A 115,343-nucleotide genomic window follows, 5' to 3' on the forward strand; every position below is an offset into this window, starting at 1 on the left:
GCCACTGCCCGGCGGCCTCCTTGATGGCCTTGTCCAGGTCGTCGCCGCGCGCGGCCTGGTGGTATTTCCAGCTGCTGTAGGGCGCGAACGCCAGCGGCGCCTGCAGGCCGTGCCGATACAGCTGCAACAGTGCGGCCAATGCAGTTTGCGCCTGCGCCTGCGACAGCGGTTCGAGGTCGATGGGATGCGGGCCTAACCCGTCTTCGTGTTCGAAGAAGCGCACATACGGCGCATGCTCGCCGGCAGCGCGCAGCAGCAGCCATTCCAGGCCGTGACGGATCGCGCTGCGGCCGCTGAGCGCGCCGACCTGCACCCGCCCCACCCCGCTCGCATACCAGCCGGGCACGCGGCCGTGCACCTCGACATCGCCGATCTGCACCTGCAGCCGGTGCGACTGCGCCGGCGCCTCGCCGCGCCATTGCAGGAATGCCTCGGCATACGGGCGCAATTGCGCCACCCGCTCATCGAGCTGGCGTCGCCCCAGCGGCCCGGACGGCAGCAGCGCACGCGCGCGCAGGCGCTCGTAGAGCCGGCCGGTGTCGCCGGCCAGTGCGGCGTCGAACACATGCTGCTGCAGGCCGTATTGGTCCAGCCCGCGCGTGGGCGCCAGCAGCGGCTCCAGGTCGCTGTCTTCGCTGGCCGGGTCGGGCAAGCGCATGCCGAGGCGATGGCGCAGGAACTGCCCGGCCGGGTCGGAAAACAGGCGGCGCAGGTCGTCGATCGAGACGCTGCCCGGCACTGCGCTGTCGTCGGCCGGCAACGCACCGGCCACCCACGGCGCGAGCGGCTGGCGCTGGCCGACCAGGCTGTCCACCGACGGTCGCCATTGGCGGCGATAACTGAAACGGCGCGGGTCGGCGCCGTGATCGCCCGGCGCACCGAAGGCGGCGGCGGCGAATGGCTGCAACGGGTGCTCCACCACCAGCGTGGCGATCGCCTGCGGCTCGGCGTGGTACTGCGCGGCGCTGCCCAGCAGTTCGCTGACCAGCACCGACGGTTCGCGCGCGCTGCCATCGCGCGCATCGGCGCCGAGATAGCTCAGGTAGAACACCTCCTGCGCAGAGGCGAACAACTGCAGAAACAGGAACCTGTCGTCCTCGCGGGTTGAACGGTCGCCATGCCGGCGGCGCTCGGTGCCCAGCTCGGCAGTGAGGCGATTGAGCCCGGCGGCCGGGTCGCGGCGCGGGAAATCGCCATCGTTCATGCCGAGCAGGCAGATCACGCGGAACGGCAGCAGGCGCATCGGCACCATGCGGCCGAAGCTGATGCCGCCGGTAAGCAGCGGCGCGCGCGTGTCCGATTCGCCCAGCACCGCAGCGAAGTGCGCGCGCACCACCTCGGCCGGCACCTTGCCAGCGTAGTCGGCGCGCACCGCATCGCGGGCGAACTGGTCGATCAGGCTGCGCAAGCGATCCAGCGCGCGCTGCGCGCGCGGAGCCGACGGCGTCTTCGGAATCAGCTCTTCCAGCAAGCCGAGCAGACGCTCGCGCCACTCGACTGGCGTCATCGCCTTGGCCAATACCGACTGGTGGCGTTCGAGCACGCCCAGCAAGTGCACCAGCGTGTCCAGTGCGGCCAACGCGCTGCCTTCCAGCTGCGGCCAGGGCGCCACGCCCTCGATCTCCTCATCGGCGCCGCTGGCATGGCCGAGCAGCAGCCGGTCCAGTGCGAAGCGCCAGGTGTAGGCATCGTCGCTCGGTGCCTGGTGCTGGTGCCGGTGCGCCGCATCCAGCCCCCAGCGCGCGCCGGCCGCGTGCAGCCAGCCGCGCAGGCGTTCCAGCCCGGCTTCGTCCAGGCCGGCGGCCTCGGCGATCGGCGCGCTGGCCAGCAGGTCGAGAATCTCGTGCAGGCCGAAGCGTGCGATCGGCAGGCCGAGCAAGGTGAGGAACACCTCGGCCAGCGGCTCGCTGGCCAACGGGCTGGCATCGGCCAGCGCATACGGCAGCGCGTCGTCGTTGCCGTGGCTGCCGAACACCGCGTCCAGGTACGGCACGTACGGGTCGATGTCCGGCGACAGCACCGCGATCTCGCGTGGCTGCAGTGGCGGGTCGAAGCGTGGGTCGTCGAGCAAGGCGCGTAGCTGGTCGTGCAGCACCTGCAGCTCGCGCAGCCGCGTGTGGCAGGCATGCACCTGCAGGCTGGGGTCGTGCAGATTCACCGTCGGCAATGCGGCAGGCACGCCTGGCGCGCGGCGATGGAACAGGTCGCTCTGCATGCGGCGCAGCAGGCTGTCGCCCAGGCCGCCGTCGGCCAGTGCGCGGCGGCCGGACTCCAGGGGGTCGGCGTAGACGGCGATCTCCGCCAGCGGATGCACCACCTCGTAATCGCCGACCAATGCCATGAAGTCGCGCCCGGCCGCACCCCAGGCCTGCAGCAGCGGATTCTCTTGCACCTGATCAGTGAACAGCTGCACCGCGCCGTCTTCGCGGCGGCGTTGCCACAGGGTCTGCAGATCGCCCCAGTACCCTTGCGTGGGCGTGGGCAGATAGAAATGCAGCGTGCCCACACGCGCCTGCGTGGCCAGCACGCGCAGCACGTCGGGCGAAATATTCAGGATGGCAAAGGCGAACAGGCGCCTGGGCAAGCCCTGCGGCAGCGGGCCATCCGGGCGCGCGTAGCGATCCAGGTACTGGCCGATGCGGCGCGCGCGGTATTGCCGGCCGGCGGCGATGCTGCGCCACAGGCGCGCCTGCGGATCATCGGGGTCGGCGCCGCCTTCCCAGCGCAGCAACCAGTCGCGTCGCCAGGCCTGGTACTTCTCGAACACGTTGCCCAGCTCGCCGGCCAGTGCCCAGGGCTTGAGCGCATCGCCATCGGACAGATAACCGGCCAGCGGCGCCAATGCCGCATCGCTGCCCAGGTCGGCCTGCAATGCGGCATACAGCCGCCACTGCGTGGTGGCCATGTCCAGATCGTCGTCGGCCGGGCCGAGATTGCACTCCAGCGCGCGCGCGACGAATTCGCCGGGGGTGAGGAATTCCAGGTTGGCCGCCACGCCGTGCTCGGCCGCCAGCGTGGACTGCAGCCAGCGCCGCATCGCCACCTGCGGGATCAGCACCACCTCCGGCTGCAGCAACGGCTGCTCCGGCACCGGCCGGCGCAGCTCCTGGGCGAGCAAGGCGGCCAGCGTATCCAGCGCATTTGACGGATAGAGGCGGAAATCGGGCGCGGAAGTGGCGTGCATGCGTGCGTGCATTGTGCCGGATGCGGCCGTGCTGCGCTGTTTGCCAAGGATCTGCATGCAGCGGTCGGTGCCGATGCCCAGGGCTGTCCTGTGACATGGGCAACTGCTCGGCCGCGCGTGGCGATCGACTGCCGACGCGCGGCAGACCTGAGCAAACCCGACACCGGCACCGGCACCGGCAGGAAAGCAGACAGGCGGACCAGGCTGCACGCTGGCTTCGATGCACTGCGGCCGATGCGCGTGGCGGCCTGTCTACAACCCACCGTCGACCAATGCGCAGCGCAGCACCAACGCCGCCATGCAACACATCCCGCCGGCGGGATCACAAACGCAATGGGCCGGGGTAGTCGCCCCGGCCCATCGCGTTGCTCAGTGCATGACGCTGGAGACGATCAGTATTTCTTTTCCAGATTGATCATCCAGGTCTGATCGTTGTTGCTGTCGCCGTCGGTGATGCCGCGGTATTCCAGCCGCGTCGACAGGCCCTGCTCGGTCAGCAGCGCCGCACCGATGCCGACCATCAGGCGGTTGCGGTCGAACGCGCTCTGGCCGGCACGATAGAACGGCCCGCCGTTCAGGTCGGCGTAGCTCAGCGTGGCATCGCCGCGGCCCTGGAAGTCGCGCTGGTATTCCACCCGCAACTGCGGGGTCAGCCGTCCCCAGGCCACTTCGCGGCGCCATTCCAGGCGCAGGCCCAGGTTGCCGGTGGTGGTGGCCACGTCCATGTCGTCATAGCGCAGCGCGAACGGCGCCACGCCGTCTTCGACATAGCCATCCAGCGTGGCGCGGGCCACATCCACACGTGCATACGGGGTGATCTGCAGTTCGCCGCGCTGCAGGTCCGCACCGGTGGAGACCGACGCAATCCACTGCTTGCCGTCGCGGTTGCCCTCGGCCATCGAGCTGTCGTCGGTGACGAAGCGGCGCAGGTCGTAGGACAGCAGCTGGTAGCCGACCAGGGTGTCGAAGAAGAACGCCTTGCCCGGATGGAAGCTGGCATACAGCGCCATGGTGTAGGCGGTGGCCTTGGAGTGGCTGCCGTTCCTACCCACATCGCTGTCGTCGCGGCCCCAACCCAGGCCCGCACCGATCGCCAACGACTGTGCCACCCGGTAATCGGCGCCCACGCTCAGGCCGTCGGTCTGGAAGTCCACCCCGTTGCTGTTGGACTGCTTGTCCAGGCTGCCCGAGCGGATTGCACCACCCACCCACAGCCCCAGATCGCCCTGACCCTGCGCGGTGCTGTTGCCGCTGCTGGCCATTGCCGGCGCATCGCGGAAGTCGTTGTCGGCCTCCTGCGTGTCCGGGCTGCACGGCTGCGCACTGATGCCGCGGTCGGCCTGGCGGCAATGCGAGGTCGGCTGGAAGCTCAACGCGTTGCTGAAGGTGCCGCCGCCGCGGTGGGTGGCTTCCAGGCGGCGCTGGAAGTTGTCGATCTGCGCGCGCGCAAAGCGCCGGGTGGACTCGGACTGCGCATCGATCAGCCCACGCACTTCCGCATCCACGCTGGGGTCGCGGCGCGGCGCGATGGTGAACACCACGCTGGCCGGCACCGAGGTGGCGAACGCATTGGACAAGGTGAACTGCACCGTGGCCTGGCCGACGAAGGCCGGGTTGGGGGTGAAGGTCAGCATGAACGTGGGCGTCTCGGCCATCGCAGCCGCCGCCGGCGACGGGCCGGAGGCACGCGCCGCCGCCGCGGTGGCGGTGCCGCCAGTCCGGGTGATGGTGGCGGTACCGGCCGAGGCCGGCAGCACCGCGACCACGGCTGCAGCCACGAACGGCCCGCCGGTGGCATTGCGGGTCAGGTCGACCTGCTGCGCTTCGCCGGGCACGGCCGCGGCGGTCACCGACACTGCCACCGGCCGTGCATTGACCGTAATGGTCAGCGTGACCGGGGCCGAGGTGCCGCCGCTGCCGGTGACCGTGTAGCTCACCACATCGGTGCCGACGAAACCGGCGGCCGGCGTGTAGACCAGCTCCAGCCCGTTGACCACGGCGGTGCCGTTGGTCGGCGCGGTGGCAATGCCGATCGATGCGATGTTGCCGGTGTCGTTGGCGGTCACCGCCACCGTCACCGCAGCGTCGGACATGGTCGCCGCCACATCCGCCACCGCCACCGGCGCCGCATCGCTCACCGTGAAGCTGTAGGCCTGGGTGGCGCTGGCATTGCCGGCGTCGGCCACCGCGATGGTGAAGGACGAGGTGCCCTGCGTCGTTGGCGTGCCCGACAGCGTGCCGTCGCCGGCCAGCGTCAGGCCAGCCGGCAAGGTGCCGCTGGCGATGCTGTAGCGATAAGGCGCGACGCCGCCGCTGGCCGTGAGCACCTGGGTGTACGCGCTGCCGCGCGTCGCCGGTGGCAGGGTGGGCTGCGCCAGCACCAGCGTCGCCGCCGCAATGGTGACCGTATAGCGCTGGCTGGCCTGGGCCGCCGGGCTGGGCGTGCTGTCGGTGGCGGTCAGGGTGAAGTTGAACGTGCCCGACGAGGTCGGCGTGCCGCTCAGTCCACCGGTCGCCGCATCGAGGACGATACCGCTCGGCAGGGCGCCGGCTGTCAGTGCATAGCTGTAAGGCGCGATACCGCCGGTCGCGGGCGCGATGGTCGCGGCGTAGACCTGAGCGGCCGTGCCGGCCGGCAAGGTGCTTGCTGGCAGGACCAGGTTCGGGCCGTCCACCGTGAAGGTATACGCCTGGGTGGTGCTGGCATTGCCGGCGTCGGCCACCGCGATGGCGAACGAAAAGACGCCTTCAGCGGTCGGCGTGCCGGACAACGTGCCGTTGCCGGACAGGGTCAGACCGGCAGGCAAGCGGCCGTTGGCGACGCTGTAGGTATACGGCGCGACGCCGCCGGACGCCGTCAGCACCTGACTGTAGGGCCTGCCACGCACCGCTGGCGGCAGCGTGGGCTGGCCAGGCACCAGGGTGGCTGCTGCAATCGTCAGCGTGTAATTGCGGCTGGCCTGGGCCGCCGGGCTCGGCGTGCTGTCGCTGGCTGTCAGGGTGAAGGCGAAGTTGCCCGACAAGGTCGGCGTGCCGCTGAGCGCACCGGTCGCAGCATCCAGCACCATGCCGTTCGGCAACGTGCCGGCCGTCAGTGCGTAGCTGTAGGGCGCGGTGCCGCCGGTCGCAGGCGAGATGGTCGCCGCGTACGCCTGCCCGGCCGTGCCTGCCGGCAGGGTGCTGGCCGGCAACGCCAGGTTCGGGCCGGCCACCGTCAGCGCATAGGCCTGCGCAGCGGTAAAGGCGTTCGCATCGGTCGCCGTCACGGTGAAGTTGAAGCTGCCTTCCACTGTTGCGGTGCCGGACAGCGTGCCGTTGCTGGCCAGGGTCAGGCCAGCCGGCAGCGTGCCGCTTCCGAGGCTGTAGGTGTACGGAGCGGTGCCGCCGCTGGCGCTCAGCGTCTGGCTGTAGGCCGTGCCGCGGGTGGCGGCCGGCAGCGTGGTGGGCGCGACCGCGATCACCGGTGCCGCGATGGTCAGCGTGTAGCTGCGGCTGGCCTGCGCCGCCGGGCTGGGCGTGCTGTCGGACACGGTCAGGGTGAAGGTGAACGTGCCTGCCACGGTCGGCGTGCCGCTGAGGCTGCCGGTGGCCGCGTCCACGGCGACACCCGCCGGCAATGCGCCGCCAGTCAGTGCATAACTGTAGGGCGCGGTGCCGCCAGTGGCGGGCGTGATCGCCGCAGTGTAAGCCTGCCCGGCCGTGCCTGCCGGCAAGGTGCTGGCCGGCAACGTCAGGTTCGGGCCGGCCACCGTCAGCGCATAGGCCTGCGCAGCGGTGAAGGCGTTCGCATCGGTCGCCGTCACGGTGAAGTTGAAGCTGCCTTCCACTGTTGCGGTGCCGGACAGCGTGCCGTTGCTGGCCAGGGTCAGGCCAGCCGGCAGCGTGCCGCTTCCGAGGGTGTAGGTGTACGGCGCGGTGCCGCCACTGGCGCTCAGCGCCTGGCTGTAGGCCGTGCCGCGGGTGGCGGCCGGCAGCGTGGACGGCGCAACCACGATCGGCGGCGCGGCGATGGTCAGGGAGTAGCTCTGCGTTGCCTGCGATGGCGTGCCGCTGGTGCTGTCGGTGGCGGTCACGTTGAAGCTGAAGCTGCCCGCGGTGCCGGGCGTACCGGTCAGGGCGCCGCTGCTGCCATTGAGCGTGATGCCCGCCGGCAGGGCGCCGGCGGTAACGGCGTAGGTATACGGGGCAATGCCGCCGGTCGCCGGAGTGAGCGCGCTCGAATAGGCCTGGCCTGCCGTGCCGGCCGGCAGGTTGGTCGCCGGCAGGGTCACCGTCGCGCCGGCCACGGTCAGCGTGTAGGCGCGGTTGCCGCTGGTGGGGCTGCCGCCGCTATCGGTAGCGGTGGTGGTGAAGTTGAAGCTGCCGGTGGCGGTGGGTGTGCCCGACAGCACGCCGGCAGCGCTCAGGGTCAGCCCGGGCGGCAGCGCACCGGCCGTGACGGCGAAGGTGTACGGCGCGGTGCCGCCGCTGGCGCTCAGGTTCTGGCTGTAGGCGCTGCCGGCGGTGGCTGCCGGCAGCGTGGCCGGCCCGACAATCACCACCACATCGTCGTTGAGGATGGTGCCGGTGCCGGTGGCGCGCGCGATGCTGGCGTTGCTGGCACCGGACAGGCCGACGCTGAAGGTCTCGCTGGCCTCGACCGCGGTGTCGCCATTGACGGTGATCGCCACGCCCTGCGCAGTGGTACCCGGCGGAAATGTCAGCGTGCCCGACCGCGCGACGTAGTCGCTCCCTGCGGTGGCGGTGCCGTTGGCGGTGGCGTAATTGACCGACACGGTCTGGCCGCTGGCCGCGCTCAGGCTCACCGTGAACGTGGCCGTGGTGGTGCCGCTATTGCCTTCGTTCACGCTGATATCGTCGATCGACAGCGACGGCACCGCATCGTCGTTGACGATGGTGCCCAGGCCCTGCGCATCGGCCACTGTCGCGCCGGTGACGTTGCTGACGTTGACGAAGAAGGTCTCGTCGGGCTCGCTGAGCGAGTCGCCGTTGACCCGCACGGTGAAGGTGGCGCTGCTGCTGCCGGCGGGGATGGTCTGCCCGACCAGGCTGGAGGCGACGTAGTCCACGCCGGCAGTGGCAGTGCCGTCGGCAGTGGAGATATCGAAGCTGACGCCGCCGGCGCCGGCCGGCTGGCTCAACGAGACAGTGAAGGTGGCATTGGTGGTGCCGGCGTTGCCTTCGCTCACGGACACGTCGTTGATCGACAGCGCCGGCTGGTCGTCGTTGAGGATGGTGCCGGTGGCGCTGTTGGGCGCCCCCACGCTGTAGCCACTGCCCGCAGCCAGGCTGATCACCACGGTCTCGTCCGGTTCGATGGTGGCATCGGCGGTCGGATTGATGGTGATGGTGCCGGTGGTCTGGCCGGCGTTGATCACCAGCGGCGAACTCACGGCCGCGTAGTCGGTGCCTGAGGTCGCGCTGCCGCCGACGCTGAAGGCGACCGATACCGCGCTCTGCGCGGCCTGGTCGAGCGAGACGGTGTAGATCAGGTTGGCCGTACCGTCCTCGGGCACGCTGGACGGAGACACCGTGATCGATGCGGTCGGAAAGTCGTCGTTGACGATGGTGGCGGTGGCGCTGGACGGACTGCCGATGCCATAGCCGCTACCGCTGGCCACGCTGATCACCACCGTCTCGTCGGCCTCCACCGTGGTGTCGGCGACCGGGGTGACGGAAAAGGTGGCCGTGGTGGCGTTGGCGGGCACCTCGATGCTGCTCGGCGCACCCGTGTAGTCGGTGCCGCTGGTGGCGGTGCCGCTGCGACCAAGGTTTACCGTGGTCGCCGAACTGCTGCTCTGGCTCAGCGTCACCGTGTAGGTGAACGCTGCGCCGCTATTTTCGTTGCGGCTGGCCGGGCTCACCGCGATGCTGGCAGTGCGCGAGGGGTTGACGGTGATGTTGAAGACGATCTGGTTGTTGTCTTCGTCCAACAGATAGAACGAGTCCGATGTCGCGCCATCGCCGTTGTTGGTATAGGTCACCTGCTCGGTGCTGTCAGGATTCTGACCGGGAAGACTGTACGTGCCATGCGCCGGGGGCACGCCGGGATCGGTCATGCCGATATTGGAAGGGCCGTCGCAGTCGCCGACTTCGAAGGACACCGAGCCACCTGAGTTGACGGTGGCGCTTTTCGGAGTCGGGCAGTAGGCAGCCAGGGCGACGTGAGAGGTCGCCAACAGCAACAGCGCCAGCATCCAACGCAGCAGCAGGCGCACGCCACCCGAGGCGGCGAAGGTCGTAGACATAAGTTTTCCCCGAAAAAGCACGCCACCCCAATGGCGTCGGCAGCGGTCCTGGTGCCTCGGATCAGCGCAACGCAATGCCTAAAGAGGCATGTGATTCAACTATAGCGCTATTTGAACTGGAACTGACTGCCAGTTAAAGAATGAAAAATTAATACTTCATCTCAATTAGGATCTTGGTGGCTTGTGGTATGCAATGTCGGCAGGTATGACTACGTCAGTCTCCGACAGTCGGTCGGCGGCGCACCTACGTAGGGAGAGCTGCATGAGTGAGTTCTTCATCGGCCAGATCATGTTGACCGGTTTCGCATTCGCGCCGAAGTATTTTGCGCAGTGCAACGGGCAATTGCTGCCGATCAATCAGAACCAGGCCCTGTTCAGTCTGCTCGGCACGCGTTTCGGCGGCGATGGCAGGACCACGTTCGGCTTGCCGGACATGCGTGGGCGCACCCCGCTAGGCTATGGGCCGTCGGCGGATCCGAACTGGCAGCCGCCTGCCGCTCCCATGGGCCAGGCGGCAGGCGCGGAGACGGTGACGCTGGTGGCAGACAACCTGCCCCCGCACAGCCACCTGATGAATTGCAGTAGCGCCAACGGCGACAACCGCACACCGACAGGCCGTCTGTTCGCGAACAACAACGTCGCCTCCGGGACTGCGCACGCGTTGTACGCCGCGCCTGGCGCGATGGTGCCGCTGTCCCAGTCCACGATCGCCAACAGCGGCGGCAGCCAGGCGCATCCGAACCTGCAACCCTATACCGCGATCAATTTCTGCATCGCGCTGTCCGGCATCTTCCCTTCGCGCAGCTAGGCGCATCCGTATCCGGGGGCGCCGGCGTACGCAGCCTTGCGTACGACGCTCCATCGACCAGGAAGAATTTCATGGGTACTCCCTTCATTGGCGAAATCCGCATGTTCGGTTTTGGCCGCACTCCCCAGGGTTGGCAGGCGTGCGACGGCTCGTTGCTGCAGATTTCCGAATACGAACCGTTGTACGTCCTGCTCGGCACTGTCTACGGTGGCAATGGCACCAGCACGTTCGGCGTGCCGGATCTGCGCGGCCGCCTGCCGATCCACCAGGGCCAGGGACCGGGCCTGAGCAACTACGTGCTCGCCCAGCACGCCGGCACCGAGACGGTGACGTTGACGGACCTGCAGATGCCGGCGCACACGCATACCGCTCAAGCCACCACCACCGCAGCGACGGCGACCGCACCCGCGGGGTTATTGCCGGCGGCGGTCAACGGCAGCACGTTCTACGTGAGCGATGCAACCGGTGGCACCACCTTGGCGATGTCCACGCAGAGCACCTCGTTTGCCGGCGGCAACCAGCCGCACGACAACCTCATGCCGACACTGACGGTGCAGTACTGCATCGCCACCACGGGCATCTTTCCGCAGCAGGCCTGATCCCCGCGCCGCGCCGGCAGGCCGCGGTATGCATCCGCTTCATCGGAGACTCTGTTCATGACCGAACCCTATATCGGCGAAATCCAGCTGTTCGGCTTCGACTACAACCCCTACGGCTGGGCGTTCTGCAATGGCGCCACACTGCCGATCACGCAGAACACCACGCTGTACTCCCTGCTCGGCGTGGCCTATGGCGGCAACGGTAACAGCACCTTCCAGTTACCGAACTTTTCCGCACGCGCCGGTTGCCAGCAGGGCGCGGGGCCGGGCCTGACCCCGCACTCGCTGGGTAGCAACTTCGGCTCCGCGTCGGAAAGCCTGCTCAGCACGCAGATCCCGATGCACCAGCATGGCGTCAACATACTCTCGCAGCCGGACGTGACCAAGAAGACGGGCACGCCAGCCAACGGTGTGGCGCTGTCGTCGCTGAACGTCAACACCGAGCGCCCGTTCCTGGCGGTCGCGCCGGACAAGCAATTCTCCCCGACCATGCTGTTGCCTACCGGCAGCGGACAGGCGCACGAGAACCGCCAGCCCTATCTGGCCGTGAACTTCTGCATCGCGCTGCAGGGCGACTATCCGGCGTTCGACTGAGCGCTGCCGTCATCCGGGCGCGTTGCAGAGGCGGCGATGAAGATGCAGTTCGTAACGAGCGCTACCGCTAATCGGGGCGCGGTGGATCTTGCCCTGCGCCCCGAGCAGCCAGCCGACATCGCGTGGCTGCAGGCGCTTTATGCCAGCACCCGCAGCGACGAGCTGGCACCGGTACCGTGGCCGGAGGCGAGCAAACGCGCCTTTCTTCAGCAGCAGTTTGCGCTGCAGCGCGCGCATTATCAGCAACATTTTGAAGGCGGCGACTTTCTGATCGTCCAGGCCAAGGATCTGCGTATCGGGCGCCTGTATCTGCACCGCGCTGCCGCGCAACATACGCTGGTGGATATCAGCCTGATGCCGGACTGGCGCGGCCAGGGCATCGGCTCGCAACTGCTCGCCTACGCGCAGGCGGTGGCGCGCGAGGCGGGATGCGGATTGTCATTGCACGTGCTGCACGCAAACCCCGCCGCGCAACGACTGTATGTCCGCCAAGGTTTCGTCGCGGGTATGAGCAACCAGACGCATCTGCAGATGCACTGGCATTTTCCCGAGCACCGCGGTTGAACGCACTCAGTTGAAAACGGCCTGATACAGAAACCCGTCGCGCTCGCGCGCCACCGGCACCAGGAACACGCCGATCTCGCCCAGCCGCGTGTGTCGCAGCTGATAGGTCTGCTGCGGAAACAGGAACGCCGAGCTGTTGCGGAACAGCAGCGAGAAGGGCGCCCGGTGGACGGCATGCGTGGTGGGCAGCGGCCGCGCCTCGACCAGCACGAATGGCACCTCGCCTTCGTTCAATGCGGCAGAGAACGTTTCATTGACGCTGCCTGCAAAGTGCTCCAGGGTCAGTAGATCCATTACGTACTCGTGGTCGTCCGGAACTCCGATCATCCACCTAGGGCATACCTGCCACAACACCCCTGCGCTCGCAGATTGCGTTGGGTCATGCATGAGACGGCTTGTTGCATGCATGCCGGCTGCAACGCGTCCGCTGCAATGCAGGCGTCATGCGATAATACTGGACGCACCGGTTCGGTTATGTTCAGCCGTGTGACGGCTACTCTATCGCGTTGGAATTCTGTTAAAGGCTTCGATGACGGCGTCCGCATCCCCTGTCGTGCAGTTGTCCGGTGTCCGCATCGATCGCGGCGGTCGCACGATCCTGCGCGACGTCTCGCTCGAGGTGCCACGCGGCAGCATCACTGCCGTGCTCGGTCCGTCCGGCAGCGGCAAGTCCACCTTGCTGGCCGCGCTGACCGGCGAGCTGCGTCCGGTCGCCGGCACGGTCACCCTGTTCGGCAACACGATCCCGCATGGCAACCGTGCACTGCTGGAGATGCGTCGCAATGTCGGCGTGCTGCTGCAGGGCAATGGCCTGCTGACCGACCTGAGCGTGGCCGACAACGTCGCGCTGCCGCTGCGTACGCATACGCGCCTGCCGGCGCCGGTGCTGCAGCGCCTGGTACAGATGAAGCTGCATGCAGTGGGCCTGCTGGCCGCCGCCGATGCCTGGCCGCGCGAATTGTCCGGCGGCATGGCGCGGCGTGTGGCGCTGGCGCGTGCGCTGGCCCTGGACCCGCCGCTGATGATCTACGACGAACCGCTGACCGGGCTGGACCCGATCGCCTCGGGCGTGATCATGAGCCTGATCCAGCGCCTCAACGACAGCCTCGGCCTGACCAGCATCATCGTCAGCCACCACGTGCACGAAACCCTGCCGATCAGCGACCAGGCAGTGGTCATCGCCAATGGCGGCATCGTGTTCGCCGGCACGCCGGAGCAGCTGCAGGACAGTACCGATCCGCTGGTGCAGCAGTTCCTGCATGGCCAGCCGGATGGGCCGATCGCCTTCGATGCGGCGCCGCGGCGCGACCGGAGTGCCGCCTGATGGCCATGGTCGAGTCGATCCGCGCCTTCGGCCGCGCCGGGCTGTTTTCGCTGACCGTGCTGCGCGGCTCGGTGCCCACGCGCGATTTCATCGCCGAGCTGGTGCGCGAGATCTACAAGGTCGGCGCGCGGTCGCTGCCGATCATCGCCGTCGGCGGCGCCTTCGTCGGCCTGGTGCTGACCCTGCAGGGCTATCGCACGCTGACCACCTACGGTGCGTCGGATGCGCTGTCCACGCTGCTGGGGCTGTCGCTGTACCGCGAGCTGGCACCGGTGCTGACCGCGCTGCTGTTCATTGGGCGCGCCGGCAGCTCGATCGCGGCCGAGCTGGGCCTGATGCGCGCCACCGACCAGATCAAGGCGCTGGAGCTGATGGCCATCGATCCGGTCGCCAAGGCGGTGGCGCCGCGCTTCTGGGCGGCGGTGCTGACGGTGCCGTTGCTGACCGGCGTGTTCTGCTCGCTGGCCATCACCGGCGGCTATTTCGAAGCCGTGCACGTGCTGGGCATCGACAACGGCACATTCTGGTCAGGGTTGAGCAACAGCGTGGACTTCTGGGACGACTTTGGCGTGGCCATGCTCAAGTCGGCGATCTTCGGCGGCACCGCCGCGTTGGTCGCCGCCTACGTGGGCTTCCACGCCGAACCGACCATCGAAGGCACCTCGATCGCCACCACCCGCGCGGTGGTGAACGCCTCGCTGCTGGTGCTGATGTTCAACTTCGTCCTTTCTGCAATGTTGTTTAGGTGAGTGGAATAACTATGGCCATGCGTGGACCACGACTCGAATTCGCCGTCGGCGCCTTTTTGCTGCTGACCCTGGCCTCACTGCTGGTGCTGGCGGTGGCCTCGACCAACCAGCGCTGGGGCTTCGGCTCCAGCCAGTACACGCTGACCGCGCGCTTCAGCCAGATCGGCCAGCTGCGTGCGCAGGCACCGGTGAAGATCGGCGGCGTCACCATCGGCAAGGTGTCCGACATCAGCCTGGATCCGACCAGGTTCGACTCGGTGGTGACCCTGTCGCTGGACAACAAGTACAAGGATCTGCCGGCCGACACCTCGGCCGGCATCTTCACCAGCGGCCTGCTGGGCGAGAGTTATATCGGGCTGCAGCCGGGCGGCGACCCGGAAACGCTCAAGCCGGGCGAAGAAATCGGCTTCACCCAGCCGGCGGTGGATCTGCTGCAGCTGGTCGGCAAGTACATGTTCAGTGGCGGCGGTGATAAATCCGCCGCAGAGGGTCAGGCCGCCCCGCCTGCCCAGCCCGCTTCTCCCTCTACGGAACCGCACCAATGAAAACCACCCTGCTCTCCGCTGTCCTGGCCTCGACCCTGCTGGTGTGCGCACCGGCCACCGTGCTGGCGCAGCCGGCTGCCGCCAGCGCGCCTGCGCAGGGCGCGGCCACCAAGACCGTCATCGACAGCAGCACCCGCATCCTGAGCACGCTGGACCAGCGCCGCGCCGAGTTCCGCAGCAACCCGGCCGCGCTGCGCCAGTACATCAATGGCGAATTGAACAAGGCCTTCGATCGCGACTACTCGGCCCGCCTGGTGCTGGGCGTCAACGGCCGTGGCGCCTCCGATGCGGACGTCAAGCTGTTTGCCGATGCGCTGGCCGACAACCTGATGCAGCGTTACGGCACCGCGTTGCTCAACTTCGAAGGCAAGCCGACCTTCCGCGCCAAGTCCGAGAGCGCGCTGCCGGGCAACCGCGGCGTCAAGGTATCCACTGACCTGCTGCGCGCCGGCAACGACCCGACCCCGGTCGACTACATGATGCGTAACGTCGGTGGCCAGTGGAAGATCTTCGATGTGATGATCGAAGGCATCTCCTACGTGCAGACCTTCAAGACCCAGTTCGACGCCCCGCTGCGCGAAAAGGGCATTGCCAAGGTCGCCGCAGAGCTGCGTAGCGGCAATCTGCAGGTCGGTCCGGCACCGGCCAATGGCAAGTAACGATTCCGTGCAACGCAATGGCCAGACGCTAGCACTGACCGGCGTGCTCGACCGCGACGCGGTCACGGCGGCCTGGCCGCAGGCGATTGCGCAACTGGACGGCATTCGCACGCTGGACCTGTCGGGTGTACAACGCCTGGACAGTGCCGGCGTTGCAATGCTGGCCGAACTGGCGGCGCGGCTGCGCGCCACCGGTGCCGGTCCCGTCACGGTGGTGGGTGAGGCGTCCGGTCTGGACGAATTACGCGCCGCCTACCGTTTGTCCCCTACTTTCGATTTCCAGGCCTGAGCGCCACCCCATGACCCAGCTTCGCCCCCTTTCCCTGTTGGCCGCCTGCCTGCTGCTTGGTGCCTGCGCCAGCCACGCTCCGAAATCCGCGCCGCCTGCGTCCGCGGCCGAGACCGCCCCGGACGCGACCCCGGCCCCGGTGCGTGACGACGCCGCTGTGACGGCGCAGCCGGCCACTGCCGGCTTTGCCGCCCCGGACGCCCTGCCGACCACCGCCGCAGCAGCCCCGGCCGACCAGACCGGCGCCGATGCCAGCGCCGGGACCGCAGGTGCCGCCACCTCGGCCGAGGACGACTACGCTGCGCTCTACGGCCCCACCACCCCGCAGGCCGGCGCCAACGGTGCACCGGGCCAGCCCGGTGAAGCGCCGCCCTACGATCCGTGGGAGCGCTACAACCGCGGCATGCACCGCTTCAACCTGGCCGTGGACCGGGGCGTGGCGCGTCCGTTGGCCACCGGCTATACCAAAGTGGTGCCGCGTCCGGCACGCCTGGGCGTGACCAACTTCTTCGACAACCTCGGCACGCCGCTGACCATGGTCAACCAGCTGCTGCAGGGCCACCCGGTGTATGCGATGCAGTCGCTGGGCCGCTTCGTGATGAATTCCACGCTGGGCGTGGCCGGCCTGTTCGATCCGGCCTCCGCAGCCGGCATTCCGCGCCGCAGCGAGGACTTCGGTCAGACCCTGGGTGTGTGGGGCTGGCGCAATTCGCGCTACTTCGAGTTGCCGCTGTTCGGCCCACGCACGGTGCGCGACACCTTCGGCCTGGGCGGCGACATTCCGCTCTCGCCGTTGCGCCAGGTCGACGACAGCGGCGCGCGCTTCGCCCTGCAGGGCCTGCAGCTGGTGGATACGCGCGCGCAGCTGATGTCGCTGGATTCGCTGCGCGACCAGGCACCGGACGAATACGCACTGACCCGCGATGCATGGATGCAGCGCCGCAACTACCAGATCGTGCGCGACCTGCGCAGCCATCGCCAGAAGGACAACGAGTTGCCCGACTACCTGCGCGAGGACAAGGACAGCACCGTGCCGGTGGATGCAATGCCGATCCCGCAGTGGATTCGTTGATCGATCTAGCGTGCGGTTTGGCGTCAATATGAAAGCCCGGGAGCGATCCCGGGCTTTTTATTTTCCGCCACCAGCATGCGAAGTGGCACCAAGGACTAGGCTGCCTAGGCGCAGGCTTGCCTCAGGCAATCCAGACCGAAGGATCGAAGGTGCAGTTGCCAGCTCACTTGCCAGCGCGCAACTCCGGTTCGGGCCTGATCGACGGCGTGCGGTCGATATAGGTGAGATAGTGCTTCCATAGATCGTGCGCGCGCTGATCGTCGAGGTCGACGATGCAGCTCGCCACCTTGGCCGGCCGGACTGTCGCATCGTGCCAGCGCGTTTGCACATTGCCGCACTGAAGATCCCGGTACGTCGTCCACGCCGTCTGTGCGTTGTCGAAAGCGTCGGCGGCAATACCCAATGTGGAAACGGCCCGGTCGCGCGCGGTCGCAAGATAATCATCCAGACGTGCCTGCGCGATGCCGACTTGCTCGTTCCAGCAAGCGTTACTTTCCGGGGTTGTCTGCAGGTCGCGGCAAAGCTCCGCAGCGTGTAACGACGAACTGCCAGGCAGCATCAGGAGGACAAAGAGCAGACGCATCGACAGGGTCCTTGTTGAGTCACCTTCGCGATGCGTGCACCGACACGGTGGATGCAGCTTGCTGCGTCAGGCCACGCGTGCCACTGGCGCGCACGCGTGGCGTCTCGTCCTGGTGGAGAGGAGCTTCAGGCAGCCGATGCCAACGCTGCATCCACCGCCGCACGCAGGCGCGCATCGTCTGCCGGCACGTCGGGGGCGAAGCGGTCGATGACCTGGCCGTCGCGGCCGATCAGGAATTTTTCGAAGTTCCACAGCACGCCCGGTGCGGGGTTGGGTGCGATGCCGTAGCCGGCCAGTTTCTCGCGCATCGGGCCATCGCCGGTGGCCTGCGGATGCGCGCTGGTCAACTGCTGATACAGCGGATGGATCTCGGCACCGGTGACGGCGATCTTGGAGAACATCGGAAAGGTCACGTCGTAGGTGAGCTGGCAGAACTGCGCGATCTCCGCCTCGCTGCCGGGCTCCTGCCCCTTGAAGTCGTTGGCCGGAAAGCCCAGCACTTCCAGTCCCTGTGCCTGCTTGTCGCGATACAGCGCTTCCAGGCTCTCGTACTGCGGGGTCAGTCCGCACTTGGAGGCGACGTTGACCACCAGCAGCACCTTGCCGCGATAGTCGGCCAGCGTGGCGGGCTCACCGTCGATGCGGGCAACCGGGATGTCGTAAAGCGTCTGGCTCATCGATACGTCCTGGACAGGTAGAGCCGAGAGCATAAACCGCCAGGATGGCGCGAGCGAGACGGCTGGCTCATGGCGCTTGCAGTGATCTCCAGCGACGCGCACGGACCAAGCGGCTGATCGACCCGTGCAGGCGCTTCACCACGTTCGAAGACGTCAATCGATGCACAACGCGGCCTGGCCCATGCCGCCGATCACTTCCTGGCGGCAACCGAAGCGGTCGCTGTCGCGCTGGCAGGTGCCGGATGTCGCGGTGCCGGTCGGCACGATGCTGGTGGCCAGGCAATCGCCGCTGCAGTCGGAGCTGTCGCTGCAGGTCTTGCCGGCATCGGCATACGGCACCACGCAACGCACCGTCTGCATGCGGCCGACCGGACGCAGTTGCCCGCCCTTTGCCGTGCATTCGGCAGCGTCGGCGGAGCCGGCGTGCGGTGGCTGCGGCGTGCCCGCCGCAGCGCCCGGCCTGGTCGCCGGAGGCGTGCTGCATGCGGTCAGCAGCAGTGCGCAGATCACTGCATGGATCCATCGGGTTGCCATGTTGACACTCTCGTCTTGCATCAGGTGGCTGCAAGCATCGCGGTGGCGATGTCTGCGTGGCGTGCTCGCTATCGGCAAGAAGCCATGCCGGAGACCTGCGTTTTGTAGGAGCGGCCCTGGCCGCGATGGGGCGTTATCGGTAATGCCTGGTCGCGCCCGGGTGCGCTCCTACGTCGTGGTTTGTTGGGTCGTCTTGGGCGGCGGATCATTCCTGCTCGTCGTTGCTGTCGTCGTTGCTGCTGCTGCCGGTGTCGTCGCTGCCGGCATCGTCCAGCAGCGCCTCGGAGTGTTCGCTGGCCAGGGTTTCCACGCCGCGCAGGCGGCGTTCGATGGTGCGGGTCTTGCGGCTGGCTTCGCCCAGGCTCTTGCCGACCGTGCTGATCTGCCGCTCGGCCTTTTCGAGGATGCCGGCGAACTTGCCGAACTCGCTCTTCACCGCGCCCAGCACCTGCCAGACCTCGCTGGAGCGCTTTTCGATCGCCAGCGTGCGGAAGCCCATCTGCAGGCTGTTGAGCAGTGCGGTGAAGGTGGTCGGGCCGGCCAGCACCACGCGATGCTCGCGCTGCAGCAGGTCGACCAGGCCGGCGCGACGGATGACTTCGGCGTACAGGCCTTCGGTGGGCAGGAACATCACCGCGAAGTCGGTCGTCTGCGGCGGGCAGACGTACTTGTCGCTGATCGACTTGGCCTGGATGCGGATGGCGCGTTCCAGCTGCGCCGTCGACGTCTTGATCGCGTCGAGGTCGCCCTTTTCCTGCGCGTCGATCAGGCGTTCGTAGTCCTCGCGCGGGAACTTGGCATCGACGGGCAGCCACACCACGGTGTCGTCGCCACGCCCCGGCAGGCGAATCGCGAAATCCACCGCCTCGGCGCTGTCGGGCCTGACCCGCACGCTGCGCGCGTACTGCTCCATCGTCAGCGTCTGCTCGAGGATGTTCTCCAGCTGCACTTCGCCCCAGCCGCCGCGGTCCTTGACGTTGCTCAGCACACGCTTGAGATCGCCCACGCCGGTAGCCAGCTGCTGCATTTCGCCCAGGCCGCGCTGCACCTGTTCCAGGCGTTCGGAGACGAGCTTGAAGGAGGCATCCAGCCGCGTGTTGAGCGTGGTCTGCAGTTTTTCATCGACGGTGGCGCGCATCAGTTCGAGCTTGCTGGCGTTGTCGTTCTGCAGGTTGGCCAGCTGTTGCTCCAGCGTGGCGCGCATTTCGCCGATGCGCAGCTCGTTGCGTTGGGTGAGTTCGGTCAGGCGTTGGCCCAGCGCCTCGGTGAAGCGCTGCTGCGACTCGCCGGCCTCCTGCCGGCCCTTGCGGGCATCGTCGGCCAGCGCTTCGCGCAGGGCGGCCATATGGGTGTCGGTGCGCGCGATCAGCTCGGTCAGCTGCTGGCCGAACACCTGGATGCGGGTTTCCTGCTGCTGGCCGAAGCCGTCGAGCTGGGTGCGCAATTCGGTCAGCCGCAGGGTGAGCAGTTCGCCGGTGCGTTGTTGCGCCAGGGCGCTTTCTTCGCGCGCCTTGCGTGCGTCTTCGCCGAGTGCGTCGCGCAACAGGTCCAGGCGCTGGTCGGTGCGCGTGGACAGTTCGGTGAGATTGCGTGCGAAGGTTTCCAGGCGGCCGTCCTGCTGCCGCGCCAGGCCTTCGAGCTGCTCGCGCAATTCGCCGCGGCCGTCGCGTTGCTCGGCACGCAGCGCCAGCTCCAGGCCGCTGGTGGAAGGACGTCGCAGCAGCGCGATCAGCTGCAACACGAGGACTACGACAAGCAGTCCGAGAAGGATCAGGGATTGGGATGACATGCGCGCAGTGTAGCCGGGCCGGTCGCAGGGGCTGCGCCAGTGCGATGCCGGTTGGGCGGCCGGTGCTCAGGGCGCGGGCGCCTGGGACGTTGCGCCTGCGGCAATGCGCATCAAGCGACTCCGACGCGGCTGACGGCGTGGCGAGCCGGGCCGGAGCTGCGCAGTCGCAACGTCGCCGCGGTCAGAACCCTTCCAGCACCAGCTTGCCGCGGGTGCGATGCGATTCCAGTGCGGCGTGGGCGCGGCGCAGGTTATCGACGGTGATGCGGCCGTAGTGCTCGCCCAGCGTGCTGCGCAGCGTGCCGCTGTCCACCAGCGCGGCGACGCGGTTGAGCAGATGGTGCTGGGCAATCATGTCGTCGGTGTCGAACAGCGAGCGGGTGAACATGAATTCCCAGTGCAGCGACGCGCTCTTGCGCTTGAGCGGCAGCACATCGAGCGTGGCCGGGTCGTCGATCAGGGCCAGCTGGCCCTGCGGTGCGAGCACCTCGACCAGCTGGGCGAAGTGCTGGTCGGTATGGGTCAGGCTGGCGACATGCTCGACCTGGGCGATGCCGATGCGCTGCAGGCTCTCGCTCAGCGGCTGGGTGTGGTCGATGACATGGTGGGCACCGAGCGCATACACCCAGTCCTGCGTCTGCGGGCGCGAGGCGGTGCCGATCACGGTCAGCTTGGTCAACGTGCGCGCCAGCTGCACCAGGATCGAGCCGACGCCCCCGGCGGCGCCGACCACCAGCAGGGTCTGGCCCTGCCCGCCGTCCTCGGCGATGCGCAGGCGGTCGAACAGCAGCTCCCAGGCGGTGATCGCGGTCAGCGGCAACGCGGCGGCCGAGGCGTCATCGAGCGTGGCCGGCTTGCGCCCGACCAGGCGTTCGTCCACCAGGTGGTATTCGGCATTGGTGCCCGGGCGGTTCAAGGTGCCGGCGTAGTACACCGCATCGCCGGGCTGGAACAGGCTGACCTCGCTGCCCACCGCATCGACCACGCCGCTGGCATCCCAGCCGAGCACGCGCGGTGCGTCGACCGCGGCGTTGGCGCGCACCTTGGTGTCGACCGGATTGACCGAGATGGCATGGATACGCACGCGCAGGTCGCGCGGGCCGGGCTCGGGCAACGGCAGGTCGAGCGCGACCAGCGCGCGCGCGTCGTCGATGGGCAGACCGTGCTGGGGATAGGCGATGGCTTTCATGGCGGGCGTCCTGCGGGGAGGGAACTGCATGGTCGGCCGCCGGCATTGCGAGAAAAACCGGCAAACTGCGCAAGCACTTTCACAGCTGGAGTGAAGATGGTCCGCTTCGACGACTTGGCGCTGTTCGTGCGCACAGCGGCACTGGGCAGTTTTTCCAATGCCGCGCGCGAGGCCGACCTGCTGCCCGGCCAGGTCAGCGCGGCAGTGGCGCGGCTGGAGCGGGCCCTGGACCTGCGCCTGTTTGCGCGCTCCACGCGCAGCCTGCGGCTGACCGCCGAGGGAGAGCAGTACCTGCCCTACGCACGCCAGGTGCTGGAGCTGCTGCGCGATGGGCGCGAGCAGGTGCGCGGGCACGACACCGAACTGCAGGGCGTGCTGCAGGTAACCGCCCCGTCGGACCTGGGCCGCAATGTGCTGCTGCCGTGGCTGACCGAGTTCCGCGCCGCGCATCCGCGCCTGCGCCTGCGCCTGCATCTGTCCGACCAGGTGGCGGACCTGTACCGCGCGCCGGTGGATGTGGCGTTCCGGCTGGGGCGTATCGACGATGCGGAGCATGTGGCGCTGCCACTGGCGCCGCACAACCGGCGGGTGCTGGTCGCCGCGCCGTCCTATCTGCAACGGCACGGGCAACCGGCCACGCTGGACGCGCTGCGCGAGCACGCCTGCCTGCTGTATCTGCTGGCCGGGCGCGCCTACGACCGCTGGCAGTTCGAGCTGGAGGGCCGCCGCCACATCGTGCCGGTGCGTGGCGCGATGCTGTGCGACGACGCCGATATCGTGCGGCGCTGGGCAGTGGCTGGCGAAGGCATCGCCTATAAATCCTGGCTGGATGTCTGCACCGACGTGCAGGCCGGGCGTTTGCAGGTGCTGTTCCCGGAGTGCGGCGACCGCCTGCCTCTGCACCTGGTGTGCCCGCATCGCAAACAGTTTTCACCGGCGGTGCGGCAGCTGCACGCGCTGTTTGCGCAACGCTGCCAGGCGATGACGGCGCTGTACCCGCTGGCGTCCGATGCGCGTTGACCTGCTGCGCCGGAAGAGGGGCGCGATGGATGCACGCGCGCCGCAGCAAGGTCTGCGCGACTGCCGCGTGCGTTGAGGTGCCCGTCACTGCGCAGCTTCTAGCCTGCCTGCATGACAGCCCGCCGCTTCCCGTCGATGCAGTGCTACGGCAATCGCCAGGGCCACTCCGGAGTGGTGGCCTATGCGGTGGCAGACGATGCAATCGCGGTGCGCTTTCGCAGTGGCGAGACCTATGTGTACACCGCCGCCAGTGCCGGCGCCGACGTGGTCGCGACCATGCAGCGCCTGGCCAAGGCAGGGCGCGGCTTGAGCACCTATATCAGCCAGAGCGTGCGCGACGCTTACGCGGGCAAGCTGACGGTGTAGGCGCGCGGCGACAGAGCAGGTTGCACGCATCGATCTGTATGGCTGCACGAACATACCCATGCCCATTGCAGCATCCGCTCCGTTGTACGCAGACGCGGCAGCCGTGCTGCTGCAATGATGCATCGACGCACGCGCAAGACGCAGAGCGGTCACTGGCGCAGTCGTCTGCACGCACTCACCACCTCCATCCCCGGGCACATATGCTGGACATCTACGGAAAGCCGACATCTACGGAAAGCCGACATCGATCAACGTGCGCAAGGTGCTGTGGCTGTGCGAGGAACTGGCGCTGGACTACACGCTGCACGCGTATGGCAGCGGGTTTGCATCGGTGGATACGGAGGCCTTTCGCGCGCTCAATCCCAATGCGCTGGTGCCGGTGATCCGCGATGGCGATCTGGTGCTGTGGGAGTCGAACACGATCTGCCGGTATCTGGCCGCGCGTGCAGGACGCGCCGACCTGTTGCCGACGGCGCCCGCTGCCCGTGCGCTGGTCGAGCAATGGATGGATTGGCAGGCCACCGAACTCAACAACGCCTGGCGTTACGCGTTCATGGCCAGCGTGCGCGGCAGCGCGGCACATGCCGATCCACAGGCGATTGCGGCGAGCGTGCGCGAGTGGAACCGGCACATGGCCATCCTCGCGGCACAGCTGCAACGCGGCGGCCCGTTCGTGCTCGGAGCCGACTTCACCCTGGCCGATATCGTGTTGGGCTTATCCACGCAGCGCTGGCTTGCCAGCCCGATCGCGCGGCCGGCGTTGCCGGCGGTGGTGGCGTATCACGCCTGCCTGAAGACGCGTGCCGGTTTTCAACGTCATGGCTGCAATGCGCCGTAGACCAGGCGAGCAGCCGCTACGCAAAGCGAGCAAGACAGTGCGGCGATGCTGGATTTGCATGCGGATCGCATCGCATTGACCTCAACGTGACCTGCGCATCGCTAGGGTGAGGCTTCGTTCCTGCCAGGCCACCCGATGACCACCGCCACCAACCAAACCCGTCTGTTCGCGCTGGGCCTGTTCGTTTTTCTGGGCAGCTTTGCCGCGATCGTCTGGTACCTGATGCGGCCGTACGGCACGGCGTATTTCTTCCCGGTGCATTTTCTGATCGGCGCCGCGTTGCCGTTCTTGTTCTATGCCATTGGTGGAACACGGCTGTGGTTCTGGATCGGCATCGGGGTCACCGCACTGGTGCTGCTGTGGTTCAACTTCTGGGGGCATGACGCCAATGGCGCGGCGCCGCGGGTACTCGATTGGACCCATTTCGCTGCCGGTGCGGTCGGCCTGATCGGCGCGTGGGCGGTGCAGTTGGTCTATCGCAATGTGCGCCCACCGCATCGCCCGTCTGTGGAGTGAGCGGGGATTGGGGATTCGCGAAAGCGGGAATCGTGGGTGGCGGTCGCTTGGCCGGGGACCGGCGGGTGTGGCGCGCTGACAACTGATACGGTACGCGTGCGCGGCCATGCTGGCGCCGACGCATGACCTTGGACCGATAGCTTTGCTGCGGCGCGTTGGGCGACACTCGCGCCTTCTTTTGTTCCCGCGAGGTCCGCATGTCGTCTTGGCTCAGGCGCAAACCCATCGATCAGGTCACCGTGCACGAGGCCGGCCGGCAGCTGGTCCGCAGCCTGAGTTGGCCGCATCTGGTCGCGCTGGGCATCGGCGCGATCGTCGGCACCGGCATCTACACCTTGATCGGCGTGGGCGCGGACAAGGCCGGCCCGGCGGTGCTGCTGTCGTTCGTGGCGGCCGGCATCGTGTGCGCCTGTGCGGCGCTGGCGTATGCGGAGATGGCCACGATGATGCCGGCTGCCGGCAGCGCCTACACCTACAGCTACACCGCGCTTGGCGAGAGCATCGCCTGGGTGGTGGGCTGGAGCCTGGTGCTGGAATACTCGCTGGTGGTGAGCACGGTGGCGGTGGGCTGGTCGGGCTATTTCGTCGGCTTCCTGCAGTGGTTGGGGGTCAACCTGCCGCATGCCCTGGTGGCCGGGCCGCATGCCGGCGGCATCGTCAACCTGCCGGCGGTGGTGATCACCTTCCTGGTCGCCGGCATGCTGATGGCCGGCACCAAGGAAAGCGCCACCCTCAACGCGGTGCTGGTGGTGCTGAAGATCGTGGCGCTGGGCGTGTTCGTGGCGATTGCGTTGCCGGCGTTCGACAGCGCCAACCTGCAGCCGTTCATGCCGTATGGCTTTCCCAAGACCGAAGGTGCCGATGGCGTGGAGCGCGGCGTGATGGCCGCGGCGGCGATCATCTTCTTCGCGTTCTATGGCTTCGATGCGATCTCTACCGCGGCCGAAGAGACCAAGAACCCGGGGCGCGATCTGTCGATCGGCATCGTCGGCTCGATGATCGGCTGCACGCTGATCTATGTGCTGGTGGCGTTGTCGGCGGTGGGTGCGATGAGCTTCACCGTGTTCGGCAAGAGCCCGGAGCCGTTGGCGCTGATCATGCGCGAACTCGGCCACGGTAAGGCGGCGCTGGTCATCGGTGCGGTGGCGATCATCGCGCTGCCGACGGTGTTGCTGGCGTTCCTGTATGGGCAGAGCCGCATCTTCTTCGTGATGTCGCGCGATGGCCTGTTGCCGCGCGGCCTGTCCAAGGTCAATGCCCGCACCGGCACGCCGGTGGCGATCACCCTGTTCACGGCGGTGCTGGTGGCGGCGTTGGCGGGCGTGGCACGCCTGGATGAAATTGCCGCATTGGCCAATGCCGGGACCCTGGCGGCGTTCACTGCGGTGGCGGCGTGCCTGCTGGTGCTGCGCGTGCGCGAGCCCACGCGTGCGCGCTCCTTCCGGACGCCGCTGGCATGGGTGGTGGGGCCGGTGGCGATCCTGGGCTGCCTGTATCTGTTCTGGAGTCTGCCAAGCACGACGCAGGGGTGGTTCCTGGCCTGGAACGCGCTGGGTGTGGTGGTGTATGTAGCCTATGGCCGGCGCAATAGCCGGTTGGCGAAGGTGGGATAGTTCCTCCTCCCGTCGGGAGTGTGCCCTTCTCCCAGCGGGAGAAGCGGCTCGCAGGGCGGATGAGGGGCGCCTCGGACACCCGGCAGGTGCCAGCAATGACGAACGCGTCGCCACGCGCCGTCAAGAATGAATCAACACAGGCGAGCTGTGCCCTTGCTTTCAGGCTGCGCGCCGGCCCGCGCTCGCGGTACCGGCGCTTGAATCACGGTGCCGCCGCAGGCGTGGCGCAGAACGAGGCAGGCAATGCCTCTGGTTGCGTGCCCCAGCCCTGGGTCGGCGCCTGCTTGCTTAGTGCAAACGACAGCGTGCCGCCCTGCTGCAGCTGGGCCCAGTCCAGGAACACCTGCCGCTGCGGTTGCCCATTGAAACGCACGCTGTCCACGTATTGCAGCGCGCGGCCGTCGGCGCCGGGGGCGTCGATACGCAGGTGCTTGCCGTTGCCCAGCGCCAGCGTGACCCGCTTGAAGCGCGGGGCATGCAGCAGGAACTGCCCGCTGCCCGGCACCGCCGGATACAGGCCCAGGGCACTGAACAGGTACCAGGCCGACATCGTGCCGAGGTCGTCGTTGCCGGTGACGCCATTGGGCGCGTTGGTGAACAGCTGCTGGGCGGCGCGCACCACGGTGGCGGTCTTCCACGGCTGGCCGATCAACGTGTACATCCACGGGGCGTGCAGGTCCGGTTCGTTGTTGGGGTTGTAGCGGTACTGGTTGTAGTAGCTATACGGGCCGACCACCCAGTGCGTGCGCGCGGCGTTGAGCGGGTCCTTGAGCAGGTCGTCGTAGGCAAAGAACGCATCCAGGCGTTTGCCGGCCTGCTCGCTGCCATGCATGGCCTGCAGCATGCCGGGGATGTCCTGCTGCACCAGCCACTGGTATTGCCAGGCGGTGCCTTCGTGGAAGCCATGCTGCGAGCGTGGGCTGTAGTGATCGTCCGAGGGGGCATACCAGCTGCCGTCTTCCAGCCGCGGGCGCGGAAAGCCGCTGAAGCCGGTGTCGGCATCGCGCACGCCGGCGTCCCAGACGTTGTGCCAGTTGCCGCCGCGTCTGCGTAGCAGCGCGCTGTCGTCGGGGTGGCCGAGCGCCTGCGCCATCTGCGCCAGCGCGCAGTCGGCCAGCGCGTATTCCAGCGTGGCCGAGCCGCCGTGGTGCGGGTCCACGTCCATGCCCTTGGAGGGGAAGGCACGGTCGTATTGCACGTAGCCGTTGGCCAGGTAGCTGGCGTTGCCCGAGCGCCCGGCGTGGCGCGAATTGATGGGCGGCTGGCCGAAGGCGTTCTGGCGCAGCGCGGCGTAGGCCTCGGTTTCACTGCCCTGCAGCGCGCCGAAGCGCCACAGGTCGACCATGAAGGGCGTCACCGGGTCGCCGGTCATGATGTTGGTGTCGTAATTGGCGTACCCCCAGCGCGGCAGCCAGCCGCCTTGCTGGTGGATGGCCAGCAGCGAGCGACCGATGTCGCGCGCGCGCGCCGGCTGCAGCAAGGCCAGCAGCTGGTTCTGCGAGCGATAGGTGTCCCACAGCGAGAAGTACTCGTAGTAGGTCCAGCCCTCGGCATGGTGGATCGCATCGTCGAAGCCGCGATAGCGGCCATCGGCATCGCTTCCGGTCAGCGGCTGCAGCAGCGCGTGATACAGCGCGGTGTAGGCCACCGTGCGATCGTCGGCGCTGGCGCCGGCCAGCTGCATGCCGGCCAGTTCCCTGCGCCAGGCCTGTTGCGCGCGCTGGCGCATCTGCTCTAGGCCCAGCAGCTTGCCGCCCTGCATGCCGTCGGCGCGCAGGTTGTTGCGCGCGCCGTCGGCGTCCACATGCGAGATGGCGCTGACCACGGTCACTGCGCGCGCGGTCTTGTTCTTGCCCAGCGGGAAGCTGAGCCAGGCGCCGTTGGGCTTGAGTTCGCCGCCCATGCCGTGGCGCGCGCCGGGCACGCCGCCGTCTTCGCCCCAGACACCGTGCGCGGTAAACGGGCGGTCGAATTCCAGCCGGAACCAGGTGGTGTATTCGTGGCCGCCGCAGAAGCTCTGCGTGGTGAGTTTGCCTTCGACCACGCGGTCGCCGACCACCTGCAGCTGGCTGCCGATCACCACGTGGCGGTCGTTGGCCTGGCCGAGGTTGACCAGCACATGGCCGGTGTCGGCGCCGGGCGCGAAGCTGTAGCGCTCGGCGGCGGCGCGGGTGAGCGCGGTGGCTTCGGCGTCGATGCCGCCGTAGTCGGTCAGCCGCACCTTGTAGTAGCCGGCCTGGCCCACCTCGCCGTCATGGGTGTAGCGGGCGGCATAGCGCTTCTGGTCGAAGGCCTTGGCGTCGGCGGTGTCGAAGTCGCCGCCCGGGCCGATGCGGCCGGTGACCGGCAGCACCGAGACCTGGCCGCCCTGCTCCCAGCAGCCGGCCCCGGACAGGAACGAATGGCCGAAGCCGCGGATGCTGGGGTCGTCGTAGCGCCAGCCTGCGTAGTGCGCGCCGATCGGGCTGACCTGGACCAGGCCGAACGGGGCCGAGGCACCGGGGAAGGTATTGCCGTCGTCCTTGCTGCCGATGAAGGTGTTGACCTGCGCCGGGTCCTGCGCGGCCAGCGGCGCGCACACCGCCATGCCAAGCAGGCACAGGCCGGCGGCGGCGCGGCGCCAGAACGGCGCCGGAGCGCCCTGTGAAACGGAACGATCGGACCAGACTGCGGAGAGCATGCAAGACACCTCGGAGGAGAGGGCGACCGAAGCCGCAGGTGGGGATCCATGCCGATCGCTGCACCACGCAGCGATCGACGCACAACGACCGCGTTCAAACGGCGACCGGCAGCGCGATTTCGCGCCCGACCTGGCTTGTTTGGATCGATCTAAATTCGATGCGGTCATGGGCCATGTGTCGGCAAAGATTAAGCATTCTCGACCGCTTGCTGCACACCGCGGCGCAGCAAAGTGTGCGGGTGCTGGCAGTTTTGCGGGTGTTTTAGACTTTTGAGCGATCTGTTGCGCGCTGTCAGGTACTGCCATTCTGAAGCGTGTCAGAGGCACTGAAGGATGAGTTGGCTTGGGATTGATTCGTCTGCGCTGCGTGCGGTTGGTTGAAGGTGGCGCTCTTGGGCGTGTTGCGCGTCGGGGGCCGAACCCTCACCCCAACCCCCGCTCCGCGCCCCCGGCCCGCGCTAGCAGCGCGGGCGCTCCCAGGCACGCGCGCCAGTGGCGCGCAAGCTGTGCCTTATCGCCCCGGGGGGAGAGGGACTTGGTCCACGGGGCTTGATGGCCCATAAAAAAAAGCCCGGTCAGTGACCGGGCCTGGCGACGCTGGCGTGGCGGCGGGAGGGGCCGACGCGCCGGTGACGCAGTTGCTTCAGATCCAGCGCATGCCCTCGAACGGGTTCCAGCTGGTGCTGCCCTTCACCTTGTCCAGGTAGTAGGCGTAGTTGGCGATCATGCCGGTCAACAACGACAGCGGCAGCCACAGCACGTTCTGAAACGCGGCCGGCAGGAACGAGGCCACGATGCTCACCACGACGCTGATGCCGATCAGGCTCAACGCCTTGCGCCACAGGCCGATGATGAAGAAATAGATGACGCCGAAGAAGAAGGCATAGAAGTTCATGCCGACCTTGACCTTCTCGCCAAAGCTCAGGGTCTTCAGTGCGTTCTTGTAACTGGGGTCTTTGGGGCCACCGTGACGGTCGAAGAAATCGAAACGGAACTGCCACTTGGGACTGAGCTGGGTGCGATCGAAGGTATCCATTCCAAACCATGTAGTTGAAAACGATTACATGATAGGCGATCGCGTATTCATCGGCACGTTCTTCGGCACCGGTCGGAAGCGGAGGGTCAGCCGCCGATCAGCTTCAGCCGTGGCCGCTTGCAGGCCGCAGCGCGCGTTACTCGCGCTGGTCGCTGACACCGGTGCCGCGGCGCGCCCGGCGCAGCGCGTACAGCGAACGGTCGGCGCGATCGACCACTGCCGCCAGCGCCTCGCCGTCGTGGCGCAGGGCGGTGCCCAGGGTGAACTGGATCGGGGCGTCGTCGGTGGCGGCCACGTAGTCGCGCGCCAATGCCGCCAGCTGCGACTGGGTGGGTTGATGCAGCAGCACCAGGAACTCGTCGCCGCCCAGGCGGACCAGACGGTCCTGGGTGCGCAACGGCTGGTTGAGGAACCAGGCCATCTGCACCAGCACTTCATCGCCGCGCTGGTGGCCGTGGGTGTCGTTGACCAGCTTGAACTTGTCCAGATCCACCACGATGCAGCCCCAGCGCACGCTGGGATCGCGCTTGTCCAGTTCGTCCAGGAAGCGGCGGTTGTAGCAGTTGGTGAGCGGGTCGGTGAACGACCATTCCAGCAGCTGCTTCTCCTGCTGGTACTGGTTGGTGATGTCCTGGGCGTGCGCCAGCACGACGGTGGCGTCGGCCTCCACGTCCAGCACGTTGCGGTACTGCCAGTGGCGCAGGCTGCCATCGCTGGCGACCAGCTCGATCACGCCGGCGTCCTGGCCGTCGAGCACCATCCGCGACAGATAGCCCTGGAAGGCGGCGTGCAGCTCGGGGCGGATGAATTCCAGCAATGAACGCCCTTCCATGTCGTCCACGCTGCGGCCCAGCGAGCGCGCCGCGGCCGGATTGATGCTGATCAGGCGGCCATCCATCTCGTGGGTGCAGATCAGGCCCAGGCTGTACTGGAACATGTTGCGGAACTTACGCTCGCTGGCAGCCAGCGCATCCACCGCGCGATGGCGGTCGGTGACGTCCTGGATCGCGCCGATCAGGCGGATGCGCCCATCCACATGCTCCATCGAACCGGTGCTGTGCACCCACAGCCGCCGGCCGGTGGCGCTGACCAGCGGCAGTTCCAGGTCCCAGGGCGTGCCGTCGCGCACGCAGCTGTCCACCGCCTCGGTGATCACCGCGCGTGCATCCAGCGGATAGAAGCCGATCCCCTCGGCCAGGGTCGGCCGGTAGCCGGGCGGCAGATCGTGCAGCCGGCAGGTCTGGTCCGACCAGGTCAGCACGCCGCTGGCCACATCCACCTCCCAGCCGCCGACACCGGCGACCCGGCCGGTGCGTTCCAGAAACGCTTCGCTCTCACGCAGGCGCTGCTGCAGCTGTGCGTTGGCAGCTTCGCGCTCCAGCATCAGCCGGCGCTGCTCCAGCCCTTCGGCGGCGACCCTGGCCAGCTGCTGCAAGGCGGCCAGTTGCGCCGGCTCCAGCGCGCGCGGGCGCTGGTCGATCACGCACACCGTGCCCATGCGCAGGCCGTCGGACAACACGATCGGCGCGCCGGCGTAATAACGGATCCCCGGCGCATCGGTGACCAGCGTGTTGTCGCAAAAGCGCGGATCGGCCGGCGCATTGCGTACTTCCATCACCGCATCGTCCTCGATGGCGTGGGTGCAGAACGCGAGCTCGCGTGGGGTTTCGCTGGCGCCGGGCAGGCCGATATTGGCCTTCCACCATTGACGATGCTCGTCCACCAACGACACCAGCGCGATCGGCGTGCCGGCAATCGCCTGCGCGGCGGCGGCCAACGCATCGAAGAACGGCTCGGCATCGGTATCGACGATCTGCAACATTGCCAGACGCGACAGCCGATCGGTTTCGCGGGAAGTGGATGACGCGACGGTGTCGCAGTGGCTCAACGGAATGCTCGCTTGTTCCCCTGACAATCCGCTCAGTCTAGCGGACCGGGCATACCTGCCTGACGCTGGTTTCGTGCGCCGCGACACAGGATGGGGTGCGCGCCGGCGCTGCGGCCTGCCCGGCGGCACCGGCGTGTCGGCGCCCTAGGCAGCGGGGTCGGCGCCGCTGGAGGCGCTGGTGTCGTCCATCTGCAGGGCCAGGTACAGGCGCACGCAGTCGTCGGTGTTGCCCAGGTCCACGCCGCAGAGTCCTGCGATGCGCTGCATGCGGTAATCCAGCGTATTGCGGTGGATGGCCAGTGCCTTGGCGGTGGGCGCCATGCGCATGCCGGCGCCGAACCAGACCGACAAGGTCTTCAACAGGTCGCCGCGCCGGTCCTGTGCCAGCAGTGCCTGCAGCGGCTTGCGCAATTCGTCGGCCTGCCAGGCCCGGCGCAGGTCGTCCACCAGCACCGGCAGGCGATGGTCGTCGTAGAAGAACGCGTCGGCCTGCGGCGCGCGCGCCTTGCCGATGCGCATGGTGGTGCGCGCGATCTGGTGCGACAGCGCCAGCCCGTTGGACTGCGGGAAGTACTGCCCCAGCGCGAGGCGGATGCGCAGCGGGCTGCTGGCACGCATGCGCTCGAGCAAGGTATGCGCGCGACGGCGTTGTTCGCCCACGTCCCAGTGGCCGCGGCGGTCCAGCGCGGGCTTGAGCACCACCAGTTCGTTGAGCGCGGTGGCGGCGATCAGGTTGCCGCGCTCGGGCGTGGCCAGCAGCGTGTGCAGGCGCTGCAGTTCCACCAGCATGGCGTCCAGGTCGAGGGTGCCGCTTTCCACCTCGATCACGGCCGCCACGCGCGGCAGGTCCAGCGCGATGCCGAGCCGTTCGGCCCAGCCGGCCAGTGCCGGGGTCGGCCCGTCGGCGCGGATCAGGCCGAGCGTGACTTCCTCGCGCAGGCGCGCATCGCGGGCCAGCAGGCGCAGCAGGCCGGCCTGTTCCAGCATCGCTTCGGCCGCCATGCGCACCAGTTCGGCCTGTTGCCCGATCCGCTGCGGCTCGCCGGTCAGCCCGACGCAGCCGACGATGCGGCCATCGGCGATCAGCGGCAGGTTGACGCCCGGGCGTACCGCATCCAGTTGCCGGGCCAGCGCCGCATCGATCTCCACCCGGCCCTGCCTGGACAGCACCAGCAGCGCGCCTTCGTGCAGCTGGCCGAGGCGTGCCGGCTCGCCGCTGGCGATGATGACGCCGGTGTGGTCCATCACATTGACGTTGCCGTCGATGATGGTCATCGCGCGGTCGACGATGGACTGCGCCAGGGTGCGGTCGAGCGTGAGCATGGGCTGGGGTCTGTTGACGGGGTGAGGGAGGCTGCGGTGCCATGGTCGGCATGCACGTCGCCAAGCATGAGGCCAAGGCGCGCCGATGAGCGCGCGTCGCGGCCATGCTGCGGCTGCGCGGCGTCCGGGCCGTGAACCGGGCACGCCACCGGCACGCTGCGCTCACCCGCCCGCACGGCAGTGCGCGTCCGAGGCTGCAGGCGACGTGGTTACCCTGTCCTTTCGGCCGACGCGCCGCGCTGCGTGGGCCATGCCCTCATGCGGCAGCCATGCAACGCACGCCGCTCTGCAGCAGCAGGATCCGTGCGAGGCAGCTGCGTGCGGCCATCACTGCAGGTCAGCGCCCCCCGACGTACGCGCCATCGTCTGCCCCACCTGCAATGTCGCCGCCACGTTGCGTGCGGCGATGCGCACGTTGCTGGCGGCTTCGGCCAGCGCCTGCTCCACCGTGCAGGCGCGGTGCACCACCGCAAACATCGCAGCGATGCCGTGCCCATGCAGCCGCGCGGCGCCGTTGCCCAGGCAACCGGCGATGGCGATCACCGGCTTGCCGTGCCGCTGCGCCAGCCGCGCCACGCCCACCGGGGTCTTGCCGTGCAGGCTCTGGCTGTCCAGACGGCCTTCGCCGGTAATGACCAGATCGGCCTGGGCGACCAGCGCATCCAGCCCCAGCGCCTGCGCCACGATGTCCACGCCGGGCCGCAACTGCGCGCCCAGGTACGCCACAAGCGCCGCGCCCAGGCCGCCGGCCGCACCGCCGCCGGGCAGGTCGTGCAGGCGCACACCGAGGTCGCGCTGCAGGAGGTTGGCGTAGTGCTGCAGGTTGGTATCGAGCTGGCGCACCATGCTGGGCGTGGCGCCCTTCTGCGGGCCGAACACCGCCGAGGCACCGGTCGGGCCGATCAGTGGGTTGTCCACATCGCAGGCCACTTCGAAGTGGCAGTCCTGCAGGCGAACGTCCAGGCCGTCGGTCTCGATGCGGGCCAGCGCCGCCAGCGCGCCGCCGCCGGGGCCGATCGCCTCGCCGCGCGCATCCAGCAACCGCACGCCCAGGGCCTGCGCCAGGCCGGCGCCGCCGTCGTTGGTGGCACTGCCGCCGATGCCGATGATGAAGCGCCGCGCGCCGGCATCCAGCGCGGCCAGGATCAACTCGCCCACGCCCGCGGTGCTGGTGCGCAGCGGCGCGCGCTCGGCCGGCGGCACCAGCGCCAGGCCGCTGGCGGCGGCCATTTCGATCACTGCGGTGCGGCCGTCGCCGGTCAGGCCGAAGAACGCCTGCACCGGGGTGCCGAGCGGGCCGCTGACCGTGCAGGCGATCACCCGCCCGCCGGTGGCCGCCACCAGGGCGTCGACCGTGCCTTCGCCGCCATCGGCGACCGGCACCTTGCGGTACTGCCAGTCGGGGAACACCTCGCGGAAGCCGGCCTCGATCTGGGTGGCCACCTCCAGCGCGGACAGGCTTTCCTTGTAGGAATCGGGGGCGATGACGATCTTCATGGGCACACTCGCTGGGACGGACGCATCACTGGTTCACCGCGCGTGCCGGCACCCGCAGCACCAGCGCCGCGCCCAGCAGCATGGCCCCGGCCAGCACGTACAGCGCCAGCTCGGTGCTGTGGGTGGCGTCCTTGATCCAGCCCACCAGGTACGGGCTGACGAAGCCGGCAACCTGGCCGGTGGAGTTGATCAGCGCCAACCCGCCGGCCGCCGCGGCGGCGGTGAGAAAGCCGTTGGTCAGCGGCCAGAACAGCGGCAAGCCGCTGACCGCGCCCATCGTGGCCAGGGTCATGCCGAACAGGGCCAGCGCCAGGTTGTCGGTGACGCTGGCGGCGATGCACAGCCCCGCCGCGCCCATCAGCAACGGGATCACCAGGTGCCAGCGGCGCTCGCCGCGGCGGTCGGCCGAGCGGCCCATCAGCACCATGAACACCGCCGCGGCCAGGTACGGGATGGCGCTCATCAGGCCGATCCGGGTCGGGTCGGTGACACCGCTGCCCTGGATGATCGACGGCAGCCAGAAGTTGATCGCATACACCCCGCTCTGGATGCAGAAGTACACCGTGCCCAGCAGCCATACCGCCGGGTTGCGCAGCACCGCGCCCAGTGAGGTGGAGGCGCCGGCCGGCTTGCCTGCTTCGTCGGCGGCCAGCGCGCGGGTCAGTGCCTGCTTCTCCTGCGGGTCCAGCCAGCTTGCCTGCTGCACGCCATCGCTGAGCAGGAACCACACCCCGATACCCAGCAGCACCGTGGGCAGGCCCTGCAGCAGGAACATCCATTGCCAGCCGGCCAGCCCGCCCTGCCCGGCCGAGAAATGGCTGAGGATCCAGCCCGACAACGGCCCGCCCAGCACCCCGGAGATCGGAATGGCCGACATGAAGACGGTCATGACCCGGCCATGCTGGGCGCGCGGGAACCAGCGCGTCAGGTACAGCACGATGCCGGGGAAGAAGCCGGCCTCGGCCGCGCCGGTGAGCAGGCGCAGGGTGTAGAAGCCGGCCGGCGTGCGCACGAACATCAGGCAGGTCGACAACAGGCCCCAGCTGACCATCATGATCGCCACCCAGCGGCGCGCCCCGATGCGCTGCAGGATCAGGTTGCTCGGCACCCCGCAGGCCAGGTAGCCGATGAAGAAGATGCCCGCGCCCAATCCATACACGGTCTCGCTCATGCCCAGGTCGCCCAGCATCTGCAGCTTGGCAAAGCCGACATTGACCCGGTCCAGGTAGTTGAACAGGTAGCAGACGAACAGGAACGGGATCAGCCGCCACAGGATCCTGCGGTAGGTCGGGCCCAGGCCGTCGGAGGGCGGCAGAGGCCGGGAGGCTTGGGTCATCGCACGCTCCAGCAGTGGGTAAGCCCACCGGTGCGCGGTGCGTTGGCACCGACGCCACACGGGGGTCGGCGCATTCTAGTTGGTGCTTTTTCCCGGAAGCATCGTCAGCCTGCTGCCTGTCCATGGCAGATCGGCGCTAGTTTTTGTGCAAATGCCCAGCTTCCCCAGGAGGCACGCGAGGCACATGTCGGACCCGGAGCGCACGCACGACAGGCCGCCTCGGCTTTGCGAATCCGACTCCCGACTCCCCAATCCCGGCACCAATTGCTCTAACGATTCCCCACTCCCGATTCCCCATTCCCCGCCGCATACGCCTGCGCCTGCCCCATCACCCGCAGCAGGTTGCCACCCCAGATGCCGGCGATCTGCGGCTCGGTGTAGCCCTTGCGCAGCAGCCAGGCGGTGATGCGCGGCAGGTCGGAGACGTCTTCCAGGCCGACCACGCCACCGCCGCCGTCCCAGTCCATGCCGATGCCCACATGCTCGGGCCCGACCACCTTGAGCACATGCTCCAGATGGGCGAAGAAATCCTCCTCGGTGGCGCGCTTGATCGGGTAGCGCGCATCCAGGTCCTTGAGCGCGGCGCTCAGGGCGGTGCCGTCGGCGATCTTGATGTGCTCCCAGCCGCCGTAGTGCTCGGTCAGCGCCTTCTCGGCGGCCTTGCGCTCGGGGCTGGCGCCGCTGTCGACCAGGTAGCCGCCATAGGAATTCACCTGGATCACCCCGCCGTGTGCGGCCAGCACCTTCAGCCGCGCGTCGTCGATATTGCGCGGATGGTTAAACACCGCACGCGCGCCGCTGTGCGAGAGCACGATCGGCACCGGCGACAGCGCGATCAACTGGTCGAACACCGCATCGGAGGCATGCGATTGATCGATCACGATGCCCAATGCCTGCGCCTGCTGCACCAGCTGCTTGCCGGCCGGACTCAGGCCCTTCCACTCCGGGCCCTTGGGATCGGTGGCCGAGTCGGCGAATTCGTTGTTGAGAAAATGCACGGTGCTCATCAGGCGCAGGCCTTGCGCGTAATAGAACCGCAGCAGCGTGGGGTCGGCCACCAACGGGCTGGCATTTTCCATGCTGATGTACACCACGCGCTTGCCAGCGGCCTTGATGCGCGCGGCATCGGCCGGCGTGGTGGCGAAGGCGAAGCGCTGCGGTTGCGCGGCCAGCAGCGTGTGGATCTTCAACAACCGCTGCAGGCCGGCATCGCGATCGTCCAGGTGCGCGGCCGCACTGCGATTGCCCTGCCCGGTGTAGACCGCCCAGAAGCCGCCATCCAGTGCGCCTTCGACCATGCGCGGGTAATCCACCTGCGACAGCCGGTTGCCGGCGTGCGCCTGCAGGACGTCGAAGTCGGGGCGCTCCAGATTGGCCGGCGTGTCCAGATGCGAATCCAGCGTGACCAGCCGCTGTTGCAGCGCGGTGGCGCGCGCCAGTTCGGCCTTGGAAAACTCCAGCGCGTGGCTGGGCGCGGCCACGGCCAGACTCAGCACGATGGCGGTGCACAGGCGATGCAGGGTCATGGCAGCTCGCAGAAGTTGGGGGTGTATCGATCATAGCCGCGCTGGCCTCAGCCGCTGCACGATCACTGGCTGTCGTGGCGCGTGGCCGCAGACATTGCTGCCCGCGACCACGCGCCAGTGCTCACTTGCGTTCGAAGAACTCGTGATAGGCCTTGGATTTGCCTTCCGGCGACTTGCCCACCCCATTGCGGATCAGCGTCTTGCCATCTGCAGAGAACGTCCAGAACTCGCCGACGATCACGTCGTCGTCCTTCATCTTGAGGATCTGGTAGGTGTCGGCGCCGGTCTTGCTCACCGCGATCCGGTTGAAGCGCGCCTGCTCGTTGAGCGGGCTGGGTTTGCCATCCAGCGTGGTGACGTAATCGACCTTGTACGGCGTGTCCGGGCGGGTGGTGTTGATGGAGTGGTATTCGATGCGGTTGTCGGAGAACTGCACGTTGATGGTCAGCCGCATGCCCTTGGGAAATTTGCCGTCGCTCCAGTTGGATTTGGATTCCACCAGGGTCCAGGCGCCGTCGTGCGGATCGGCCGCCGATGCGGCGAACGTGGCAGTCAACGCCGAGACGGCGAACAGGGCGGCGGTCAGAAAGGTGCGCATGGGCGGTGTCCTTGGAGGCTGGGATAGTGGGCGGTGCTGTCGGGTAGCTGCTTGGCGTCGGGTGATCGTCGGGAGCTGGGCATCAGAAGTCGGTGCGCGATTCCAGGTGCTGTTCGACCTGCTCGCGGGTGGTCCACAAGGTGCGGAACTCGCCCTTGGACAGCAGTGGCAGCTGGTCGCTGATGTGCGCCGAACCAGGCTGGCTGGCATTGCCGTAGCTCATCAGGCCCTTGGCCTTGAGCGGCGTGGAAAACTCCACCAGCGAGACCCAGGTTTCGCCGTGCTGCGGCAGGCGTTGGCCATCGGCATTGGGCGGGTTCCAGGTGATCACGTCGAACGCGCCGAGATTGCCGAAACCGCCGCGGCCCGGCACATCGACAGCGCCCAGGTGGAAGCGCGACACCTCGCCGTATGGCCGGTCGATGGCGCCGTAGGTCTTCTTGGTGCTGGCGACGGCCTGCTTGAGTTGGCGCAGCGCCAGCGCCGGGTCCTTCAGGCCGCTGGGTGTGGTCAGCGGCGCGTCCAGCGACCACGGCGTGGCATAACCGGCCTGCGAGAGGTAGCGCGCATCGCCGGTGAACAGGCGCGCCCATTCCTCGAACAACAACGCGCCGCGGCTGTCGGCTTCGAAGTGGCGGTCCCAGGCCTTGAGCACGTTGACCGCAGCGACAATGTCCGGATCGGTGCTGTCTGCGGCTGCGGCGTACAGCTGCGGCAACGTGCGATCGGCAGCCAGCGCCTGTGCGGTGCGCTTGAGCGCCACCAGCTGGTCGAAGTCGATGCTGTCGTGCTCGGCCAACATCTTCACCGAGTTCTGCGCGCGCAACGACATCGGCCCGGTCGGTGCGACATAGGCCGGAAATGCGCTGGGGTCCAGCACCCGCGGCCAGCTCGCCAGCCACGGCGGGTCGTTGGTGTTCTGCACGAAACCGCCAGCCGGGTTGATCACCTTGGGCAGCTCGTCGTAGCTGTGCACATCGCTCCATAGCGTGGACGCGGTATCGCCGGGCACCAGGCCGCTCCAGTACTTCAGATCGCCTTGGGCATGCCTGGGCAGGATGCCGTTGTCCAGGAACAGCACGTTGCCGGCGTTGTCGGCATAGACGATGTTGAACATCGGCACCTGCAGCTGCTGGAGTGCGCGCTGGAACTGCGCAAAGTCCTGCGCCTTGCCCATGTCCCAGTACTGCTTGAGCATGTCGGGGCGATCCAGGCCAGCCACGCGCAGCGCCACGGTGCTGCCGTCGTAGCGTTCGAACACCGGGCCGTGCACCGACTGCCGCACTTCCAGCGTCTGGGTTTTCAGCGCGCCATCGGCCTGACGGATCTTCAGCGTTCTGGTCTCACGCTTGAACGGCAGCACCTTGCCGTCCAGCAGATAGCCCTCGCCCGACAGCGTGAGTTTGTAGGTGGTCTGGCCCAGCAGCGTGTTCACCGTATTGGTGAAACCCAGTTGCTTGTTGAAGCCGAAACGCAGGATCGGCAGGCCGACCTGGGTGGCGCCGTACAGATCCACGCCCGGTCCGTTGAGATGCGCTTCGTAATAGGTGAAAAACCCGCTGCCCCAAGGCAGGTGCGGGTTGGCCAGCAGCATGGCATGGCCGTCGCGGGTCTTGCTCGGCATCAGCGCCCAGGCATTGGAGCCATCGCGGGCCTGGCCGTCCTTGGGCGGCTCGCCCAGCACCTTGGCCGGCGAGGCGATGTAGACGTAATTCATCAGCCGGTGCGCGTGCGCCACCACGTCCACGCCGGTGATCGGCAGCACCACCTTGACGTTGGCGTCCAGGGCCTCCGGGTGTGCGGCCGCGTAGGCGTTGATGCCTTGCGCGAAGGCGTCCAGGTCGGCACGAAAGCCCGGGGCCTGCTGCCGGTACCACTGCTGCGCGCGTGGGTAGACAGCGTTGCTGACCAGCCAGCGATCCTGTTCGGCGTACTTCTCGCCCCAGTATTCGGCGGCGCGGCCGCGCGCTTCGCCATACAGATGCAGCAGCAGATTGCCATGGCTATGGGTCTGCGCCCAACCGAAGCCGTAGAAGGTGCCCGCTTCGGTCCTGGCATAGACATGTGGCACGCCGTAGCGATCCCACAGGATCTCGCCGGTGTCTTTACCACTGCTTGCGAGCGCCGCGATCGGGGCGCACGCCAACGCGATCAACAGCCCTGCGCAGATGGAAGCGCTGCGCGCATGCGCCCGCATCGAAGAAAGTCGCGGCACTGGGTCACTCCTCAAAAGGTGTAGGTCAACTTGGTGTAGTAGGACCCGCCGGTGAAGCCGTACGGCACGCTGGTCACATAGAAACCGCTGCCGGTGCTGGCGACCGCACCGATGTTGTTCGGGTATTGGTTGAACAGGTTGTTGGCGCCGAGCGTCCAGGTGATGCGCCCGGACAGTGCGTAGGACGCTTCCAGATCGGTGATCCATTTGGCCGGCACGTGTTCGTCGTTGGCCGGGTTGTTTTCCAGCACGTCGAAGCTGCCGAAGCGGTTGACGCGCACGTTGAGCGCGAAGTCGCCGATCACCCAATTGCCGCCCAGCAGCAGCTTGCTGCGCGGGGTGCGCGACAGGTAGCCGCGCGAGGCACGGTCGAACAGTTCGTAGCCGGCGCCCAGCGAGTCCAGTGCGGACGGGTTGTCGGCGATGCGGGTGATCTCGGTGGTGTTGTAGTTGTAGCCCAGGTTCCAGTTGACCCGGCCCCAGTCGCCGGCCTCCATGCGCCAGGTTGCCACCACGTCCACGCCTTCAGTGCGGGTGTCGATGGCGTTGGTGAAGTACTGCGCGCTGTCGACACCGGACACGCCGGCGCGGGTGAGCAGGTCGGTGATCGCCGCACCGGTGATGTAGCCGGTCATGCCGATGCGGTCGTCCAGATCGATGCGGTAGGCATCCACAGTGAGGCTGAGTGCGCGCGTGGGGTTGTAGGTGAAGCCGATGCTGGCATTGGTGGATTCTTCCGGCTTCAGCGGTTCGGCCCCCAGTGCCAGCGCTGCCGGGGAATCCACCGGCAGCGTCTTGGCCAGGAACAGCTCGCGATCGCCGTTGTCCAGCGTGCGCCAGCTGCTGTTGGTGGCCGCGTACAGGGCCTGCGCCAGGGCCGGCGCACGGAAGCCGGTGCTGGCCGCGCCACGCAGCGCGAAGGTCGGGGTAATGGCCCAGCGCGCGGTGAACTTGCCCACCGCGGTGTCGCCGGCCGAATCGTCGAAGCGCTCGTAGCGGCCGGCCAGGCCCAGCGACACGCTGTCGGCCACGTCCCAGGTCAGGTCGACATAGGCCGCGCCGCTGTTGCGATCCAGGCTGCCGGCTTCGTCGGGCTGGAAGGTGATCGCGCCCTGCGCGCCGGGCGGCGGCGCCTGCCCGGCACGCGGATGCCCGGCCGGGAACACGTAGCTGCCGGCCGCGTAGGCCGCCTGCTCGCCGGCCTGGATCTCGTATTTTTCGTAGCGATGCTGCACACCCAGCGACACCTGCAGCGGGCGCTCGGCCAGTTGCAGGCCGCGGGTGATGTCCAGGCTGGTGGTCCAGTCTGTGGAGGTCAGCTGGCCGAGATAGAATTCTGTGGGGCTGGTCGGCCCCAGGCTGGCGTTGAGCGTGTGCAGGCCGTCGCGTTCGGAGGCGTTGCTGCCGTAGCTGGTGGCCAGATCCCAATCCCACTGGCCCCACAGGCGCTTGATGCCGGCGGTGAACTCGTAGTCGGTCTCGTCGATGCGCAGGCGCGGGCTGTACCCGTCCGGATAGATCTCCTGCAGGGTGTTGTTGGCGTTGGGATTGCGGAACGACCATTCCAGGTCGCTCAGGCGGCGGCTGTAGGTGGCGTAGGAATACCCACGCAGCTCGCCGCCCAGGCCCAGTTCGGCGTTGTAGGACAGGTTGGCGCCCTTCTGCCAGGGCTGGCCGAAGTTGCGCGTGATCAGGCGGTTGGCGGTGGCCTCGCGCGGGTCCGGCTGGCCGTTGACCGGGTAGTACAGCCGGTAATCGTCGGCCACCGGCACTGCGCGATTGGAGGTCTGCTGGTACCTGGCGTCGGCGGCCAGATAGACGAAGCCGTCGCTGCCCAGCGCCAGCCCCTTGCCGATGCTGGCGCTGCTGCTGTCGCCATCGGCGCGGTCGATGTTCTGGCCCCACAGCAGGTCGGCCTTGCCGCCCTCGGCATCGGACTTGAGCAGGATGTTGATGACGCCGGCGATTGCGTCCGAGCCGTACTGCGCGGCGGCGCCGTCGCGCAGCACCTCGATGTGGTCCACCGCCGAGACCGGGATCAGGCTCATGTCCACCGGCACCGAACCGCGCCCGACGATGCCGGCGATGTTGATGCTGGCGGTGCGGTGGCGGCGCTTGCCGTTGACCAGCACCAGGGTGTGATCCGGATTGAGCCCGCGCAGCCCGCCGGTGGCGATCACATACGAGGTGCCGTTGCCGGATTTGGCCGGTGCATTGAACGAGGGCACCAGATCGTTGAGTGCCGCCAGCAGGCCCGGGCGACCGGTCTTTTCCAGTTCCGCCGCGCCGATCACATCGATCGGGGTGGGGCTTTCGGTGACGGTGCGCTGCACGCCGCGTGCGCCGGTGACCACCACCGCATCCAGGTTGCCGACTGCGGCATCGGCTGGCGGTGCAGCGGCTGGTGGCGTCGGTGCGGATGCGTCCACCTGTGCGTAGCCCACGGCGGGATATCCGTGCAACGCGGCCGTCATCGGCTGCGCCGAGGCCAGCGTGATGCGTTCGCCATCGTCTTGGACCACGCTCAATCCGGTGCCGGCCAGCAACTGCCGCAATGCCACGCGCGATTCCAGCGTGCCCTGCACCGCCGGCGTGCGTACCTGCTGCAGGTATTCGCCGGGTGCCACGATCTGCACGCCGGCCTGCCGCGCAAATTCCGGCAACGCCACCACCGCATTGCTCTCGGGGAGCGAGAACGTGCGCCCCTGCGGCGAGGCTGCCAAGGCCGCTCCCGCTGCCATCGTCGCCACGGCCGTGCCGATGGCCTTGCTCAAACGCCTGCTTGCTGCCTGCATCACTGCTCTCCGCTGGCGCGCGTGCGCCGCTGTCCGGTCGTCGTCACCGTTGCTGTGTGGCCCCCTGTCTGTTGGATGCGTGGCCGCCGCTTTTCCGCCATCGACATCGCGGGTGGTGACGTGCAGCGGTGCACCTCACGGCGCGAGTGCGCCGCGCAAGTGGATGCCGCCACGGGTGTGTTCGATCTGCAGGCCCATGCTCAGCGCAACGGAGCGCGCGAAGCCTTCCGGATCGTTGGCCGAATACAGGCCGACCACGGTGCGCCGCGCCACCGCGGGGTCGTCGATCAGGATGCGCATGTCGTTGTAGCGGGCGAATTCGGCCGCGGCCTGCGCCAAGGTGTCGCCGTCGAAGGCGATCATTCCCTCGCGCCAGACCAGCAACTGCTGCACGCGCCGTGCTGGCAGCGGCTGCACCTGCACCGCCCGCGTCGGGCTGACCATGGCCAGCATATTGGCGGCCACCCGCTGCGGTGTGCGCCGGTCGGCCTCCACGTCGACGGTACCTTCGCGCACGACGACCTTGACCGCATCGTCCTGCCGCCGACGCACGCTGAAACTGGTGCCGACCGCGCGCACTTCCGCGCCGGCCGCCATCACCACGAACGGGCGATGACGGTCCTTGGCCACATCGAACAAGGCCTCGCCACGCAGCAACTGGATCTGGCGACGGTCGGCGCTGAACTCCACCACCACTTCCGAGCCAGAATTCAGCGTCACCGCCGAGCCGTCTGCCAACGGCAGGCGCAACACCTCGCCGATGCGGGTGAGGTGATGGCCGCTGCCGGGCGCGCCGGTGTCGGGGACGGCGGGCTGCAATGCCAGCATGCCGGTGGCCGCAGCGACCACGCAGGCGGCAAGTGCGGCCAGCCACCTGCCGCGTCGATGCGTGCGCCGCGAACACGTCGCTTCCGCGGCAAAGTCCTGCCCCAGCGCGCGCGCACGATCGAAATGCAGATGCACCGCGTGCGCCCGTGCATAGGCGCCGCGATGGCGCACGTCTTCGGCCAGCCAGCGGTCGCGCTGCACGCGCTCGGCCGGCGTGAGCGGGTCGCGGTCCTCGCGTCCCACCCAGGCGGCGGCAATGTCGTCGATGCTGCGCATGCTCAGCTGCCGCGCTGCGGATCGGCCAGGCGCGTGGCCGGCGCGGCATGGCCCGCGGCCGGTGCCGATGCGGGCGTGCGGCCCATGCGTGCCATCAGCAGACGCAATCCCTTCACGATGTGTTTTTCCACGGTGTTCTCGCTGATTCCGAGCCGCGCGGCAATCTCGCGCTGCGACAGGCCGTCGACCTTGCGCAGCAGAAACACCTGGCGGCATTTGTCCGGCAGTGCCGCCAGCGCTTCGCCGATGCGGCGCAGCTCCTGACCGGCAATGGCGTGGCGCTCAGGTGAGCGCTCGTCCTGTGTGATGTCCAGGCGCTCGATTTCCGCCACGCTCTCGATCGACACGATCCTGGCGCGGCGCACCTGCTGCAGCAGCACCGACTGCGCAGCGGTGAACAGATAGGCGCGCGGATTGGCGATATGACCCACCTCGCCCAGCCCGGCCAGGATGGCGTAGGTCTCCTGGATGACGTCGTCGCAATCGACGTTGCCGGGGGCGTGCTTGCGCAGCCAGCGCCGCAGCGCCGGCTCGTGCGGCAGGACCTGCGTCGCCAGCCAGGCGGCGCGCTGGGAATCGATGGCCGGCATCTAGGACGCGGCCGCTGACGTGCCCGCACGTCGAAGTGAGGAAGTCATTGCGTTCTCCGGGGGTTCGAGCGAAGGACCTGCTCTTGAAGTCACGATGCGCCAGCGGCGCAACTCCGCCATGCCCTCCGACGGGTGGCCCGCTGCGATGGCACTACCCGCGCAGCGCGCGCCGGACATCGACAATGTCCGGTCGGATGCGGCCAACGAAATGGCCGTTGGCAATGACCTGACTGCCTTGGGTTATGCAGGCGCGCCGCGCACACGGGCGCGCCGCCACGCCAATGGCAACGCGAATGGCAACCCCACGGTGATGGGCGGCGCCGTGCACGGCACTGCAGTACCTGGCGGTCTGGGCGTGTGGCATCCGGCCGCGACGAGCGGCGCCGATGCGCTAGCGAGTACGGTGTTTATGGGGCCGGGGCGTGCTGTGACGATGTCGATCCGGGGACCGTGACAAAGTCCGGTTTCGGGGCCGATCCGCTCCAGGCGGTGCCGGACATCACCGCAGGGCCGGTGGATTGGTGATCGGTTGCCGCTGCAACCAGCCGCAGGTCATCGGCGGATGGGCCCGATATGCGCAGGCCGAAGATGGCCTGCGTCAGGCGGTCCTTCGAGCGGCTGGCAGAAGCGATCGGGCGTGCGCAGTTGGCAGCACGCAGCACGCAAACGATTTGATCTGGCCTGCGCGCAATCCATCGCACGCGCCGATCGGCGCGCAGTGGTGCTGCGCGTCGTGTTCAGTCGCCCAGTTCGGCCAGGCGCGCGCGCACGCTCTCCACATCGACGTGCTCGCGCAGGTGCAGCCACTGCCGCGCCCACACCGAGCGCAACACGATCCAGGCACCGAACACGCCCAGACAGGTCGAGCCCAGCGCCAACGTCAACGGATGCAACGGCGAGCCGCTGCCGGTCTGGAACAGATACATGAAGGCCCCGGAAAACAGCAGCCACACGCCGAACACCGGCCAGTTGCTGGCCAGCAGGCTGGCGTGGGGCCGCTCGATCTCGCGCAGCAACCGGGTCAGCGCCTTGCGTTCCTCATCGTCCGGTGTCATCGACTGGCCGCTCCACGGATTGGTCGCCGCGCTAGATCACGCGGCAGAAAACAGCCTTCAGGTAGCGCGATTCCTGCACGTGCGCCATGAACGGATGGTCCGGACCGGCACCGGCCACCTTCAGGATCTGGATGGTGCGCCCGGAGAAATACGAGGCGCGCCGCAGCATGTCCAGAAACTCCTGCTCGGCCACCAGCCCGGTGCACGAGAAGGTGGCGAACAGGCCGCCGGGCTTGACCACGCCCAGCGCCAGCTTGTTCATGTCCAGGTACTTCTTCAGCGCCGGGATCACCTGCTCGCGGTCGCGGGTCATCTTGGCCGGGTCCAGGATCACCACATCGAACTGCTCGCCGCGGTTGGACGCATCGCGCAGCCACGGGAAGATGTCGGCCTGCACGAACTTGGGCCGCACGTTGTTGAGCTTGGCGTTGCCCTTGGCGATGGCGATCACGTCCTCGTCGATGTCCACGCCCAGCACCTCGGACGCACCGCGCGCGGCCGCATACACCGCAAAGCCGCCGGTGTTGCAGCACAGGTCCAGCACGCTCTTGCCCTCGACCTGCTCGCTCAGCCACTGGCGGTTCTCGCGCTGGTCGGCGAAGAAGCCGGTCTTGTGCGCACCGGCCGGGTCGGCGCGGAACCTGATGCCGTACTCGGTGATCACCGATGCTTCGGTGGTGGTATTGCCGTGGAAATCGAAGCTTTCCTGCTTCTGCACGTGTTCGTCGGCAAAGCTGTGGAAGCGGCAGCCCGGGAACTGCGCGCGCAGCGCCTCGTAGATCCACTCGCGGTGGCGGAACATGCCGGCGGCGAAGAACTCCACCACCACCAGGTCACCGTAGCGGTCCACCACCAGGCCGGACAGGCCGTCGCCTTCGCTGTGCACCACGCGCCAGGCATCGGACACCGCGTCGAGCTTGAGCCAGTCGCGGCGCAGGCTCACTGCCGCGGCGATCTTGCGCGAGAACCAGCCCGCATCCACCGGCACCGCCTGGTCGGTTTCCAGGATGCGCACGGCGATGCGCGAGTGGCCGTTGTAGAAGCCGCGGCCGACCCACTCCCCGTCCACGCCGACCACATCGACGATGGTGCCGGGTTTGGGCTTGGCGGCGGGCTTTTCCACCAGCTTCTGGAAGATCCACGGGTGGCTGGAGCGCCAGGCATTCTTGAGTCGGACGACGGGGACTGGAGTATTCATCCGCCCATTGTATCCGGCTGGATTGACGTGCCTGCCCTCCGGCACGCAGAATCGGGCGCAGAAGGGGAGTAGCTCCCAGCGTTGTCGCCGTCATGACGAGTCCTGCCCGCCAGGCTCCGGTGCAACGGCAACCGGCCAGGCCGGTTGTGAGCGAGACCTTCGCCGCGCAGGCGAAGGTCCGTCACCCGGAATCCACGATTTCCGTGTCACAAGGCCTCAGCCCACCGGCTGTCCAGGTCGTTTCACTTTCGGGATTCTTTTATGCAAACCATTGGCAATGTCTGGTTATGGGGCGGCTTCGCGATCGTGGTGATCGTGGCGCTGTTGGTCGATCTGGTGCTGATGCGCCACGGCGGTGCCCACAAGGTCACCTTCAAGGAAGCCACCTGGTGGAGCATCGGCTGGGTGCTGCTGGCGCTGGCCTTCAACGCCGGCCTGTGGTGGTACCTGCAGGGCAGCATGGGCGACGCGGCAGCCGACCGCATCGGGCTGGAGTTCCTGACCGGCTATCTGGTCGAGAAATCGCTGGCGGTCGACAACATCTTCGTGTTCCTGATGGTGATGACCTACTTCGGCGTTCCCGAGGAACAGCGCCAGCGCGTGCTGATCATCGGCGTGCTGGGCGCGATCGTGCTGCGCGCGATCATGATCTTTGCCGGCTCGGTGCTGCTGACCAAGTTCCACTGGCTGCTGTATGTGTTCGGCGCGTTCCTGCTGCTGACCGGCATCAAGATGTGGTTCTCCGCCGGCAAGGAGCCGGATCTGGAAGCCAACCCGGTGCTGCGCTGGATGCGCGGGCATCTGCGCCTGAGTCCGCAATACCACGGCCATGCGCTGAGCGTGATCAAGGACGGCAAGCGCTGGTTCACCCCGCTGTTCGTGGTGCTGATCCTGATTGCGGTGATCGACGTGATCTTTGCGGTGGACAGCATCCCGGCGATCTTTGCGATCACCACCGACCCGTTCATCGTGCTGACCTCCAACGTGTTCGCGGTGCTGGGCCTGCGTGCGATGTTCTTCCTGCTGGCCGGCATGGCCGACCGCTTCCACCTGCTGCCGTATGGGCTGGCGGTGATCCTGGTGTTCATCGGCACCAAGATGATGATCATCGATCTGTACAAGATCCCGGTGCTGGTCTCGCTGGCAGTGGTGATCGTGATCCTGGTCTTCACCATCGTGCTGAGCCTGCTGCGGCCGCCCAAGCCGGCCAGGCACTGAGGGGCTGGGATTCGGGATTCGGGGACGGTAGCGCCGCGTGTGTTGCTGGCATCCAAGCGCACCGACCATCTCGACAGGTCCCTGCGCTCACCGTCGCGGGCCCTTGAGCGGCATGGATGCCGCGCCAGAGCCCGGCTACCCGAGATCCTGGTCGTCACCATCTGCTGAGTTTGGTGCGGCCACCCAAGCCGGCCCCCGCACTGACAGGCTGGGAGTCCAGAGTCTGCAATTGGGATTCGGGAACGGCCGCGCTGCATGCACTGCTCACAACCAAGCGCACCGACCAACTCGACGGGCCCTTGCCCGCCCACCGTCGCGGGACCTTACGCGGCATGGATGCCGCGTAAGAGCCTACATGGACGTACTTGCGGCATGTCCCGCGATGGTGGGCGGGCAAGGGCCCTGCAGCCAAGCCGCAGATCGTCTGCCCTACGACCGAGGCATCCACACCGTTCAATCCCCTCTCAAGGCCGCCGGGATTTCAGGCGCCAGGTCGCTGGGGCGCTCCCGGGCCGAACTGGCGAGGGCGTGATGCCGCGCATGTTCGTGTCGCGCCCCGGTCACCTGCATGGTGCCGTGCGGCCGCTGCGCCAATGTTCGGTGGCGGGGCTGGATTATCCCGTCGTCGGACCTGCTTATCCCGAGGCGGATAGCTTGTAAAAAATCCGCGCGACGCCATCCGTGAAGGTATGACACCGCCTCCTGTTGCCGCCGCCGACGCCACCGCGCAAGACCGCCTGGATCGTTCCCGGGTGTTGCGTGCCTTCAACTTCAGCCTGGCCGCCGTGCTGCTGCTGGTGGCGGTGTTCACCGCCCAGGGCATGTTCGACTGGCGCGCCTGGGCGGTGGCACCGCTGCAGGCCGACGGCCTGCTCGGCATCCTCACCGCACCGCTGCTGCATGGCTCGCTCGCGCATCTGGGCGCCAACGCCGCCGCGCTACTGATCCTGGGCACGCTGGCCGGCAGCGTGTATCCGCGTGCCACCGCCCTGGCGCTGCCGTTGTTGTGGCTGGGCTCGGGCCTGGGCGCGTGGTTGCTGGGCGAGCCCGGCAGCCGGCATCTGGGCGCCAGCGGCGTCACCCACGGGCTGATGTTCCTGGTGTTCGTGCTGGGCCTGCTGCGCCGCGACCGCCCGGCGATCGCCACCAGCATGATCGCCTTCCTGTTCTATGGCGGCATGTTGCTGACCATCCTGCCGCACGAAGCCGGCGTGTCCTGGCAATCGCATCTGGGCGGCGCGGTGGCCGGCCTGATCGCCGCGTTGCTGCTGCGCCTGCGCGACCCGCAACAGGCCAGGCCGCGCTACAGCTGGGAGGACGAAGACGAGGACGCTGCGTGGGAAGTAAGCAATGGCGAGCACGACGTGCTGGAACCGCCACCGCCGCGCCAGGTACCGGTGCTGTGGCAGCGCCAGGAAGACGGCTCGCACAACGTGGTGCTGCACTTCCCACCGCGCGAGCGCCCACCGGGCAGCTAGTGCCTGCATGGAGCAACGACCCAAACGGCCCCTGTTTCCCGTAGGAGCGTGCCTGCGCGCGACAGGGCATTACCGGGACCGCCCCATCGCGCGCAGGCACGCTCCTACAAAGGCGCTGCCTAGCGCGATGCTTGCCCCTGCAACGCACGCCGTGCCAGGCCCGGATCGTCGGCGAAGAAGGCATCGATGCCGGCGTCCAGATAGGTCTTGAGCTCGGCCAGTGCACCGGCGTCGTTACGCTCGGTCACCGCGCCGCTGCTGCGGTTTTCGGCAGCCAAGAAGTAGTTCTCCGGGCGGAACGTGTACGGCTGCACCTGCAGTCCTGCCGCATGCGCGTCGTGCACCAGGCTGGTCGGCGTGCCCAGGCGTTGCTGCGCATCCAGCGGAATGATGCTGCGGATGTCCGGGCCGATCGCATCGGCGTAGCTGGCGACCTGCGTCAACCCCTCGGGCGTGATCATCTGCCTGTAGGTCCGCGGCGCGCTGCCCACGCCCGCATCGGGCAACGCCATCTGCGCGCCGGCCAGCAACTGCAGCAGGCGGATGTTGCTGCTGCGCCCGATCTTGCCGCGCAAATAACGCAGGTTGCCAGTCTCGAACGACTGGATCACCACCGGCGCGGTCTGCGTGTAGGCATGCGCACGCAGGCTCGCCAGCACCTTGTCTTCCATCGCCAGATGCAGCCGGCTGAAATAGCTCGGGTGCTTGATCTCCGGAATCAGCCCGATGCTGCGCCCGATTGCCGCCGATTCGGCTGCGACAAAATCGATGATCTCGTCGAAGGTGACGATCTGAAACTGCCCATCCCAGCGCGTGCCGCGCAACTGCGGCAGACGCTCGCGCGCGCGCAGCGTCTTCAATTCGGCCAGGGTGAAATCCTCGGTGAACCAGCCTTCCATCGCCTGGCCATCGATGGTCTTGCGGGTCTTGCGCGCAGCGAACTCCGGGTGACTGGCCACGTCGGTCGTACCGCCGATCTCGTTCTCATGGCGCGCCACCAGCACGCCATCCCTGGTGGACACCAGGTCCGGCTCGACGAAATCGGCGCCATCGACAATCGCTTTGGCATACGCGGCCAAGGTGTGCTCCGGGCGCAGTGCGCTGGCGCCACGGTGCGCAAAGATCTGCACCGTCTTCGCCAACGGCGCCTCTGCCAACGCGGGCCCGCTCATGCCGACCATCATCGCCCCCAACAGCCAGATACGGTGGAACTGCATCATGCCTTTCTCCAACTGAGTGTTGCATCAAACGCTGCCCCTGATCGTCAAGCCGGCGTGGCAGGTGCTGGTTACCGTCTCATGGATCGCTGATGCGCTGCGTTGCCGAGCACGGTCGATGCCCACCTAACGACGCGTCACAACGTCTGCCAACCACGAAGACGACCAGCATCATCCGGCATCGGGAATTCCTAAACAGCAACAAGACCCGCTTTTACGATTCCCGATTCCCGAATCCCGATTCCCGATTCCCATCCTCAGAACTTGGCATCCAGCGTCAAAAACACCTGCCGCGGAGCGCTGGCATGGAACGCCAGCTGACGGCCAGTCGGATCGCTGTTGGCGAACGCGGTGAGATTGGACGCATAGCGCTTGTCGGTGAGGTTGGTGACGTTGAGCGAGAGCTTGAGCCCCTGCAACACACCGGCCTGGCCGAAGTCGTAGCCGGCGCCTGCGTCGAACGAGGTGTAGCCGCCAAAGCCCTGATCGTTGGTGTAGGTGTAGTAGCGCTGGCCGGTGTACTTGCCGCGCAGGTTGATGTTCCAGTTGGCGTAGTTGAACGCGATTTCGCTGGCGAACATGCGCTTGGGCGTATCCACCGTGGTCTTGCCGGCGGTCGGAATGGTCACCCCGTTCTGCACATAGTTGTCGTCGTAGGTCGAACGGTTGATCGAGGCCGAGTTGTACCACTGCAGGTAGCTGGTCGGCTTCCAGATCACCGTCAGTTCGCCACCACGGCTGCTCACCGAACCCACGTTGAAGAAGCGTGTGGTGCAGGCCGGCGTGGTGCCCTGCTGGATGCTGGCGCAGGGATTGAGCGAGAGCAGGCGGTTGTCGAAGGTGACGTCGTAGCCGACCAGCGAGGCTTCGAAGCGGTCACGCACGAAGCGATAACCGGCCTCCACGGTGCGCGACTTTTCCGGCTCCAGCGCGCCGACGCTGGCATCGAACGAGGCCTGCGTCACCAGCAACGGACCACCGGCACCGCCGCCCTGGAACGCGGCGATGTTTTCCGCGTACGAGGCAAACACCTCCTGCCCGTCGGCGATGCGATAGCCCAGGCCGACCTGCGGCAGCACCGACTCGCTGGCCTTGATCGAGCCGGTCGCCACCGGTGCTTCCACCGCCAGCCCCGGCGTCTCGCGCGCGGTCATTTCGGTGCTGGGGCTCTTGATGCCCAGATCCACGCTCAGGCGCTCGTCGAGGAACTTGAAGTTGCCCTGCACGTAGAACTGCCGCGTGGTGATGATGTAGTTCTGCGAGAACAGCCGGCGATCCGGATCCTGCAGGAACTTGTCGTCGCTGACCGGCCCGTCGATCCAGTAGAAATTGCGCTCCACATCGTGGTGATTGCGCTCGTACCACAGTCCGGCTTCGAGGTGATGCGCGCCCAGGTTCCAGCCGAGCGACGCGATGCCGCCGGTGCGGTTGATCCAGTAGTTGGTGCTGCGGATCGAGATCGGCAGCGCCTGCGGCGTCCCCGGATTGGATGCCTGGCCCGGCGACCACCAGTGGCCCTGCCCCTTGTTTTCGTGGTGATAGACCTGGGTGTGCAGGCTGATCGCATCGTTGGGCTGGAAGTCGCCGGCCACGTAGAACAGATCGTCGTCGCGCAAGGCGCGGCTCTGGTAGTAGGCATCGTCGACATTGTCCACGCCGCCGCTGAAACCGCAGCGCGCCGCATTGCGCGTGGCCGGTGCGCAGTACGCCGCGGCCAACGCCCGGTTCCAGTCCGGTGCGTACAGGTTCCAGTCCCAGCCCAGGCCACGCGCCATGCCGCTCTTGGACAGATACGCATAGTCCGCCTGCGAGGTGCGCGAGGTATCGGCAAATGCGGTCAGCTTGCCGCCGTCGAACTGGTACACGCCCTTGGCATTGAACTGCCGCGTGGTGGTCGGCGAGTCCGGGCGCGTCCACATGTCGGCTTCGGCATTGATGCCGGACAGATAGGCCGAAAAGCCGTTGTAGTCGCCGGTATCCACACGCAGGAAGGTACGGCGGTTGGCGTCCGAGCCCACCGTCTGCGACAGCTGCCCGCCGAACACGCTGGACGGATCGGCCGAGTAGTACTGGATGGTGCCGCCCAGGTTGCTGGTGGATGCAGTGCCCAGCGCGCCGATGCCCGAGGCCAGCTCCACGCCGCCGAAGTTTTCCGCAATCAGGGCGCGGCTGATGTTGAGGCCGTTGTAGTTGCCGTAGGCGTTGTCGCCCAGCGGCAGGCCGTCCAGCGTATAGCCCAGGCGCGTGCCGTTGAAGCCGCGCAGGCTGATCGTCTGCGACTCCTCGTTGGCACCGAAGGCATCGTTGGATTGCACGTTCACGCCCGGCATGCGGTTGAGCAGCTTCTGGATGCTGGTACCCGGCGGCAACACCGGGATGTCCTGCTGGGTGATGCGCTGCACCTGACGCGTTTCGCCCTGGCCGATCACCGAGACCGCATCGAGTTGCTGCACGGTCGTGCCGGTGTCGGCAGTCACGTCGGGGTCGGCAGCATGGGCAGCCGGCGACAGCACGAGCGCGGTAAAGACAGCGGCACTTAAGAGATGGATCTTGGGCATGGGCGGCAGGGAACGAGTCAAAAGATGACGGCAAGCGTGCGACAGCTGTCTTGCGCCGATGCGACGGCCAGGTGACAGTGCCGCGACAGTCGCGGCGCATCCCTCGCAAGCGCTGCGCCGCGCTTGCATGCAGATGTCATCTGCGCGTCGTAATCTGCGACCTCATCCATCTGTGTTGTCCGAGGGTTGGTCCATGTCCCATCGCATTGCCCGCGCTTGTTCCCGGACGCTGACCAGCGCCGCCATCGCCGTGTTGGCCTGGGGATGCGGTATCGCCAGCGCGCGGGATAACGTCGCCGCGACAGGCTCGGTGATCGCCACCGATGCACATGGCTACCTGGAAAAGACACACGTGCCCGACAGCCTGCGCCTGGTACCGCCGCCGCCGCAGGATGGCAGCGCCGCGCTCGCCAACGATCAGGCCATCGCCACGTCCATGCTCGCGCTGCGCGGCACACCACGCTGGGACCTGGCCACACGGGACGCCGCGCTGGGGTTTCCCGCAGCCGCCACCCACTTCAGCTGCGCGCTCGGCATCCAGATCGACCAGGCCCACACCCCGCACCTGCTGCACCTGCTGGAGCGCAGCATGCGCGATGCCAGTACCAGCACCAGCGCAGCGAAGGCGCGCTACCAACGCCCGCGCCCCTTCATGCGCAACGACCAACCGATGTGCACGCCCGACGACGACGCGGCACTGCGCAAGAACGGCTCCTATCCCTCGGGCCACACTGCCATCGGCTGGAGCTGGGGCCTGATCCTGGCCGAGCTGGCCCCCGCACAACGCGATGCCCTGCTCGCCCGCGGCCGCGCCTTCGGCGACAGCCGCCTGGTCTGCAACGTGCACTGGCAGAGCGATGTCCTGCAGGGCCGCATCATGGGCGCCGCCACCGTCGCCGCGTTGCACGACAATGCCGAGTTCCAGAAGGATCTCACCGCCGCACGTCGCGAGATCGCCAAGGCACGTGCGAAGCAGCCGGTCGCGCTGGCGGAATCGCCAGCCTGCGCGGCAGAGAACGCTGCACTGCAGACCGTGCTGCCTGGGGTGATGTAGCAAGTCAGGCTCCTGCAACCTGCTACAAACAACGTGCGCCAGCGATCTGTCGCCTGTACGTCATTCGTTTTTTTTCGAGTCCCTGGCCACGTCTCTCCTGGCCGGACACTAAGTGGCCGCAAACGCATCGGGTAACTCGGCCACGCGCCGATTGAGACCATCTGGTCTGGATCACTCTATGCGTCCGCCCGCCGCCGGTTGCCTGCATACGTTCTGCATGACCGATGCAGGCCCTTAGCCGCCAGCCCTGACAACCGGCGTAGCGCTTGCCTGTTCACGGCGACCGCCATCTCACTCACAGCCCGCACCGCGAAGACCCCGTCGCGGCAAAGCTGCGCCTGCTGATCAAGCCGCCCTCCCTATCGGGATGGTCAGACGCGTGCTCATCGCCCTCACCAGGCGCCAATCGCAACCGGTTGTGTTCGATCAGATAAGCATCCCTACACGAAACAGCTGACCAAGTCCTGGTCTGATAGCCCTGTTTCATAAAAAAGTTCCCGGAAAATGACACATCTGTAAATCTTGGGTTAATCTTCAGACTCCCTTCAGGAAAGTGATACGCCGGGCTGGTCGGCGTTCCCTCGAAGTGGCTCCCCACCTCAACTGCGACGCAGTGCAGTTGGGTCCCACGGTTTGCAGGCGTTGTGAAGGTACTTCATCAGGAGAAAGAGGAATGACACGTCCAGGGGTTCGTAGGTCTTTGTCCAAGAACATCACACGCAGCGCGTTGAGCATTGCGCTGAGCATGTGCGTTGCCGGCGGTGTCCAGGCCCAGAGCGCGGTCGGCTCCATTTTCGGTAGTGGGCAGCCTGGCAGCACCATCGCCATCCAGAGCCCGCAAACGGGCGTGAGCCGCTCGGCCACCGCCGCTGCAGATGGCAGATTCAGCTTCAGCCAACTTCCCCCGGGCAAATACATCATTACCTCCAACGGGCTGACCCGGGAGGTCGAGGTCAAGGTGGGCAGCGGCGCGCAGGTCTCGCTGGGTAGCAATGCCACTACGCTGGATCGGGTGGAAGTGGTCGGCGCGCAGGCGTTCAACTCCATCGACGTCTCTTCGGTGGAATCGACCACGGTATTCACTGCCGACCAGATGGTCTCGCTGCCGGTGGCCAGCGATGTGTCTTCGGTCGCGCTGCTCGCGCCTGGCGCGGTCCGGGGCGACAGCGGGCTCGGTGCGGGCAATCTTGCCTCGTTCGGCGGATCGTCGGTGGCCGAGAACGGCTACTACATCAATGGCTTCGACGTCACGAACATGCGCACGTTCCTGTCGTTCGCCAATCTGCCGTTCCAGAGCATCGGTCAGCTGCAGATCAAGACCGGCGGGTATGGCGCAGAATACGGCCGCTCGCTGGGCGGCATCGTCAGCATCGTCACCAAGGCCGGCTCCAACGAATGGCACTACGGCGGCAGCGTGGAGTGGGCACCGGACTGGGGCGCGGCGGCAGGTAAAAACGTCCGCGAACGCGACCCCGATGCGTCAGACCCGCTGTACCAATACCGCAGCGACGATCAGTTCGACAGCACCATTTACTCTGCGTATGCCAGCGGCCCGATCGTCAAGGACCGCTTGTTCTTCTTTGCAATGGTGGAAGGCCGCCAGGAAACTGAAGACAACTTTTACGCGCTGACCAGCCGGCGCGTCAGTGACACGACCCCCCAGGGCTTGGTCAAGCTCGATTGGTATATCAACGACAGCAACCTGGTCGAATTCACCGGCATCTACAACCAGGCCAAGACCAAGTACCGCACCTACGAATACGCCACCGACGCCAATGGCGACAACCGCTACAACGTCGGCCGGCACGAAGTGCCGATCGAGCAGTACGAGATGGAGAATGGCGGCAAGATCGGCATCCTCAAATACACCGGTTACTTCACCGATAACTTCACGCTGTCGGCGCAGTACGGCTACCTGAGCAATCTGATCGACTCCCGCCTGCCGGCCGATCCGGCTGGGAGCGAATGCCCTTGGGCCTACAGCTTCGGCCTGACCACTAGCGTGGTCGACCGATACATTGGCTGCAACCCGGGCACGATCTCCATGATCGCCGACCGCGATGCGGAGCCGGACGAGGACATCCGCAAAGCGTTCCGGGTCGATGGCGAATGGGTGCTGGGCGATCACCGGTTGCGCTTCGGCGTGGATCAGGAAAAGTACGAATCCAGCCACCGTGGCCAGACCTACGCCGGTGGCATCAACTGGGCGTATTACACGGTGCCCGGCAATTCGGTAGCCACCGGCGCGTTTGCAGGCCTGCCTGGACGCACGGTCAACGGCCAACTGGTGCCGCGCAATGCGCTGTACGCGCGTTCGCGCGTGTTCCAGAGCAGCAGCTCCACGTACGAAAACACCAATAGCGCGTTTTATCTGGAAGACAACTGGCAGGTCACCGAAAACTTCCTCGCCGTGCTCGGCTTGCGCGGTGAGAAGTTCGAAAACAAGAACGGCGACGGCATTGCCTGGATCGAATCCGATTATAAAATGGCGCCGCGCCTGGGCTTCTCCTGGGACGTGCTGGGTGATTCCAGCTTGAAGCTGTTCGGTACCGCAGGCCGCTACTACATCCCGGTGGCGACAAACTCCAGTATCCGCGCAACCGGCGCCGAGTCGACCGTGTCCAACTGGTACTTCGTCAATGGCTGGAGCGAAGCCGACGGCACGCCGGTTGGCCAAGGTGCGCAGATTGGCCAGACCCAGACCAACGGCTCGCTCACTGCGCCGAATCCAGCCTCTGTCGCGTCCACCAACCTGTCGCCGATGTACCAGGACGAGGTCATTCTCGGTGGCCAACTGCAGTTGACGGAAAACTGGATGGCGGGTGTGCGTATGATCCGCCGCGAAGTGAAGTCCGGGATGGACGACACCTGCACCACCAATCCCTGGATCGACTGGGCGGCGGACAACGGCTACCCCGATTTCGATCCGGGCTCTGTGCCTAGCTGCTACTTCTTGAATCCGGGCAGCGATGTGACCATCAACGTCGATCTCAATGGCGATGGCGAACTGGAACTGGCAACCTTGCCGGCCTCGTATCTTGGCCTGCCGGAATATCGCCGCCTGCATACCGCTCTGGAATTCTTTTGGGAGCGCACCGGCGAGAAGTTCAACTTCCAGGGCTCCTATACGTTTGCCAGGACACGCGGCAACGTCGAGGGCTACGTCAATTCCACGCTGGAACAGGAGGATGCCGGCCTCACCCAGGACTTCGACCACCGTCTGTTCACCGATGGCACCTATGGGCCGACCCCGAACGATCGTCAGCACACGCTCAAGCTCTTCGGTGCTTATACGATCACCCCGGAATGGCAGCTTGGCGGAAATTTGGTCCTGCAGTCCGGGCGCCCGATCAATTGCCAGGGCTATATCCCGCTGGACGACATCCCGCAGCCTGACCAGGGCAACCTCAGCGGTTACAGCGGCTCGAGCTTTTATTGCTTGAACGCTGAAGGCACGCGCGTGCTGCGGCAGCGTGGCGACGAGGGGCGGACACCCTGGACCTGGACGTTCGATCTGGCAGCGGCGTACATCCCCAACTGGGCCGACAACAAGCTGCGTATCAAGCTCGATGTCTTCAACCTGTTCAACAATGACCGCGTCACCGAGTACAACGAGTTCAGTGAAGCGTCTCGCGATGTGATCAGCCCGAACTATTTGAACGATCAGAACTATCAGACGCCTCGTTCGTTCCGGTTGACTGCTCGCTACGACTTCTAAATCGCAGTATCCGTGTCTTACATACGATGTCCGGCCTCGTGAGAGGCCGGATTTTTATTTGGCGAATGCTGCATTCATCGCTGCACGTGGTGCCGCGCCGCGTCACTTGCCGATACAAAAACTCGAAAAGATCTTGCCCAGCAACTCGTCGGCGCTCAGCTTGCCGGTGATCTCGCCGAGGGCTTCCTGTGCCAGACGCAATTCTTCGGCGGCCAGTTCGAGTTGTTCGAAACCCAGCTCCAGATCCGCCGCATCTGCGTGCTGTTCGGCACGACGCAGTGCGTCGACATGCCGCGTGCGTGCGGAGAATTCACCTTCCACGCTTTCCATTCCATCGCCCAGTGCGAGCTCACGCAACCGGGCGTGCAACTGCTCCAGTCCCTGCCCGGTCACTGCCGATACTGCGATCGCGTCGCGATCGAGCGCTGCGGGTTCGACCAGCAGATCGCATTTGTTGTGGATCCACAGCCGACGCGGCACCGCATCGATGGCATCGCCGATCGCGTCGCGTGCGGCCTGCGGGTTACGTGCGTCCAGCACCACCAGCGCCAGATCGGCGCGCTGCAGTTCGACACGTGCGCGACGCATGCCCTCGCGCTCGATCGCATCGCCACCCTCGCGCAAGCCGGCGGTGTCAACCAAGGTCAGGTCGAAGCCATCGAGCTGGATGGCTTCCTGCAAGGTGTCGCGGGTGGTGCCGGCGACATCGGTGACGATGGCGCGCTCGCTGCCGGCCAGTGCATTGAGCAAGGAACTCTTGCCGGCGTTGGGCGGGCCGATCAGCACCGCATGCAGGCCGTCGCGCAGCTTGCGCCCGCGCTCGGCATCGCGCAGCAACTGCGCGAGCAGGCTGCGAGCCTGGGTCAATCCATCGCGCACCTGCGCCCCGCCCAGCGTGTCCAGCGGCTCGTCGGCAAAGTCGATGGCTGCTTCCACGTGGATGCGCAGCCGGGTGAGGCCGTCGCTGACCGCATCGACACGTTGCGAAAACACACCGTCCAGCGATCTGCGCGCAGCACGTGCCGCACGCAGATCGCCGGCGGCGATCAGATCGGCGATCGCCTCGGCCTGCGCCAGATCAAGTTTGCCGTTGAGAAAGGCGCGTTCGCTGAACTCGCCCGCGCGCGCCTGGCGCGCGCCCAGGGCAATGCAGCGGTTCACCAGCTGCCGCAGCAGCACCGGGCTGCCATGGCCCTGCAACTCCACCACCGCTTCGCCGGTGAAGCTGTGCGGCGCCGGAAACCACAAGGCGATGCCATCGTCGATCACCTCGCCCCGCGCATCGCGAAAGCGTGCGTATCTCGCCTGCCGTGGTTGCAGAGTCGGGACGCCCAACTCGGCGGCGATCTGCGCGGCCTGCGGCCCGGACAGACGCACGATGCCGATGCCTCCGGTTCCGGCGGCGCTGGCGATGGCAACAATGGTCGATGGCGAAGAAGACATAGGCAGATGGTAAGGCGTGTGGTCAAAGACGTGGCTTGCATGCGCCTGCGCGCGTGGCGGCGGTATGGCTGCATTTCACGGAGATGCCGTAAGCCTTGCGCACGATGGATCGATCTTCAAGACACCGATCCAGTGTTGCCTGCACGCTGCTTGCAATAGCCGGCCACGCCAACACGCTGGCGCAACGAGGTGCATCGCAAGCGATGCAACAGCGATGACATCACGACAGCATCCGTGGCATAGCTAAAAAAACGACATCCGGGCGCACATACAGAAAGCCCGCCTTGCGGCGGGCTCTGTGCAACTGCTTACTTGGCGTTGGCCTGGATGATCTTGCTCGGCTTCTCGCCGTGCTGGCGGATCATCCACCACTGGATCAGCAGACCCAGGCCGCCGTTGACCACCCAGTACAGCACCAGGCCGGCCGGCATGAAGGCCATCATGACTCCGAACACCAGCGGCATGAACTGCATCATCTTGGCCTGCATCGGGTCCATGCCCGGGGTCGGGGTGAGCTTCTGCGTAGCCCACATGATGGCGATGTTGAGCAGCGGCAGGATGAAGTACGGATCGCGCGCGGTCAGGTCCTGGATCCAGCCCAGCCACGGCGCCTGACGCAGTTCCACCGATTCAACCAGCACCCAGTACAGCGCGAAGAAGATCGGCATCTGGATCAGCAGCGGCAGGCAGCCGCCCATCGGGTTGATCTTTTCCTTCTTGAACAGCTCCATCGTCGCCTGCTGGTACTTGACGCGATCATCGCCGTAGCGCTCCTTCAGCTGCGCCAGGCGCGGCTGGAAGCGGCGCATCTTGGCGCCGGACTTGTACTGCGCCGCCGACAACGGATACAGCGCCAGGCGCAGCAACACCACCAAGCCGATGATGGCCCAGCCCCAGTTGTGCAGGAAGCTGTGCAGATGGCTCAGCACCCAGAACAGGCCCTGGCCGATGATGGCCATGATCGAGAAGCGGCTGTAATCGACCACACGGTCCAGCCCCTTCACATCTTCCTTGGCGATCAGGCTGACCAGTTTCGGGCCGACCCACAGGCGTGCCTCGGTGGTGGCGGTCTGACCCGGCGCGACAGTGAAGGCCGGGCCACGCAGTTCGGCCACGTCACGCGGGCCGTCCTGGTTCAGCACATACAGCGAGGCCTGGTCCTTCTGCGGAATCCACGCGGTGAAGAAATGGTGCTGCAGCAGCGCCACCCAGCCGCCGGTGATCTGGCGATTGAGGCCGCCGTCGTCCATGTAGTCCTTGAACGCGCGACGCTCGTAGCCTTCCTGCGGGCTGTACCAGGTCGCCCCGTTGAAGCTGAAGGAATCCGGGTTGGTCATGCCGCGGCTGAGGATGGTCGGCACCCGGCTCAGCTTGCGGAACACGTAGCCGTTCCACGGCGCGCCACTGTTGTTGATCACCTCGTCCTTGATCGAGATCGCGTAGCGCCCGCGTTCCAGGGTGAAGGTGCGGCGGATCGACACGCCGTTGGGGCCATTCCACACGAACGGCACCACCAGGGTGTTCTGGCCCTTGGCCAGTGCGAACGCGGTGCCCGGCTGTTCGGCGCGGAAGCCGCCCACGCCAGGAACTGGCGAATGCTCGCTGGCCCAGCCGCTGGTGGCGTTGTAGGGGTGCGCGGCATCTTCGGTCAGCAGGCTGACCGGCGCGGTGCCGTCCTTGGTCTGCGGAAACTGCAGCAATTCGGCATCGAGCACGCTGCGGCCGTCCAGTTTCAGGCGCAGCACGTCCGAGGTCAGGGTGATCACCGGCGCAGCGCCGGCAGCGGCCGGCGTCGCGGCGGTGGTACTGGTCGCCGGCACATTGGCCGCGGTCGCAGCTGCGTCCAGGTCACGCGCGGCCGGCACCGACTGGGTCGCCGCGGCCACCGGCGCATTGGCGGCCGCCTTGTCCTTGCCCCACTCCATCCACAGCAGCGCCGCGACCATCAGCCAGGCAAAAATCAGGAAAACACGGGTCTGGTTCATCGGGCAGCAACTCGCTCAGTCGGAACTGGGTTCCGGCTCTGTCGGGGAAAGGGAGGATGGGTGCATCGTCCTGGCGGGCGGCATTGTGCCGGGCGCGGCAGGCAGGGGCAATGCGCCAGCACGGCGCAGCAGACGCACGAAGGCATCGCGAATCTGTGGATTGGTCGCTTTTGCGGCCGCCGAGCGCGCCACAATCACGTAGTCGCCGCCGGCAAGCTCGGGCAGCAGATGGCGCATGGCATCGCGCAGGACGCGTTTGATCCGGTTACGGCCCACCGCACGCGTATCGACCTTGCGCGACACCGCCATGCCCAGGCGCGGCGGCGTATCGCCGGTCCGCCAGTGCAGGCTGAGCAACGGGTCCGAGGTACGACGTGCCGTATCGAAAACGACCGTATATTGCGCACGCGTACGAACCCGCGCAGAGCGAGGAAATCGCCTGCACGGGTTCGATGCGTTCACGTTAGGGACTGCCTCGGCCGCAGTGAGCGGCGCGGCAATCAAGCGCTCAGGCGCTTGCGGCCCTTGGCGCGGCGGCGAGCCAGGATCTTGCGGCCGTCGGCGGTTGCCATACGTGCGCGGAAACCATGGTCGCGTGCTCGCTTGAGGTTGCTGGGTTGGAAAGTACGCTTGGTGGCCATGGGGCCCTCTGCATGAATGGAGACGAATAGAACCGGCAATTCTATAGGGCCACCTGCGTCCGGGTCAACTCCCCGCACGCTTTACCGGAGGTGACGGCGGTGGCGCCCTGTGGATGGACCTGTGAATAAGTCTGGGAAAACCCTGCCCTCGGTGCTAGTCTGGCCCATCCTCTTTTCACTACCGGGCTGCGAGCACGGCGCTTTTCTGCGCGCCGCAGCCAGCAACAGATGATCATACTTTGATGGATGCTTGGCCCCGCTGTCTGGAACGTCTCGAAGCCGAATTCCCGCCCGAAGACGTCCATACCTGGTTGAAACCCCTGCAAGCCGAAGACCGCGGCGACAGCATCGTGCTGTATGCGCCCAACGCCTTCATCGTCGACCAGGTCCGCGAGCGCTACCTGCCGCGCATCCGCGAACTGGTGGCGTATTTCGTCGGCAACGGCGAAGTGGCGCTGGCGGTCGGCTCGCGCCCACGCGCGCCGGAACCGCAGCCGGCACCGATGGCCACGCCCAGCGCGCCGGTTGCCGCGCCGATCGTGCCGTTCGCCGGCAATCTGGATTCGCATTACACCTTCGCCAACTTCGTCGAAGGCCGCAGCAACCAGCTCGGGCTGGCCGCCGCGATCCAGGCCGCGCAAAAGCCCGGCGACCGCGCGCACAACCCGCTGCTGCTGTACGGCAGCACCGGCCTGGGCAAGACCCACCTGATGTTCGCCGCCGGCAATGCGCTGCGCCAGGCCAACCCGGCCGCCAAGGTGATGTATCTGCGCTCGGAACAGTTCTTCAGCGCGATGATCCGGGCACTGCAGGACAAGGCGATGGACCAGTTCAAGCGCCAGTTCCAGCAGATCGATGCGCTGCTGATCGACGACATCCAGTTCTTTGCCGGCAAGGACCGCACGCAGGAGGAGTTCTTCCACACCTTCAACGCGCTGTTCGATGGTCGCCAGCAGATCATCCTGACCTGCGATCGCTACCCACGCGAGGTCGAAGGCCTGGAACCGCGGCTGAAGTCGCGCCTGGCCTGGGGCCTGTCGGTGGCGATCGACCCGCCGGATTTCGAGACCCGTGCGGCGATCGTGCTGGCCAAGGCGCGCGAGCGCGGCGCCGAGATTCCGGACGACGTGGCGTTTTTGATCGCCAAGAAGATGCGCTCCAACGTGCGCGACCTGGAAGGCGCGCTCAACACCCTGGTGGCACGCGCCAACTTCACCGGCCGCTCGATCACGGTGGAATTTGCCCAGGAGACGCTGCGCGACCTGTTGCGTGCCCAGCAGCAGGCGATCGGCATCCCCAACATCCAGAAGACCGTGGCGGACTACTACGGCCTGCAGATGAAGGATCTGCTCTCCAAGCGACGCACCCGCTCGCTGGCGCGTCCGCGCCAGGTGGCGATGGCGCTGGCCAAGGAACTGACCGAACACAGCCTGCCGGAGATCGGCGACGCCTTCGCCGGCCGCGACCACACCACCGTGCTGCATGCCTGCCGGCAGATCCGCACGCTGATGGAGGCCGACGGCAAGCTGCGCGAGGACTGGGAAAAGCTGATTCGCAAGCTCAGCGAGTAGGCCGGGGACGGCCCCGACGGTCTGCGTGGAGAAAAGCGTGGAAACGTTGGGGTCAAATGCGGGAGAATCTGTGGATAACGTTGCCTCGCAGGTCGGGCGGAAAACTATCCACAGGTTTTACCGCTAGACCAGGGGCACTAGTCCAACGACTTTCAGGCGTGAAAATTTCTTTGGAAACAAAGAGTTACGGTGGTTATCCGCTGAAAACGGCCCTACCATCACCACCAAGCTTTTGATTTATTCCATATCTTTTAAAGCATAGGGGCACGGAACCACATGCGTTTTACACTGCAGCGCGAAGCCTTCCTCAAACCATTGGCCCAGGTGGTCAATGTGGTCGAACGCCGTCAAACCCTGCCGGTTCTGGCCAATCTGCTGGTGCAGGTCAAGGACGGACAGGTCTCGTTGACCGGTACTGACCTGGAAGTGGAAATGATCTCGCGCACGATGGTGGAAGACGCGCAGGACGGCGAAACCACGATTCCGGCCCGCAAGTTGTTCGACATCCTGCGCGCCCTGCCCGACGGCAGCCGCGTCACCATTTCGCAGACCGGCGACAAGGTCACGGTGCAGGCCGGGCGTAGCCGCTTCACCCTGGCCACGCTGCCTGCCAACGATTTCCCGTCGGTGGATGAAGTCGAAGCCACCGAGCGCGTGGCAGTGCCGGAAGCGGCGTTGAAGGAGCTGATCGAGCGCACTGCGTTCGCCATGGCCCAGCAGGACGTGCGCTACTACCTCAACGGCTTGCTGTTCGACCTGCGCGAGGGCCTGCTACGTTGCGTTGCGACCGACGGCCACCGCCTGGCGCTGTGCGAGACCGAACTGGAGAAGTCCGGCGGCGCCAAGCGGCAGATCATCGTGCCGCGCAAGGGCGTGACGGAACTGCTGCGCCTGCTGGAAGCGGCAGATCGCGACGTGGAACTGGAAGTGGGTCGCAGCCATATCCGCGTCAAGCGTGGCGATGTGACCTTCACCTCCAAGCTGATCGACGGCCGCTTCCCGGACTACGAGGCAGTGATTCCGATCGGCGCCGACCGCGAGGTCAAGGTCGATCGCGAAGCGCTGCGTGCGTCGCTGCAGCGTGCGGCGATCCTGTCGAACGAGAAATACCGTGGTGTGCGTGTGGAAGTCTCGCCGGGCCAGCTGAAGATCAGCGCACATAACCCCGAGCAGGAAGAAGCACAGGAAGAAATCGAGGCCGACACCAAAGTCGATGACCTGGCCATCGGCTTCAACGTGAACTACTTGCTGGATGCGCTATCGGCATTGCGCGATGAGCACGTGGTCATCCAGTTGCGGGATGCGAATTCGTCGGCACTGGTGCGGGAAGCCAGCAGCGAGAAGTCGCGCCATGTGGTGATGCCGCTACGTCTCTGACGTGCGTTCCACGTGGAACACGCGAAGCCCGGCGATTGCCGGGCTTTTTGTTTGTGCAGCGAAGGGGCGACTCGCTTGCTGCGTCAAGCTTTCTAAGCGCTGGCAATCACCGGCTGCGCAGGAGCGGCATTGCCTGTCTCGCTGCCTCGGCGCTTTGCCCCGAATCGCCTGCTATGGCGTGCTGAGTGGTCGCAGAGGTCGCCGGAGCCGATCGCCAGGCAGTTGGCCAAGCGAGGCTCGATGGACACGCTGCTTTTCAGGCGGTCGAGGATCGGGTGGTACGCGCGTCAGCTCGCTTCCTTGAAGCCACGACCGCTGAAGCACCCAGGCATTCGCAGGCCACGATCGTGCAGCTGTTCTGCCGCTGTCATCGACGTGGACGTTGGGACGATCGCGTGTGGTGCTGCACTACATCCTTGCGACAGGCAGCGAGCTGTCTCGTTACCGCATTGCTGTAAACGCTAGGTGCCTGGGTTGGACCATCCGCCGCTCCCAGAGCAAGCTGGTCCCCAGGCATGCTGTCGGTGGGATCCCCCAGAGTTGACCTGACCCAGGTCGTCGCCCTTCGAGGATCGGCGATACCGCGAGTCGCACCCGACAGTGAGATTGGCCTTTTAGTCGGGGCGCTTCTTCGATACCTCAATCGACATCACGCGAAGCTCGGTTGGCCTGAACGACTTCACCTGAGTCCAAGATTTCCTGCTCCGTACTCAATTGCTCGGCAGCGCCCGGTTGACGTGTTTCCTTGGCCTGTTTTTGACTTATGCACATCGAGCTTTGCTTTTAAATCTATAAATAATTTAAGAGCTTGGTGGTGATGGTAGGGCCAGATTTCGCCAGAAACCAGACTATCTCTATGTTTTGAAAGGATTTTATTGCCTCGAAACCCTGTGTCTAGACCCCTGTGGAAGGGTCAGCAACCTGTGGATAAGCACGCGGCGCTTCTCAGGCTTGCTTTTTATCCACAGCTTGTCCCCTGCTTGTCCGTGGACCGCTTCACGTGACCACGCGCAGGATCCGCATCGATCACGTATCCTCCGCTCCGACCGGGATGCCGGATCACAGCGCAGAGCACACCGATCGATGCACGTAGTGCGGTTGTCCATCCATCGACTTCGTCGTTTCGCGACCGTCGACCTCCACCCCGCCCGTTCCTTGAACCTGCTGACCGGCGATAACGGTGCAGGCAAGACCAGCGTGCTGGAAGCGCTGCACCTGATGGCCTACGGCCGCAGCTTTCGTGGCCGCGTGCGCGACGGACTGATCCAGCAAGGCGCCAGCGATCTGGAGGTCTTCGTTGAGTGGCACGAGGGCACGGCCGAGACGGGCGAACGCACGCGTCGGGCAGGTCTGCGCCATAGCGGGCAGGAATGGACCGGCCGGTTGGACGGAGAGGATGTCGCACAGCTCGGTGCCCTGTGTGCCGCACTGGCTGTGGTGACCTTCGAGCCCGGGAGCCATGTGTTGATCAGTGGTGGCGGTGAACCGCGGCGGCGGTTCCTGGATTGGGGCCTGTTCCACGTGGAACCTGACTTCCTGGCGCTATGGCGGCGCTATGCGCGGGCGCTCAAGCAGCGCAATGCCTTGCTCAAGCAGGGCGCACAGCCGCGGATGCTCGATGCCTGGGATCACGAACTTGCCGAATCCGGCGAAACGCTGACATCGCGTCGCCTTCGCTACCTGGAGCGGCTGCAGGAACGCTTGATTCCGGTCGCCGCTGCCATCGCCCCGTCGCTCGGATTGTCCGCGCTGATGTTCGCGCCGGGCTGGAAACGTCATGAGGTCTCGCTTGCCGATGCGCTGCTCCTGGCACGCGAGCGTGACCGTCAGAACGGCTACACCTCGCAGGGGCCGCACCGCGCCGATTGGGCACCCGCCTTCGACGCGCTCCCGGGCAAGGATGCGCTCTCGCGTGGCCAGGCAAAGCTCACCGCCCTCGCCTGCCTGCTGGCGCAGGCCGAAGACTTCGCCCATGAGCGTGGCGAATGGCCGGTGATTGCATTGGACGACCTGGGTTCGGAGCTGGATCGCCACCACCAGGCGCGCGTGCTGCACCGCTTGGCTTCCGCACCAGCCCAGGTGCTGATCACCGCCACCGAAGTGCCGCCCGGCCTGCTCGACTCCGGAAAGCTGCTGCACCAGTTCCACGTGGAACATGGCACTGTCGCCGTGCTGAGGCCCGTGACCTAGCCATCCGCGGCGCAGGTGGGCCGACTGGTATAATTTCCGGGCTATCCCCCTTTTCCCACGGTGCGATGCGGCTCCTGCCGCCTGCGCCCCGTGTTGTGGAGCTAACGGCACACGCATGACCGACGAACAAAACACCTCGCCTACTCCCAACGGCACCTACGACTCCAGCAAGATCACCGTGCTGCGTGGCCTGGAAGCCGTCCGCAAGCGCCCCGGCATGTACATCGGCGATGTTCATGACGGCACCGGCCTGCATCACATGGTGTTCGAGGTGGTCGACAACTCGGTCGACGAAGCCCTGGCCGGCCATGCCGACGACATCGTGGTCAGGATCCTGGTCGATGGCTCGGTCGCGGTGTCCGACAACGGCCGCGGCGTGCCGGTCGACATCCACAAGGAAGAAGGCGTCTCTGCGGCCGAGGTGATCCTCACCGTGCTGCACGCCGGCGGCAAGTTCGACGACAACAGCTACAAGGTGTCCGGCGGCCTGCATGGCGTGGGCGTGTCGGTGGTCAATGCGCTGTCCGAGCACCTGTGGCTGGACATCTGGCGCGACGGCTTCCACTACCAGCAGGAATACGCGCTGGGTGAGCCGCAGTACCCGCTCAAGCAGCTGGAAGCCTCGACCAAGCGCGGCACCACACTGCGTTTCAAGCCGGCGGTGGCGATCTTCAGCGATGTCGAGTTCCATTACGACATCCTGGCGCGCCGCCTGCGTGAGCTGTCGTTCCTCAATTCCGGCGTCAAGATCGCGCTGATCGACGAGCGTGGCGAAGGCCGTCGCGACGACTTTCACTACGAAGGCGGCATCCGCAGCTTCGTCGAGCATCTGGCCCAGCTCAAGTCACCGCTGCACCCGAATGTGATCTCGGTGACCGGCGAGCACAACGGCATCGTGGTGGACGTGGCCCTGCAATGGACCGACGCCTACCAGGAAACCATGTACTGCTTCACCAACAACATCCCGCAGAAGGATGGCGGTACCCACCTGGCCGGCTTCCGGGCCGCGCTGACGCGGGTGCTCAGCAACTACATCGAGCAGAACGGCATCGCCAAGCAGGCCAAGGTGGCGCTGACCGGCGACGACATGCGCGAAGGCATGATCGCGGTGCTGTCGGTCAAGGTGCCCGACCCCAGTTTCTCCTCGCAGACCAAGGAAAAGCTGGTCAGCTCGGATGTGCGTCCGGCGGTGGAAAACGCCTTCGGTGCGCGCCTGCAGGAGTTCCTGCAGGAGAACCCGAACGAAGCCAAGGCCATCACCGGCAAGATCGTCGACGCCGCACGTGCGCGCGAAGCCGCGCGCAAGGCGCGTGACCTGACCCGCCGCAAGGGAGCGCTGGACATTGCCGGCCTGCCCGGCAAGCTGGCCGACTGCCAGGAAAAGGACCCCGCGCTGTCCGAACTGTTCATCGTCGAGGGTGACTCGGCAGGTGGCTCGGCCAAGCAGGGCCGCAACCGCAAGAACCAGGCGGTGCTGCCGCTGCGCGGCAAGATCCTCAACGTCGAGCGTGCGCGTTTCGACCGCATGCTGGCGTCCGACCAGGTCGGCACGCTGATCACCGCGCTGGGCACCGGCATCGGCCGCGACGAGTACAACCCGGACAAGCTGCGCTACCACCGCATCATCCTGATGACCGACGCCGACGTCGACGGCTCGCACATCCGCACCCTGTTGCTGACGTTCTTCTACCGGCAGATGCCGGAGCTGATCGAGCGCGGCTACATCTACATCGGCCTGCCGCCGCTGTACAAGCTCAAGCAGGGCAAGAGCGAGCTGTATCTCAAGGACGATGCGGCGCTCAATGCCTATCTGGCTAGCAATGCGGTCGAAGGCGCGGCGCTGATCCCCGCCACCGACGAGCCGCCGATCACCGGCGAAGCGCTGGAAAAGCTGTTGATGCTGTTCACCAGCGCCAACGAGGCGATCGCGCGCAATGCGCACCGCTACGACCCGGCGCTGCTTACCGCGCTGATCGACCTGCCGCCGCTGGACGTGGACCAGCTGCAGGCCGAAGGCGAGGCGCATCCCACCCTGGATGCGCTGCAGGCGGTGCTCAACCGCGGCACCCTGGGCACGGCGCGCTACCAGCTGCGTTTCGACCCGGCCACCGACAGCGCCTCGGCGTCGCTGGTGGCGGTGCGCAGGCACATGGGCGAGGAATTCACCCAGGTGCTGCCGATGGGCGCGTTCGAAAGTGGCGAGCTGCGTCCGCTGCGCGAGGTCTCGCTGGCCCTGCACGACCTGGTCCGCGAAGGCGCGCAGATCGTGCGCGGCAACAAGACCCACCCGATCACCAGCTTTGCCCAGGCGCATGCCTGGCTGCTGGAAGAGGCCAAGCGGGGCCGCCAGGTGCAGCGCTTCAAGGGCCTGGGCGAAATGAACGCCGAGCAGCTGTGGGAGACCACGGTCAACCCGGATACGCGTCGCCTGTTGCAGGTGCGTATCGAAGATGCCGTGGCCGCCGATCAGATCTTCAGCACCTTGATGGGCGATGTGGTCGAGCCACGCCGCGACTTCATCGAGGACAACGCGCTGAAGGTGTCCAACCTGGACATCTGAGCCACCGTCGCCCGCCGGCACATCGCGCAGGTGATGCGCCGGCGTCTGCGGTTTTTTCAGGACGACGATGCGCACAGATCCTCCACCGAGGCCGGCAGCGACGCCGGTTGCCGGCAATGCCCCGCTGCTTCCGCCCTTGCTCGGCTTCGGCATCGATGTACTGATCGCCACCGGCCTGCTGTTGTTGCTGAGCGTGGCCGGTTTCGCGCTCTGGGGCGTGTTCCGCGGCGTCAGCGCCGTGCAGGCCGCCAAGGCGCAGGGCCTGACGCCCTCCCCGACCCAGATCATGGCCACGATCGGCCAACCGGGCGTGCTGGTGCAACTGATCACCGCGCTGGTCAGCACGGCCTCGCCGGCCCTGCTGCTGTACTACTGGCGCCGCCGCGCGACCGCAGACGAACGCAGGGCCTCGCGGGCCGCCACCAGGCGTGTCTCGACCTGGGGCTGGACCGCGCTGATCGCGGTTGGCGTGTTCCTGCTCAGCAATCTGGTCAGCGTCGCGGCGTCCGCGCTGGGCATCAAGCCGGTGCCGACCAACCTGCCGTTGATGGAAGAAGCCATCAAGCAATGGCCGCTGGCGCTGGTGGTGTTTGCCGTGGCCATCGCCCCGGCGTACGAAGAACTGCTGTTCCGACGCGTGTTGTTCGGCCGCCTGCTCGCCGCCGGCCGGCCCTGGCTGGGCATCGTGCTGAGCAGCGCGATCTTTGCGCTGGTGCACGAAGTGCCCGGCGTCAGCGGCAACGGCCCGGCCGCCATCGCGCAACTGTGGCTGGTCTACGGCAGCATGGGCGCGGCGTTTGCATGGCTGTATTGGCGCACCGGCACGTTGTGGGCACCGATCGTGGCGCATGGCGTCAACAACGCCACCGCCCTGGCGGCACTGTACTTTTTTGGCCTCGGCTGAGCCGTTTGACGAAAAGTTAAGACGAGCCTGCCAAAATGCCCCCAGGGTTCAAGGGGGACTGAATGAAAGCCAGGCTGTTGATCGTTGTCGCCGTCTTTGCATTGACGGCATGTGCCACCACAACCTCGCCGACCGGCCGCCGACAGGTGGTGGGAGGCGTCACCCAGGACCAGCTCGACAAGCTTGGCGCAGAGTCCTTCGCGCAGACCAAGGCCAAGGAAAAAGTCAGCACCGACGGCAAGCAGAACGCCTACGTGCAGTGCGTGGTCAATGCGCTGGTCGCGCAGCTGCCGCCGCAGTGGCGCGAGACCCGTTGGGAAACCGCGTTGTTTGTCGATGACGAAGCCAATGCCTTCGCCCTGCCCGGTGGCAAGGTCGGCGTGAACACCGGCATCTTCACCGTCGCCAAGACCCAGGATCAGCTAGCTGCCGTGCTTGGGCACGAGATCGGGCACGTGATCTCGCGCCATCATGAAGAACGCATCACCCGTCAGCTTGGTGCGCAGACCGGCCTGGGTATCATCGGCGCGCTGGCCGGTGCGGCCTATGGCGACGGTGCGGCCAGTGCCGTCAACCAGGTCGGCGGAATGACCGCCCAGACCGTGTTTCTGCTGCCGGGCTCACGGACTCAGGAGAGCGAGGCCGACGTGGTCGGCCAGCGCCTGATGGCCCAGGCCGGCTTCGATCCTGCCCAGGCGGTGACGCTGTGGCAGAACATGATGGCCGCCAGCGGCAACCGCCAGCCGCAGTGGCTGTCCACCCACCCCGACCCGGCCAATCGCATCCGCGAATTGCAGGCAGACGTCGGTCAACTCGAACCCGTTTACCAGCAAGCGCGACAGGACGGACGCGTGCCGCGCTGCGGCTGATCGTGCAGCGCTTACGTACCGAATGTCGCAACACAGCATGGAAACCGTTTTCGGGAACTGAGACTTTCTGCTAACTTTGCCGGCTCAGATTTTTCGTACAGCGTTTATTCCGCTTTCCGTACCGCCCGACGGCGGCTCGTCCGAGGTGAAACATGAAACTGCTCAACCGCAAGCAAGCCCTGTTGTCCCTGTTCATCGCCGCGTCGCTGGGCGGGGCTGTCGTCGCCGATGCGGTCGCGCAGTCGGATCGTTCGTCCGAGCGCGCCAGCCGCAAGTCCAAGGGCAGCGGCAAGGCCGAAGAGTTGTATCCGCAGTCCACCCGCGCCGCGCCGACGATCAAGCCCTCCTCCAAGCTGGGCAGCAAGCTGCAGAAGCTGATCGAAACCTTCAACAAGGGCGAAGACTTCCCGGCCGTGCGTACCCAGGCCGATGAGATCCTGGCCAATGGCTCGGCCAACGAAGCCGACAAGGCGCTGGCGGCGCAGCTGGCCGCCCAGGCGGCGTACAACATGGACGACACCGCCGCTGCCAAGACGTATCTGCAGCAGGCCATCGGCCTCAATGCGCTGGACAACAACGGCCAGTTCCAGTCGATGCTGATGCTGGCGCAGTTGCAGATGCAGGACGATCAGCAGGCCGAAGGCCTGGCAACGCTGGACAAGTATCTGGAAGAGAGCAAGTCGCAGCGCCCGGAAGATCTGATCCTCAAGGGGCAGGCGCTGTACCAGGCAGAGCGCTACAAGGAAGCCATTCCGGTGCTGAAGCAGGCCATCGCCGCCTCGCCCGAGCCGAAGGACACCTGGAACCAGTTGCTGATGGCGGCCTATGCCGAAGCCGGCCAGACCGGTGAGGCGGTGGCCGCTGCCGAAGCGCTCGCCGCCAAGACGCCCAACGACAAGAAGGCCCAGCTCAACCTGGCCAGCATGTATATGCAGGCCGACCAGATGGACAAGGCTGCCGCAGTGATGGACAAGCTGCGCGCGGCCGGGCAGTTGACCGAAGAAAAGGAGTACAAGCAGTTGTATTCCATCTACGCCAACACCGAGAACAAGGAAAAGGACGTCATCGCGGTCATCAATGAAGGTATGCAAAAAGGCATCCTTAAACCCGATTATCAGACATACCTTGCGCTGGCACAGTCGTATTACTACAGCGAAGATGTGCCCAAGGCGATCGAGAATTGGCAAAAGGCCGCACCGCTTTCCAAGGACGGCGAGACCTATCTGAATCTGGCCAAGGTGCTGCATTCGGAAGGTCGCATCCCGGAGGCCAAGCAGGCCGCGCAGCAGGCAATCGCCAAGGGTGTCAAAAAACCTGATGACGCCAAGAAGATCATCAATCTGAAGTAAAAAAGAAAATAAACCCCCGAAATCCCTGTGTTTTTAGTGGTTACAGGACTCGGGATTGGTATAAGCTTGGGGGTTCCTGCGGTGTCAAAGCCGTCCGAAAACCTGGGGATCATCACAGTGATCCGGGGCCCCCACTGAAAGAGCCATTGGCGCATGACGGAACAACTCGTTATCCACAGGCATGACTATGATGCCGGGAACCAGGGTCTGAGCTGGGCCCGCATTATCGGCATTGCTTTTGTAATTGCCCTGCACCTCACTGCACTGATGATGTTGCTGATCCCTGCAGTGGCGCCGAAGGCTCCGGCAGAGAAGGAGCGCACCACCATGGTCACCTTGGTGGATGCACCGCCTCCTCCCCCGCCGCCGCCGCCGCCGCCGCCGCCGGAAGACAAGCCGCCACCGCCGGTCAAGAATCTGTCGCCGCCGAAGCCGTCACCGGTTCCGCCGCCGCCGGAAGCACCGGTCGTCGATGTTCCCGAACCGCGTCCCAGCGATATCGTCACGCCACCGGCGCCGCCGGCTCCACCGGCTCCACCGAGTGACATCGGCGCCAGTGTCGATATCTCGTCCAAGAACATGAACCCGCCGAAGTACCCGCCGGCTGCATTCCGGGCCGGTGTCCAAGGCGAGGTCATCCTGATCGTGGATGTGGATGCCAGCGGCAACGTGACCAACGTGTCGGTCGAAAAGTCCAGCCGCAACCGCGACCTTGACCGTGCCGCGATGGACGCAGCACGCAAGTGGAAGTTCAACGCCTCCACTGTCAACGGGCAGAAAGCCGCCGGACGTGTCCGCGTCCCGGTCAACTTTGCTCTGAACTGATCCCACGGGCCGGCCACGGCCGGCCCAGGATCCTGTCTTCCTTTCGCTCCACCCTTCATCACCACACACAACAAAGGTAAGCGTCATGCTGCAGGAATTCTTTATCGCCGCCGCTGCAGGGGGCTCCAATCCGTCGGCCGCTCTGTCGCAGATGGGCTTCGAGCACTTGATCACCGAAATGACCTCCAGCCCCGGCGATTTCGCCGTGTCCTGGGTCGTCCTGATCACCCTGATCGCCATGTCCGCTGCCTCCTGGTACTGGACCGTCATCAACATCTTCCGCGCCACCCGTCTGAAGAGCGCGGCCGACCGCGTCACCACCGCGTTCTGGGATGCCCCGAATGCACAGGACGCCATCCGTGCCATGGAAGAGCAGCCGGCTTCCGAGCCGTTCTCCAAGATCGCACTGGATGCAGCGCAGGCTGCTGCTCACCACCAGCGCGCCGAAGGCAGCACCGGTGGCCTGGGCGAGAGCCTGAGCCGTTCGGAATTCGTCGATCGCGCCCTGCGTCAGGCCGTGACCCGCGAAAGCACCAAGCTGCAGTCCGGCATGACCCTGCTGGCCACCGTCGGTGCGACCGCGCCGTTCGTCGGTCTGCTCGGTACCGTGTGGGGCATCTACGGCGCGCTGATTAAGATCGGTGCAACCGGTTCGGCCTCCATCGACGCCGTTGCCGGCCCGGTGGGTGAAGCGCTGATCATGACCGCGATCGGTCTGTTCGTCGCCATCCCGGCCGTGTTCGCGTTCAACTTCTTCTCCAAGGTCAACAGCTCGGTGATCGCCAAGTTCGACACCTTCGCCCACGACCTGCACGACTTCTTCGCCACTGGTTCGCGCGTTCGCTAATCCGTAGTAAAGAACGACTTCGCAACGATTTAGACGGAGCCCGTTATGGCCTTCAGTAGTGGAAACAGCGGTGGCCCGATGGCCGACATCAACGTGACGCCCCTCGTGGACGTGATGTTGGTGCTGCTGATCATCTTCATCATTACGGCACCGCTGATGTCCCATAAGGTCAAGGTGGAGCTGCCAGAGGCCAACCTGATCCAGAAGGAAGATGCGGAGAAACGCGCCGCGCCGATCACCCTGGCCGTCAAGGAAGACGGGTCGCTGTACTGGAACGACGAGCCGATTTCCAAGGAAGCCCTGGAATCGCGCCTGTCCACCGCCGCACAGCAGACACCGCAGCCGCCGCTCAACTTGCGTGGCGACCGCACGACCAAGATGCGTACGATCAACGAGATCACCAAGATCGCGCAGGGTCAGGGCATGTTGGACGTCGGCTTCGTCGCAACCAAAGAGAAGGGGCAGTAAGCCATGGCATTCAGTACCGGTGGAAACCGTGGCCCAATGGCCGACATCAACGTCACGCCCCTGGTGGACGTGATGTTGGTGCTGCTGATCATCTTCATCGTGACCGCGCCGATCATGACCTACCCGATCGCCGTGGATCTGCCGCAACGGGTGCTCAACCCGCCACCGCAGACGACCGAACCGCCGCCGCCGATCGAGTTGCGTATCGACGCCAGCAACCAGGTGTTCTGGAACAACAGCCCGACCCCGGTCGCGCAGTTGCAGCAGAAGATGGAAGAAGTGGTGCAGGCCGATCCGACCAATCAGCCGGAACTGCGCATCGATGCCAATGAAGATGCGGAGTACGAGGTGATGGCCAAGGTGCTCGCTGCGGCGAAGAACTCGCAGATGAAGAAAATCGGCTTCATGCAGTAAGACATCGCAACACCGCAACACAACAGTCATGACGCGACTGCAACGCCACCGGAAACGGTGGCGTTTTTTTATGCTCGATCAGGCGACAGCGCTGTGTTGTTGATCATCTTCATCTTCATCGTGCGCGGTTAATCACAGTTGCTCTGTCATAGCGCAGCCGGCAAGCGCTTTCACGGGTCCGAACCGCCTGCACCGATCGCGTTGTGGGTGGACGCCAGCGGCCAGGTGTTCCGGAATGCCAGCCCGGTCACGCTGCAGGAATTCCAGCACAGGTTGATCGAACAGATACGCCAGGCAAGCGGCCATCAGCCGCAGCTGCGCATCGCCGCCAGTGCGGATGGCAAATACGCGGTGATGGCCAAGGCGCTGCATGCGGCCAGGAATACGCAGGTGGATGGCATCAGTTTTGTGCAGTAAATACGCGATTAACTCACCCGGTAAACCAGATGGAAGTCATCGATAACCATCGCATCGGGGGCAGAAAACCTGCTCCGATACAATGCCCGGTAACGACGCTGCACATTTATATACTCCGCTTGATTATCTCAAGCGTCGATCGATGCGCCGCGCAGTATCCCCAGATAGGCGCGTACCGTCACATCCAGGCCTTGATACAAGGCCTCGCTGATCAATGCATGGCCGATCGAGACTTCCAGCACGCCCGGGACGGCGCCGAGAAAGTCACCGAGATTGGCCTGCGACAGATCATGACCGGCATTGACGCCAAGACCTGCCGCGGCTGCGCGTTGTGCAACGTCGGAAAACAGCTTGAATGCAGCACTTGGCTGGCCGCTCAGATGCGCCTGCGCATAGGGGCCGGTGTACAACTCGATACGGTCTGCACCCAGTACCGCCGCTTGCGCAATATCGGGATTGCCTGCATCGACAAACAGGCTGACGCGCGCGCCGATTGCCTTGAACGAGGCAATCAGCGCGGCGAGTTGGGTGGTGTCCTGCGCAAAATCGAACCCGTGGTCGGACGTCAGTTGTCCATCGCCATCCGGTACCAGGGTGACCTGCTCGGGCCGCGTGGCACGACATAACGCCAGCAGACCCGGATAACCGTCGCGCGGTGGCGCAAACGGATTGCCCTCGATATTGAATTCGACGCCGTGCTCGCGCGTCAGCGCGCTCAGTGCCAGCACATCATCGGCGCGGATATGCCGCTGGTCCGGGCGCGGGTGCACGGTGATACCGTGCGCGCCGGCGGCAATGCAGGTGCGGGCGGCCTGCACCACATCCGGGTCGTGGCCGCCGCGGGAATTGCGCAACACCGCGATCTTGTTGACGTTGACGCTGAGCTGGGTGGTCACTGCGTCGGTCTCAGGCCTGCGGCTCGCCATCACGGGTGGCGTCGAGTGCGGCGGCCTTGCGGGCTTCGGCAATCTCGCGCAGGCGGCGCAGCTCGGCCGGGTCGATCAGGCTGCTGGTGTCGCGCTGGGCATCGCCCATGCGCGAGGCGAACCAACCGCGCGTCCACAGCAACAGCAACAGCAGTGCCACCAGCAGCGAAGCCACCAGCAACCACACGTGCGGCGTGCTGAAGGCCAGCACCAGCGCACCCAACGCCATAAGCAGAAACAGCCAGTGCATGACGAGCTCCCCGATCAGTGGCGGCAGTGTAGCGCCGCGCCCGGCACGGTTCCACGTGGGCACGGCGATGCGGGTCACAGCAGCGGGGACAGCAGCCGTGCGCAGGCTTCGGGCAGCCGAGAGCGCCACAACGGTCGATGGCGGACAAAGCGCACTTCCTGCGCGTGCTGCAGGTCGGCGTCGATCAAGCCGGCCAGTTCGGCCGCGACCGCCTGGTCGCGGAACAGCATCGACAGCTCGAAGTTCAGGCGAAAGCTGCGGCTGTCGAAATTGGCGCTGCCGACGATGCAGACGTCGTCGTCGGCCAGCAGCGCCTTGGTGTGCAGCATGCGCGGGCCATATTCGTAGATGCGCACGCCGGCCTCGAGCAGCTCGTCGAAATACGAACGCGCCGCGTAGGTGACCAGACGCGAGTCGCTGACGCGCGGCACCAGCAGGCGCACGTCCAGGCCGCCCAATGCGGCCGAGGTCAGCGCCATGCGCGCGGCCTCGCCGGGAACGAAGTACGGCGTGACCAGCCAGACCCGATGCCGGGCTTCGTGAATCGCAGCGACCATCAGCCGGTGGATGGACTCCCACGAGGAATCCGGCCCGGAGATCAGCACCTGCGCGTCGACATCGCCCTGCGCGCGGCTTGGCACGTCCTCGGGCCAGAGCTGCTGGCCGTGGAAGGCGGCGCGGCCCTGCCCGGTGGCGTAGAGCCAGTCTTCCAGGAACACCAGCTGCAGGCTGCGCACCACGTGGCCCTGCAGGCGCACGTGCAGGTCGCGATAGGCATCGCTGCGGACCTGCTCGTTCTCTTCGTCGGTGACGTTGATGCCGCCGGTGAAGCCGATCCTGCCGTCGACCACGACCACCTTGCGGTGGGTACGCAGGTTCAGCCACGGCCGCTTGAACGGCTTGAGCAACTGGGATGGATGGAACCAGGCGGTCTCCACGCCGGCCGCACGCAGCGTCCGCAAGCTGCGCCGGGTCATCGCCGACGAGCCCACCGCATCCATCAGCAGGCGCACCTTGACGCCGGCGCGTGCGCGCTCCATCAGCGCATCGCAGATCGCGGTGCCGCTGTGGTCGGGCTGGAAGATGTAGTACTCCAGATGGATGTGGTCGCGCGCGCCGCGGATGGCCTCGATGATGGCCGCATAGGTGGCCGCGCCATCCACCAGCCAGTGCACCTCGGTGGCGCTGCTGGGGGCCAGGCCGGTGGTGGACTGGGCGATCTTGGCCAGCTCGGTGCAGTCTGCGTCCGGCGGGCAGACGCTGCTATAGCTCTCCATGCCCGAGCGCGAGCGGCCGCGCCGCAGCCGCTGGCGTTTGACTTTCTGCGGGCCGAGCCAGTAGTAGATCAGCAGGCCCAGGTACGGCAGCGCGGCCAGCGACAGCACCCAGCTGAGCGTGGCCACCGGCTCGCGCTTCTGCAGCACGATCCAGCTGGCGATCCACAGCAGGTACAGCACATAGGCGGCCAGGAGTAGCGCTTCGAGGTGGGGAACGGTGGCCAGCCGATCCCACGCGCCCTGTACGGATGCGAGCATGCGCGGATTCTACGGGCCGCACGCGCCGCTGCGATGACCGGGCGACCAACACGATCGCCGCGCCGGGCCTGAAAGCTTCATCGTGGCGCTGCGCGTGGTCGCATTGCCTGAGACCTGCCGGCCGTACGATGACGCGATGGCAACTGCGATCAAGGGCCGCGGTGCGACCGGCCACTTCCCCGGACGCTTCGAAACCACCACCCAGCAGGCAGTGGACGATGGCTGGTACGCCGACGACAGCGAGGAGTTCGCCGCGCCGGCGTTACGCACGCAGGTCACCGAGGAAACCGCGCGCAGCATCATCAGCCGCAATCAATCGCCGGACATCGGCTTCTCGCAATCGGTCAATCCGTACCGTGGCTGCGAGCATGGCTGCAGTTACTGCTTTGCGCGGCCCTCGCATGCCTATCTCAACCTGTCGCCCGGGCTGGATTTCGAGACCAAGCTGTTCGCCAAGACCAATGCACCGGAGCTGCTGCGGCGCGAACTGTCGCGCCCGGGCTATGTGCCCAGCCCGATCGCGCTGGGCATCAACACCGATGCGTATCAGCCGATCGAGCGCAAACGCGCACTGACGCGGCGCCTGATCGAGGTGCTGTGGGAGACCCGGCACCCGTTCACGCTGATCACCAAGAATGCGTTGGTCACGCGCGATCTGGATCTGCTCGCACCGCTGGCACGCGAGGGCCTGGTCAACGTGCATTTTTCGGTGACCACGCTGGACCCGCATCTGTCGGCCAGGCTGGAACCGCGTGCGTCCGCACCGCACGCCCGCCTGCGCGCGATGCGGGCACTGCACGAGGCCGGCGTGCCGGTCGGGGTGATGGCCGCGCCGGTGATCCCGTGGATCAACGACCATGCGCTGGAGGCGATCCTGCAGGCCGCGTCGGATGCCGGCGCGCACAGTGCCGGCTACGTGCTGCTGCGGCTGCCACACGAAGTGGCGCCGCTGTTCCGCGACTGGTTGCAGACCCATCACCCGCAACGCGCTGCGCATGTGATGAGCACGATCCAGCAACTGCGCGGCGGCAAGGACTACGACAGCGCCTTCGGCGCACGCATGCGCGGCCAAGGCGTGTACGCGGAGTTGCTGGCACGCCGCTTCGCCCTGGCCCACCGCCGCAGCGGTTTCGACGCGCGCGCCATGCCGGCGTTGGACACCGGCAAGTTCCGGCGCCCTGCTCCACCGGCCAAGCCGGTACCGCAATCGCCGCAGGGCAGTCTGTTCTAGCGGCGGGAAGTCGGGAATGGAGAATCGGGAATCGGAACAGCAAGAGCCGCGCTGTTGCGAATTGCTGTTGCCGTTGCGATTCCCTACTCCCGATTCCCTATTCCCCGCCGTACAAGGCGCTTGCCGACTGGAACAGGATCCAGCTGGTGGCAATGAACTTGTCGCCGCCGACCGGGCGGTTGCCGCGGTGGGTGTGGGTGAAGGCGGTGGGGGCGACCAGCAGGCTGCCGGTGCGCGGGCGGGCCTTGCGCTGCTGGAACAGGAATTCGGTTTCGCCCTGTTCGAACTCCTCGTTTAGGTACAGCGTCCACAGCAGATGGCGGTGCAGCGTGTCGGCGCTGGCATCGCGTGGATACAGTTCGCAATGCCAGTACGGATAGCCGCCCTGGTCGGCGGTGTACCACTGCAGGTTGATCGCGCCCGGGCGCAGGCAGGTGCGGGCCAGGTCGCCCAACGCCTGGTCGCTCATCTGCACGATGTCCTCGGCCACCAGCCGGTGCGGGCTGCCGTCGGCGGTGGTGACCTGCAGCATCAGCGGTGAAATCAGGGCTTGTGGATACTGCCGCAGGTAGGTCAGCACGCCTTCGAACACGGCCTTTTGCAGGCGGTTTTCCACCGCGGCCCATTCGGCCACGCCGCTGATGCGCAGGTCGCGGCTGTGCTTGAGTTCGGGAAACACGCCGCTGCCCACGCGCCCCGGTTGCAGTTGCTGGCTGGCGCGCATGCGCTGCACGATGGCGGCGCAATCCTCGCGCGAGACGGCGTTGTCGGTGATCTGGATGAAGTCGGGTTGGTCCATGCGCACGACCATAGCAATCCACGCTGCCGCCTGCACGGCGCGCCCGGCGGCGTAGACGGCCTCGGTCAACGCGTTGCCATGAGGCATCGCCACTGCGTGGCTCGGCGTTGCGTCGCCCAGAAAGACAGTGCCTCGGCCCGCCTATGCACGCCATGCCGGCAACGCAGATGGCGGCGTGCGCAAGGCAGCAACGAAAAAACCCCGCCGAAGCGGGGTTTTTCGTTACACGCGTGGTGCTACGACGATCAGAACTTGTAGTTGACCGAAGCGGCCAGCACGTCGCCCTTCACCTTGTAGCTGCCCGCCAGACGGTCGCCGGTGGCGCTGACGGTGTCGCTGGTCGGGTCGCTGGTGAACAGGTGGGTGTAACCGAAGTTGTATTCGGCCTGCTGCGACGGACGCCAGCTCAGACCCAGCGAGACCCACTTGCGGCTCGCATCCGGCACGCGCACGTCGCGGTGCTCGGCAGTGGTCGGGGTCTGGTCGTAGGCCAGGCCGCCACGCAGGGTCAGCGTCTCGCTCATGCGGTAATCGGCACCGATCGAGGCGAAGGTGGTGTCGCGGTAGGAGAAGTCCAGCACGGTGTTGGGCTGGTTGGAGGCGAAGTCCAGCGTGACCTGGTCGAACTTGCTCCAGGCGGTGCGCGTGACGTCGGCCATGATCGACCACTGCTCGTTCACGTTGTGGGTGAAGCTGGCCGTGGCACTGGCCGGCAACTTCACGGTTGCACGGCCGCTGGTGTCGATGAAGGTGCCTGGTGCTGCATTTGCGAAGACCGCAGCGGCGCCGCCGGGCATGGTGAAATCGACGTCCGCGCCGGTGATCTTGTGCTCCACTTCCGAGCGGTAGCTGAAACCGATGTGGGTGTTCTCATCGATACTGAACAGGCCGCCGAGGGTGAAGCCCACTTCAGTGCTGTGGCCCTTCATCTTCAGCGCGCCATCGGCATTGCCCGGTGCGAAACCCGGCACCCGCGAGCGCGCCAGGATCGAACCGGCGTCCACTGCGTTGCGCAGTTCGATATCCAGGCGCTCGGCGAACACCGACGCACCGAAGGACACGTACGGGTTCACGTCGTAGGAGAACGCGACGTTGAAATCGATCGCCTGCAGCTCGGTCTTGGTGCCGTGGTAACGGCCGACCCAGTTGCTGTCGTATTCGGTCTTGAAGCCGAACGGCACGGTCAGCGAGGTACCCAGGTGCATGTTGTCGTTCTCGCCGAACGGCACATGGAAGTACATCGCCGGGACCGGCGCGATCATGCCGGCATCGCCGCCATTGCCGCCGGAGACCGGGGCGCCATTGGCGTAGGTGGCGGTGTCGGGCTGGAACTTGGCCGAGAAGCTGATGGCGCTGACGTCGGCCTGGAACAGGCGACCGTCCAGCTGGCGCATGCCGGCCGGGTTGTTGGCGATGATCGAGGCATCGTCCGGGGCGCTGCCGGAACCTGCGAAGGCGCGGCCAAGACCCTTGGCGCTGTTTTCCTTCAGCTGGAAGGCGGCGCCGTGGGCCTGGCCAACGGCCAATACGCCGGCGATACCGACGGCCAACAGGGTGGCGCGGCTGAGAGTGGAAGCGGTAGACATAAGATGGTGCTCTCCGGATAAAGACTGCAGTGGTCGGTACAGCGCCCGCGCCCAGCGCCAAGTGGCTGCTGGAGCGCGCCGGAGACCCCCCCCCGACATACGACGCCGTACGCAGTATACCCACCACAATTAACCGAACAATAACGAAGCGCGTATTGATCGGCCGGACAGGTTAGGGGTGGGTTCAGGAGCGTGAACCCGCTAGAGTGCCACTCCGATGTTCGTCTCCCTCCCCTCCCGCAAGAAACCCACCCCGCGCTGGGCGGTGCCGTTGCTGTTCGCCACCGTCTGGCTGGCCTATCTGTGGTCGATCAGCCGGCCCGGTGAGGCGCGCAACACGCTGTGGCTGGACTGGGGCGCGCTGTCCAGTGGCGTGTCCAACCTGGGCGATTGGTGGGCGACGCTGCGTGACGGCAGCGTGCTGCGGCTGTTCACCGCGCTGTTCCTGCATGCGGACTGGTCGCACCTGCTCGGCAACCTGGTGTTCCTGCTGATCTTCGGGCTGCCGGCCGAGCGCATTCTCGGGCCATGGCGCCTGCTGCTGCTGTTCCTGGTCGGCGGCGCGGCCTCCAACCTGGCGGCGATCTTCGCGATCGGCACGCCGGACCGGGTGATCATCGGTGCCTCCGGCGCGGTGTCGGCATTGATCGGCACCTATCTGGCGCTGTTTCCCGGCGCCAAGCTGGGCGTGGTGCTGCCGCTGGGGGTGTTTCTGGAATTCATCCGCGTGCCGGCGCCGTTGCTGATCGGCGCCTGGGCGCTGCTGCAGGTGGTGTTCGCCTACATCGGCCCGGCCTTCGGCATGGTGGCGTGGTCGGCGCATATCGCCGGGTTCGTGTTCGGCATCGTCTACGGGCTGTACGTGCGCGCGGCGATCGCGCGGCGGCTGCGCAAGCGCCACGGCTTCTAGCGCGGCGCCAACGGGGCAAGGCGCCCCCGGGCGCAGTGATGCGCGGCCGCGCGCTGCATAGTGGCGCGCCTATAATCGCCGCATGTCCAAGCCTCTGTACAAAGTCACCTTCCTCAATCACGGCAAGGTCTACGAGCTCTACGCCCGCCAGGTCACCGGCAGCCATCTGTGGGGGTTCAACCAGATCGGCGAGCTGGTGTTCGACGTGCACGACGGGCTGGTGGTCGATCCCACCGAAGAGCGCCTGCGCGAAGAGTTCGGCAACACCAAGACGCTGCACCTGCCGATGCAGAGCATCGTGCGCATCGAGGAAGTCGAGAAGAAGGGCCAGTCGGTGATCCGCGACGCCACCACCGGCGACAAGGTGGTCACGCCGTTCCCGTTGCCGACCAAGCCGCGCTGATGCGCATCCTGGTGCCCGACGATTACCAGGGCGCCGTGCGTCACCTGCCCTGCCTGCAGCGCCTGCACGGCCACGATGTGCAGGTGCTGGGCGCGCTGGCCACCGATCCCAACGAATGGGCCGAGCGGCTGGTCGAAGCCGATGCGCTGGTGCTGATCCGCGAGCGCACCCGCGTGGACGCCACGCTGTTGCGGCGGCTGCCGCGCCTGAAGTTGATCAGCCAGACCGGTCGCATCGGCGCGCACGTGGACGTGGCCGCGTGCACCGAATTCGGGGTGGCGGTGGCCGAAGGCGTCGGCTCGCCGGTGGCGCCGGCCGAACTGACCTGGGCCCTGATCCTGTCGGCCAGCCGGCGCCTGAGCGAGTACCAGCGCGCGCTGCACCAGGGCCGTTGGCAGGCGCTGGGCGATCCCGGCCTGGGACGCGGAGTGCACGGGCGCACCCTGGGCATCTGGAGTTATGGGCGGATCGGCCAGCGCGTGGCCGGCTTCGGGCGTGCGTTCGGCATGCAGGTGCTGGTCTGGGGCGGCGACGCCTCGTGCGCACAGGCCGCGCGCGACGGCTTCGCCATCGCCGGCAGCCGCGAGGAACTGTTCGAACGCAGCGATGTGCTGTCGCTGCATCGGCGCCTGACCGCGCAAACCCGCCATCAGGTCGGTGCGCAGGATCTGGCGCGGATGCGCCCGGATGCGTTGCTGGTCAACACCAGCCGCGCCGAGCTGATCGCGCCCGGCGCCTTGCTGGCCGCGCTGGATGCGGGCCGGCCGGCGCAGGCGGCGGTGGATGTGTTCGAGCGCGAACCGGTGCTGGATGCACGCGATCCGTTGCTGCAACACCCGCGCGTGCTGGCGACGCCGCATCTGGGCTACGTGGAAAGCGACAGCTACGCGCTGTACTTCGAAGCGGCGTTCGACAACGTGCTGGCCTTTGCCGCCGGTGCGCCGCGCAATCTGGTCAATCCCGAGGCGCTGGCGGTAGCGCGGTAACGCTGGTTTGACGTGGTGATCGCGTGTTCGGGAAGGCTTGTCGCGACCGGGGTCGCTCCTACAAAAGCATTGGCGCTCGATAGTGCCTCGCTGCGGCAAAGCCCTGGGTCGAGGTCAAACCTGGCCTGCGCTGTGGCAAATGGATGATTGAGGAAGGCGTGCAAATGCGTTGCAGGGCCGCGCGTATCGATCGCGCCGGGCGCGCAGCGGGTGATGCACCCGCTGCGCTGTAGCCGGATTACTTGACCGGTTCGGCCGGCTTGGGCTTGTCCGCAGGCGCAGCCGGTTGGGTCGGTTCGGCCGGCGTGGCCGGCTTGGCCTTTTCCGCCGGTTCGCTTGGCTTGTCGGCAGGCTTGGGCTTGTCGGCCGCTGCCGGGCGCGCGGCAGGCGGCTTGGGGTCGGCCGCAGGCTTGGCAGCCTTGGCCTTCTGCGCTGCCTGCGCCTTGGCTTTGAGCGCGGCTTGCGCCTTGGCCGCCGAGCCGGGCTGCTTGAGCTCGGCCAGCGCGGCGGCGATCGGGCCATCGCCCGGCAAGACGTCGCCGGCGCTGTAGCCCTCCTCGCCTTCGGCATCGCCACGCAGATGGCCCGGCAGCGTGGCTTCGCTGAAGTCGGTCAGGCTGGCCGGCACATCGGCGTCGCCCGGTTGCGGTTCCGGGGTGAGCAGCACTTCCGGCACGATGCCGCTGGCCTGGATCGACTTGCCGCTGGGCGTGTAATAGCGCGCGGTGGTCAGCTTGACCGAGTCGCCGTTGTCCAGCGGCAGCACGGTCTGCACCGAGCCCTTGCCGAAGGTGCGGCTGCCGATGATGCGCGCGCGCTGGTTGTCGCGTAGCGCTCCGGCCAGCACTTCCGACGCGCTGGCCGAGCCGGCGTCCACCAGCACCACCACCGGTGCGCCGCCGAGCAAATCGCCTGGGGTGGCATCGAACTTGGCATCGCTGATGGAGATGCGCCCGCGCGTGCTGACGATGTTGCCCTTGTCGAGCAGATCGTCGGCCACCTGCACCGCCGAGGTCAGCAGGCCGCCGGGGTTGCTGCGCAGGTCCAGCACCAGGCCGCGCAACTTGCCGCCGGCCTGCAGCTGCTTGAGGTTCTTCTGGAAATCGGCACCGGTGTCGGCCTGGAAGGTGCTGATGCGGATGTAGCCATAGCCCGGTTCCAGCAGCTTGCTGCGCACGCTGGCCACGCGGATGGTCTCGCGCTGCAGGGTGACGTCGAACGGCTTGGGCGCCTTGTCGCGCACGATGGTCAGCACGACCTTGCTGCCGGATTCGCCACGCAGCGGTTCCATCGCCTTGCTGGCGTCGATCGGCTTGCCGTCGATGGCCACGATGACGTCGCCGGCGCGGATGCCGGCACGCGCGGCCGGGGTGTCGTCGATCGGCGCAATCACCTTGAGCGTGTTGTCCTGCTGCTGCAGCAATTCCACGCCGATGCCGTCGTAGGCGCCGGTGGCCTGCTCGTCGAAGGCTTCGGCATCTTCCTTGTCGAAATAGGTGCTGTGCGGGTCCAGGTCCGAGAGCAGGCCGCGCACCGCCGCGTGCATCAGCTTCTTGTCTTCGACCGGGTCGACGTAGGCCTGCTTGACCGCGTTGTACACCGCCACGAAGCGGCGGATCTCGTCCAGCGGCACCTTGGACACGGCGGCTTCGTTGGCTTCCGGATCGTCCGCAGTGGCCTGGGCGGCGGCGGGACTGGCTTTCTGCGCCCAACCGGGTGAGGCGAACAACGCCAGCGACAGGGCAACGGACAGGACGGCTACGCGCATGAAGCACTCCGACAAAGAGATAAGACGCCCCGCAACGGAGCGGCCTGGATTATGCGCGAAGCGGCGGTAAATCCGCGTTGACTTGGCAGGGCCGGGTCGGGCCACGGTCATGCACCGGCGCGCGCGTGGCCTGGGTGGGGCTCAGCGGCGCTGCAACCAGCTCGACGGATCCACCGGCTGCCCGTTGCGCCGCAGTTCGAAGTACAGCGCCGGCACGCCCTGCCCGCCCGAGCTGCCGACCTTGGCCACCGCCTCGCCGCGCTTGATCGACGCGCCGGCGTCGCGCAACAGCGTGTCGTTGTGCGCGTACAGGCTCATATAGCCGTTGCCGTGGTCCACGATCAGGATCATGCCGTAGCCGGTCATCCAGTCGGAGAACACCACCGTGCCATCGGCCACCGCGGTGACCGTGCTGCCCTTGGGCGCGCCGATCAGCACGCCCTTGCTGGTATGGCCGTCCGGCAAGGGGGCATTGAAGCGCGCCAGCAGGTTGCCCGACACCGGCCAGCTCAGGCCGCCGACCTTGGGGGCCGGCGCGCTGGCGATGACCTTGGGCGGGGTCTTGCCGGGACGCTCGGGGCGCTCCGTATTGCCACGCTTTGCCTGCGCGGCGGCTTCGGCGGCGGCGCGCTTGGCGGCCGCGCGCCGTTCGGCCTCGGCCTTGGCGGCGGCCGCGCGCAGGTTGGCGAGCAGCTGCTCCAGCGACCTGGCGTCCTGGCCCAGGGCTTTTTCGCGTTCGGCGCGTTGTTTATAGCGGTCGTCCAGCTGCGCGACGGTCGCTGCCTGTTGCGAGCGATCCTTCTGCAGCAACGCGGCCTGCGCCTTTTGCTGCGCACGCGCCGCATCCAGCGCCTGGCGCCGGCTGGCGATGTCCTGCTCCACCTTGGCCAGCGCATCCAGCTGCGTGGTCAACGTCTGGATGCGCTGCGCACGTGCGTTCTGCACATAGCGGTGATCGGCCAGCATGCGCGTGGCATCGCCGACGGTGTCCTGCGACAACAGCACCTTCAACGGCGCGTTGCGGCCGACCTGGTCGGCGGCGCGCAACAACGCGGCCAGCTGCACGCGCTGGTTCTGCAGGCCGCGCTGCAACTGCGCACGGTCCTGCTGCAGCTTGCCCAGATGCTGTTCCTGCTCGCGCATCGCCGATTCGGTCTCGCTCAATGCACGCGAGGTCCTGGCCACCTTCTCATCGGCCTGGCGCAACTGCTGGGCGGCATTGCCGCGCTTGCCTTCCAGCGCGCGGCGGTCGGCGCTGATGGTCTTGAGTTCGTCGCGCAGCTGCTGCAATTTGCGCTCGGCCTCGCGCTGGCTCTGCGCGCCCGCCCCGGTGCTGCCCAGCAGCGCACAGGCCAGCACGGTCACCGCCAGCCACGCGCGTGGGCGGCCGGTGGCGGGGGCAAGCGGCAGGCGCGATCGCGGTGCGGGCGACAGGGGCAACGAAAGGTCCAATGACTTCAGGCAGGTGCGCGATTGTAGCCAAGCATGGTGTGATCGCCGCCACGCCCAAGACAGCCGCCGCCGCGCAAGGTTCAGCATGAAAGCCCAGCATCTCGTTCTGGCGTTGTCCCTGGTCTGCGCAAGTGCCTGGGCCGACGAGGACATCAGCAAGGTCAACGGCCGCATCAGCGCCGAGGCCGGCAAGGTCTATGGCGGGCTGGATACCGTCAACGGTTCCATCGAGATCGGCGCCGGCGCGCAGACCCGCAGCGTGGAAACGGTCAACGGCAGCATCCAGATCGGCGACAACGCCCGCACCGGCGATGTCTCCACGGTCAATGGCGCGATCACGCTGGGCCAGAAGGTGGTGGTGTCCGGCGGGCTGGAGACGGTCAACGGCAGCGTGCTGGTGGAACGCGGCAGCCGGATCAGCGGCGGCGTGGAAACGGTCAATGGCAGTATCGGCCTGGTGGAAACCGAGCTGGGCAAGGGCATCGAGACCGTCAACGGCGACATCACCGTCGGGGTGCGCTCGCATGTGCGTGGCGGGATCGAGGTCACCAAGCCGAATTTCAGCTTCTCGTTCAAGCCTGCGCGCAAGCCGCGGGTGGTGATCGGCCCGGATGCGGTGGTCGATGGCCCGCTGGAGTTCGAGCGCGAGGTCAGCCTGTACGTGCACCGCACCGCGAAGATCGGCGCAGTGACCGGCGCCACCGCGCGCAGCTTCGACAGCGACGTGGCACCCAGGGACTGACGCCCCGACCACGGGGCCAGCGCCTAGAATCGGGGGACCTTCGCCGCACGAGGAGTCCCGATGCCCCGCAAGATCCTGTTGTGCCTGGCCGCGACGCTGGCCCTGGCCGGCTGCAAGCGTGAACCCGCCGATGCGCCGAGCGCACCCGCCGCGCAGGTGCCGGCCGACAGCGCGCCCAGCGCCCCGGTCAGTCGCCACGCCTTCTCGCCGGAGCTGACGCCCGGCGACTTTGCCGAGCTGGTCAAGACGCTGGCCTCGGACGACTTCGAAGGGCGCGGCCCCGGGACCCCCGGCGAAGAGAAGACCGTCACGTACATCCGCGACCAGATGCAGCGCATCGGCCTGCAGCCGGGCAACGGCGACAGTTGGTTCCAGGACGTGCCGATGGTGGAAACCACCGCCGATGCGGCCACCGCGCCGACCCTGCGCAGCGGCGAGCAGACCCGTACCCTGGCCTTCGGCACCGACATCGTGGTCGGCACGCGTACCGGCCAGGCCGAGGTCAAGCTGGACAACAGCGAGCTGGTGTTCGTCGGCTACGGTGTGGATGCGCCCGAACAGCAGTGGAACGATTACGCCGGCCAGGACTGGAAAGGCAAGACGGTGGTGATGTTCGTCAACGACCCGGGCTTCCAGACCGGCGATGCCTCGCTGTTCGACGGCAAGCGCATGACCTATTACGGGCGCTGGACCTACAAGTTCGAAGAGGCCGCCCGCAAGGGCGCGGCCGCTGCGCTGATCGTGCACGACACCCCGGGCGCCAGCTACGGCTGGGACGTGGTGAAGAACTCCTGGGCCGGCCCGCAATACGACCTGCCGGCCAAGGACGATCCCGATCCGCGCCTGCCGGTGCAAGGCTGGATCAGCGCCGAGACCGCCAAGCAGCTGTTCGCCAATGCCGGGCTGGACCTGGCACAGGCCTACAAGGACGCCAGCAAGCGCGGCTTCAAGCCGGTGCCGTTGAAGGCCAGCTGGTCGGTGGACCTGAAGAGCAGCATCACCGAAAAGACCTCGCGCAACGTGGTCGGCGTGTTGCCGGGCACCAGCCACGCCGACGAGGCGGTGCTGTACATGGCGCACTGGGACCACCTGGGCAAGCATCCGGGCGAAAGTGGCGACAACATCTACAACGGCGCGGTGGACAACGCCACCGGCGTGGCCGGCATTCTCGAAATTGCCGACGCGTTCGCGCATCAGGATCCCAAGCCGGCGCGCTCGGTGGTGTTCGTGGCGGTGACGCTGGAGGAATCGGGCCTGCTCGGTTCCAAGTACTACGTGGCCAACCCGAGCTTTCCACTGGACAAGATCGCGGCGGTGATCAACCTGGATGCGATGTCGGTGGCCGGGCGCGCACGCGATGTCACCGTGGTGGGCATGGGCAGTTCGGAGCTGGAAGACATCCTCAAGCCGATTGCCGCGATGCAGGGCCGCACCCTGCATGCCGAGGCCACGCCGCAAAGCGGCTCGTATTTCCGCTCGGATCACTTCAACTTCGCCAAGGCCGGCGTGCCGGCGCTGTATGCCGATGGCGGCGAAGACCTGCGCGAGGGCGGCACCGCGGCCGGCCGCGCGGCCGCCGAGGACTACGGGCGCAATCGCTATCACGCCCCTGGCGACGAATACGATGCGGCCACCTGGAAGCTCGATGGCACCATCGAAGACCTGCAGGCGGTGTATGGCGTGGGCAAGGAGGTGGCCGCCGGGCAGCGCTGGCCCAACTGGTATGCCGGCAACCCGTTCAAGGCGGCGCGCGATCGCATGATGGCCGGCAAGCCCGCTACGGGCGAAGCGCCCGATACCGGAAAAGACGCCGGCGAAGAGGGCAAAAAGGCAGCACCGACGCGTTGACCGGTGCCGGGACGGCACGCGTCATGCAGCCGACGCATGGCGGGGTGATGCGGTCTGCAAGGACAGCAGCAATACGTCCGCGCATCGATCAGACGCGTATCGATCAAAAACGCAAAGGGCCTCCTGGTGGAGGCCCTTTGCGTCGGGTGCGTCCTGGTCGTGACGGTTGCGGACCAGATCGCGCTTGTTGTCGATGCAGCACGGTCGCGATAGTGCTGCGATGAATAATGCATCGATGCACTACGCGATGCCTTTAACCGTGCTGCCGGACGCGCGCTGCCATCAAGCCAGCGGCATCATCTACGCCACCGGCTTCTGGCGTCTTGGTCAGTCGTTGTCCACGCTGACCACGTGCCCGTCTTCCGGATCGACATGCAGCTCCACCTTCTGCCCGCCACGCTCGGCATCGGCGTTCCACAAGCCGTCTTCGAACTTGAGGTCGTGCACGTTGGAATAGCCGCCGGTCGACAGCGCGGCGCGGATATCGGCCTCGCTCAGCTTGGAGGTGGTCTGGTCGCCATAGACGCGGCCGGTGACCGGATCAATGCGTACGTCCACGTCCTTGCCGTCGCCGCTACGCGCGTCAGCGGTCCACACGCCATGCTCGAACTTGACGTCGTGCACCTTGGTGTAGCCCTTGCCGGTCAGCATGCTGGTGACCTCGCTGGAGGTCAGTGCCTTGGCCGGCTTGTCGGCGGCCGCCTGCGCAAATGCGCCCTGCGCCGCCACTGCCAGTGCGCCGATCAGCGCGGTCTTCATCAGTCGATATGCCATGTGATGCTCCTGCAGTGAAGTGCGCCCATGCTGGACGCGGCTTTATCGCTGTCAGGTGAAAGCCACTTCAAACGCGTTGCGAAAGTTCAGTGAGCTCAAGCTTTGGTGATGATGCGCCCGCGCTGCATGCGGTGGCACGCGCGGTCGTAAGAGGGCGTTGCGCAGTGGCACGTTGCGCTACCGCAACCGCATCATTCGCCCTGTCCGACGACATGCGATCCGTGCGAAGGACGCAAAAAAAGCGAGCCGCCTTGCGGCGGCTCGAGATTGACCTACAACCCTCTGCTTCACCTTACGGAATGGCGCGTGTGGCGCGAACGGCCTGGGGCGAGAGGATGGACATCTGCGGCCTGTCGGTGCCGTCCTTGTTGGGATGCACGCTGTACTCGTAACTGACATTCCACCACGAGCCGGCAGCCCACCACGTCCAGCCCGTCCAGACATCTGCATTGGCATCGATATAGCGGAGCATGCCGCGCAGCGCTTCATTGCAGACCGGGTTGTTGCCGGTGCCGAATTCGCCCAGGAATCCGCGCTTGTGGTTGGTGCGCAACCACTCGGTGAAGCTGCGCAGGCGCTCGACACCGATGGTGGCACTGACGCAGACATTGGTGGTGCCGCTGGAGTCGGCATCCAGGTACTGATGCACCTCGAACGCGTAGCGATTGAGCGGATCGTAGATCGAGACCAATGCGGTTGCGTTGGAGTAACCATCGTTGGTGGGCGAATACCAGCTGTGCGCACCGGTCCACAATGCGCCCGGCACCAGGATCAGATTGTTCGCACCGGTGGCACGAATCGCATCGATGCCTGCCTGTGCAGTGGCTGCCCAGCCGCTGGCCGATACGCCGTTGGGTTCATTCATCAGCCCGAAGATCACGGCGTTGTCGCTGGGAAATACCAGCGCAAGGCGGCGCCACAGGTCGGCGAAGGTGGCGTTCGACACCTGGTCGCCGCCAATCTTGTAGCCGTAGTATTTGCCGTAATTGTGGATGTCCAGCACCAGGTACATGCCCGATGCCTTGGCGCGTGCCACGGCTTGCTTTACCAGAGCCAGTTGGGTCGGATCCAGTTCGCCGCGTGCACTCGGCTGCAGGCGTTCCCACAGCACCGGCAGGCGGATCGTATTCATGCCAACGCCGGCGAAATAGGTGTAATCGCTGGCCGGGGCATACATATAGTCCTTATTGAGGACACCGGGTTTCTTGGACGATGCAAATTCGGCGCCGGATAAATTGACGCCGGCATATTTCAGTGCGCGGGTTTGTGCGTAAACGGGTGCGAATGTGCCGAACAGGACGCAGAGCAGGGCGCAGCGGAAAATGGTGCGCAGCGTTTGAGAGACAGCAGACATAAAACAACTCCTTAGACGACGGGGATGGTGTGTCGCAGCGGGTTGCGTGCGATCTGCGCGAGGTGCGCCACACCTGTCGTAACCAATGCATCTGCCGTGCCTAATTGCCCACCACATCGCGTGTGAATTAAATGTGTTGGCTGGGTCGCAGTCACTTACCGCAGGGGTCACGTTCTGGAACAGCACGCTGTAACGGGCCCGCGTTGAAAAGCGGTCGCGCACGCTTGTCGGCACCGCCATCGCATGCATGGCGCTGTCGAAAAATCGGCGAATGGATGCGCTCGCCGTCAACGCTGCGACGTCGGGTCACTGACGCGGCAGCGTTGTTGCGCGCGCACACATGGCGAGCGCTAGCGCGCGCCGTGTGCTGGCGTTTTATTGCGGAAGGACTGTGCTCACCGCGGCCGGGCACGGTTGCTGCCTGGCATTGGCACGCACTGCGCGTGCATGCCAGTGCCGGGTGCCTGCTGCGCCGCGTGCGACGGGTGACCCTCGCTCGCGGCGTGCTTCGACTAGTGGGTGATGCGTTTTGCGCGCGCGCTCAGGATCGACATCTGCGGCTTGTCGCGGCCCTGCGCATCGGGATGCACGTTGAAGGGGTAGGTGCGGTTCCACCACGCGCCGGCGGCCCACCAGGTCCAGCCCAGCCACACGTCGCGGTTGGTCTCCAGATACCCCAGCATGCCGTTGAGTGCGCTGTTGCAGGTGGCGTTGTCGCCGGTGCCGAACTCGCCGAGAAATCCCTGCTTGTGATTGATGCGCAGCCATTGGGTAAAGCTGCGCAGGCGCTCGGCACCGACAGTGCTGCTGACACACCCGGCGCTGGTGCCGCTGGAGTCCGTATCCAGGTATTGATGCACTTCGATGGCATAGCGATTGAGCGGGTCGCGAATGGAGGCCAGCGCCACTGCGTTGGACTGGCCGGCGACGGTGGAGTACCAGCTGTGCGCGCCACTCCATAGCGCGCCGGGCACCAGGATCAGATTGTTGGCGCCGGTTTTGCGGATGGTGTCGATGGAGGCCTGCGCCGCGTTGGCCCAGGATTGCGGATTGATGTCGTAAGGCTCGTTCATCAGCCCGAAGATCACGCTGTTGTCGTTCTTGAAGGCGATTGCCAGGCGTCGCCACAGATCGTTGAAGGTGCTGATCGGCACGCGTGCACTGCCGATCTTGTTGCCGTAATACCTGGCGTAGTTGTGGATATCCAGGATCAGGTAGACCTTGGCGGCCTTGGCGTTGGCCACGGCCTGGCGGATCAGCGCCAGCTGCGCTGCATCCAGCTCGCCGCCGGCCTTGGGTTGCAGGCGCTCCCACAGGATCGGCAGCCGAATGATGTTCATGTGCTTGCCGGCGAAGTAGCGGTAATCGCTGGCGGCCGGATACAGGTAGTCGACGTTGAGCACCCCGGGCTTTTGCGAGGATTTGATTTCGGCACCGGACAGATTGACGCCTGCGTACTTCAGGCGGTTCTGTGCATGTGCCAAGGGCACGCCTGCAAGCAGCACGCTGGCAAGCAGCAGCAATGACAACGCACGGCTGGACAGCCGGCGCGTCGGAGTGGGGGAGGGCAACATGGGTGACTCCTGAAGCATTCGCGGGGGAGATGCATGGCCCGGCGAACCTGCCACGGGCATGAAGACACTGCATCGCGCTTCACCCTAAGCGCATCCGGACATTCAAACTACGAATGCGAGATATCACTTAATTCGAGCTGTGAGCCACTCCGCAGTTATTGCCAAACATGCACACGCTTTGTTGTGGTAAAGCGACGCCACCCAGCCACGCGCATTGCAGGCCGGGTGCACTCTGCGCCGCACGGCTGCGGAAACGCCGTGCATCCGGCCTGCCTGGAGGCGGCTGTTGTGCGATCGCAATGCTGCAGGTGATGGCGTCGCGCGTGGCGGCCACGCAGATCGCAGTCGCGATGCGCTGCCCTGCGCAGGGCGATCGCCGGGGTGCGACGCGCTGGGATCAGCACGCCGGCACGCGCAACTATCACCTGCTGCGATCGCGGAACTTGGTATGTGCCATGTGCAGCGCGTGCGTTGTGGGCTGCGTCATGCGTCCGGCAGCGGACCGCCAATGCGCATCCTGCGACACGCTGAGTGCGCTGGCGTCTGCCAGCGATGCAGCGCGCTGCAGGCACTCGTCGGCGGATCCCATCGCTTCTCCGTGGCAGGACATGGACGATGGCACGCAAAAAAAAACGGTGGCCGCAGCACAGGCTGCGACCACCGTGATCGACCCGCCCGCGTGGGCTACTTGGTCGCGCGGCGTGCGTACTTGCTCAGAATCGACATCTGCGGCTTGTCGCTGCCGTCCTTGCCCGGCTGCACGGTGAAGAAGTACTCCGGCTTCCACCATGCGCCAGCGGCCCACCAGGTCCAGCCCAGCCACACGTCGCTGTTCTTTTCCATGTAGGTCAGCATGCCTTCCAGTGCCTGGTCACAGACCGGGTTGTTGGCGGTGCCGAATTCGCCCAGGAAGCCCTTCTGCTTGTTCTCGCGCAGCCAGGCGGTGAAGCCGCGCAGCTTTTCTTCGCCGACCGTGGCGCTGGTGCACACCGGCTTGGTGCCGCTGTAGTCGTTGTCCAGATACTGATGCGCTTCGAAGGCCAGGTTGTTGCCCGGGTCCTTGAGGATTTCCAGGGCCTTGGCATTGGAGACGCCGTAGCTGGCGCTGCGCCAGCTGTGTGCGCCGCTGTAGGCGGTGCCCGGCACCAGGATCAGGTTCCTGGCGCCGGTCTTGCGGATCGCGTTGATCGCGCCCTGCGCCGCGGTCGCCCAATCGGTGGCGGAAATGCCGTTGGGCTCATTCATCAACCCGAAGATCACCGACGCGTCGTCCTTGAATTCGAGCGCCAGCCGGCGCCACAGGTCCGCGACCGCCGCGGTGGGCACCTCGCTACTGCCGATGCGCTTGCCGTTGTACTTGGCGTAGTTGTGCACATCCAGGATCAGGTACTGCTTGTTGGCCTTGGCTGCCGCCACCGCTTTCTTCAGCAGCGCCAGTTGTGCCGGGTCCAGGTCGCCGCTGAGCTGCGGTTGCAGGCGCTCCCACAAAAACGGCAGGCGAATCGTATTCATGCCCTTGCCGGCGAAGTAGCTGAAATCTGCTGCGGACGGGTAGGTATAGTCCTTGAACAGGGTGCCGGGTTTCTTGCGTGAGTTGAACTCGGCACCGGACAGATTGACGCCGACATACTTCAGGCCGCTGGACTGCCTGTCAGGATGGCCAGGCTCCTTGGCGTGCGCCAGCGGCATCGCGGCAAGCAGGGTCAGTGCGAGTGCAGCACTGCGCAAGGATGGGAACGTGGGGGGAGAACGGAACATGGAAGCCTCCTTCGGCATCGACGTAGGCGGCCGCAGGGGGAGGGCACGGCCAGCAGGGATGGTGCAGGTCAGGACGGTGGTTGGTCAGCGTAGAAGCTCCGGCGTTAGCGCACCATTCACGCCGGCAACGGCGATTTGATCGCGTACAAACACCTGCAGGGCGCACCATGCCGCTGCGGTCGCGTCCGCAACCCGACAGGCAAGACGCACTGTCGCAGGAGTGCGACAGGCGCCTGTCTTAAGCTACAACCCGATTTCTTTTGTCGTCCGCACTGTCGCGGGGGACGTCACATCCCGGAGTCTTTCCCATGAGCCAAGCCCACGCTTACGCCGCACGCACTGCCGATCAGCCGCTTGCACCATTCGTGTTCGAACGACGCGCGCCCGGCCCCAACGATGTGCAGATCGATATTGCCTACTGCGGCGTGTGTCACTCGGATCTGCATACCGCACGCAACGAATGGCAGAACACACGCTACCCGTCGGTGCCCGGCCACGAGATCGTCGGCCGCGTCACTGCGGTCGGTGATGCAGTCACCGGCTTCAAGGTCGGCGACCTGGCCGGTGTCGGCTGCATGGTCGACAGCTGCCGCAGCTGCGCGTCCTGCCAGGAAGGCGAAGAGCAGTATTGCGAGCAGGGCTTCACCGGCACCTATAACGGTCCGATGTTCGGGGGCGGCGAGAACACCTACGGCGGCTATTCGGACCACATCGTGGTCGATCAGAAGTACGTGCTGCGCATCTCGCACAGCGACAACCTGGCCGCCGTGGCCCCGTTGCTGTGCGCCGGCATCACCACCTATTCGCCGCTGGCGCACTGGAAGGTCGGCCCCGGTCAGAAGGTGGGCGTGGTCGGTCTGGGCGGCCTGGGCCACATGGCGGTGAAGATCGCCAAGGCGATGGGCGCCACGGTGGTGCTGTTCACCACCTCCGAGAGCAAGCGCGCCGATGCGCTGCGCCTGGGCGCCAGCGAAGTGGTGATCTCCCGGGACGAGGCGCAGATGGCCGCGCAGACCAACACGCTGGATTTCATCCTCAACACCGTGGCCGCGCCGCACAACCTGGACCCGTTCCTCAATGCGCTCAAGCGTGACGGGGCGATGGTGCTGGTGGGCGTGCCCGAGGAATCGCACCCGTCGCCGAGCGTGTTCAACCTGATCATGAAGCGCCGCACGCTGGCCGGTTCATTGATCGGCGGCATTCGCCAGACCCAGGAGATGCTGGATTTCTGCGCCAAGCACAACATCGTCTCGGACATCGAAACCATCCGCGCCGATCAGATCAACGAGGCCTATGAGCGCATGCTCAAGAGCGACGTGAAGTACCGCTTCGTGATCGACATGGCCACGCTGGACAAGGCGGCCTGATGGCCCGCCCTGCCGCCTCGTCACAGGGCGGCAGGGCGTTTGCCGGCGCTGCGCTCGGCCCAGGTGATGCTCGCGCGCATCACCTGGGGTTTTGCACGGCAGGTGGTGCGTGACCGCACGCCATCGGTCGTATCAGTTGGATCGATGGCGCCGGTGAGCGGCACCATCGGCACGCATGCCCACTAGGCGGACACCGGTGAGCCGTGCAGCGTGCCGACGGCAGGCAACGCGCTGCGTGGGCGGCGGACCGGCATCGGTGCGGAGAACAGCAGGTTCAGCGCAGGCAGGCGGCCGGGCGCGCGCAGCAGGCACAGCACGGCCGGGACCAGTACGCCGACCCCCAACAAGGCAAAGAACAGCACCGCTCCCTCGTCGATCCAGCGCGGCAGCAGATAGGCCAGCACGATGAAGGGCGGAAAGTGGCTCAGGTAGAACACCACCGAGTTGCGGCCCACATAGCGGATCGCCTGCGCGGCCGGTTGCCGGTTCGCCCACATCGCCACAGCGACCAGCAGTGGCAGCGCGATCACCACCAGCGGCAGGTAGCCGATCCAGATGCCATGCAGCGCGGTGAGATTGGCGATCAGCACGATGGCGCACAGGCTCAGGCACGACAGCGGCCAGATCCAGCGCGGTGCCTGCCGCAGCAGTGCCGGCACCCGGCGAGCCAGCAGCGTGCCGATGTAGAAGAACGCAAAGTAATAGAACGGATCTGCGCCCTGGCGCAGCAGCGGACCCAGGCAGACCGAGCCCAGCACGGTCGCGGCCAGCACCAATGGCGGCGGTAGCCGACGCAGCAAGGGCATCAGCACCAGGAACACGAACAGGTAGAACAGGAACCAGGTCAGCGCCACGTTACCGACCGCGATCTTGCCCAGATCCAGCCAGGCGATGGGTTCGGCCTTGGCCAGCACCGAGCCTGCCTCGCGCAGGGCGAAGATCAGCACCGACCAGAGCAGGTACGGGTACAGCACGTGCCGCAGCTTGCCGCCAAGGTAGGGTGCGATGCCCTTGTCCAGCCCACGCGCGACGAACAGGCCCGACAGCAGGAACATCAGCTGCATGCGCAGCGGTGCCAGCGAGCGGTTGAGGTGCTCGATGGACACCATCAGGGCACTGGCTTGCTCGGTCGCGCCGCTGCGCAGTTCCGGGTAGGCATCGAAGGCGAAGCCATAGGCGTGCAGCACGATCACCATCAATACGCTGGCGCCGCGGAGCCAGTCCACCCAGTCGTCGCGTCCATGTTGGCTGGTAGCGAGTTGCTGCGTCATGAGGTTGCTTCCTTGGTGAGGCCCACGGCTTCGCCGCCGCGTGGCGCGGCGACACGTGAACGAGGTCTGGAGTCCACGGCGGCGGCGTTGCCCGCACCTGGGATGGGAACCGACTGCCGTCACTGCCCGGCACCTCCAGGTCGGCGCAGAACGTCCTGCGCGTCGGGGGGGGTGATTGATCGGGCTGGTGCTACATGGCGACAGTAGATATGTGACTTAAATCACACTTCCAAGGAGGGTGCAATCGTCGAGGCTGCAGATCGCGACAGCCCTGCGGGCATGCCGATTGCGGGCGCTGGCGTGTGTGCAGCGCTTCGAATGGCGGCCAGACGCTTGCGTCTGCCGCCGCCGCGCACCGGCCGGCGCGTGTTGAGCGCAGGGCCAATGGTGGAGCCACGTGGTGTGTTCGTCGCGCGCTGCGGGTCGGACCGGACACGCCCGTGCGGAGGCGAAGCTGGCTTGCGCCTGGAGGCGCCTAGAAGCGCCTAGAGGCGTCTGGCGGCGTGGCAGGCAGGTGCGCGCTTGGTCTTGCGCCAGGCGCAGGCGATCATTGCGTCGCGCATGCGGGCGCTTTCCCGCGCCGTGGATACGCTGCAACGCGCAGCGTCATCCAGTCTTGCCGCGCAGGCCGCATGTGGCTTGCCTGCAGGCAACGCGACAGCCAGCGCCGGGCAACGAGCCCACGCGCTGGCCACACTCAGGCGGCGGCCGGTTCCTTGACCTGCGCCTTGACGCCCAGCAGCTGCACGATGCTGCCGGCCGCGTCGCGGCCTTCGGCCACGGCGGTGACCACCAGGTCGGCGCCACGCACGCAGTCGCCACCGGCGAACAGGCGCGGGTTGCTGGTCTGGTAGGGCAGGCGGCCGTTGTCGTCGGCCGGTGCGACGATGCGGCCGTTGCTGCCGGCTTCCACGCCCTGCGAGGCCAGCCAGTCGGGCAGGGTCGGCGAGAAGCCGAATGCGATGATCACCACGTCCGCTTCCAGCAACGATTCGCTGCCTTCCACCGGCACCGCATTGCGACGCCCGCTGGCATCGGGGTCGCCGAGCCTGGTCTCCACCACGGTCACGCCGATGGCCTCGTCGTCGGCGCCGGATTCGATCGACAGCGGCTGCCGGTTGAACAGGAAACGCACGCCTTCCTCGCGCGCGTTGGCGACCTCGCGCGCCGAGCCCGGCATGCTGGCCTCGTCGCGGCGGTACGCGCAGGTGACCTTGGCCGCGCCCAGGCGGATCGCGCTGCGCACGCAGTCCATGCCGGTGTCGCCGCCGCCCAGCACCACCACCCGCTTGCCGTTGAGATCGGGCAGCGCCATCTGGTCTTCCCAGCCGGCGATCGGCCGGCCGTGTGGATCGTTGCCGCTGACGATGCGGCTGTTCTGCACCAGGAACGGCAACGCCGGCAGCACATTCTTCAGGTCCTGCCCGGGCAGCCCGCCATCGGTGTAGCGGTAGGCGCCGGTGCCCAGGAACACCGCGTCGTATTCGCCCAGCAACTGCTCGATGCTGATGTCGCGGCCCACTTCCACGCCCAGGCGGAACTGCACGCCCATGCCTTCGAGAATCTCGCGGCGCTTGCCGATCACCGACTTGTCCAGCTTGAAACTGGGGATGCCGAACTGCAGCAGCCCGCCGATCTGCTCGTAGCGGTCGTAGACCACCGCCTCGATCCCGGCACGCACCAGGCGGTCCGCGCAGGACAGGCCGGCCGGGCCGGCGCCGATCACCGCTACCCGCCAGCCGCTCGGCTGCACATTGCCCAGGTCCGGGCGCCAGCCCATCTTGAACGCGGTATCGACGATGTATTTTTCCACCGCGCCAATGGTGACCGCGCCGAATTCCTCCAGCGTGCAGCTGCCTTCGCACAGGCGATCCTGCGGACACACCCGCCCGCACACTTCCGGCAGCGGATTGGTGGAATGGCACAGCGCGGCGGCTTCTTCGATGCGGTTTTCCTGCACCAGCTGCAGCCACTGCGGGATCGCGTTGTGCACCGGGCATTTCCAGCTGCAATACGGATTGCCGCAGTCCAGGCAACGGCCGGACTGGTACTGCGCGTCGGCCTTGTCGAACTTGCCGTACAGCTCGCCCCAGTCACCGGAGGTACGCAGCTCCACCGGAATGCGCGTGGGCATGGTCCGGGGCAGGTCGAGGAATTGGAAGGCTTGCTTGCGGCTCATAAAAGAAATCCGTGGCTGATTCCCTTCTCCCGCGTGCGGGAGAAGGTGCCCCGAAGGGGCGGATGAGGGTTGCGGGCCACCGGCCCTCACCCCCGACCCCTCTCCCGCGAGCGGGAGAGGGGAGCACGACTAGGCGGCGCGCCGTAGCGACTCGGTCAGCGACTCGATGCTGGCGGCCTTGGGTTTGACCAGCCAGAACTTGCCGATGTAGTCGCGGAACTCGTCCAGGATCTGCTGCGCCCAGATGCTGCCGGTCAGCTCGCGGTGGCGGCTGATCAGGGTGTGCAGATGCTGGCGATGGTTCTCGAAGCCCTCGGCGGAGACGCGGTGGATGTCGATCAGCTCGTGGTTGTAGCGGTCCACGAAGTCGCGTTCGATATCCAGCACATACGCCAGCCCGCCGGTGAAGCCGGCGCCGAAGTTCAGGCCGACCTTGCCCAGCACCAGCACCACGCCGTCGGTCATGTATTCGCAGCAGTGGTCGCCTGCGCCTTCCACCACCGCCAGCGCACCGGAGTTGCGCACCGCAAAGCGCTCGCCGGCGCGGCCGGCCGCGAACAGCTCGCCGCCGGTGGCGCCGTACAGGCAGGTGTTGCCCACGATCGGCGTGCTGCGCGCCTCGAAGCGCGCACCGCGCGGCGGACGCACCACCAGCCGGCCGCCGGCCATGCCCTTGCCGACATAGTCGTTGGCTTCGCCTTCCAGCTCCAGCTGCAGGCCACCGGCGTTGAATGCGCCAAAGCTCTGCCCGGCGGTGCCGCGGAAGCGCAGGTTCAACGGCGCATCGCTCATGCCGTGGTTGCCGTGCACGCGCGCGATGGCGCCGGACAGGCGTGCGCCGATCGAGCGGTCGGTGTTGTGGATCAGGAAGCGATGGTCGCCGCCGGTCTTGTTGGCGATCGCATCGGCCAGCAGGCCGTCCATCTGCGTGGCCAGGCTGTCGGGCGATTCGTACAGGCGCTGGGCCGCGCAATGGCTGCCGTCGTAGCGCGCATGGGTGAGCAGGCGCGACAGATCGACCTTGACCCCGGCACGCGGCGAAACCTCCAGCTGTTCGAGCAGGTCGGTGCGGCCGACGATGTCGTCCAGCGACCGCACGCCCAGGTAGGACAGCCACTGGCGCACTTCCTCGGCCAGCAGGCGGAAGAAATGCTCCACGCGCTCGGGCAGGCCGGTGAAGTAGTTCGCGCGCAGGCGCTCGTCCTGGGTGGCCACGCCGGTGGCGCAGTTGTTGAGGTGGCAGATGCGCAGGTACTTGCAGCCCAGCACGATCATCGGCGCGGTGCCGAAGCCGAAGCTGTCGGCGCCCAGCAGCGCGGCCTTGACCACGTCCAGGCCGGTCTTCAGGCCGCCGTCGGTCTGCAGGATGGTGCGCTCGCGCAGGTCGTTGGCCACCAGCGCCTGGTGCGACTCGGCCACGCCCAGTTCCCACGGCACGCCGGCATAGCGGATCGAGCTGACCGGGCTGGCCCCGGTGCCGCCGTCATGGCCGGACACGGTGATCAGGTCGGCGCCGGCCTTGACCACGCCGGCGGCAATGGTGCCGACGCCGGCATGCGCCACCAGCTTCACCGAGACCAGCGCGGTCGGATTGACCTGCTTGAGGTCGTAGATCAGCTGGGCCAGGTCCTCGATCGAGTAGATGTCGTGGTGCGGCGGCGGGCTGATCAGGCCGATGCCGGGCTTGGCGTAGCGCAGCCGCGCGATCAGTTCGTTGACCTTGTGGCCGGGCAGCTGGCCGCCTTCGCCGGGCTTGGCGCCCTGGGCGACCTTGATCTGCAGCACTTCGGCGTTGACCAGGTATTCCGGGGTCACGCCGAAACGGCCCGAGGCCACCTGCTTGATCTTGGAGCGCTTCTCGGTGCCGTAGCGGGCCGGGTCTTCGCCGCCTTCGCCGGAATTGCTGCGCCCGCCCAGGCGGTTCATCGCAATGGCCAGTGCTTCGTGCGCCTCGGGCGACAGCGCGCCCAGGCTGATCGCGGCGGTGTCGAAGCGGCGCAGCACATCGGCCGCGGGGGCGACCTCGTCCAGCGGGGTCGGGGTGGCGGCACGCTTGAGCTGCACCAGATCACGCAGCGTGGAGGCCGGGCGCGCATGTACCGCGTCGACGTACTTCTGCCAGTCGCCGGCATCGCCGGTGCGGGTGGCGCGCTGCAGCGTCATGACCACGTCCGGGTTGTACATGTGGTACTCGCCGCCGTGCACGTACTTGAGCAGGCCGCCCACTTCCGGCTTGAGCTGGTCGTTCCAGGCGCGTGCGGTGAGCTCGCGCGCCTCGGTGTCCAGCCGCGCCAGGCCCACGCCACCGATGCGGGCGGGCGTTTCGGCAAAGCACAGCTCCACCACGTCCGGGTCCAGCCCGACGATCTCGAACAACTGCGCGCCGCGGTAGCTGGCGATGGTGCAGATGCCCATCTTGGAGATGATCTTGGACAGGCCCTTGTAGATGCCCTTGCGGTAGCGGCGGCCGATCTGCGACTGCTCGCCGCCCTTGCTCAGCTGCAGGATGCCGCGCCGGCCCAGGTCGAACAGCGTCTGGTAGGCCAGGTACGGATACACCGCGGTGGCGCCGAAGCCGAGCAGGCAGGCCATGTGGTGCGCATCGCGCGCGGTGCCGGTCTCGATGATCAGGTTGACGTCGCAGCGCAGGCCCACCTTGCACAGGTGGTGATGCACCGCGCCGGTGGCCAGCAGCGCATGCGCCATTGGCCGGTCCGGCACCGGGTAGCGGTCCGACAGCAGCAGCATGACGGCGCCGGCGCGCGCGGCCGCTTCCACTTCCTGGCAGATGCGTTCCAGGCCGGCCTTGAGGCCTTCCTCCACGCTGTAGGACAGGTCGATCAGGCGGTTGCGCTCGACGTACTGCTCCATCTTCAGCAGCTGGCGCAGCTTGCGCTGGCTGAGCACCGGCGAGTTGAGGATGACGTGGTTCACCGTCTCCGCGCCGGCATGGAAGATGTTGGTCTCCTTGCCGAGCTGGGTGGTGAGCGACATCGCGATGCCTTCGCGCAGCGGGTCGATCGGCGGGTTGGTGACCTGCGCGAAGGCCTGGCGGAAGTAGTCGTACAGCGGCCGGGTCTGGCGGCTGAGCACCGCCATCGGGGTGTCGTCGCCCATCGAGCCGGTGGCTTCCTGCTCGGTCTCGGCCAGCGGGCGCAGGATCTGCTCCACTTCCTCGGTGCTGAGCTGGAACAGCTTGTGGTAGCTGCGCAGGGTCTGCTCGCTGAAGGGTTCTTCCACCAGCGAGGGGTCGATCAGTTCGGTCTGCAGGTAGGTCACGCCCTGCTGCAGCCATTGCTTGTAGGGCGCGCGCGCACGGTTGATGCGGTCGATGGCGTCCGAATCGAGCAGATCGCCGCGCTTGAGGTCGATCGCCATCATCTCGCCCGGGCCCAGCTTGCCCTTGCGGGTGATGCGCTCGGCCGGCAGTTCCCACACGCCGGCCTCGGAGGCCACCAGGAAATGGCGGTCGGAGGTCAGCATCCAGCGCGCCGGGCGCAGCCCGTTGCGGTCGAGCATGCAGGCGGCATAGCGGCCGTCGCAGGCGACGATGCCGGCCGGGCCATCCCACGGCTCGGTGTTGAGGCCGTAGAACTCGTAGAAGGCGGCCAGGTCGGCGTCCTTGAACTCCAGCGACTGGGTCGCCGGCGGCACCAGGATGCGCAGCGCCTGTAGCAGGTCCATGCCACCGGCGATCAGCAGCTCCAGCATGTTGTCCAGGCTCTGCGAATCGGAGCCGTGCATGGAGATCACCGGGTCGAACTCGGCGATGTCGAAACGCGGGGTCTGCCACACCTTGCTGCGCGCCTGCGCCCAGCGGCGATTGCCTTCGATGGTGTTGATCTCGCCGTTGTGGGCGAGCAGGCGGAACGGATGCGCCAGCGGCCAGCGCGGCAGCGTATTGGTGGAAAAGCGCTGGTGGAAGACGATTGCGCTGGAGGACAGGTCGCTGCGCTGCAGGTCCGGGTAAAATGTGCTCAGCTTGTCCGGCAGCACCATGCCCTTGTAGCTGATGCCGTTGGGCGAGAGCGTGGTGACGTAGAAGTTTTCCACCTCGCGCAGCACCTGCTCGGCGCGGCGGCGCGCCAGAAACAGCGCCAGGGTGAAGCCGTCCTCGCTCTGCTCGGCACCGGCATCGACGAAGACCTGCTCGATGCGCGGCAAGGTGTCGCGCGCCAGCTGGCCGCAGACACTGTCGTCGGTAGGCACCACGCGCCAGCCGCGGAACTGCACGCCGGCGGCGTGCAGCTGGGTTTCCAGTTCGGCACGGCAGCGCGCCGCATCGCTCTCGTCCAGCGGCAGGAACACCACGCCGGCCGCGTAGCGCGTGCCCACGGTGATGCCGGCGTCGCGCGCCAGCCCGCGCAGGAACGCATCGGGTTTGCGGATCAGCAGACCGCAGCCATCGCCGGTGAGCCCGTCGGCCGCCACGCCGCCGCGGTGGGTCATGCGCGAGAGTGCCGCAATCGCGGTGTCCACCAGCGAGCGGGATGGTTGGTCGTCCAACTGGGCGACCATGCCAAAACCACAGGCGTCGCGCTCATCGCGCGCGCTGTTGTAGAGACCGTAGTCGTTGAGCCCTTGGCGAGTGCGGGGGGCCATGTCTGCCTCTTTGCGATCTGGGAGAGCGGCGACGACGTTGCAGCGCTCGATCCGTGGAGCGTTTCGAAGAGGTCACCGGATGATCGACTAGACCACAGTTGATGCGGTGCCGCAATACACCGTTACAGCTGCAACGAGGGCGGCCGCGAGGCCTTGTGCCAGCTGGCTCGGCGCCTGTTCGCCAACAGGCGCCAGGTGGCGCTCAGCCGCAACGCACCGAGGCGATCACGTTCTTGGCATCCACTTCCAGGTTGAGCCGCTCGCCGTTGAACTCCATCGTGGTCATCTGGCCGGGTTTGAGCACGCGCACCGATTTGGCGCCGGCATCGGTGCGGGCTTGTTCGCTCACCGCGTCGGTCAGCGCCTGGCCCACCAGCGACTGCACCTGGGTGGCATCGCAGCTGCCGATCGGCGGCGCCTCGGGCGCGGCGGCCGGCGCCGGTGCGGCGGCTTGTTCGGCGGCTTGCTGCGCCTTGGCGGAGACGGCTTCCTGCTCGTCCGGTTGCGGCGAGCCGCAGGCACTCAATGCCGCCAGCACGACCAAGGTACAAGCCAGGCGGGCGGTAGGCAGGACAGCGCGCATCGATAACTCCAGCACAGTGAGGGGAAGCCCAAGCATAAGCAGAAAACCCGCCCGCGGGCATCGCTTGCCCACATGGCGTTGTCGCAGCGTTGACGCGGCCTAGTCCCGCCCGGCCCAACAATCGGTGCCTGTCCTTCGATCCGTGCGCAATGAAAGCCAAACGTGTTCTTCGCAATGCCGCAGCCACCGCCAGTGCGGCCGGCAAGCTGGCCTCCGTTGCCGCCGGCGCGGTGGCCGCCACGGCCGCGGTGGCGAGCGTGGCCGCGGTCGCGCAGGCCAAGGCCACCGCGCGCGCGGCCGGGCTCACCTACGTCAACGATCAGCAGCCCGGCATCAGCCGCCGCAAGGCCGGCAAGAGCTTCAGTTACCGCAGCGCAGACGGGCAGCGCGTGGCCGATGCGGAGACCTTGCAGCGCATCCGCGCCCTGGCCATTCCGCCGGCATATACCGAGGTGTGGATCTGCGCCAAGCCCAACGGCCATCTGCAGGCCACCGGGCGCGATGCGCGCCGTCGCAAGCAGTACCGCTACCACGCCGATTGGGCGCAGGTGCGTGGCGAAGGCAAGTTCGAACGGGTGATCGCCTTCGGCCAGGCGTTGCCCAAGCTACGCCGCCGGCTGCGCCGCGATCTGGTCTTGCCGGGCTTTCCGCGCGAGAAGGTGCTGGCGATCGTGGTGGCGTTGCTGGCCGACACCCTGGTGCGCGTGGGCAACGCCGAATATGCGCGCAGCAATCGTTCCTACGGGCTGACCACCTTGCGCAACCGGCATATGGAATTCCTGCGCGGCGGGCGTGCGCGGCTGAAGTTCCGCGGCAAGAGCGGCCAGGATCACGATATCGAAGTGGACGACAAGCAGCTGGTCAAACTGATCCGCGAATGCCAGCAATTGCCGGGGCAATCGCTGTTCCAGTACCGCGATGACGACGGCCAGCTGCAACCGGTGGATTCGGGCGAGGTCAACGACTACCTGCGCGAGGCGATGGGCGAGGATTTCACCGCCAAGGATTTCCGCACCTGGGGCGGCACGCTGGCCGCGCTGCAACGGCTGGCGCGCCTGCCGCTGCCCGAGCGCATGAGCGAACGCGCGCTGACCCAGGTGCAGAACGATGTCATCCGCGAAGTGGCCAACGCGCTGGGCAACACGCCCTCGGTATGCCGCAAGGCCTACATCGACCCATGCGTGTTCGAAGGCTGGCGTGCCGGCCACTTGCAGGCCATGGCCACCGGCGTGCGCGGCGAGCGCCAGTGGGAAGCGGCCACGCTGCGCTTTCTGACCGACTCGCGCAGCAAGCCAGGCAAGACCAGCAGCAAACCGCGCAAGGCGGCCGGGGCGCGCCCGCGCCGTGCAGCATCGGCCTGAGGCTATCGCCGACAGGCGCGATGCTGGATGCGGTAGGTCGTCGCAGGCGGCACGTTACGGTAGGTGCGCCCGATCCTGACGGCCTCCAGATCCAGCGCGTCGAGTATCTGCGCCGGAACCGAGCACTTGAATCCGTAGGTAAACAGGTACAGCCGGCCGCCGGGCTTCAACTGCAGGAAGGCGCCACGCAGGATCGCGGCCACCTGATGCGCCGGCATGTTCAACAAGCCAAGGCCGCAGACCACGGCATCGACGCAGGCTCCATCGATGCGGGGTACCGATTCGAGATCGGCAACATCCATCTGCAGCAAGCGTGCGTGTGGAAAGCGCTGCCTGAGCAACGCGGAGAAGGTGGCGTTGTATTCGAGCAGGATGAGGTTCTTTTCCCGCACGCCCTTGTCGATCATTGCCTGAGTGAACACGCCGGTGCCCGGCCCGAGTTCGAGAACGCGGCCGGTCTGTTCCGACAACTCGGATGTGATGACGGAGGCGAGTGCGCGTCCGGAGGGGAGTATCGCGGCAACGGAGCAGGGTGCGGTGAGCCATTCGCGAAAAAACGACGTCATATACGAACGAGCCATCTATCCTCACAACATTGAAAGAGTTCGTTCAAACCGTAGCTGCGCACATCGATGCAAATGCGCGATCGTGCGAAAAACAAGGCTAAAGCAAGACGCTGTCCGCCGTCTGTCCTGACTGCGAATCGGCCACGAGAGTTCAGGTTCTTATCAGCATTGGCGCCGTGGCAAGGCCACGTTGGCACTGCACTGATGACGTCATCAAAGAGCAGGTGTCTGTGCGATCGTCGCTGCAGGCGATGGCCTGGTGCAGTGCGCCGCGCTTGCACGAACGCCTGCATCGCACAGTCGGGCGACAGCCAAACTGCGCGGTGGGCACAGCGCGTCAATCATGCAGATGCTGCGCACCGACAGCAGCGGCGATGGCGCGCCGCTGCGCACCATGCCGAACAACTGGCAGGTCATGCTCGGGTGTGCAGGCACGAGCGCATCCAGGCGATTTGCACGCACTGTCCAATTGACGCGTGCCATCGCACGATGGTCTGGCGTCGTCATCCGGCGTGCGGTGTTGGCAATGGACTGCAGGCCGGGCGAGATCAGCCGCCACGGCCGGCAGCGCGATCGCGCTGAGCGCCGATCCCTGGGGAGCTGTCATGGCGCCGACCAAGGCAGATGCCTGCATCCGGCCGCCGCATCGAACATGTTGCTGATCCACTAAAGCGTGATCAGCATCGTGGCGACGATTGGCGACATGCTGCCGCCTGCCGCACCGGCGGCTGGGACCAACGCCAGTTCCGTCAGCCCATGGGATAGCGCCCAGCGGTGCGGTTGGCCGGTTCGCCAGCGTGGGGCCTGGGCGTGGTCCGGCAGTTGCAGGCAACGTGGTGCCTGCGCGCTACGCGTGGCCGCCCGAGGTGGGGCGGCCACGATGCCGGGGCCAGTCTCAGCCGCAGTAGATCGCGGTGATGTTGTTGTTCGGGCCGGTCTCGACGGTGAGGTGATCGCCGCCGCTTTCGCTGGCGCCCTGGGCCGGGTCGGCCAGGCCGCTGGCAGTGGTACCGCCGGTGGCGCGTTCGCCGCGGCGCACGCTGACCTGCAGGCTGTCGCTGTCCACGCGCGCCCGTTCGATGGTCTGCGCCGCTGCGGCCAGGCCGACAGCGCCGCGCACCTTGTCGATATGGCACTGGCCTGAGACGGCCCCGTCGATGGGCTGCACCTGCGCAACCTGGTTGGAGGCACAGGCCGAGAGCAACAACACGGTAGCGAGCGGGGCGAGGGTGCGGATCATCGGGGGTCTCCAGCGGAAGAATATGGCAAGCGTGAAGAACCCGTTGTTGGCGTGGCATGAAGACTGCGCCGCAGGCGCGGCCAGACGCACCATGCCTGCCGCTGCCCAGGGCGCTGCATGCGTGACCCGCAGTGCCCGCCTGCGATTACTACGATTTCTGGACGACTCCACTCCACATCTTCCGGCTAGTCCATCAATCGGCGGATCTTTACTGTGTGCCTCACGGGGCCGCGCGCCCCACCACCGCCGCAAGGAGATCTGGCATGCACGCACAACTGGCGACCGCCGACACCGCTCAGCCGCAGCACACGCCCAGCGTGCTGGGCGCGCCGCGCCCGGTGGTGTTCCGCACCCGCGGCAGCACCCGCGGCCCGATCACCCGGCTGATGAGCCCGGGCGACCTGGGCCAGCTGGTCAAGCCGTTCGTGTTCCTGGACCTGTTCACCGTCGAGCCGTCGATCGGCGGTGCGCCGATGGGATGCACCCGCATTCGGGCATTGCCACGCTCACCTACCTGATGAGTGGCCAGCTGGGCTACGAAGATTCCACCGGCGAACAGGGCATCCTGCCGACCGGCGGGGTGGAGTGGATGCGTGCCGGCAACGGCGTCTGGCACGACGGCGGGCTGGCCGGCCAGGCCACGGTTAAGGGCTTCCAGCTGTGGGTCGCCTTACCCGCCAGCGAAGAAAATGCTGTATCTGTCGCCCGACGATGTGCCGGTGGCCGGCCCGGTGCGGGTGCTGCTGGGTCGCTACGGCGCGCTGGAAAGCAGGATCCCGGCGCCGGCCGACATGACCTACCTGGGCGTGCAGCTGCGCGGCGGCGAGACCTGGCGCTATGTGCCGCCGGCCGGTCACACGGTGGCCTGGATCGCGGTGCACGGCGGCCAGCTGGAAGCGGCCGAGACCATCGGCAGCGGCCAGATGGCGGTGTTCAAGGATGCCGAGCAGGCCATCGAGGTGGCGGCGGTGGGGGCGACCTCCTTCGTGCTGGGCTCGGCGGTCAAGCATCCACACGAGCTGGTGATGGGCCACTACTCGGTGCACACCAGCGAGGCCACGCTGGCGCAGGGTGAGGCGGAAATCCGCCGCATCGGCGAGCAGTTGCGCGCGCGCGGCCGCCTGGTCTGAGCCCGACGCCAGCGGCCGGCCATGCATGCCGTGTGGCCGGCGCACAGCGCGCCGGTTGCCAGCCACACCAACGCACTGCCGACGCTTCCCAACCGGCGCGTCTTCGGCAGCTCATCTCAATTGCAAGCTCCACCACGTCGATGCGTGTGCGCCTGCGCCACGCGTCGCCGGACCCCTCACCTCCCACACGTTTCCAAAGGTACCCGACATGAAACTGCTCCATCTCGATTCCAGCATCCTCGGCGCTTACTCGGCCAGCCGTCAGCTCTCGGCGGCCACCGTCGCAAGGTTGCAGTCCGGCAACAGCGATATCGCAGTGACCTACCGCGATCTGGCCGCCGAGCCGCTGGCGCATCTGTCCGGCGCGCATCTGGCGGCCCAGCAGAATCCCACCGGCGACCAGAGCCCGGCACTGGCCGCTGAACTTGCCACCAGTGCGGCGGTGCTGCAGGAGTTCCTGGACGCCGACACCGTGGTGATCGGCGTGGCGCTGTACAACTTCACCATCCCGACCCAGCTCAAGGCCTGGATCGATCGGGTGCTGGTGGCCGGCAAGACCTTCCGCTACAACGCGCAGGGCGTGCCCGAAGGGCTGGCCGGCAACAAGCGCGTGATCCTGCTGGTGGCGCGTGGCGGCTTCTATGGCGCCGGCTCGCCGATGGCATCGCTGGAGCATGCAGAGAGCTACATGCGCACCGCGCTGGGCTTTGTCGGCGTGCACGCCCCCGAGGTCATCGTGGCCGAAGGCCTGGCCACTGGCGCAGACGCCCGCCAGGCGGGGATTGCCAGCGCCCAGCAGCAGATCGATGGGCTTGCTGCCTGAGTGATGTGGCGGGCGATGCGTGCCGGGGGGCATCGCCCGCGCTGGCGATCATGTCATCCGTTTGCACGGTGCCGATCTTTCACACGTGCCGACACTGCATCGAGCGGACAGCGTGCCGCTGGATGGACCACATTTCGCGCGCATGCTCGGTGCGAAGACTGGATCGAATCAAGGCGTTGAAACCGCCGCACTCCGCATCGCCACGCTCACCGCACGCCCGGCATGGCGACGCTGTTCGCCAAGCCAGTCACCTCTTTGCATTCAGCCGCATTCAATCGCGTCGTCACGGCCTGGATAAACGCCGACACCGCGCGCGGCAGATGGTGCCGGCTTGGATACAGCGCGTACAGGCTCTGGCCCTTGCGTTGAAAATCCGGCAACACCACGGTCAGGCGACCTTCGTGGATATCGGGCCAGGTGAGCGCCTGCGGCAACAACGCGATGCCGAGCCCGGCCACCGCCGCAAGCCGCAACGCGCGCGCGGTGGTGGCAGCCATGCGCGCCTGCACCTGGACGTCTTCGGCAAGCCCGGACGGGCCGACCAGGGTCCAGGTGGCGTACCCGCTCGGATGCGGGAAACTGAGGCAGTCGTGCCGCGGCAATTCATCCAGCCGCAGCGGCCTGCCGCGTGCCTGCAGGTAGCCGGGGCTGGCCACCAGCACATCGTTGGTGTCGGCCAGGATCTGGCGGCCGACATAGCCCAGGTCCGTCACCACACCGCCCCGGAAGGCCACATCGATGCGCTCGGCGATCAGGTCGGCCTTGGCGTCGCTGAGCACGAATTCCAGGCGCACGCGCGGATGCGCGGCGAGAAATTCGCCCACCCATTCAACGCGGAAGAAATCCAGGAAATCCGCCGGCGCCGCCACCCGCACCAGGCCGGCCGCTTCCTCGCCACCTGCCACCAGGCTCTGCCCGGCAGAGGTCAGCCCGTCCACCGCGTCGGCGCAACGTTCGTAAAAGGCCTGCCCGGCATCGGTCAGGGTGAGCTTGCGGGTGGAGCGTTGCATCAGGCGCGTGTCCAGCTGCGCTTCCAGCTGCTGCACGCGCCGGCTGACGCTGTTGGGCGCGGTGCCCAGGCGGCGCGCGGCCTCGGCAAAACTGCCGCTGCGCACCACCTGCACGTACAGCGCAATGTCATTGAGATCGATCACCAGCGGCCTTGGTAGGTGCAAACGCGGAGTCTAAGCGTGCTGGCTGCGCGCAGTCGATCATGACGGCATCGAGTGCTGTATGCGGCAGCTGTGGCTCCAGGGCCCTTCCCCGCCCACCATCGCAGGACACGCCGCAAGTACGTCCATGTAGGCTCTTACGCGGCATCCATGCCGCGTAAGGTCCCGCGACGGTGAGCGGGCAAGGACCCGTCGAGATGGTCGATACGCAAAGCTAAGAGCAGTGCTGGGTGCGCCTTGTTCAATCGTGAAGCATCGGCTCCACGTCTGATGCACACCGCACGAGAGACAGCTTTCAGATGAGCGCCGACCAACTGTCTGGTGCGGTGTCCTTGCCGGTTGCGGGACCGTGTGGCGGCATGGATGCCGCCACCGAGCCGCCGCCGTGGAGATTGCCGGCGCGCTTATTACGTGCGCGTCAGGCCATGGCGGTGCAGCAGCTGCCGCAGGCGGCGCTGCACCCGCTGCAGGTCCGCCTGGTCCGCCTCGTCGAGAATGCCTTTGGCCAAGGCATCGAATTGCGGCCAGAACTGGCTGGGGTCGCGCACCCGCTGCGGCCAGACCGACAGCATCTTGCCCAGGTCGGCGAGTTGATGGCTGGTATGGGTATGTCTGCGTGTGCTCATGTCGCGTCCGCCGGCCAGTCCAGTGCCACAGCGTGAACCGCGCCGTCGTCAACCAGGGTGAAAGCCAGCTCGGCCTGTGTCACGCCGTCGATCTCCAGCCGCGCCTTGATGCCCGGGCGTTGGGTGACGTCGATGACATAGGTGCTGCTGCCGAAGCGATAGCGCAGCTGGTAGCCCGGCCAGCCGGCCGGGATGCACGGCACGATGTGCATGCGCTCGCCGTGGCGCTGCAGGCCGAGCAGCGATTCGGTCAGCAGCCGGTACATCCAGCCGGCCGCGCCGGTATACCAGCTCCAGCCGCCGCGGCCGGCGTGCGGTGCCACCGCGTAGACATCGGCGGCTAGCACATAGGGCTCGGCCTTGTAGCGTTGCATGCCGGCCGCGTCGCGGGCGTGGTGGATCGGGTTGATCAGGCCGGCCAGTTGCCAGGCGCGCGCGCTGTCGCCGCGGTGGGCAAAGGCCATCGTCGCCCACACCGCCGCATGCGTGTACTGGCCACCGTTCTCGCGCACGCCGGGGACGTAACCACGGATATAGCCGGGGTCGTGCCCGGTGCGGTCGAACGGGGGCACCAGCAGCTTGACGATGCCGGCGTCGGCATCCACCAGCTGCTGGTGCATCGCCTCCATCGCTTGCGCACTGCGTGCCGGATCCATCGCCCCGGACAGCACCGCCCAGCTCTGCGACAGCGAATCGATGCGGCATTCGTCCGAATCGCTCGAACCCAGCGGCGTGCCGTCGTCGAACCAGGCCCGCCGGTACCACTGCCCGTCCCAGGCGTGCTGTTCCAGCGCGGTGCGCAAGGCCTGTGCCTGCGTGCGGCAGGTTGCCGCGAACGCCGCATCGTCGCGCTGTGCGGCCACGGCGGAAAAGCGCAGCAAGGCGTCGTAGAGGAAAAAGCCCAGCCACACGCTTTCGCCCTTGCCGTCCTTGCCGACCCGGTTCATGCCGTCGTTCCAGTCGCCGCTGCCGATCAGCGGCAGGCCGCGCTCGCCCAGCCGTGCCATGCCGCGCTGCAGGGCGAGCACGCAGTGCGCGTACAGCGACTGCACGTTGCCGGTGATCTGCGGCAGGTCGTAATACGATTCTTCGTCGGGCTTGAGGGCGCGCCCGTCGATGAAGCTCACCCGCTCGTCCAGCACGCTGGCATCTGCGGTGACCTCCAGATAGCGGCACAGCGCCTGCGGCAACCACAGAAAATCGTCCGAGCACTGCGTGCGCACGCCGCGGTCCTGCGGCGGGTGCCACCAATGCTGCACATCGCCCTGCGCAAACTGATGCGCAGCACAGCGCAGCAGATGCGCGCGGGCCAGCGCCGGCTGCGCGTGCACCATCGCCATGCTGTCCTGCAACTGGTCGCGGAACCCGTAGGCGCCACCGGACTGGTAGTAGCCGCTGCGCGCCAGGAACCGGCAGGCAATGGTCTGGTAGAGCAGCCAGCCGTTGGACAGCAGGTCCACCGCCGGGTCGGGCGTGCGCACCTGCACGCTGCCCAGCACCTGCTGCCAGTGCGCGCGCACCGCCAGCAAGGCGGCTTGCGCGGCAGCGACGCCGCGGCTCTGGCGTGCCAGTGTCAGCGCGGTGTCGCGATCCACCGCCGCGCCCAGGCGGAACACCGTTTCAAAGCTCTGCTCGGCCGCCAGCGTCACCGGAATCTGGATCGCCGCGCACGGGTCCAGGCCGGCACCCACGCGCCCGGACAGGCGTTGCCGGCCGAGTGCTGCGGGCGCGGCCAGGCTGCCGTTGCGCCCGATGAATTCGCTGCGGTCTGCGGTGATGCTGCGGCTGGGCGCATCGGCATCGAAGAATGCCACCCGCCCGTCGAACTCGGTGTTGTACGGGTTGCGCGCGGTCAGCACGCTGCTGCCCAGGTCCACCTCGCTGACCACATGCAACTGCGAGCGTGTGCGGATGTCGCCCAGCACCCATTCCACATAGCCGGTCACGCTGAGCCGGCGCGGGCGCCCGGACAGATTCTTCAGCCGCAGATGGCTGAACTTGATCGGCCGTTCCACATCGACGAACACCCACAGCTCGCTGCCGATGCCGTGTTCGATATGGCTGTAGACGCTGTAACCGAACCCGTGGCGCACCGTGTAGCGCGCGTTGCCGCGACACGGCAGCGCCATCGGCGACCAGACCTGGCCGGTGTCTTCGTCGCGCAGGTAGAACGCCTCGCTGGAGGCATCGCCGACCGGGTCGTTGTGCCACGGCGTGAGCCGGAATTCGTGCGCGTTCTCGGCCCAGCTGTAACCAGGGCTGCTGTCGCTGACCACCGTGCCGAAGTGCGCATTGGCCATCACGTTGCACCAGGGCGCCGGCGTGGCCGTGCCCGGGTCCAGGGTGATGCGGTATTCGCGGCCGTCGGCAGCGAACGCGCCCAGGCCGTTGTCGAACACCACCGCCTCTTCGGCTGCGGCCTGCAGGGTGGTGTCCAGGTAGGCGGCGTGCGTGCTGCTTGGATAATCGGCGCTGTCCAGCTGCTGGATGGGTTCCAGCGCCGGCGGCAGCGCGCGTGCGCTGGGGTGGCGTTGCAGCTGCGCGTCCAGGCTGCCGTTGGCATCGCTGAGGATCGCGCGCGCCACGGTCTGCAGCAGCACGCGGTCTTCCTGCGAGATGTGTTCGATGGCGCGCACGAAGATGCCGCCAGGACGGTCGAGCACATTGGCCTCGGGGTCGGCGGCGATCAGGCCCAGGATGGCGTCCTGCAGCGATTGCCGATAGCCGGACTGGCTTTCGTTCCAGATCACCAGATCCGCGCGCAGGCCTTTCAGGCGCCAGTACGCGTGCGCCTGCACCAGCTGGCGCACCAGCTCCAGATTG

90 protein-coding genes and 5 pseudogenes (2 of these 95 only partly in view) are annotated in these 115,343 nt (G+C 66.7%); 45 read left to right on the forward strand and 50 right to left on the reverse strand.

Features of this window, described 5'->3' with window-relative positions:
* The 3 genes and pseudogenes from recC to EO141_RS21905 all read right to left on the reverse strand — a co-directional run.
* Positions 1 to 3,184, reverse strand: the 5' portion of a protein-coding gene (gene recC, locus EO141_RS19650; RefSeq protein ID WP_127170043.1) for an exodeoxyribonuclease V subunit gamma. Its footprint begins 221 nt before the window's first position; 3,184 of the gene's 3,405 nt are visible here — the first part of the coding sequence; its start codon is at positions 3,182 to 3,184; the stop codon falls past the left edge of the window.
* A 392-nt stretch (positions 3,185 to 3,576) separates the two neighbouring features.
* Positions 3,577 to 8,412: pseudogene (locus EO141_RS19655) on the reverse strand (putative Ig domain-containing protein); the annotation flags it as partial.
* 117 nt (positions 8,413 to 8,529) lie between these two features.
* Positions 8,530 to 9,432 (reverse strand): annotated as a pseudogene (locus EO141_RS21905) (Calx-beta domain-containing protein); the annotation flags it as partial.
* Between the two features lie 262 nt (positions 9,433 to 9,694).
* Between EO141_RS21905 and EO141_RS19660 the strand changes: the two are divergent.
* The 4 genes from EO141_RS19660 to EO141_RS19675 all read left to right on the forward strand — a co-directional run bounded on the left by EO141_RS19660 (position 9,695) and on the right by EO141_RS19675 (position 11,997).
* A complete protein-coding gene (locus EO141_RS19660; protein WP_127170045.1) occupies positions 9,695 to 10,240 on the forward strand; it encodes a tail fiber protein in 546 nt (181 codons plus the stop codon).
* A 71-nt stretch (positions 10,241 to 10,311) separates the two neighbouring features.
* Positions 10,312 to 10,839, forward strand: a complete 528-nt coding sequence (locus EO141_RS19665; protein WP_115678192.1) for a tail fiber protein — start codon at positions 10,312 to 10,314, stop codon at positions 10,837 to 10,839.
* A gap of 57 nt (positions 10,840 to 10,896) precedes the next feature.
* A complete protein-coding gene (locus tag EO141_RS19670; protein ID WP_126969440.1) occupies positions 10,897 to 11,433 on the forward strand; it encodes a tail fiber protein in 537 nt (178 codons plus the stop codon).
* Between the two features lie 36 nt (positions 11,434 to 11,469).
* On the forward strand, positions 11,470 to 11,997 hold the full coding sequence (locus EO141_RS19675) for a GNAT family N-acetyltransferase (protein ID WP_127170046.1): 528 nt from the start codon (positions 11,470 to 11,472) through the stop codon (positions 11,995 to 11,997).
* A 6-nt stretch (positions 11,998 to 12,003) separates the two neighbouring features.
* Here the strand turns inward: EO141_RS19675 and EO141_RS19680 are convergent, their stop codons facing one another.
* On the reverse strand, positions 12,004 to 12,291 hold the full coding sequence (locus EO141_RS19680; protein WP_104586190.1) for a hypothetical protein: 288 nt from the start codon (positions 12,289 to 12,291) through the stop codon (positions 12,004 to 12,006).
* Positions 12,292 to 12,526: 235 nt separating this feature from the next.
* Here EO141_RS19680 and EO141_RS19685 point away from each other — a divergent pair, with 235 nt between their 5' ends.
* The 6 genes from EO141_RS19685 to EO141_RS19710 are packed head-to-tail and all read left to right on the forward strand — an operon-like array spanning position 12,527 to position 16,635.
* A complete protein-coding gene (locus EO141_RS19685; protein ID WP_127170047.1) occupies positions 12,527 to 13,321 on the forward strand; it encodes an ATP-binding cassette domain-containing protein in 795 nt (264 codons plus the stop codon).
* Positions 13,321 to 14,070, forward strand: a complete 750-nt coding sequence (locus EO141_RS19690) for an MlaE family lipid ABC transporter permease subunit (protein ID WP_104535395.1) — start codon at positions 13,321 to 13,323, stop codon at positions 14,068 to 14,070. The genes EO141_RS19685 and EO141_RS19690 overlap by 1 nt, the downstream gene beginning before the upstream one ends.
* A gap of 11 nt (positions 14,071 to 14,081) precedes the next feature.
* Complete coding sequence (gene mlaD / locus EO141_RS19695) at positions 14,082 to 14,615, forward strand: outer membrane lipid asymmetry maintenance protein MlaD (RefSeq protein WP_104586196.1); 534 nt, start codon at positions 14,082 to 14,084, stop codon at positions 14,613 to 14,615.
* On the forward strand, positions 14,612 to 15,274 hold the full coding sequence (locus EO141_RS19700; RefSeq protein ID WP_104586194.1) for an ABC transporter substrate-binding protein: 663 nt from the start codon (positions 14,612 to 14,614) through the stop codon (positions 15,272 to 15,274). The genes mlaD and EO141_RS19700 overlap by 4 nt, the downstream gene beginning before the upstream one ends.
* Positions 15,264 to 15,563, forward strand: a complete 300-nt coding sequence (locus tag EO141_RS19705; RefSeq protein ID WP_104650361.1) for an STAS domain-containing protein — start codon at positions 15,264 to 15,266, stop codon at positions 15,561 to 15,563. The genes EO141_RS19700 and EO141_RS19705 overlap by 11 nt, the downstream gene beginning before the upstream one ends.
* A gap of 10 nt (positions 15,564 to 15,573) precedes the next feature.
* The gene (locus EO141_RS19710) at positions 15,574 to 16,635 is read left to right on the forward strand and encodes a VacJ family lipoprotein (RefSeq protein WP_127170048.1); all 1,062 of its coding nucleotides are present in this window, start codon (positions 15,574 to 15,576) and stop codon (positions 16,633 to 16,635) included.
* Positions 16,636 to 16,798: 163 nt separating this feature from the next.
* Here EO141_RS19710 and EO141_RS19715 read toward each other — a convergent pair whose 3' ends face one another.
* The 5 genes from EO141_RS19715 to EO141_RS19735 form a co-directional block, all read right to left on the reverse strand.
* Positions 16,799 to 17,218, reverse strand: coding sequence for a lysozyme inhibitor LprI family protein (locus tag EO141_RS19715; protein WP_127170049.1), 420 nt, complete (start codon positions 17,216 to 17,218; stop codon positions 16,799 to 16,801).
* A gap of 125 nt (positions 17,219 to 17,343) precedes the next feature.
* Positions 17,344 to 17,895, reverse strand: a complete 552-nt coding sequence (locus tag EO141_RS19720; RefSeq protein ID WP_115678196.1) for a glutathione peroxidase — start codon at positions 17,893 to 17,895, stop codon at positions 17,344 to 17,346.
* A gap of 153 nt (positions 17,896 to 18,048) precedes the next feature.
* On the reverse strand, positions 18,049 to 18,453 hold the full coding sequence (locus EO141_RS19725; RefSeq protein WP_206514840.1) for a hypothetical protein: 405 nt from the start codon (positions 18,451 to 18,453) through the stop codon (positions 18,049 to 18,051).
* 181 nt (positions 18,454 to 18,634) lie between these two features.
* Positions 18,635 to 20,218, reverse strand: a complete 1,584-nt coding sequence (gene rmuC / locus EO141_RS19730; RefSeq protein ID WP_127170050.1) for a DNA recombination protein RmuC — start codon at positions 20,216 to 20,218, stop codon at positions 18,635 to 18,637.
* A gap of 181 nt (positions 20,219 to 20,399) precedes the next feature.
* Positions 20,400 to 21,407 (reverse strand): zinc-binding alcohol dehydrogenase family protein, encoded by a 1,008-nt coding sequence (locus tag EO141_RS19735; RefSeq protein WP_126943786.1) that lies wholly within the window; start codon positions 21,405 to 21,407, stop codon positions 20,400 to 20,402.
* Between the two features lie 96 nt (positions 21,408 to 21,503).
* On the opposite strand from EO141_RS19735, the gene EO141_RS19740 reads away from it, so the two are divergent.
* From EO141_RS19740 to EO141_RS19760, 5 genes are all read left to right on the forward strand, one after another.
* A complete protein-coding gene (locus EO141_RS19740; protein WP_104650398.1) occupies positions 21,504 to 22,427 on the forward strand; it encodes a LysR family transcriptional regulator in 924 nt (307 codons plus the stop codon).
* Positions 22,428 to 22,562: 135 nt separating this feature from the next.
* Positions 22,563 to 22,793 (forward strand): hypothetical protein, encoded by a 231-nt coding sequence (locus EO141_RS19745; protein ID WP_104585887.1) that lies wholly within the window; start codon positions 22,563 to 22,565, stop codon positions 22,791 to 22,793.
* 226 nt (positions 22,794 to 23,019) lie between these two features.
* Complete coding sequence (locus EO141_RS19750; RefSeq protein ID WP_164739358.1) at positions 23,020 to 23,631, forward strand: glutathione S-transferase; 612 nt, start codon at positions 23,020 to 23,022, stop codon at positions 23,629 to 23,631.
* A 135-nt stretch (positions 23,632 to 23,766) separates the two neighbouring features.
* Positions 23,767 to 24,147 (forward strand): hypothetical protein, encoded by a 381-nt coding sequence (locus EO141_RS19755; RefSeq protein ID WP_104585894.1) that lies wholly within the window; start codon positions 23,767 to 23,769, stop codon positions 24,145 to 24,147.
* A gap of 197 nt (positions 24,148 to 24,344) precedes the next feature.
* Positions 24,345 to 25,760: an amino acid permease gene (locus EO141_RS19760; protein WP_104650369.1), complete on the forward strand. Its 1,416-nt coding sequence runs from the start codon at positions 24,345 to 24,347 to the stop codon at positions 25,758 to 25,760.
* A gap of 202 nt (positions 25,761 to 25,962) precedes the next feature.
* Here the strand turns inward: EO141_RS19760 and EO141_RS19765 are convergent, their stop codons facing one another.
* From EO141_RS19765 to EO141_RS19825, 12 genes are all read right to left on the reverse strand, one after another.
* On the reverse strand, positions 25,963 to 28,440 hold the full coding sequence (locus EO141_RS19765) for a GH92 family glycosyl hydrolase (protein ID WP_127170052.1): 2,478 nt from the start codon (positions 28,438 to 28,440) through the stop codon (positions 25,963 to 25,965).
* 643 nt (positions 28,441 to 29,083) lie between these two features.
* Entirely contained in the window at positions 29,084 to 29,476 is a 393-nt protein-coding gene (locus EO141_RS19775; RefSeq protein ID WP_016902101.1) for a DUF2628 domain-containing protein, read from the reverse strand.
* Positions 29,477 to 29,612: 136 nt separating this feature from the next.
* Positions 29,613 to 31,364 (reverse strand): diguanylate cyclase, encoded by a 1,752-nt coding sequence (locus EO141_RS19780; protein WP_127170053.1) that lies wholly within the window; start codon positions 31,362 to 31,364, stop codon positions 29,613 to 29,615.
* 144 nt (positions 31,365 to 31,508) lie between these two features.
* A complete protein-coding gene (locus EO141_RS19785; protein ID WP_127170054.1) occupies positions 31,509 to 32,687 on the reverse strand; it encodes a sugar diacid recognition domain-containing protein in 1,179 nt (392 codons plus the stop codon).
* 327 nt (positions 32,688 to 33,014) lie between these two features.
* Positions 33,015 to 34,184: a glycerate kinase gene (locus tag EO141_RS19790; protein WP_127170055.1), complete on the reverse strand. Its 1,170-nt coding sequence runs from the start codon at positions 34,182 to 34,184 to the stop codon at positions 33,015 to 33,017.
* Between the two features lie 25 nt (positions 34,185 to 34,209).
* On the reverse strand, positions 34,210 to 35,520 hold the full coding sequence (locus EO141_RS19795; protein WP_164739337.1) for an MFS transporter: 1,311 nt from the start codon (positions 35,518 to 35,520) through the stop codon (positions 34,210 to 34,212).
* A gap of 269 nt (positions 35,521 to 35,789) precedes the next feature.
* Positions 35,790 to 37,046: a dipeptidase gene (locus tag EO141_RS19800; protein ID WP_127170057.1), complete on the reverse strand. Its 1,257-nt coding sequence runs from the start codon at positions 37,044 to 37,046 to the stop codon at positions 35,790 to 35,792.
* Positions 37,047 to 37,167: 121 nt separating this feature from the next.
* The gene (locus EO141_RS19805) at positions 37,168 to 37,644 is read right to left on the reverse strand and encodes a hypothetical protein (RefSeq protein WP_104650376.1); all 477 of its coding nucleotides are present in this window, start codon (positions 37,642 to 37,644) and stop codon (positions 37,168 to 37,170) included.
* A gap of 82 nt (positions 37,645 to 37,726) precedes the next feature.
* Positions 37,727 to 39,859, reverse strand: a complete 2,133-nt coding sequence (locus tag EO141_RS19810; protein ID WP_241236700.1) for an acylase — start codon at positions 39,857 to 39,859, stop codon at positions 37,727 to 37,729.
* 11 nt (positions 39,860 to 39,870) lie between these two features.
* Entirely contained in the window at positions 39,871 to 42,582 is a 2,712-nt protein-coding gene (locus EO141_RS19815; protein ID WP_206514831.1) for a TonB-dependent receptor, read from the reverse strand.
* A 207-nt stretch (positions 42,583 to 42,789) separates the two neighbouring features.
* Positions 42,790 to 43,758, reverse strand: coding sequence for a FecR domain-containing protein (locus tag EO141_RS19820; RefSeq protein WP_127170059.1), 969 nt, complete (start codon positions 43,756 to 43,758; stop codon positions 42,790 to 42,792).
* Positions 43,759 to 43,760: 2 nt separating this feature from the next.
* Positions 43,761 to 44,348, reverse strand: coding sequence for an RNA polymerase sigma factor (locus EO141_RS19825; RefSeq protein WP_104585912.1), 588 nt, complete (start codon positions 44,346 to 44,348; stop codon positions 43,761 to 43,763).
* A gap of 145 nt (positions 44,349 to 44,493) precedes the next feature.
* Between EO141_RS19825 and EO141_RS21775 the strand changes: the two genes are divergently transcribed.
* Positions 44,494 to 44,802, forward strand: coding sequence for a hypothetical protein (locus EO141_RS21775; RefSeq protein ID WP_241236701.1), 309 nt, complete (start codon positions 44,494 to 44,496; stop codon positions 44,800 to 44,802).
* Between the two features lie 283 nt (positions 44,803 to 45,085).
* Here the strand turns inward: EO141_RS21775 and EO141_RS19835 are convergent, their stop codons facing one another.
* Both EO141_RS19835 and EO141_RS19840 read right to left on the reverse strand, forming a co-directional pair.
* The gene (locus tag EO141_RS19835) at positions 45,086 to 45,403 is read right to left on the reverse strand and encodes a hypothetical protein (RefSeq protein ID WP_104585914.1); all 318 of its coding nucleotides are present in this window, start codon (positions 45,401 to 45,403) and stop codon (positions 45,086 to 45,088) included.
* A 31-nt stretch (positions 45,404 to 45,434) separates the two neighbouring features.
* Entirely contained in the window at positions 45,435 to 46,601 is a 1,167-nt protein-coding gene (locus EO141_RS19840) for a class I SAM-dependent rRNA methyltransferase (protein ID WP_104585916.1), read from the reverse strand.
* A 261-nt stretch (positions 46,602 to 46,862) separates the two neighbouring features.
* Here EO141_RS19840 and EO141_RS19850 point away from each other — a divergent pair, with 261 nt between their 5' ends.
* Positions 46,863 to 47,819 carry a TerC family protein gene (locus EO141_RS19850; protein ID WP_016901852.1) on the forward strand — a complete coding sequence of 319 codons (957 nt, stop codon included), beginning with the start codon at positions 46,863 to 46,865 and terminating at the stop codon, positions 47,817 to 47,819.
* Between the two features lie 689 nt (positions 47,820 to 48,508).
* Complete coding sequence (locus tag EO141_RS19855; RefSeq protein ID WP_104650383.1) at positions 48,509 to 49,297, forward strand: rhomboid family intramembrane serine protease; 789 nt, start codon at positions 48,509 to 48,511, stop codon at positions 49,295 to 49,297.
* Between the two features lie 119 nt (positions 49,298 to 49,416).
* Here the strand turns inward: EO141_RS19855 and EO141_RS19860 are convergent, their stop codons facing one another.
* Both EO141_RS19860 and EO141_RS19865 read right to left on the reverse strand, forming a co-directional pair.
* Positions 49,417 to 50,517, reverse strand: a complete 1,101-nt coding sequence (locus EO141_RS19860; protein ID WP_164739338.1) for a glycerophosphodiester phosphodiesterase — start codon at positions 50,515 to 50,517, stop codon at positions 49,417 to 49,419.
* Between the two features lie 254 nt (positions 50,518 to 50,771).
* Entirely contained in the window at positions 50,772 to 53,072 is a 2,301-nt protein-coding gene (locus tag EO141_RS19865; RefSeq protein WP_127170061.1) for a TonB-dependent receptor, read from the reverse strand.
* A gap of 193 nt (positions 53,073 to 53,265) precedes the next feature.
* Between EO141_RS19865 and EO141_RS19870 the strand changes: the two genes are divergently transcribed.
* Both EO141_RS19870 and EO141_RS19875 read left to right on the forward strand, forming a co-directional pair.
* Entirely contained in the window at positions 53,266 to 54,126 is an 861-nt protein-coding gene (locus EO141_RS19870; protein WP_127170062.1) for a phosphatase PAP2 family protein, read from the forward strand.
* 673 nt (positions 54,127 to 54,799) lie between these two features.
* Positions 54,800 to 57,844 carry a TonB-dependent receptor plug domain-containing protein gene (locus EO141_RS19875; protein WP_127170063.1) on the forward strand — a complete coding sequence of 1,015 codons (3,045 nt, stop codon included), beginning with the start codon at positions 54,800 to 54,802 and terminating at the stop codon, positions 57,842 to 57,844.
* Between the two features lie 102 nt (positions 57,845 to 57,946).
* Here EO141_RS19875 and mnmE read toward each other — a convergent pair whose 3' ends face one another.
* The 4 genes from mnmE to rpmH form a co-directional block, all read right to left on the reverse strand.
* Complete coding sequence (gene mnmE / locus EO141_RS19880) at positions 57,947 to 59,287, reverse strand: tRNA uridine-5-carboxymethylaminomethyl(34) synthesis GTPase MnmE (RefSeq protein ID WP_127170064.1); 1,341 nt, start codon at positions 59,285 to 59,287, stop codon at positions 57,947 to 57,949.
* Positions 59,288 to 59,595: 308 nt separating this feature from the next.
* A complete protein-coding gene (yidC, locus tag EO141_RS19885) occupies positions 59,596 to 61,272 on the reverse strand; it encodes a membrane protein insertase YidC (protein ID WP_127170065.1) in 1,677 nt (558 codons plus the stop codon).
* A gap of 15 nt (positions 61,273 to 61,287) precedes the next feature.
* Positions 61,288 to 61,734, reverse strand: coding sequence for a ribonuclease P protein component (gene rnpA / locus EO141_RS19890; RefSeq protein ID WP_104650389.1), 447 nt, complete (start codon positions 61,732 to 61,734; stop codon positions 61,288 to 61,290).
* Between the two features lie 38 nt (positions 61,735 to 61,772).
* Positions 61,773 to 61,913 carry a 50S ribosomal protein L34 gene (rpmH, locus tag EO141_RS19895; protein ID WP_002805908.1) on the reverse strand — a complete coding sequence of 47 codons (141 nt, stop codon included), beginning with the start codon at positions 61,911 to 61,913 and terminating at the stop codon, positions 61,773 to 61,775.
* 242 nt (positions 61,914 to 62,155) lie between these two features.
* Here rpmH and dnaA point away from each other — a divergent pair, with 242 nt between their 5' ends.
* From dnaA to EO141_RS19960, 12 genes and pseudogenes are all read left to right on the forward strand, one after another.
* Complete coding sequence (dnaA, locus tag EO141_RS19905) at positions 62,156 to 63,484, forward strand: chromosomal replication initiator protein DnaA (RefSeq protein WP_024939149.1); 1,329 nt, start codon at positions 62,156 to 62,158, stop codon at positions 63,482 to 63,484.
* 276 nt (positions 63,485 to 63,760) lie between these two features.
* Entirely contained in the window at positions 63,761 to 64,861 is a 1,101-nt protein-coding gene (dnaN, locus tag EO141_RS19910) for a DNA polymerase III subunit beta (protein ID WP_104650390.1), read from the forward strand.
* A gap of 1,083 nt (positions 64,862 to 65,944) precedes the next feature.
* Positions 65,945 to 67,051 (forward strand): DNA replication/repair protein RecF, encoded by a 1,107-nt coding sequence (gene recF / locus EO141_RS19915; protein WP_127170176.1) that lies wholly within the window; start codon positions 65,945 to 65,947, stop codon positions 67,049 to 67,051.
* A gap of 115 nt (positions 67,052 to 67,166) precedes the next feature.
* The gene (gyrB, locus tag EO141_RS19920) at positions 67,167 to 69,611 is read left to right on the forward strand and encodes a DNA topoisomerase (ATP-hydrolyzing) subunit B (RefSeq protein ID WP_104586350.1); all 2,445 of its coding nucleotides are present in this window, start codon (positions 67,167 to 67,169) and stop codon (positions 69,609 to 69,611) included.
* Positions 69,612 to 69,678: 67 nt separating this feature from the next.
* Positions 69,679 to 70,515 carry a CPBP family intramembrane glutamic endopeptidase gene (locus EO141_RS19925; RefSeq protein WP_127170066.1) on the forward strand — a complete coding sequence of 279 codons (837 nt, stop codon included), beginning with the start codon at positions 69,679 to 69,681 and terminating at the stop codon, positions 70,513 to 70,515.
* 62 nt (positions 70,516 to 70,577) lie between these two features.
* Positions 70,578 to 71,384: a M48 family metallopeptidase gene (locus tag EO141_RS19930; protein WP_104586348.1), complete on the forward strand. Its 807-nt coding sequence runs from the start codon at positions 70,578 to 70,580 to the stop codon at positions 71,382 to 71,384.
* 152 nt (positions 71,385 to 71,536) lie between these two features.
* Complete coding sequence (locus tag EO141_RS19935) at positions 71,537 to 72,733, forward strand: tetratricopeptide repeat protein (RefSeq protein WP_104586347.1); 1,197 nt, start codon at positions 71,537 to 71,539, stop codon at positions 72,731 to 72,733.
* 267 nt (positions 72,734 to 73,000) lie between these two features.
* Complete coding sequence (locus EO141_RS19940; RefSeq protein ID WP_180496974.1) at positions 73,001 to 73,558, forward strand: energy transducer TonB; 558 nt, start codon at positions 73,001 to 73,003, stop codon at positions 73,556 to 73,558.
* Between the two features lie 85 nt (positions 73,559 to 73,643).
* The gene (gene exbB, locus EO141_RS19945) at positions 73,644 to 74,405 is read left to right on the forward strand and encodes a TonB-system energizer ExbB (protein WP_005912445.1); all 762 of its coding nucleotides are present in this window, start codon (positions 73,644 to 73,646) and stop codon (positions 74,403 to 74,405) included.
* A 45-nt stretch (positions 74,406 to 74,450) separates the two neighbouring features.
* Positions 74,451 to 74,873: a biopolymer transporter ExbD gene (locus tag EO141_RS19950; protein WP_011035268.1), complete on the forward strand. Its 423-nt coding sequence runs from the start codon at positions 74,451 to 74,453 to the stop codon at positions 74,871 to 74,873.
* 3 nt (positions 74,874 to 74,876) lie between these two features.
* On the forward strand, positions 74,877 to 75,287 hold the full coding sequence (locus EO141_RS19955; RefSeq protein WP_011035269.1) for a biopolymer transporter ExbD: 411 nt from the start codon (positions 74,877 to 74,879) through the stop codon (positions 75,285 to 75,287).
* A gap of 180 nt (positions 75,288 to 75,467) precedes the next feature.
* Positions 75,468 to 75,704, forward strand: a pseudogene (locus EO141_RS19960) (biopolymer transporter ExbD); the annotation flags it as partial.
* A gap of 128 nt (positions 75,705 to 75,832) precedes the next feature.
* On the opposite strand, the gene EO141_RS19965 reads toward EO141_RS19960, so the two are convergent.
* The 3 genes from EO141_RS19965 to cls form a co-directional block, all read right to left on the reverse strand.
* Complete coding sequence (locus EO141_RS19965) at positions 75,833 to 76,600, reverse strand: pyridoxine 5'-phosphate synthase (protein ID WP_127170068.1); 768 nt, start codon at positions 76,598 to 76,600, stop codon at positions 75,833 to 75,835.
* Positions 76,601 to 76,610: 10 nt separating this feature from the next.
* The gene (locus tag EO141_RS19970) at positions 76,611 to 76,880 is read right to left on the reverse strand and encodes a hypothetical protein (protein ID WP_127170069.1); all 270 of its coding nucleotides are present in this window, start codon (positions 76,878 to 76,880) and stop codon (positions 76,611 to 76,613) included.
* 74 nt (positions 76,881 to 76,954) lie between these two features.
* The gene (gene cls, locus EO141_RS19975) at positions 76,955 to 78,415 is read right to left on the reverse strand and encodes a cardiolipin synthase (RefSeq protein WP_104586248.1); all 1,461 of its coding nucleotides are present in this window, start codon (positions 78,413 to 78,415) and stop codon (positions 76,955 to 76,957) included.
* A gap of 136 nt (positions 78,416 to 78,551) precedes the next feature.
* On the opposite strand from cls, the gene EO141_RS19980 reads away from it, so the two are divergent.
* Positions 78,552 to 79,646 carry a PA0069 family radical SAM protein gene (locus EO141_RS19980; RefSeq protein ID WP_127170070.1) on the forward strand — a complete coding sequence of 365 codons (1,095 nt, stop codon included), beginning with the start codon at positions 78,552 to 78,554 and terminating at the stop codon, positions 79,644 to 79,646.
* Between the two features lie 97 nt (positions 79,647 to 79,743).
* On the opposite strand, the gene EO141_RS19985 is transcribed toward EO141_RS19980, so the two are convergent.
* A complete protein-coding gene (locus EO141_RS19985) occupies positions 79,744 to 80,445 on the reverse strand; it encodes a 2OG-Fe(II) oxygenase (RefSeq protein ID WP_127170177.1) in 702 nt (233 codons plus the stop codon).
* Positions 80,446 to 80,690: 245 nt separating this feature from the next.
* Entirely contained in the window at positions 80,691 to 82,031 is a 1,341-nt protein-coding gene (locus EO141_RS19990; RefSeq protein WP_104586250.1) for an outer membrane protein transport protein, read from the reverse strand.
* Between the two features lie 217 nt (positions 82,032 to 82,248).
* Between EO141_RS19990 and EO141_RS19995 the strand changes: the two genes are divergently transcribed.
* The 3 genes from EO141_RS19995 (at position 82,249) to EO141_RS20005 (ending at position 84,330) form a co-directional block, all read left to right on the forward strand.
* Positions 82,249 to 82,941, forward strand: coding sequence for a rhomboid family intramembrane serine protease (locus EO141_RS19995; RefSeq protein ID WP_003482177.1), 693 nt, complete (start codon positions 82,249 to 82,251; stop codon positions 82,939 to 82,941).
* Positions 82,942 to 83,023: 82 nt separating this feature from the next.
* Positions 83,024 to 83,344: a DUF1820 family protein gene (locus EO141_RS20000; protein WP_016901574.1), complete on the forward strand. Its 321-nt coding sequence runs from the start codon at positions 83,024 to 83,026 to the stop codon at positions 83,342 to 83,344.
* Complete coding sequence (locus EO141_RS20005; protein WP_119130016.1) at positions 83,344 to 84,330, forward strand: D-2-hydroxyacid dehydrogenase family protein; 987 nt, start codon at positions 83,344 to 83,346, stop codon at positions 84,328 to 84,330. The genes EO141_RS20000 and EO141_RS20005 overlap by 1 nt, the downstream gene beginning before the upstream one ends.
* Before the next feature lie 238 nt (positions 84,331 to 84,568).
* Here EO141_RS20005 and EO141_RS20010 read toward each other — a convergent pair whose 3' ends face one another.
* Positions 84,569 to 86,098 carry a S41 family peptidase gene (locus EO141_RS20010; RefSeq protein WP_119127174.1) on the reverse strand — a complete coding sequence of 510 codons (1,530 nt, stop codon included), beginning with the start codon at positions 86,096 to 86,098 and terminating at the stop codon, positions 84,569 to 84,571.
* 141 nt (positions 86,099 to 86,239) lie between these two features.
* Positions 86,240 to 87,538: a peptidoglycan DD-metalloendopeptidase family protein gene (locus EO141_RS20015; protein WP_206514832.1), complete on the reverse strand. Its 1,299-nt coding sequence runs from the start codon at positions 87,536 to 87,538 to the stop codon at positions 86,240 to 86,242.
* Positions 87,539 to 87,635: 97 nt separating this feature from the next.
* Here EO141_RS20015 and EO141_RS20020 point away from each other — a divergent pair, with 97 nt between their 5' ends.
* Positions 87,636 to 88,292 carry a hypothetical protein gene (locus EO141_RS20020; RefSeq protein WP_104586254.1) on the forward strand — a complete coding sequence of 219 codons (657 nt, stop codon included), beginning with the start codon at positions 87,636 to 87,638 and terminating at the stop codon, positions 88,290 to 88,292.
* 60 nt (positions 88,293 to 88,352) lie between these two features.
* A pseudogene (locus tag EO141_RS20025) lies at positions 88,353 to 90,068 on the forward strand (M28 family metallopeptidase); the annotation flags it as partial.
* A 399-nt stretch (positions 90,069 to 90,467) separates the two neighbouring features.
* Here the strand turns inward: EO141_RS20025 and EO141_RS20030 are convergent.
* The 4 genes from EO141_RS20030 to EO141_RS20045 all read right to left on the reverse strand — a co-directional run bounded on the left by EO141_RS20030 (position 90,468) and on the right by EO141_RS20045 (position 95,600).
* Positions 90,468 to 90,914 (reverse strand): PepSY domain-containing protein, encoded by a 447-nt coding sequence (locus tag EO141_RS20030; RefSeq protein ID WP_104536612.1) that lies wholly within the window; start codon positions 90,912 to 90,914, stop codon positions 90,468 to 90,470.
* Between the two features lie 292 nt (positions 90,915 to 91,206).
* The gene (locus tag EO141_RS20035; protein WP_104536613.1) at positions 91,207 to 92,268 is read right to left on the reverse strand and encodes a glycoside hydrolase family 5 protein; all 1,062 of its coding nucleotides are present in this window, start codon (positions 92,266 to 92,268) and stop codon (positions 91,207 to 91,209) included.
* Between the two features lie 512 nt (positions 92,269 to 92,780).
* Positions 92,781 to 93,770, reverse strand: a complete 990-nt coding sequence (locus tag EO141_RS20040; protein ID WP_206514841.1) for a glycoside hydrolase family 5 protein — start codon at positions 93,768 to 93,770, stop codon at positions 92,781 to 92,783.
* 756 nt (positions 93,771 to 94,526) lie between these two features.
* Positions 94,527 to 95,600, reverse strand: coding sequence for a glycoside hydrolase family 5 protein (locus EO141_RS20045; RefSeq protein ID WP_126942024.1), 1,074 nt, complete (start codon positions 95,598 to 95,600; stop codon positions 94,527 to 94,529).
* Positions 95,601 to 95,908: 308 nt separating this feature from the next.
* Here EO141_RS20045 and EO141_RS20050 point away from each other — a divergent pair, with 308 nt between their 5' ends.
* Positions 95,909 to 96,967, forward strand: a complete 1,059-nt coding sequence (locus EO141_RS20050) for an NAD(P)-dependent alcohol dehydrogenase (protein ID WP_127170073.1) — start codon at positions 95,909 to 95,911, stop codon at positions 96,965 to 96,967.
* Between the two features lie 20 nt (positions 96,968 to 96,987).
* Here EO141_RS20050 and EO141_RS21460 read toward each other — a convergent pair whose 3' ends face one another.
* The 5 genes from EO141_RS21460 to EO141_RS20070 all read right to left on the reverse strand — a co-directional run bounded on the left by EO141_RS21460 (position 96,988) and on the right by EO141_RS20070 (position 105,602).
* Entirely contained in the window at positions 96,988 to 97,134 is a 147-nt protein-coding gene (locus EO141_RS21460; RefSeq protein WP_164739339.1) for a hypothetical protein, read from the reverse strand.
* A gap of 15 nt (positions 97,135 to 97,149) precedes the next feature.
* On the reverse strand, positions 97,150 to 98,238 hold the full coding sequence (locus EO141_RS20055) for an acyltransferase (protein ID WP_127170074.1): 1,089 nt from the start codon (positions 98,236 to 98,238) through the stop codon (positions 97,150 to 97,152).
* A gap of 697 nt (positions 98,239 to 98,935) precedes the next feature.
* Entirely contained in the window at positions 98,936 to 100,417 is a 1,482-nt protein-coding gene (locus tag EO141_RS20060) for an FAD-dependent oxidoreductase (RefSeq protein WP_115675515.1), read from the reverse strand.
* A gap of 129 nt (positions 100,418 to 100,546) precedes the next feature.
* On the reverse strand, positions 100,547 to 105,019 hold the full coding sequence (gene gltB, locus EO141_RS20065; protein WP_127170075.1) for a glutamate synthase large subunit: 4,473 nt from the start codon (positions 105,017 to 105,019) through the stop codon (positions 100,547 to 100,549).
* A gap of 202 nt (positions 105,020 to 105,221) precedes the next feature.
* Positions 105,222 to 105,602, reverse strand: a complete 381-nt coding sequence (locus tag EO141_RS20070; RefSeq protein WP_104586236.1) for an I78 family peptidase inhibitor — start codon at positions 105,600 to 105,602, stop codon at positions 105,222 to 105,224.
* A gap of 59 nt (positions 105,603 to 105,661) precedes the next feature.
* Between EO141_RS20070 and EO141_RS20075 the strand changes: the two genes are divergently transcribed.
* The gene (locus EO141_RS20075; RefSeq protein WP_241236711.1) at positions 105,662 to 106,963 is read left to right on the forward strand and encodes a DNA topoisomerase IB; all 1,302 of its coding nucleotides are present in this window, start codon (positions 105,662 to 105,664) and stop codon (positions 106,961 to 106,963) included.
* Between the two features lie 2 nt (positions 106,964 to 106,965).
* On the opposite strand, the gene EO141_RS20080 is transcribed toward EO141_RS20075, so the two are convergent.
* Entirely contained in the window at positions 106,966 to 107,529 is a 564-nt protein-coding gene (locus EO141_RS20080; RefSeq protein WP_232099144.1) for a methyltransferase domain-containing protein, read from the reverse strand.
* A gap of 343 nt (positions 107,530 to 107,872) precedes the next feature.
* On the opposite strand from EO141_RS20080, the gene EO141_RS20085 reads away from it, so the two are divergent.
* The gene (locus EO141_RS20085) at positions 107,873 to 108,199 is read left to right on the forward strand and encodes a hypothetical protein (RefSeq protein WP_127170076.1); all 327 of its coding nucleotides are present in this window, start codon (positions 107,873 to 107,875) and stop codon (positions 108,197 to 108,199) included.
* Between the two features lie 225 nt (positions 108,200 to 108,424).
* On the opposite strand, the gene EO141_RS20090 is transcribed toward EO141_RS20085, so the two are convergent.
* Positions 108,425 to 108,769, reverse strand: a complete 345-nt coding sequence (locus EO141_RS20090) for a hypothetical protein (RefSeq protein ID WP_119130027.1) — start codon at positions 108,767 to 108,769, stop codon at positions 108,425 to 108,427.
* Between the two features lie 263 nt (positions 108,770 to 109,032).
* Here EO141_RS20090 and EO141_RS21780 point away from each other — a divergent pair, with 263 nt between their 5' ends.
* The 4 genes and pseudogenes from EO141_RS21780 (at position 109,033) to EO141_RS20100 (ending at position 110,722) form a co-directional block, all read left to right on the forward strand.
* Positions 109,033 to 109,287 (forward strand): hypothetical protein, encoded by a 255-nt coding sequence (locus EO141_RS21780; protein WP_232099150.1) that lies wholly within the window; start codon positions 109,033 to 109,035, stop codon positions 109,285 to 109,287.
* Positions 109,287 to 109,376: pseudogene (locus tag EO141_RS21785) on the forward strand (pirin family protein); the annotation flags it as partial. The gene EO141_RS21780 and the pseudogene EO141_RS21785, both read left to right, overlap by 1 nt.
* Positions 109,377 to 109,458: 82 nt before the next feature.
* Positions 109,459 to 109,899 carry a hypothetical protein gene (locus tag EO141_RS21790; RefSeq protein ID WP_232099152.1) on the forward strand — a complete coding sequence of 147 codons (441 nt, stop codon included), beginning with the start codon at positions 109,459 to 109,461 and terminating at the stop codon, positions 109,897 to 109,899.
* A 208-nt stretch (positions 109,900 to 110,107) separates the two neighbouring features.
* Entirely contained in the window at positions 110,108 to 110,722 is a 615-nt protein-coding gene (locus EO141_RS20100; RefSeq protein WP_119130028.1) for an NAD(P)H-dependent oxidoreductase, read from the forward strand.
* 206 nt (positions 110,723 to 110,928) lie between these two features.
* Here EO141_RS20100 and EO141_RS20105 read toward each other — a convergent pair whose 3' ends face one another.
* The 3 genes from EO141_RS20105 to EO141_RS20120 all read right to left on the reverse strand — a co-directional run.
* Entirely contained in the window at positions 110,929 to 111,876 is a 948-nt protein-coding gene (locus EO141_RS20105; protein ID WP_104650095.1) for a LysR family transcriptional regulator, read from the reverse strand.
* Positions 111,877 to 112,301: 425 nt separating this feature from the next.
* The gene (locus EO141_RS20115; RefSeq protein ID WP_119130029.1) at positions 112,302 to 112,520 is read right to left on the reverse strand and encodes a hypothetical protein; all 219 of its coding nucleotides are present in this window, start codon (positions 112,518 to 112,520) and stop codon (positions 112,302 to 112,304) included.
* Positions 112,517 to 115,343, reverse strand: partial view of a glucoamylase family protein gene (locus EO141_RS20120; protein WP_206514833.1) — the 3' end only. The gene runs 5,702 nt beyond the window's last position; the window shows 2,827 of its 8,529 coding nt (coding positions 5,703–8,529); its start codon lies off the right edge, out of view; the stop codon is at positions 112,517 to 112,519. Before EO141_RS20120 ends, EO141_RS20115 begins: the two co-directional genes overlap by 4 nt.

This window comes from Xanthomonas sp. BRIP62415 (assembly GCF_003993515.1).
In the GTDB taxonomy this organism is placed as follows: Bacteria; Pseudomonadota; Gammaproteobacteria; order Xanthomonadales; family Xanthomonadaceae; genus Xanthomonas; species Xanthomonas euroxanthea.

Coding starts and splice junctions, on each gene's coding strand:
- EO141_RS19660 (WP_127170045.1), top strand. CDS start 9,695: ATGAGTGAGTTCTTCATCGGCCAGATCATGTTGACCGGTTTCGCATTC.
- EO141_RS19665 (WP_115678192.1), top strand. CDS start 10,312: ATGGGTACTCCCTTCATTGGCGAAATCCGCATGTTCGGTTTTGGCCGC.
- EO141_RS19670 (WP_126969440.1), top strand. CDS start 10,897: ATGACCGAACCCTATATCGGCGAAATCCAGCTGTTCGGCTTCGACTAC.
- EO141_RS19675 (WP_127170046.1), top strand. CDS start 11,470: ATGAAGATGCAGTTCGTAACGAGCGCTACCGCTAATCGGGGCGCGGTG.
- EO141_RS19680 (WP_104586190.1), bottom strand. CDS start 12,291: ATGGATCTACTGACCCTGGAGCACTTTGCAGGCAGCGTCAATGAAACG.
- EO141_RS19685 (WP_127170047.1), top strand. CDS start 12,527: ATGACGGCGTCCGCATCCCCTGTCGTGCAGTTGTCCGGTGTCCGCATC.
- EO141_RS19690 (WP_104535395.1), top strand. CDS start 13,321: ATGGCCATGGTCGAGTCGATCCGCGCCTTCGGCCGCGCCGGGCTGTTT.
- mlaD (WP_104586196.1), top strand. CDS start 14,082: ATGGCCATGCGTGGACCACGACTCGAATTCGCCGTCGGCGCCTTTTTG.
- EO141_RS19700 (WP_104586194.1), top strand. CDS start 14,612: ATGAAAACCACCCTGCTCTCCGCTGTCCTGGCCTCGACCCTGCTGGTG.
- EO141_RS19705 (WP_104650361.1), top strand. CDS start 15,264: ATGGCAAGTAACGATTCCGTGCAACGCAATGGCCAGACGCTAGCACTG.
- EO141_RS19710 (WP_127170048.1), top strand. CDS start 15,574: ATGACCCAGCTTCGCCCCCTTTCCCTGTTGGCCGCCTGCCTGCTGCTT.
- EO141_RS19715 (WP_127170049.1), bottom strand. CDS start 17,218: ATGCGTCTGCTCTTTGTCCTCCTGATGCTGCCTGGCAGTTCGTCGTTA.
- EO141_RS19720 (WP_115678196.1), bottom strand. CDS start 17,895: ATGAGCCAGACGCTTTACGACATCCCGGTTGCCCGCATCGACGGTGAG.
- rmuC (WP_127170050.1), bottom strand. CDS start 20,218: ATGTCATCCCAATCCCTGATCCTTCTCGGACTGCTTGTCGTAGTCCTC.
- EO141_RS19735 (WP_126943786.1), bottom strand. CDS start 21,407: ATGAAAGCCATCGCCTATCCCCAGCACGGTCTGCCCATCGACGACGCG.
- EO141_RS19740 (WP_104650398.1), top strand. CDS start 21,504: ATGGTCCGCTTCGACGACTTGGCGCTGTTCGTGCGCACAGCGGCACTG.
- EO141_RS19745 (WP_104585887.1), top strand. CDS start 22,563: ATGCAGTGCTACGGCAATCGCCAGGGCCACTCCGGAGTGGTGGCCTAT.
- EO141_RS19755 (WP_104585894.1), top strand. CDS start 23,767: ATGACCACCGCCACCAACCAAACCCGTCTGTTCGCGCTGGGCCTGTTC.
- EO141_RS19760 (WP_104650369.1), top strand. CDS start 24,345: ATGTCGTCTTGGCTCAGGCGCAAACCCATCGATCAGGTCACCGTGCAC.
- EO141_RS19765 (WP_127170052.1), bottom strand. CDS start 28,440: ATGCTCTCCGCAGTCTGGTCCGATCGTTCCGTTTCACAGGGCGCTCCG.
- EO141_RS19775 (WP_016902101.1), bottom strand. CDS start 29,476: ATGGATACCTTCGATCGCACCCAGCTCAGTCCCAAGTGGCAGTTCCGT.
- EO141_RS19785 (WP_127170054.1), bottom strand. CDS start 32,687: ATGCTCACGCTCGACCGCACCCTGGCGCAGTCCATCGTCGACCGCGCG.
- EO141_RS19790 (WP_127170055.1), bottom strand. CDS start 34,184: ATGAAGATCGTCATCGCCCCCGATTCCTACAAGGAAAGCCTGTCCGCG.
- EO141_RS19795 (WP_164739337.1), bottom strand. CDS start 35,520: ATGACCCAAGCCTCCCGGCCTCTGCCGCCCTCCGACGGCCTGGGCCCG.
- EO141_RS19800 (WP_127170057.1), bottom strand. CDS start 37,046: ATGACCCTGCATCGCCTGTGCACCGCCATCGTGCTGAGTCTGGCCGTG.
- EO141_RS19805 (WP_104650376.1), bottom strand. CDS start 37,644: ATGCGCACCTTTCTGACCGCCGCCCTGTTCGCCGTCTCGGCGTTGACT.
- EO141_RS19820 (WP_127170059.1), bottom strand. CDS start 43,758: ATGCGCAGCATCGACGACATTGCCGCCGCCTGGGTGGGACGCGAGGAC.
- EO141_RS19825 (WP_104585912.1), bottom strand. CDS start 44,348: ATGCCGGCCATCGATTCCCAGCGCGCCGCCTGGCTGGCGACGCAGGTC.
- EO141_RS21775 (WP_241236701.1), top strand. CDS start 44,494: ATGGCACTACCCGCGCAGCGCGCGCCGGACATCGACAATGTCCGGTCG.
- EO141_RS19835 (WP_104585914.1), bottom strand. CDS start 45,403: ATGACACCGGACGATGAGGAACGCAAGGCGCTGACCCGGTTGCTGCGC.
- EO141_RS19840 (WP_104585916.1), bottom strand. CDS start 46,601: ATGAATACTCCAGTCCCCGTCGTCCGACTCAAGAATGCCTGGCGCTCC.
- EO141_RS19850 (WP_016901852.1), top strand. CDS start 46,863: ATGCAAACCATTGGCAATGTCTGGTTATGGGGCGGCTTCGCGATCGTG.
- EO141_RS19855 (WP_104650383.1), top strand. CDS start 48,509: ATGACACCGCCTCCTGTTGCCGCCGCCGACGCCACCGCGCAAGACCGC.
- EO141_RS19860 (WP_164739338.1), bottom strand. CDS start 50,517: ATGATGCAGTTCCACCGTATCTGGCTGTTGGGGGCGATGATGGTCGGC.
- EO141_RS19865 (WP_127170061.1), bottom strand. CDS start 53,072: ATGCCCAAGATCCATCTCTTAAGTGCCGCTGTCTTTACCGCGCTCGTG.
- EO141_RS19870 (WP_127170062.1), top strand. CDS start 53,266: ATGTCCCATCGCATTGCCCGCGCTTGTTCCCGGACGCTGACCAGCGCC.
- EO141_RS19875 (WP_127170063.1), top strand. CDS start 54,800: ATGACACGTCCAGGGGTTCGTAGGTCTTTGTCCAAGAACATCACACGC.
- mnmE (WP_127170064.1), bottom strand. CDS start 59,287: ATGTCTTCTTCGCCATCGACCATTGTTGCCATCGCCAGCGCCGCCGGA.
- yidC (WP_127170065.1), bottom strand. CDS start 61,272: ATGAACCAGACCCGTGTTTTCCTGATTTTTGCCTGGCTGATGGTCGCG.
- rpmH (WP_002805908.1), bottom strand. CDS start 61,913: ATGGCCACCAAGCGTACTTTCCAACCCAGCAACCTCAAGCGAGCACGC.
- dnaA (WP_024939149.1), top strand. CDS start 62,156: ATGGATGCTTGGCCCCGCTGTCTGGAACGTCTCGAAGCCGAATTCCCG.
- dnaN (WP_104650390.1), top strand. CDS start 63,761: ATGCGTTTTACACTGCAGCGCGAAGCCTTCCTCAAACCATTGGCCCAG.
- recF (WP_127170176.1), top strand. CDS start 65,945: ATGCACGTAGTGCGGTTGTCCATCCATCGACTTCGTCGTTTCGCGACC.
- gyrB (WP_104586350.1), top strand. CDS start 67,167: ATGACCGACGAACAAAACACCTCGCCTACTCCCAACGGCACCTACGAC.
- EO141_RS19925 (WP_127170066.1), top strand. CDS start 69,679: ATGCGCACAGATCCTCCACCGAGGCCGGCAGCGACGCCGGTTGCCGGC.
- EO141_RS19930 (WP_104586348.1), top strand. CDS start 70,578: ATGAAAGCCAGGCTGTTGATCGTTGTCGCCGTCTTTGCATTGACGGCA.
- EO141_RS19935 (WP_104586347.1), top strand. CDS start 71,537: ATGAAACTGCTCAACCGCAAGCAAGCCCTGTTGTCCCTGTTCATCGCC.
- EO141_RS19940 (WP_180496974.1), top strand. CDS start 73,001: ATGATGTTGCTGATCCCTGCAGTGGCGCCGAAGGCTCCGGCAGAGAAG.
- exbB (WP_005912445.1), top strand. CDS start 73,644: ATGCTGCAGGAATTCTTTATCGCCGCCGCTGCAGGGGGCTCCAATCCG.
- EO141_RS19950 (WP_011035268.1), top strand. CDS start 74,451: ATGGCCTTCAGTAGTGGAAACAGCGGTGGCCCGATGGCCGACATCAAC.
- EO141_RS19955 (WP_011035269.1), top strand. CDS start 74,877: ATGGCATTCAGTACCGGTGGAAACCGTGGCCCAATGGCCGACATCAAC.
- EO141_RS19970 (WP_127170069.1), bottom strand. CDS start 76,880: ATGCACTGGCTGTTTCTGCTTATGGCGTTGGGTGCGCTGGTGCTGGCC.
- cls (WP_104586248.1), bottom strand. CDS start 78,415: ATGCTCGCATCCGTACAGGGCGCGTGGGATCGGCTGGCCACCGTTCCC.
- EO141_RS19980 (WP_127170070.1), top strand. CDS start 78,552: ATGGCAACTGCGATCAAGGGCCGCGGTGCGACCGGCCACTTCCCCGGA.
- EO141_RS19985 (WP_127170177.1), bottom strand. CDS start 80,445: ATGGACCAACCCGACTTCATCCAGATCACCGACAACGCCGTCTCGCGC.
- EO141_RS19990 (WP_104586250.1), bottom strand. CDS start 82,031: ATGTCTACCGCTTCCACTCTCAGCCGCGCCACCCTGTTGGCCGTCGGT.
- EO141_RS19995 (WP_003482177.1), top strand. CDS start 82,249: ATGTTCGTCTCCCTCCCCTCCCGCAAGAAACCCACCCCGCGCTGGGCG.
- EO141_RS20000 (WP_016901574.1), top strand. CDS start 83,024: ATGTCCAAGCCTCTGTACAAAGTCACCTTCCTCAATCACGGCAAGGTC.
- EO141_RS20005 (WP_119130016.1), top strand. CDS start 83,344: ATGCGCATCCTGGTGCCCGACGATTACCAGGGCGCCGTGCGTCACCTG.
- EO141_RS20010 (WP_119127174.1), bottom strand. CDS start 86,098: ATGCGCGTAGCCGTCCTGTCCGTTGCCCTGTCGCTGGCGTTGTTCGCC.
- EO141_RS20020 (WP_104586254.1), top strand. CDS start 87,636: ATGAAAGCCCAGCATCTCGTTCTGGCGTTGTCCCTGGTCTGCGCAAGT.
- EO141_RS20030 (WP_104536612.1), bottom strand. CDS start 90,914: ATGGCATATCGACTGATGAAGACCGCGCTGATCGGCGCACTGGCAGTG.
- EO141_RS20035 (WP_104536613.1), bottom strand. CDS start 92,268: ATGTCTGCTGTCTCTCAAACGCTGCGCACCATTTTCCGCTGCGCCCTG.
- EO141_RS20045 (WP_126942024.1), bottom strand. CDS start 95,600: ATGTTCCGTTCTCCCCCCACGTTCCCATCCTTGCGCAGTGCTGCACTC.
- EO141_RS20050 (WP_127170073.1), top strand. CDS start 95,909: ATGAGCCAAGCCCACGCTTACGCCGCACGCACTGCCGATCAGCCGCTT.
- EO141_RS21460 (WP_164739339.1), bottom strand. CDS start 97,134: ATGGTGCCGCTCACCGGCGCCATCGATCCAACTGATACGACCGATGGC.
- EO141_RS20055 (WP_127170074.1), bottom strand. CDS start 98,238: ATGACGCAGCAACTCGCTACCAGCCAACATGGACGCGACGACTGGGTG.
- EO141_RS20060 (WP_115675515.1), bottom strand. CDS start 100,417: ATGAGCCGCAAGCAAGCCTTCCAATTCCTCGACCTGCCCCGGACCATG.
- gltB (WP_127170075.1), bottom strand. CDS start 105,019: ATGGCCCCCCGCACTCGCCAAGGGCTCAACGACTACGGTCTCTACAAC.
- EO141_RS20070 (WP_104586236.1), bottom strand. CDS start 105,602: ATGCGCGCTGTCCTGCCTACCGCCCGCCTGGCTTGTACCTTGGTCGTG.
- EO141_RS20080 (WP_232099144.1), bottom strand. CDS start 107,529: ATGACGTCGTTTTTTCGCGAATGGCTCACCGCACCCTGCTCCGTTGCC.
- EO141_RS20085 (WP_127170076.1), top strand. CDS start 107,873: ATGCAGATGCTGCGCACCGACAGCAGCGGCGATGGCGCGCCGCTGCGC.
- EO141_RS20090 (WP_119130027.1), bottom strand. CDS start 108,769: ATGATCCGCACCCTCGCCCCGCTCGCTACCGTGTTGTTGCTCTCGGCC.
- EO141_RS21780 (WP_232099150.1), top strand. CDS start 109,033: ATGCACGCACAACTGGCGACCGCCGACACCGCTCAGCCGCAGCACACG.
- EO141_RS21790 (WP_232099152.1), top strand. CDS start 109,459: ATGCTGTATCTGTCGCCCGACGATGTGCCGGTGGCCGGCCCGGTGCGG.
- EO141_RS20100 (WP_119130028.1), top strand. CDS start 110,108: ATGAAACTGCTCCATCTCGATTCCAGCATCCTCGGCGCTTACTCGGCC.
- EO141_RS20115 (WP_119130029.1), bottom strand. CDS start 112,520: ATGAGCACACGCAGACATACCCATACCAGCCATCAACTCGCCGACCTG.